Source organism: Rhizobium indigoferae, assembly GCF_034554815.1.
GTDB lineage: Bacteria > Pseudomonadota > Alphaproteobacteria > Rhizobiales > Rhizobiaceae > Rhizobium > Rhizobium leguminosarum.
Genome location: NZ_CP140639.1, coordinates 230,071 through 345,413 on the forward strand (window position 1 = coordinate 230,071; position 115,343 = coordinate 345,413).

A 115,343-nucleotide genomic window follows, 5' to 3' on the forward strand; every position below is an offset into this window, starting at 1 on the left:
CGTCGGCGCCTGTCACGGGGGCGGCACGGACATTGGCGATGACAGGCACGACCGGATCGGATTTGGCGACCGTTGCCAGCGCTTCGCGCATGGCGTCGGCGGCCGGCGCCATCAGCGTCGAATGGAACGGAGCGGAGACCGGCAGCAGGATGGCGCGCTTGGCGCCCTTGTCGGTCGCAAGACCGGCCGCCTTTTCGACGGCTGCCTTCTCGCCCGAGATGACGATCTGGCCGCCGCCATTGTCGTTGGCGATCTGGCAGGCGCCGGCGGCGGCCGCTGCCTCGCAGACGGCAACGACGTCGGCATGTTCGAGGCCGATGATCGCGGCCATGGCGCCGACGCCGACTGGGACGGCCGCCTGCATGGCATTGCCGCGGATGCGCAACAGCCGCGCGGTGCCGGCGGCGCAGAGTGCCGAATATTCGCCGAGCGAATGACCGGCGACGTAAGCGACCTTCGACTTCAGATCCAGCCCTTTGGCTTCGAGCCCGCGGACGACGGCGATCGAGACGGCCATCAGCGCCGGCTGGGCGTTCGCAGTCAAGGTCAACGTATCCTCGGGACCGTTGAACATGACGTCCGAAAGCTTTTCACCGAGTGCCTGATCGACCTCTTCGAAAACGGCGCGAGCTTCCGCGAAATTCTCGGCGAGATCCTTGCCCATGCCGACGGCCTGACTGCCCTGACCGGGAAAAGTGAAAGCGATGGTCATTTTCATGTCCCTGATTACGCCCCTTAAGGCTGTTTTGCCTCCAATTGACATTCTTTCCGGCAGAGTCAAGTGGCGGCTCATTCTCCGCAAAGCCTTTCGCACCGGCGCAAAAGCCCGGTTTTTGCTCACCGACGACTTCAACACGCAGGTCGCGCCCTGCTCTCCAGCTGGTATCGACATGGGCTTTGCTGAAGGGCGCGGCACAGCCAAACTGTGCTCAATGCCACAATAATGATATCGATGACGCGGCCAACGAGCTCAGGCAGCAGGATGATGTTGGGCTGGCCCCCGAAGAGATAAAAGCAATTGAAGGACGACCATGCCGCGACTGTGAGGCAGTGGTGGATAGTCAATTTTTCTGACATGCTATTGTCGCGCGAGCGCCATCGGCGGTAAAGTTTCTCAAGTCCGCGGCCCAGACCAAGTGACAATGTGCAGGCGATAGCGAGCGTGAGAGGCGCAGCGCAAACCTTGGGTATGGGCAAAGCCTGACCAAAGAGATAAAAGCCGGATTGAAGCAGTTTTTCCCATATGCCCTCTTCATGCGTCCAAACACCAGAGAAGTAATAGCCCCAGTTGCCGGCATAGAGATAATAGTACCCATAAAAACCGATAATAAGACCGAAGAACATATAGTAGACATTCCGGCGCTGTGGATCGAGCACGACGCTCCAGTAGGCGCGCTGCAGGTCGATGTCGCCGCAATTGCCCATACAGCCCACACACGCGCCTATGTCACCTTCAGCAGTTGCCTTCCGGCACATAGACTGAGGCAGCTTGGGGCGTAAAAAATGGGGGTGGCTCTCGAAGATTCCTCCAGGTTCGGTGTAGATTTTCTGAACGATATTCGCCGGACAGAAATAGTTGCACCACGTCTTACCGCCCCACAGAAAACCGGTCAGCAACGCAGCGCCGATGATCGACAGCGATGCGATGGCCATGGCTTTACGATCCGTATTAATGACGAGGATCCGGGCCACGATACCAATGAACAGCAGGCCAAACTGCACATACCAACTGTTGCGGGCTAGCCAACTCTGGTGTCCGATCACTGGCAGCGTCTTGCGAATGGTGCCGGTGCGACGCTCCACTTTACTGCGATAACGACGCAAGCCAACCAGCCCGGGTATCTGGGAGGCAAGCGATAAGGGGCACACCCGGCGCCACGCTTCGTGCCCGAATACCATGAGGAACAACGGCATGATCGGTATAAGCATGGTCCAGAAGACGCGCGTGCCGAGGGCATACGGCTCAACACGAAGCTCCACGCCCTGCACAATGACAGCATGGTGGGCGATGCTGAATGGACTGCTTCCATTGTCAGCCTCCGTCAGCCCAGCGGAATAAGGATCCCAAAAGAGAGACATAATCAGGATGAGCCACGCGAGGAGCAATAGGCCCCGCACATACAGCATCTTCCGCTCAGCCACCGATGAAAGCATCAAGCGCTCCCCGCTTCTCTCGCAACTACCACTGTTCAACTTAAAAAAATCCGCAACTCGCTGGCCACAGCGCGCGGCAAGCCTGCATCGCGGCCTGGTAATCGGCTGAAATGCGCATCCCAACCAGAGGAAAAGCGAGCCTACAGAAGAACGGCCGGCCGCCAACCCTCGCGTGGCGCATAGGGGTATTGCAATTATGCATATTGAACGGTTCGCCTCACGCATAAATCCGATGCACGCAAGGAGTCGCCGACAGTGCTGCTGCTTGGCCGACAGATCAATCTGGGACGGGCCACGTTTCGGATCGCATGTCATACCCCAATTCTTTGTCATTATCTGCCGGCCAACAGTGCGCATGGAGCCGAGAGACACGTATTGGCATCCGTCATTCAAATCGTTCATATCAAATCAATGGATTTCACTAAATCGCTCTTAAAAAACATAAGGGGCGCTGGCGGCGCCGGCTGCCTCATAAGGAGTATATGCTGTGAAAATCGAAGGTAGTGACAGTTCCGATTTTATTATTGAGGGACCCGACAACGACACAATCGATGCCAAAAAGGGCAAAGACTGGATTGTTGCCGGCCCGGGCGATGACTACGTCAAGGCTGGTGAAGACAATGACAGGGTCGAGTGCGGCCCGGGCCATGACATTGCCTACGGCGGGGGAGGCTTAGACACGCTCATTGGTCACGACGGAGCCGACCTCCTATATAGCGACGGCACCTACGGGCCCCGCGTAATACCACATAGCCAAGAGGGCGATGACTGGCTCGACGGCGGCCCCGGTAAAGATATCCTGGTGGCTGGCGACGGCGCAGATACTTTGATTGGCGGCGAAGATGGCGACGCCTTCGTGTTCCGGTACCACGACCCTATGGTTGGAACAACGCACTGGTATACGACTGTGAAGGATTTCGAGCCGGAGCATGACCGTTTTGTCATGGACGCCGGGGGCTTCGGTGATAGGGATCTGTTTGGCGCGAATTTCATCAACCATTCCAGGGGTTTTCCGGGCGAATTTGTGGACACTTTCTACAAAGGCACGGCCGAAGGCGCGCACGGCGAGCACGTCGTGGTAATCACTGATCGAGGCTTTGCGTCTGGCGCTGCCGCCGCGAACGCTATTGATCACGAAGCCGCCGGTGACATCATCGTCTATCATGATGAGGAAACTGGCGGTGCGACTCTGGCCTATGTCGATTCTGCGAACCACGCGAATGCCTTCGCTCATGCCGATAATTTGGAAGACATGTGGGATCTTAACTCGCTTACGGCAGCAAATTTCGTCTTCATTTAACTCGAAAATCCGAGGAGCGTTCCACCCGTCGGGGCGCTTCTCTTTTCCAAGTGGCGCAGGCTACGGAAAATAGAAACGACGTGATTTTATTGATCGACTGCACCGGGATCTGAACAAAGGTCCAATGGCCGGTCGCGTGGTATCCGACTGTGGGCGTTGTTCGACGGCAAAGACGTGACCCTGGTCGGGAGGATCGTGAGATGCTGGCGGAGGTGGCCCTGCTGCTGAAGATCAGCGTGGTATCAGGAGCTGCGCCTGCGTAGCGTTCCGGCTTCGGCCCGCGAAGCAATTTCGATCCTACTGAAAGTCCGCGTTGAAGGCCTTTCAATAGGACGACTTCCGTTTTATGGCTGCATGTCTAGGGGATCCCACGCGGCCACAGGTCCTTTTGTGGCGGCGCTTCTTTCGTTGAGTAGGCCCTTGCTCCGGCATTGGCGTTACCAGTACTGTTGTCAACGTGCTGGGGTTGGCAATAGGCTTCGGTGATCTGCTTGGCCGAAATTGGAGCAATTGCCGTTTACCTCAACAACCATTCACGTTGCACAAGTCTAATCAACTCGCTGGCAACGCTTTCCAAGATTTTACGCATCATGCCAGTCTGCCGTCCTTGCCGGCGGCGCACCTCTAGTCAACCGAGAGGAAGTGACAGGCGATTGCGCAGGGGCCGGATCGTCGGGAAAAGCAAGATGCTCAACGCAAAAGAGCGCGTTAGCCCATGGCGGCGCTGTTCAGAAAGCAGGCAATTGGCGCCGGCTGGACGATGTCAAATCCCTTTAGGTCTGTCTTTCGGGTCAAACTGAATGAGCGTGATCCAGTTGGCAGTGAGTGCCGGTCGGTTCTCGTTCTCGATCTCGACCGTCACCTCGTAGGTGGTCACCAGCATGCTTGCGCCGCGAAATTGACATTCAGAGAGAACGAAGCGACCGCGCACACGGCTGCCGGCTTTAACCGGTGACATGAAACGCACCCGGTCGAAGCCGTAGTTAAGGCCCATGGTCTGCTCGCGGATCCTTGGCATGCCGCTGAAGTTCATCGCCGACAGAAGCGAGAGTGTCAAGAAGCCATGAGCGATAGTGCCACCAAACGGGCTTTCGACTGCCGCGCGTTCCGGGTGCACGTGGATGAATTGATGATCGTGTGTCGCATCGGCAAATAGATCGATTGTGGCTTGATCGACGGTGATCCATTCGGATTTACCGAGTTCCTCGCCAATTCGCGACGGCACGTCGGCGAGCGAAAGTTCGTGCATACGACCTCACTTATTTTGATGTCTGATCATGTCGTGGATTTTCTCGGAGGCGAGTTGCGATCTATTCAATCGTCACAATCATTCGACTGTGACTGATTTAGCTAGATTCCGCGGCTGGTCGACATCTCTCCCCATGACGACCGCCGTTTGATACGCAAGAAGTTGAAGCGGCAGTGAAAAGATCATCGGCGCGATAATCTCATCAACATTAGGTAGCACGATAGTGTGCATGGTGGGGAGTTTCGAGATCGACGCTCCCATTTCGTCGGTGATCAGGATGATGCGGCCGCCGCGTGCGGCCACTTCCTGGATATTGGAGGCGGTCTTATCGAAGAATCGGTCATGTGGCGCGACGACGATGACGGGCATGTTTTGATCGATCAGGGCGATCGGACCGTGTTTTAGTTCACCTGCCGCATAGCCTTCAGCATGAATATAGGAAACCTCCTTGAGCTTCAGCGCACCTTCCATCGCCAATGGAAAACTCGTGCCGCGCCCGAGATAGATCACGTCACGGGAATTCGACAATTCCCGCGACAGGTGCTCGATCTTCGGCTTGATGTCGTTCAGCACCTGTCGCATAAGCCTCGGCAACGCAACCAGACTTTTGACGAGCCCCTGTTCCTCATCGTTCGTAATTGTGCCTCGCGCCTTGCCTGCGCCGATGGCTAGCGCAGCGAGAACAGCAAGCTGGCAAGTGAATGCTTTGGTAGAAGCAACGCCGATCTCCGGCCCGGCGAGGATCGGAAAGATGGCATCTGCCTCGCGGGCAATAGTTGATTCTCGGGTATTGACGACAGCGCCTATTCTCAGACCTTGTGCTTTGCAATACCGCAGCGATGCAAGCGTGTCAGCCGTCTCACCAGATTGAGAGATGAAGAGCGCTGCCGACCGCGGCGACAGCGGGATTTCGCGATAGCGGAATTCAGAGGCGACATCAATTTCAACCATTAGGCGTGCATAGCGCTCGAACCAATATTTGCCAATTAGGCCAGCCAAATATGCAGTGCCGCAGGCAGAGATTGCGAGGCTCTCAACCGTGGCAAAACCGATGTCGGTTGAAATGGTTGTGAGATCGTTATCGTTGGCATTGATGTAGTAAGCGAGAGCACGGGCGATGGCCTCCGGTTGCTCGTAGATCTCCTTCTCCATGAAATGCCGGTGATCGCCCTTGCCGATTAGATCGGCGGTAGCAATCGAGATTTGCCGCGGGCGTGTAACGACTTTGCCTTCGGTATCGAATACTTGGACACCTGTTTCGCCTAAAACAGCCCAATCGCCATCGTTCAAATAAGTGATGTCATTGGTGAACGGAGCAAGAGCGATTGCGTCCGAGCCTAGAAACATCTCACCATCGCCATGGCCTATCACCAATGGTGGTCCATTGCGCGCCACCATAATCGTTGCGGGATCGTCCTCAAACAGAATGGCAAGAGCGAATGCGCCCTTGACGCACTTCAGCATTGCATGCATCGCCTCAAGGCGTCCCATGCCATCCCGACGGAATTTTGTCAGGAGATGTGCAATCACCTCGGTGTCCGTATCGGTCGTAAACTTGGCCCCTACCTCCGCCAATCCGTCCTTTAGCTCGGAGAAATTTTCGATGATGCCGTTATGAACAACGGCCACGCCATCGGCAAAGTGCGGGTGAGCATTGCATTCTGTCGGTGCGCCATGGGTCGCCCAGCGTGTGTGGGCGATGCCGACGTTGCCGCTCAGGGGCTCTTTTTTCAATCTCGCTTTAAGGTTCACAAGCTTGCCTTCGGTGCGCCGTCGGTGCAATTCTCCCTCGAAGATCGTAGCAATGCCGGCTGAATCGTAGCCGCGGTATTCCAGCCGTTCCAAGCCTTCTACCAGCCGCTCTGACACGGGCTTTCGTCCAACTATACCAACAATCCCACACATGCTCGTCACCCATATCCCTAGAGCCTCCGACCGGTGATCAGGAAGGCGGACGCCGCTCGGTGCGTGTCCTCCAGCGCGTGCTAATAAATCTGAACAGATTAGTAAAATTGATTGTAGCGATAGCTATCATCCACACGATGGATTGCAATGCACTCAGCAAGGGTCGACCAAGCTGTACGTGGCGAGATACCTTCTGCAAAGGGTCGACAGATAGGCTACGCTCGGATGATGGGCGCCTCCCTCTGACAAAGAGGTTCTTGCCTATAGCGCAGATCCAGCAGCTCCTCGAAAACGCCGGTTTTTCTAGATTCGACAAGCTGGTTTTGGTGACCGATGGGAAGGAGCCTTCATCATGGGGACGAATGCAGGCGATTTTCGAACGGTCCCGCCGGAAAGATCATATGGCCGACTGTGTCGGCAGTACATGGACTTACCCCGACGCCTACTTCTGTGATTGCGGCAAGCGTCCACCAACTCTGACCCGAGCTGGATTTCCCACGGCCGTACTTCCCGCAGGAACATCTCGCGTGACCACGCTACCAGCGCCAATGACAGCGTGATCGCCGATCGTCACACCCGGGAGAATGATTGCTCCACCGCCAATCCAGGCGTGCCTGCCAATGGTGACAGGTCGTCCCAACTGCAGTCCAGCCTGGCGCTGCTCTGGATCATGTGGATGGTCCGCAGTGTAAATCTGCACAGCAGGCCCAATTGCCGTTCCGTCACCGATAGTTACCCCTGCCACGTCAAGAATGACGCAACTGAAATTGATGTAGACCCAAGCTCCGAGACGAATGTTGAACCCGTAATCGCAGTGGAACGGAGGACGAATAACCGCTCCAGCCCCGACCGCTCCCAATCGTTCTAACAGGAGCGCGTGCCACCGCTCGGCGGGGTCGCCCAGCGTGTCATTGTACCGCTTCAGCCAAGCCCCAGTGAGCATCAGCTCGGCTTGGATCTCGGGGTCTGCTGCGTTGTACATTTCGCCTGCTAGCATCTTTTCTTTTTCACTGCGTGTCATTGTTTCTTCTCAGATCTTGTTCGTGGAGTCGTCGATCGTTACCGCATGCTCCAGTTCACCTACCGGTTGGGAGTGCTCACGGAGGAGTTAGAGCAGTCTTCCTCTTTTGGCGCTTGGTTCGAAGGCCCTCTGCACAAGCAAGGCAAATCCTGCGGAGGGGAAGATGGCTGGCGGCCTTTGCGTTTCAATTGCTCCGGGGAGGGGCACAATCCGAGATCCTCTTGGCAGATTCTGAACATGGCGGCAAGCGCATAGACCGGCCAAGGCGGAAGGATGTCCAAGAGGTCCGTACAATGTTCCGTGAGTTGGGCTTTACACATGCAGGTGCCAAGCTTCCCGAAGCTTTTGTTCTCTTCCGACTCAATAGGGTCGTCCATCGTATCCATCGGCGCCCGACCCGCTCGCTCAATTTCATTTAATCTCCATGCCCTTATGCTTTCTGCCATCACTGCAGTCTTGCGGTTTCGTAATTGCTATTTGCCTCCTCCGCCGCGCTTCCTACGACCCCTCAGCACTGTTGCGTCGCTCACTGATGGTTCAGCTATGCCTCTCCGACAGCTCGCTCCGAAATCGCATGCACGAAGCCGCCTGGAACAATATTTCGCGCATCCAGATATTTCCAGGATCCGTGTTGTGAAAGGCAGGCCATTGGACAGCTTCGGTGAATGCCGGAAGTGGCAGGGGGAGCTTGACAATCCGAAGAGATAGCGTTTCAGCGAAATGTTTGGCCAGCCTCAACGGTATGCTCGATATACGGTTGGTTCCCAAAAGTAACGGCGGGATCAAGTTAAAGCCGGGTACGACGATTTCGATACGTCTCTTCAGGCCGTGCTCGTGCAATAACCATTCTTCGATCGAGGGCGTACGCGTACTTCCGAACGTAGCTGAAATATGCCCCATCGACATGTATTGCTCCAGGGAAAACGTTCCCATTAGTTGCTTGTTCGTAGGGCAACCTACACATGCCAGCGTCTCGTCGAACAGCTTCGCTTTGGGGTGTGCATCGCACATGAACAGTTCCGGAAGAATCAGAAAATCGACGTCACCGAATTGGAGACTTTTACCTGGATCCTCATTGAGGGACAGCAATTCAAAGCTCACGCCGGGAGCCTCCCGTGCAACGCGCGCTACAACCTTTTCAAAAAACACGAGCGTGATGAAGTCGGAAAGAACGATCCTGAAGCGACGGTTCGACTTCGCTGGCTCGAACGGCGCCGAAGAAACGATGGAGGCTTGGATGTGCAGCAGGGCATCGCGGACCGCGGAGGCGAGCGCATCAGCCCGTGGCGTTGGAATAAGTTCACGCCCTTGCATTACGAACAACTCGTCTTTGAAATAAGCGCGGAGCCGGGCTATGGCCGCGCTCATGGCAGACTGGCTGAGATTAATGCTGAGTGCTGCAGCTGTAACGCTTCGTTCTGTCATCACAGCGTCGAGCGCTACAAGAAGATTGAGATCAAGACCCTTAAAACGCATGTCCGGATGGATCCGTTATGCGGATAAATGCTATCCAAACAAATTTAGCCAATACCGCAGAAACGACGATGCAAGGGTTGCGGCGATGATATCGTTCAAATGAAAACACAATCCCCCCGTAGATCCCACAACTGCGCCTGAGACTGAGATCAGCTTGGTGACCCGATGTTTCAGCCGCATCGGGATTTGAAGTTCCTTTGCTTCTTTGGAAGGACCGATTACAAAATGACGCTAGAGGCGCACTTGATCGTCCAAGATCATCCCACCTAGGAAAAGAGAATGGCAGCGCCCTTCGCTCGGCAAGCTCCCGGGTTTCAAAAAGCATATTTTCGATCTCCTCGTATCACGCGGATTGATGGATTTTTATTCGCCGAGAAATGGGAAAGCTTGCTCCGAAGTTTTTGGTGTGCAATGCTTCTGGCCTCGGAAAATCTAGCGTTTACTACTCCCCGGACGGCTCACCTGACGTTCTCCGCCTAAAAGGCTCAGCTCAGGCACTTGTCGAAGACCATACCGCCAGTGATGCGAACGGATTTGTGCTCTAATTCTCAAGTACATCGTTGGTGCTCTCCGGCGTTCAAATCAGGGCATGGACAATACTAGTGTCCGTCCGGGAACGGGGCTCATGCTAAATCGACATGCAGTCATGCGCTCTCGGTATGGTCGGAATCCATGCTACGAGGTCGGCTGCAAGGAATCGTTTTAGCGCCTGCTCTACTGAGGCTTCGAGCTATCGAAAAATCTGGTTGAGGCCAAAGATGGGCGCGTCTGTATAGATTGATGCCAGTTAGAGAGCGCCGGGTATTTTTCTCGCCAACCGAGCTTTGGAAACCGAAAGTCAGCGTATTCAGCAACGATAGCCAGTGTAATTGACGACAGGCCAAAAGGCTGTTGTGCAAGTCCCTCGACTGTCGCCTCCAGATTTGTCCATATCTTGCTTGCCTTCAGATTGAAGGCGTTGATGAGGGCAATCTGTTTGGTATCCTTGAGAGATTCGATACGCCATTGCACCAACAGGTCGAGAAACCCATTGCACAGCGCGTGCAGCCGAAGCTCTTCAATTCGCCGCTCCGGCGAGGACGGAATGAGTTTAGCGCCGCCGGCCAGATGATCGAGGTACTCGATGATGACCAGGCTATCGTAGAGCACGGTCCCGTCATCGAGAACGAGTGTTGGGAGCTGCCCAAGCGGGTTGTATGGCAATAAAGCCGGGTCGGGCTTACTCGGCGCCACGCGGGTTTGGATCGTTTCCAACCTGTCGCTCAGTCCGAGTTCATGTGCACTTACGACGACTTTTCTTACGAATGGTGATGTCGATGACCAATATAGTTTCATGAAGAAAAGCTCCTTGGCTATTAATCTGGAACATTGATTGATGCTCGCCTGTGACCAACTTGTTGCCCTTGGTGAACAGCTTGCGATCACCCCAAAGCGCGGGTTATCGGATCGATCGTCAAAAGCATCTTCGCTCGCGCGCCATCGGTTCGATAGAATTGGGAAGCCGTGGGCATATGAAAGCTCCGCCGCCCTCTTCAATGACGTCGCAATCATCCAAATCCAGGCGCGTAAACGTCCTATCGCGGGGGAGTTGGGGTGCTATGATCCTAAGTCGTCGGCTTACAGCAAACAAACTTACAGGGAACGAAGCCGCCGGTTTGGAGAGGATCTAACATGCGTGTGCCAGCAAAATACATAATTTCTGCGGTCATGAGTGCGTCACTTATGGCGGTCAGCAATGGAGTGGAAGCCAAGCAAAAGGTGAAGATCGCGTGGGTGGGGCCGTTGACCGGCGCCCTGTCGGCCTACGGCTTAGGCGGCCGGAATTCCGCGGAACTAGCAATTCAAGTCATGAACGCGAATTCAGGGGCTAACTACGAGTATGAGCTCGTGCCGCTCGACGATGAATGTAAACCGAACGTCGGGGTCCAGGTTGTGACCAAGGCGGCGGTTGATCGATCGATTATTGCGGCAATACCATTCTACTGCTCTTCAACTGCGATGGCTGCCATTGATATTTTCAACCGTTACAAGCTGCCGATGGTTGTATGGGCCGCCGTGCTTCCCGACATCACCTATGGCAATGATTATCCCGAGGTCAATCGCGTCACTGGTGCGCTGACTGGTCAGAACAAGGTCGGCGCAAAGTTCATGAAGGATGAGGGGTATAAAACCTTCGTCTCCTTTGCTGACTCGACCGACTTTGGCAAATCGAACACGAAATACTTCAGCCTCTATACGGGTGAGGAAGGCGGCCAGATCCTTTCATCGTTCAGCGTTCCGCCGGATCAGCAGGATCTTTCAGCTGAGCTCACAAAAGTCAAAGAACTGAACCCTGAAGTGGTTTACTTCGGGGGGCTGGTGCCGCTTGGCGCCAGACTTAGAACACAAATGGAGAAGTTGGGGATCAAGGCGCAGTTTGAAGGAAATTCTGCGATCATGGGCGATGCCTATATCAATGCGGTAGGACCCGACTTGGCAGAAGGCACCATTGCGTTCTACGACAGCCCTCCCCTATCGCAGACGGCCGGCGGCAGGTTCTTTTTAGAGAAATACCAGGCATCCGGCTTCAAGGAAGCACCCGAGGCCTACGGCCATTTCTCCTACGCTGCGACAATGCTTGTTCTGGAGGCGATCGAGAAGGTCGGACCGACAAGAGCTGCCGTGACCGCAGAGCTCGGCAAGACAAAAGATCGCCCCTCCATCGTCGGACCGATCACCTTCGACGATCATGGTCAAAACGTAACGCTTCAAACCACCAAATACGTCGTTCAGGACGGGAAATGGATCGTTTGGGAAGACAGCGAATATGCGAGCGGAAAGCGTAAATTGAAGCAGCAGTAATGTCGGTGGCCCTACTATGTGCCCCTCGCTAATTTCCATCGCGTGAGCCTGACAGGAGGATAGTATGGCCACTTGGATCCAACATATAATAAACGGCCTCATGCAAGGCACCGTCTACGGGCTTGTGGCGATGGGATTCACGATCTTTTTCGGTGTTATGAACGTAATTAAGTTCTCACATGGGGATGTCTTTACGTTTGGCGCATTCGGAGGCCTGGTTGCGGTATGGTTCGCCCAGGCACTCGGATTGCCGATTTGGAGCCAACTCCTGTTCGGCTTCATAATTGCAATCTTGTTGGCCAGCACGTTGGGAGCTTTGATCTCCAGGGTGCTAATTCTTCCGCTGCGCGGCGCGCCGCCTCTCAACATGCTTCTGATGACCATGATGGTGGGAACAGCGATACGCGAATGCATTCGTTTGTTCTTTCCCAACGGGTCCAATCCGCAACGGTTCCCTTCGTTGTTGCCGGAGGGAGGGTATGAGTTTCTCGGCGCTTATATGAGATTGGACGGGATGCTGTTGATAGGTGGCGGGGTGGGATCAATCGCACTCGTCTATCTGATTATCAACAAAACGCGGTTCGGGTTGGCGATGCGTGCTGTAGCCGAAGACTCCGAGACCGCCAGCATGATGGGAATTAATTTTGAACGTATTGTGCCCCTTACCTTCGCGCTTGGATCCATGACTGCGGGTTTTGCCGGCATCATGTACGGATTATACTACAGCGAAGTAAGCTACAACATGGGATTGTTGCTGGCTGTCATAGGTTTCTCAGCTGCAATTATAGGGGGTCTGGGAAACATTTGGGGAGCTATACTCGGAGGATATCTCTTTGCTGCTTTGCAGACTTTAGTTGTCGCGGCGACGCCATCTCTGAGTGAATACAAGAACGTCATAGGATTCGCGATAATGATCATGCTAATTACGTGGAGGCCTACCGGACTATTGGCTGAACGTACCAGCGAGCGAGTATAGCCGATGTATATGTTGGGTACGAAACCGAGACGAATTGCAGCTCTGCTGGTTACATTAATTGCGGCGACTGTAGCTTTGTCGGCAATCATTGAGATAACAGAAGAAACACTCTTCATTATTGTGTTGCTCGTCATTATCGCCGGGGCATGGCTTGCGCATCGCGCAGGACTACTGGCTGCGGCCGAATTTGCAGCGAAGGAAAAGCCAAATTTCCTGCGTGTTGGTCTCCTGGTGTCGGCAATGGTTTTGTTATTCGCCTTGCGGGAAGATATCTTCGGCTTGCTGATGCTTGCGACGGTCCTCATCTACGTCCTCGCTTGTTTCGGCCTGACAATCCAGATGGGGTTCGCTGGATTGACGAATTTCGGGGCCGCCGCATTTATGGGGGCAGGCGGTTACACGGTGGCAATGCTTGGTCGCTTCGGCGAGGTGCCCGGCCTGATATCCCTGATTTGCGCAGGCGCAGTCTCCGTCGTGATTGGGCTTGTTTTGCTGGCCCCGGTTCTTCGAACCCGAGGACACTATGCTGCGCTGACGACACTGGCGTTCAGTGTGATGTTCACGGTTTATGTCGAGGCAAGTGATGTGCTCGGAGGGCCGCAGGGGATTAAGGTTCCAGGACTGGTGCTCTTCGGCTGGGATTTCAGCCAAGACATTCTCTTGGGCGGTTATACCTTCAACTCATTCACAAACTATGTGATCCTGACAGGAGGCCTGGTCGGACTATCAGGGCTGCTCCTCGGATTGATGAACCGATCCTGGATCGGCGTGTGGCTGGACGTGGTTCGGCTGGATGAAACCGCAGCCTCGATCTTTGGTTTGCGTGTCTGGTATTGGAAGCTTTTCGCCTTCACCCTCGGTAATTTCCTGCTCGGACTTGCAGGCGCGATCTATGCGCAAATGACCGCCTTTATCGCGCCGGCGAATTTTCAGCTGGGGGATAGTCTGGCCATTGTGTCCATTCTCATTCTAGGAGGAATTGGGAACATATGGGGCATCCTTCCCGCGACGCTTCTGGTCGTGCTCCTACCTGAGAAGCTTCAGATTGTTCAGGAGTATCGGTTCCTCATCTTCGCCTTGGTCGTGATGGTCGTCCTTATCGTTCGCCCCTCTGGGCTGTTGCCCCGACGACTGCGACGCTTGCAGGAAGGTGCCGCATCATGAAAGATACCATACTTGCAACACGTGGCTTGACCGTTCGTTTTGGAGGCTTGTTGGCACTGAACGAACTCGACGTCTCCATCTCAAGGGGGGATGTGATTGGTCTTATCGGCCCTAATGGGTCAGGAAAAACCACGTTCTTTAACACGATCAGCGGCCTGGTCCCGTCAAGCTCCGGATCAATTACCTTCGAAGGGTCTGACACCACGAAAGTGAAGGTTGACCAGCTCGCGCCGCGCGGCTTGGCTCGGACCTTTCAGCGCTCGCGGCTTTGCCTCCCACTCTCGGTCTTCGACAATATCGCCATGGGAGCGCAAGGACGCATCTCCAGCACGGTGTGGCACAACATTGTGCGAAGATCTGCTTTCCACGCCGAACTTCGCCAACTCACGCAAGAGGTTGAGGATTTGCTCTCCAAATTCGATCACGGCCTGGCGAAGAAAGTGTTTGAACCGGCTGAAACACTCGGCATGATCGATCGCAGACGGGTTGAGATTTGCCGAGCCCTTCTTGGAAAGCCCTCTCTGCTTCTTCTGGACGAACCATCTGCAGGAATGACGCACGACGAAACGAACCAGCTTATGGATGAAATCCTGGAGATAAGACCAAAATTCGGAAACCCGACAATCGTGATTGTCGAGCATGAGATGGGTCTCATCGAGCGCGTCACCGACCACTGCATCGTTTTGAATTATGGCCAGAAGATTTGCGAGGGAAAGTTCAAAGAAGTGGCAGCCGATCCCGCAGTCCGTCGCGCATATTTGGGGCAATCATGAATCCGATTCTTACAGTTCGCGGAATTCACACCGCCTATGACACCGTCGACGTTCTGACAGGGGTCGATATCGATGTTATGCCGGGACAGATAACCTGCATTCTCGGTGTAAACGGGGCGGGAAAGTCGACCTTGATCCGATCGATTCTGAGGCTCACACCGCCAAGAACCGGTACGGTCACTTTCAACGGAAACAAACTCGACGGTTTGAAGACCCACGAGATTGCCCGTCTCGGTATTGGCTGTATCCCCGAAGGCCGCCGGATCTTCGCTCGCATGACCGTCGAAGACAATCTACAAGTCGGCGCCTACAATGAGCGATCCAGCGCCAAAATCCGCTCGCGTTTAGAACGGGTGTTTCAGATTTTTCCGCGGCTGAAAGAACGCGAAAAGCAGATTGCCGGAACACTCTCAGGCGGCGAGCAGGCAATGGTGTCGATCGGACGTGGGCTCATGACCGACCCTCGTATGCTCATCATCGACGAGCCGTCGCTCGGTCTCTCGCCGCTGTTTGTCCAGGAAAACTTCAATGTCATTCGCGACATCGCAAAAGCAGGCGTCACCGTGCTCCTGGTCGAGCAAAACGTCAACCAGACGCTGGCCATCGCCGACTATGGATATGTCCTGCTCCAAGGCCATGTCATCGTCAAAGGGTCAGCAGAATACCTGAGGTCAAGTCCCGAGGTTCACCGCGCTTACTTCGGAGGCTAAAGCGCCAATCGATCACAGCCATCGCTGTGCGCCGAAAAACATGCGGCGGCAATCGATCCGAAGGTGTTGTCCGACTTGACGTCAACATTCGCCGAGGGCCGCAAGACGTCAGCTACGGTCGTGCACCGAGCTGATCCCAAAAGGCTACGAGGCCGACGATGCAATGCCATGGTCTGTCGTGCACCACGTGTCAAGGACCAAGCGACGCCATCCTCCGAATCCATTCCAATCGGTGAACCACGCGGCGCCGATCGCTTCAATTCCAACGGCCAATGCGGCCAATAACGGGGTGTTTGATGTCTCACGAAACCTCCCTAAAACGCGCCATGGAATACGTCGACAAGGGTGCGTTGACACGCGATCTCGCGAGGCTGGTTGCCCGGCCCTCCGTCAGTCAGAGTGAGGGAGAACCGGAACACCTAAGGGCGTATCTTACTGAAGATATAGGGCCCCTGCTAAACCGCTACGGCTTTGCGACCGACATCTACGAAAACCCGCTCCCCGGGGGCGCGCCTTTGCTCGTTGCAAGCTACTTTGAGAAGGACAGCTTGCCGACGCTGCTCATGTATGGACATGGCGATGTGTGCAACGGTGAGCAGCATCGTTGGCGCGACGGCTTGCGGCCTTTTGAACTGGTTCAGGAGGGGGATCGGCTGTATGGCCGGGGAACGGCTGATAACAAAATCCAACATCTGATAAATGTGGCCGCTTTGGGTCTTCTTCTTGAAGAACATGGCAAGCTTGGCTTTAATGTCAAGTTCCTCTTGGAAATGGGAGAGGAGAAGGGCTCTTGTGGCCTGCGCGAGTTTGTGACCGCCAAGCGGCACGAACTCGCTGCTGATGTCTTCATTGCTTCAGACGGGCCCCGTCATGCACCCGCAACTCCAACTATCTTCTTGGGATCCAGAGGGGCCATCACATTTGAGATGGTCGTACGACTGCGGGATAGCGATTGTCATTCGGGCAACTTCGGTGGTCTCCTGGCTGATCCCGCAATCATCCTTGGCCACGCTATAGCAAGCATTACTGACGCGCGAGGGCAAGTTCGGATTCCGGAGTGGCTACCAAATAGTCTCACAGATGATATCCGTGAAGCGCTCGCAGATCTTCCGCATCCGTTGAACGATCCTGATTGGGGCGAGCCTGATCTTACGCCGCCAGAGCGAGTTTATGGCTGGAACTCGTTCTCGATCCTTGCGACCTCCTCCGGATCTATCGACGCTCCGCAATCAGCTATCTCTGGTACGGCCAGGGCCATCGGACAGTTGCGTTTCGTTGTGGGCACCGACATGGAAGACATCTTGCCCTCGTTGAGGCGACACCTTGATGCCCATGGCTTCCGAATGGTCAAGATTTCCCAGATTGGCGAATCGTTCAAGGCCACTCGGCTTTCCCCTGGTCATCCCTGGGTGCATTTCGTTTTTGACTCGATTGAGAAAACGATCCAAAAGCGCGCCCACGTCCTGCCAAATCTGGGAGGCTCGCTGCCGAACGACATCTTTGCCGACGTACTCGGATTGCCCACAATCTGGATACCTCATTCCTACGCCAATTGTGGGCAACATGGACCCGACGAACACGCCTTGCTTTCTGTCGCTCGCGAAGGAATCAAGATAATGACCGGTATTTTTCTCGACATCGGCGAATGTGCGTCGGGTCGCACGTTTTGCTGAATCTGCTGCGAGACTGTTAATCCCCGGAAGAGCGTAACCGCCGGCGCGATAGTCCAGCGTGGCGCCTCCAACTATTCTCGCGGCGGCAATTGCGCTCGTCGAATGTGCACGAACAGTGGCTGACTCGCTACCTCATCCGAGAGACCGAATTCTCGGGAATACCTTTCGCCTCCCAAGGCAGCGTGGCTGTCGTTGAACTTGTTTCGACGGCAGCCACGTCTTGTGGCCATGGACCGCCTGTATCGCGAGGATAAAAGCACCAATGTTTCCCGAGCGAGTGCCGTGTCTGTCGCGCTGAGAATGCCGTTCGTTTTTGCTTGCGCTGTGTCGGTGTAAGCGACAAGCCAACCCCATCTGGCGTCGGTAGCGTTGGCCGCTGTATTGCGGACAGACGATTCACAAACTGTGAGCTTCTATGTCTGCGCCTAGCTCTGTTGGGGTGGACGGCTCCCAACGGCATCGCAGTGTGCCAGAATGAGTTCGTTTAAAGCTCAATCGATGGCGTGAATGCAGCCGAGCAACCAAACCTGCGCAAGAAGCTTTCGCGCAGAGAAATGGTGAAGTTTTTTGAGAGTGCGCCGCAGACTACGATCGCGCTGGAAGCCTGTGGTGGATCTCATCATTGGGCTAGGCTGTTAAGTTCATTTGGACATGAGGTGAAGTGGCACCGTAACGTTAACCGAGCAGCGATCAAAATGTGGGATCTGGCGGTATGACCAGATTCGCCCGTGATCCTCTTTATCGTCGCCACCGATTTCCAGCCGACCTGATTGCCCATGCCGTTTGGCTCTATTTCCGGTTTCCACTCAGTCTGCGAATGGTCGAGGATATGCTGGCAGCCCGTGGCGTCATCGTCTCTCACCAGACCGTGAGGCTCTGGGCGGAGAAGTTCGGCAGGCATTTCGCCAATAATATCCGGAAGCGATCAGCCGGCAGGCTCGGCGATAAATGGCACCTCGATGAGGTTGTCATCACGATCGCCGGCAAGAAACACTGGCTTTGGCGCGCCGTCGATCAGGCCGGTTTTGTTCTCGACGTCTTGGTGCAGAGCCGCCGCAATACCAAAGCTGCAAAACGTTTGATGCGAAAGCTACTGAAAGGACAAGGCCGTTCGCCACGTGTGATGATCACCGACAGGCTTCGATCCTACGGTGCGGCGAAGCGGGAAATCATGCCCGATGTCGAACATCGCTCGCACAAGGGCCTGAACAATCGGGCAGAAAACTCCCATCAGCCTATCCGAAGGCGTGAGAGGATCATGAAACGCTTCAAATCAGCAAGGCACCTTCAACGCTTCGTCTCCATCCACGACCCGATAGCCAATCTCTTTTACATTCCCCGCCACGACATTCCGTCCACCCACCATCGTGAACTGCGAGCCGCAGCCTGGGATGCCTGGCGCCAAATCGCACGCCTTGACGCCGCCTGAACCAAAGCCGTACTTCAAAATATTGTCTTCGTGGAGTTAAGTTTACGGTGCCGCTGCGGCGGTTTCCATCTGGCCAGGCGTGCATCCGACACTATCGCGATCCGATGCGTCGTCTTCGCCGTGACCGACAGATGTGTATGGTTCGCACCATCTGCCGGCATTGACGTAAGATAGCCCCTAAGGGCAAGTCCTATCGTATTTATCCGCGAGAGTAGAGGTAAACGCCAAGCACCAGCAGGCCGAGAAGAGCATTAAGTGCGATCATCCCGTAATCGATGAGCGTCCCGTAGGTAAACGATTGCGTTTGACCTGTGGTCTTCGTTTGCCTTGTATGGACCCTTTGGACGTAGACGTCTTTTAGCCCATACGTGGCAATTTTCGTTAGCACCCATGCCGCATAAATAAAGATCAAAGCGATCACGCCAAATGCCACGAAATAGTTCCCGGGGAGAAAATACAGAGGAACTGCGATCGATATGATGCAGCTGGAGAGGGTAGCGATGACGTTGGCGATCAACAATGCCCCTTTCGAGACCCTTACGATCGCGTCCTTGATACCGTCCTGGATGTCTGCTTTGACTTTTGCCTTAGAGAACTCCTGTGCGCTGAGCTTCGCTTCACGCTCGACGTAAGCGGTGCTTACGCCGGCGAAAATAGCGAGTGCTATCGCTAGCAGAGGAGGCGTTACCGCAAAAAAGAACGTCATGAAGTCCATGATCAATCCTTTACGAGAATCTCTAGGGCCGGAACGACGTCTTCATCATCCCATGTTTTCCAAAAGGCTCGTTTCGAGCGGATCGTGGCGACCTGAATACGGAACTCGTCGAGCGTGAGGCGCGAAACCTGGCACTTTTGCTTGAGGGGATTGTTATGCAGCGAGGTGAAGTCTGCGGCCCATTTGATGGTCGAACCCATCTTTGGGATGAATCTCGCGGCTTTCACGTCAGGAATTTGTGAAATTACTTGGATATCGAATGGGAGGGTTGTGAGATTTTTGATCTCAACATGATACTCCAGCCCTTGGCTCGACTGCGCATCGAGGGCTGAGCTGACAAAGAAGTTCCCGATTTTTCGGCCGCTCGTGATTTTTTCTTGGGTCATACTTGGGTCATAGTGAATTAAGCGGATCGAGCCGCACGATAGGGTTCAGGTTCAATATGGGCGAGTAGGGCTTCTAGGAGGTGACGGCTATATCCAAGGGGGATGTTATGCATGTGGCTGATCGTCATTAGTGACGAAATCTTGTCGCTCAGAATAACAAGATCCGATCGCTCCAGATGAACGCCGGCCATACAGGTCTGCGCAAGCGGATCTTTATTCTGCCAAACGTCAAGCGTGCTAAAATTCTTGCCGCTCCCCTGTCGATATTCCTTTCGCAATGACACGCGCAGGGATTGGACCTCACTGTCGATCAATGCCGACGCTAGGCTTGCTATGAAGTCGGCACTCTCCATGAACTCGCGTTCCACCATACTGGTTGAGGTCACGGCGCAAATCTTGAACGAAGTCGCGGAAAACGCATCGACGATCGATTCAAGTTGTTTCAACTCGAATGCGTCCGATGGCTTACAAGGCCAAAAGACTGTAAATGCAGCCCCTGCGGCCGCTTCCTTCGGCAGATGAACAGTGACTTCGCCCAATCCGTTCTCTCTGTTGACCAGCCATTTCGACCCGTCGGGCATATCCTGTTCTTCAAAGTGAATTTCTTCGCTCGCCAGGCCTTCCGCTTCATAGATCGCCTGGCCGAGCTTCATTGACACTTCCATCAGCGTCTGGGTCTTGGCCTTGATGTCATCGGCATCGGGCTCCGACGCTTCCGACGCCGTCTTCAGCGCGGCGATCGCATCCGAGATCGCGGTGCGGTCGGCCTCGGAAACCTTGTCACCGTAATCCTTCAGCGACTTTTCCGAGGAATGGATCAGGCTTTCAGCCTGGTTCCGGGCTTCGACGGCCTCGCGGCGCTTCTTGTCTTCGGTGGCATGGGCTTCGGCATCCTTCACCATCTTCTCGATGTCGGCGTCGGAAAGACCGCCGGAAGCCTGGATGCGGATCTGCTGTTCCTTGCCGGTGCCCTTGTCCTTAGCCGAAACCTGCACGATGCCGTTGGCGTCGATGTCGAAGGTGACTTCGATCTGCGGCATGCCGCGCGGCGACGGCGGCAGACCAACGAGGTCGAACTGGCCGAGCAGCTTGTTGTCGGCTGCCATTTCACGCTCGCCCTGCGAAACGCGGATGGTCACGGCCTGCTGGTTGTCTTCGGCGGTCGAAAACGTCTGGCTCTTCTTCGTCGGGATCGTCGTGTTGCGTTCGATCAGGCGGGTGAAGACACCACCGAGGGTCTCGATGCCGAGCGACAGCGGCGTCACGTCGAGGAGCAGGACGTCCTTGACGTCGCCCTGCAGAACGCCGGCCTGGATGGCAGCACCAAGCGCCACCACTTCATCCGGGTTGACGCCCTTGTGCGGCTCCTTGCCGAACAGCTGCTTGACGACTTCCTGTACCTTCGGCATGCGGCTCATGCCGCCGACGAGAACCACTTCGTCGATTTCGGCAGCAGTGACGCCGGCATCCTTGAGCGCTGCCTTGCACGGCGCGATCGTGCGCTGGACGAGATCGTCGACCAGGCTCTCGAGCTTGGCGCGGGTCAGCTTCAGCGTCAGATGCTTCGGGCCAGAGGCGTCGGCCGTGATGAACGGCAGGTTGATTTCGGTCTGCTGCGAGGACGAAAGCTCGATCTTCGCCTTTTCCGCAGCTTCCTTGAGGCGCTGCAGGGCAAGCTTGTCGTTCTTCAGATCGATGCCGTTGTCTCTCTTGAACTCGCCGACGAGATATTCGACGAGGCGCATGTCGAAGTCTTCACCGCCGAGGAAGGTATCGCCGTTGGTGGACTTCACTTCGAAGACGCCGTCACCGATCTCGAGGATCGAAATATCGAAAGTGCCACCGCCAAGGTCGTAGACGGCAATCGTCTTGCCTTCTTTCTTGTCGAGACCGTAAGCCAGCGCTGCGGCGGTCGGCTCGTTGATGATGCGCAGAACTTCAAGACCGGCGATGCGGCCGGCATCCTTGGTTGCCTGGCGCTGCGCGTCGTTGAAGTAAGCGGGAACGGTGATGACGGCCTTCTCGACCTTTTCGCCGAGATAGGATTCGGCGGTTTCCTTCATCTTCTGAAGGATCATCGCGGAAATCTGTGCGGGCGAGTAGCCCTTGCCATTGGCTTCGACCCAGGCGTCGCCATTCTCACCCTCGACTATCTCAAAGGGAACTAGGCCCTTGTCCTGTTTAACGACTGGATCATCGTAGCGGCGTCCGATGAGGCGCTTGACCGCGAAGAGGGTGTTCGTGGGGTTCGTGATAGCCTGACGCTTTGCCGGCTGGCCAACCAAGATATCTCCATCAGCGGAAAAAGCGACAACCGACGGCGTGATGCGGCCGCCCTCCGAATTTTCGATCACCCTTGGTTGCCGATCATATATCGCAAGGCAGGAATTCGTTGTCCCCAAGTCAATTCCAATTAGAACAGGCATATCTTGTCCAAATGAGCAAACTGACGAATTGTGAGGGTGAACCGTGTCGCGCTAGAACACAAATAAACCAATGGGTGTAGGAATACTTCAACAGTACTCCAATGGTCAATATTTCAAATGATGGTTGGGGGGAGGGCGCGCTAACCTTATTGAGTGGAGTAACTCTTCTGGTTGGATCGCAGGTTCATATGCTCGAGCGTACAGGGCGATCGAATCGGTCTTGGCAATTGATGAAATCATGAGTGAGGCATACTTGGCGATCCGCGGTAACGGTATCGCAAGATCGAAACAGAGACCAGCGTTAGTCAAACGCATCCGCCAGACGCCTTTTCCAAGAAGGTCTTTGTCGTCGCTACCAAATGTGCCCGAGTTACTCACGGAGCAAGTTCTACGGCGGGTGTGGATCTCAATTCCCGATTTCATTGACGCGCTAAGCTGAAAATCGGATGCACCGCCGTGCGCCAAAATGGCGGGGAGCATGAGCTTCAGTCTAGCGGTCGGCCTAAGAAGACGCGCCCGAGCTTGAATTCGATGCGTCGCACAAGCAACCATCGTCCCTCAGAGATTCGCGATTATCCAAGGCTCTTTACCGGTTAGCAATTCAAAGCCGAAGTTGAAACTCTTAGCTAAAATCGGGGCCTATGATGGCGGCTAACCCCAACCAGCGCAAGGCGTTTTTGACATTTGAAATCTGGAATTGAAAGCGACACCGGCATCGCGCTGGCGCGCCTCGACGAGCGGATCGCCCGTTCCCCGGTCGGCGCGAGCTTTGTCGAACGCGCCCATTTCGCTGACGCCTGCGCCTCTCTCTGGATCGACGGCGAGCTCGTCCATATCGAGGACCTCGTGCTGCATGACGCCACGAAAGACATCCGCACCCCCGCCCACGAACTCACCATCGCCCGCGATGTTTTGCGAACCGCCGGCGCATCGCCTCACAGCCGCCGGCTGGGCGCTGAGCCCCGACGGTCTCCGCAGCCTCCGCGGGCAGACTTCATCTGCGGCGGCGACCGACGCGCCTGGGCCATCGCATGGTGACCATAGCGTCGTCGGGGCGCCGGCATGGAGCCGGATGGCAATGCATCCGGAAGGAGAGAGGGAAGACGGCGAGGAGGGTTCGACGCGAAACACGAATGTGTTCGACGCCGAGTTCGCTACCATCGATGCAGTGCTGGCCAGATCGGATGCGGCCATCGAGGAGGCAAAGCGGCCCGGCCGCGTTGGCGCCCGTGAACGAGACCCGCTGGTCTATGATCTCGACTGGGACGAGGACGAGCGGCTGGAGGAATGGTGAGCGGTGCTGCGGCAGACGGTACTGCAGGCGATTGTTGCCTGGATGCCTGGAACGAACTGGCGGTGCTGCAACATGCGCCCTGGCTCGGCCGGCTGCTCGTCGCCTCGATCCTGCGCCAGGCCGACGTCACCACCGGCGCCCATCTCGCTGCCTTCAATCTCGGCCTCAAAACCGTTCCGGTCGATGGGCGCCGGCATCGCGATCGCGAGACCCGGCAGCTGGCGATCACTCGCGGCCTGGTCGCGCCCGCCGAGATCGGTGCTTGAAATAGCATGATCGGCTCGCGCTCGCGCGAACCCTGTTCGAGCGAAAGCCGGAGGGGCGTCGGACCTCTTCAAAATTGCCGGAACTGCTCGAGCGGGTGATGGCGCGGCCGCTGGTGTCGACCGGCTTGGTGGCCAAAACACTGGACGTCACGCCGCAGGCGGCGCGGCGGATTGTTTTGGAGCTGGGATTGAGAGAGATGACGGGGAGGGCGAGGTTTCGGGCGTGGGGCGTCCTCTAAAAATCACCGGCGCGTCAAAGCGCTTTACGTGGTAATCCGCGGCACTAGATGCTTGAGGCGCTGATCCTCATGGAGTTTCTTTTCCGGTCTCAGACGCAGGATCGCCAGACAACCTTCCGGATCATCCGTTACGCATGAGCGACTTAAGCATATCTAAGACGTAAACGAGATTTTGGGCGAACGCAGGATACGTTGCAGTTCCAACGCCAACTGTGGTGCCCAAGAGAGTATAGGCTCTCTCCAAGAAACCAATAGCTGTGCCGATTAGCCTCTGTTTCGGTGTAGCGGCGGTAGGAGCCAGGCGTTCTTCACTCGACACCTGCGGAAGCGGGACGTCGTTCGGGAGGCTAGCAAGAGACTCTGCTCCTTGCTTCAACTCTTGCATAAACTGTACAACGTCACTTGTAGCCACGCCCGCGTTTTGGGCTGCTTTCGCCATCTCCAATGCGGCCCGAAATGGCTTAATCAGATCCTCTCCTGAGGCTTTGGATTCGTCGACATTAATGCGGGAGATCACCTTTTCACGCTCGGCAATGAACGGAAAGTGTTCAAGGAATAGCAGGTGATATCTGAAAAAATCAGGGAATGCGGCTTGTTTCATTCCAGTGGGAAGCCAGTCGGAGGCGTCAGAATGGCTGTACTCTGCTTCAATGATCGCATGCTGGTTCGTAAGGATGCCGACAATTGGGCGGGCGCCCCGTTTCTCAAGTTCCGTTTTATATGCGATCAATGCGAACGTTAGCCCTTTTGGCGCATTGCCTGGCAATGAGGCCAGAATCACCCCGATCTGTACGGTCTGGATTTCTGGGAAATCTTCTAGGTCGGGGGCATCGTCCGAAGAGTCGATATGAGGGTTCTTCTCGAGGTCGATCTCGCTGGCGCTGTTCAGTTTCGCGGTAGGACTGGCTACCGCTTCGATTTCAATCAGGCTGGCTGTTTGAAGAAGAGGTCCGATATTTGGAAGCGGAACGACAGCAACTTCCTCAGCAGACTGCTCAAACCCGTCGTCTTCAAGCCTATCGATTACTTCGCCAGTAGTTGCGTCATCGAAAAGATCGAGCTGCCTCCGGGAGAGACGTAGCTCTCCGATCACTTCTTCTTCGGAGGGCCATCGATGAGGCTGCATTGCGAGGTCCGCGTGAAACAGCTGACGCGCAAAGCGACGGCAATCCGCGTCATCGTTAGCGAGAATATCGAGCATGGCGTGACGCAACGTCATCCTTTGCGATTGGTCCTGCCACAGGTCCTGATAGCGCTCGTCGATGGATAGTTCCTGAAACCGATTGAAGAGGACAGATTTTGTTCCAGGTTTTCGATCTGCGCCAAAATCATCGGGGCCCAATGCAATGCCATTGGTGTAGAAATTCCATAGGCCGTCATTAGAGATATGCCATAGAGGCTTCCATCCCATCTCCGCCCTACCTTCAAATACCAGGCTGACATAGGCTTTGAATCGGGAAATGATTACCTCCGCGTCCAATTTCTTGGGGTCGAGACGACCCTCATTGCTGAGGTCGATGGTAGCGATCAAACACACAGGTTTGAAAAATCTCGCATCCGGCGCTCGTCTTCGGCGGATCGAGGAGACCAGAGGAGCCCAGGGATCATTTAACATGCTTACGTCCGGCCACTCCGATAGGGGTTTAGGCGAAATACGAGAACGGTATTCTTGCATTCAACGAAAGTAGCCGCAAGGCAGCGGTCCAAACTTGTCAGGCTGCTACTCGGCTATAGGAGCGAGTGAGACAATTGGTTGATGGCGCGTAGGTTGAGTCGGTCTTATACTGTATTCGCTTCTCTTCAGCGGCGGGATGCCGACGCGATTATGGGCACCTTGAAGGTTCCGCCTTCCGACCGTCTGTGGATTTGCGGTGCAGACGCTGATCTGTTTGCTGAATGCTCTTGAGACGGGCACGGCGCTATGGCGTGTTGTCACGATCGAGCCGGATATTGCCGGAGATAAGGTCGATATTCTATGGGCTAATGACAATGATAGCCTTGCCCAACAGGTCAAGTCGTCGAAGAATCAAATTGGTCGCGCGGCTGTTGAAGCCTGGTGCCTTGAACTCAGCCAATCCGGCTCGGCCAACCGATATCAGCTGATGCTTGCAGGGCCAATCGCCGCCGCGGTCTTGGAGGAATCACCCTTTCACGGGGGTCGAGGTGCCGACACCGAGGTCGATGGACACCCTGGCGTTGATCGACCAAGCCGTTACGAAGCTCGACCGCTACCTCTCAGCCAAAGCGTTTCCGCCGATACCGCTTCCGATGCGTGAGGCCATGGTCAGCTTGGTGTCGGCGCGGTTGATCGACGGGTCGATACGGGCGGATAAAGTCTCCAGGGAGGTTTTTGACGGTTGGCTGCAAGAGTGGATATTGATGGCCTATCCGGCAGCCGTGGAACAGAGATTGTCGACCAATTGCGACGTCTTGTGGAGCAGCCTCCAACTTGCCGGGCCACAGAGCCTGGGGAACCAAGCCTACGACATCGTCTTGCCCCTGTCGGTGATCAATGGCGGGCTTTCGGTTGCAGTGGTCGAATGGTTCCTGTTACGGGTGAACGCCAAGGACCGCCAGATGCTCTATCGGCCAGAGATGAGGCTGGCCGCCAACGACGGCTCAGACGACGCTCTACGCCGCGGGGCTGTGCCGTTTGCCGAGTTTGCGGTAAACCCAGGACGAGCCGAGGCCTTGCGGGTTCCGTTTGCACCGATCGAGAGAGCGGGGTTTGACACCGGCCTATGGCCCGACGGCGCGCATGAATTGGAGCTTTGGGTAAAATTCGCAGCCGTGCCAGATCCAAGGAAGGTCAAGACGGCATCCGTTCGCCTTTCGATCGACCATCGGATGGTGCTCGGATCGACGCAAACGCGCACGATCCGCCTCTCGACACTCGACAGCTTCATTGAAACACTTTGAATAGGTTCGATCGGGCGATTCGCATGTAAGTCTCGTCAGACGCAAGGCCGAGATCGAGGTAGACACCGTGAACAGCGCAGGGAAGCCCCCCATCTTTCTTGATGGATTTTCAACAACGCCCCTCGCGCCCGAGGCGCGCGAAGCCATGCTTGAGGCCTTGTCTGTCACTGGCAACGCGGGCTCCATGCATTTCGCCGGTGAGCATGCCGCCACGACTGTCATGCAAGCGCGATCGGCTGTCGCAAGATTGATTGGTGCGGCTGCGTCCGAGATCACATTTACCTCCGGTGCGACGGAAGCCAACAATCTGGCGATCCTTGGTGTTGCGCGTTGGGCGAAAAAGACCCGACCGGAACGCCGCCGTATCATTGTCTCGTCAATCGAGCATAAGGCCGTCAGCGCGCCGGTGGATCATTTGAGCGCCGCCGGTTTCGAGGCTGTTGTCGCACCGGTCGATGTATCGGGACGGGTCGATCTTCAGGCTCTGTCGGAGCTTGTCGACGATAACACGCTGCTCGTCTGTGTGATGGCTGCAAACAACGAGACGGGTGCCATACAGCCGGTCGCCGAGGTGACAGCCATGGCACATGAACGCGGTGCGCTCGTCCACTGCGACGCGGCCCAGGCGGCTGGCAAGATTGCGATCAACGTTTTATCCCTTGGTGTAGATTATCTGAGCCTGTCCGCCCACAAACTATATGGTCCAATGGGCGTAGGCGCACTCTACGTCTCAGCCGTCGCCCCTCGGCCAGAGCCGCTGCAATTTGGTGGTGGACAACAGTCCGGTCTGCGCCCAGGGACAGAACCCGTGCCGCTGATTGCCGCATTTGGCGCGGCGGCCGATCTTGCATTGAAGAATATGGTCTCCGACTCAGTTCACGCCAGGGACTGTACAGAAAAGTTCCTCGGTAGGCTTGCTGAACATCAACTCCGTTTTATCAAGACGGCGGGCGAAGCAAAAGTCATTCCCGGAAGCTTAAGTTTGATGTTAAATGGGCTCGAAGCCGAAGATCTTGTCATGTCTGTTAGCAGGCATGTGTCGATTTCGACAGGGTCAGCCTGCTCTTCTGGGCAAATAATTCCTTCCCATGTCTTGAAGGCTATGGGTAAAAGCGACATAGAGGCCAGATCTATAGTTAGGATATTCTTCAACAGATACAATACAGCGGCAGATATTCTGTGCGGTGCCGATATCATTGCGGCAGCCGCTGGAAAACTCACCCGCGCCACTGGACGGTTCGTCCAGTAGCATTTACAAGGGTGGGATGAGGAAGACGCTAGACCCTACAACCCGCGTGCAGTTCGCCGGACATGAAACGTTCCCGCTTCGCCTGTTATGGCTGAAGAAGGCGTTTGATGCCGTCGGCGCTGGCGCGTCATCCGGAACCTTTCAGGAACAAAGTGCAATCGCACGTTTCGGCGTTGGCCGCAACATGGCCGTTGCAATGAAATATTGGGCGCTAGCGTCGCGCTTCATCGAAGAGAAGGAAAGGGCGCTGTCACCAACGCCTCTCGGGAGCTTGATCTTGGCCGATGATGGCCTCGACCCCTTTTTGGAGCGCAACGCGACTATTTGGCTGGCTCATTGGTCGATTGCCGGCGATCCTGCTTTTACCACGACCGCCTATTATGCCTTCAACGAGCTTTCGGCAATCGAGTTTGATCCGGCAACACTTGTTCATCAGCTTCAACTTGAAGTGAGCCAACATGGCTGGCGGGCGACGCATGGCACGATCAAGCGAGATGTCGACGTCTTTCTTCGAAGCTATGTCAGGCGCCCGGGAACGCAGACGGACGATGCGGCCGAGCCGCTGCTTGCCGAGCTTAATCTCGTTCGCGAAGCCCGGTTCGGTGGCTGGTACGAATTCGTCCATGGCCCCAAGCCAAGCTTGCCCGACGGAATTTTCGCCTTCGCCCTGAGCGAATTCTGGGAGCGGCAGGGCGGATCCACGGCTTTGACTGCAGAGCGCATTTGTTATGCGCCGGGATCCCCTGGCCGGGTGTTCAAGCTCGATGAAGACAGCGTGATTACGAGGCTGATGGGACTGGAGGCCTTGACGAAGGGAGCATGGATCTGGACCGATACGGCCGGGCTCAGGCAGGTCCAAAGGGTTGGCGATCTAGCACCATTGACCCTTGTGGCAGCGTCTTACCGCAGCCCCGCGATGGGGGCAGGGCCATGAGCTCGCTCTCATCCACCGTCGAGATCAATCGCCGGTTTGCCCGTTCAGCGCGTCTGGACGCCGATCTGAACGGCACGCCCCCGCTGGTCGGGTACGTCCTTCAGGCAAGCGTCGAGAAGTCACTCACCATTCTCGCCTCCGCGCAAATCGACAGTCGGCAGGGCGCCTTCACCTGGACGGGACCCTATGGCGGCGGCAAGTCGAGCGCAGCGCTGTTGTTGGCCAATCTCGTGGCCGGCAAAGCGGAAAACCGAGCGATCGCGAAAGAGATTGCTGGGCCGACATTATCTGGACTGTATGAGCGCGCGTTTCGTGAAAACAGTGGCGCCTGGCTCACCGTTGCGGTGACCGGCTCGCGCGCCGCACTGCGCCAAGCAATCGCTGACGCGGCGGCCCACAGCCTGCGCTGGACGAAGGCTACATTCGAGCGCGCCACACAAAGCGATCAGGCGTTGATCGAGCTGTTGATGACAGCTGCGACAAAGTCCGGCGGTGTTCTGCTCATTCTCGACGAGCTCGGCAAGATGCTCGAACACGAGGCCCTTGATGGTGGCGACATCCATCTCCTGCAGGATTTGGCCGAGCACAGCGCGCGCAGTTTCGGGCGATTGGTGGTCATCGGCATACTTCACCAGGCCTTCGACCAGTATGCGGCGCGCGCGGCCCGAACCTCGCGTGATGAGTGGGCAAAGGTCCAGGGACGGTACCAGGACATATCCTTTCTTGCTGGCGCAGACGAGACCGTCGCACTGCTCGGGCGAGCAATTACCGTTAATGCGAGGCCGAAGGTGGCGATCGGCGCGGCACGGTTTGTCGCAGAGGCGATCGCCAAACGCCGTCCGACAGATGTCGATGGGCTGGCGCACGCTCTAAGCGAGACGTGGCCGCTCAACCCGGTGACGTCACTGCTGCTTGGCCCTGTGTCGCGCCAGCGTTTTGCCCAAAACGAGCGCAGTGTCTTCGGTTTCTTGAGTTCCGCCGAGCCTGCAGGCTTCCAGGAATTCATTGCCGGCGCGAGGCAAGACCAGACCTACAACCCTGATCTGCTTTGGGACTATCTTGCGTCCAATTTCGGGATGTCGTTGGCGAGCGGCGTGGACGGCGCGCGCTTTAGCCTTGCCTTCGAAGCGGTGGAGCGAGCGAGTGCCAAGGGCTCCGCCTTGCACGTCTCTTTGACGAAGTCTGCAGCGGTCGTCGAGTTTTTCCGTAATGGCTCAGGGCTTGCCTTAGCCGACGATATCCTTGCCGCAGCGACGCCGAATGTCTCGGAGGCTCAACGAAATGCGGCCATTGCCGATCTGCTGTCTTGGGCGATTTTGATCCGGCAGCCGCGGCTGAATGGCTATGCATTGTTCGCAGGCAGTGATTTTGACCTTGAGGAGGCCATTGCGAAGGCAAGTACCCAGCTCGACTCAACGCAGTTGGAGACGATCTCACAGCAGATCGGCTTGGGTTTTGCCACCGCCAAGCGGCATTACTTCCGGACCGGCACCTTGCGCACGTTCGAAGTGACCGTCACGTTGGCGGGACAAGCCGACAGTGCGCAATCGATCGCAACGGCCCTCTCCCGGCGAAAGGGGAGGGCAAGCGGCACCCTAGCGCTAATCCTCAATGATGGCACACTCGATTCGACCGAGCTGGAGAACCGCTGCAAGTCAATCGCGAGGCTGTTGCACAGGGATGAGGTAATCGCTGCGGTCGGCAGTGTCAGAGATGGTTTCTCCCTTCGTTTGAACGCGTCCGAACTTTACGCGGTTGACCGGGTCTTTCGGGATCATCCCCAGCTGGAAGGCGATCGCATCGCACGGCGCGAGATTGCCGCAAGGCGATCGACTATCATCAATGACCTGCACCGGGATCTCGAACACGCGCTCAACACCACGAAATGGTGGTTGGCCCCCAATCCCTCCATCTCGATCAAGGAACCAGTCACCGTCGTCGCCTCCGAATTGGCGGACGAAGCCTACAAGGACGCGGTGATCATCCACAGCGAACTGCTGCAGCGCGACAAGCCGTCATCGAGCGCCATGGCGGCTTCACGGGAGCTATGCCACGCCATGGTCGCCCGTCATGATCAGAAGGATCTTGGCTTTGAAGGCTATCCGGCCGCCATGGGCCTTTATATTACTGTTCTTCAGTCGCTCGGCCTGCATGGACAAACAGTTGAAGGTTTTGGCTTCACCGAACCTGAAGGGTCCGAGCAGGCTTCCTCGCTTACACCGGCCTGGAAGCTTTTGCGCAATGCCGATAATATCAACTTGGAACACCTATACCAGACATGGGCAAAACCGCCGATCGGCCTGAAAGCCGGCGTCATGCCGGTCATCGCGCTTGCCGGTATCCTCAGCGATCGTGAGCACATGGCCGTCTATATCGATGGCGTGTTCCAGACTGTTCTCGACGATGTATTCGTCGACAAGTTTCTACAGCGTCCATCCGATGTTCGGTTGCGCCGCATCGACCGCTCCCTCAAGCAAGTCGAATTCCTGAATGGATTGGCACAACGGTTGGACGTCAGCGATGCGACTGGATCCCTCTTGATCGCGCAAGCCCTGTTTCGCCGGTTCGAGGACCTCCCTCTCTATTCACGGCGGACGGACACCCTCGATCCCAACACCCTGCGCGTTCGAGCCGTCGTGTTGAAGTCGCGCGATCCCGAAGATCTGCTGTTTGAAGCCCTTCCAGCTGCGCTCGACGATGATCCAAAAGCCGACATCGTCTACGCTGCTTTGCTTGAGGCCGAAGGAGCTTACCCGGCGCTGTTGTCACAGCTACACCAATCGCTTGCGCGGTCGTTGGCGGTTGACCAGGTAACATTCAACGGACTTTCCGAGCGGGCCGAAGCGGTCAAGAATTTGACGAACGATTTTGCTTTTGAGGCATTCGTCATGCGCGCTGCCGCCTTCGAGGACGGCGCCGGCGACATTGAGGGCATCGCCAGCCTTCTGCTCCATAAGCCCGCTCGCAACTGGTCGGATCGTGATCGCGAGCAAGGGCTACTTCAACTGGCGCGCTATGGCAGACAGTTCCGTGAACTGGAGGCCCTTGCGGTCGTTCGCGACAGGCGCTCCAGCACGGAGGCGCTTGCCTTGGTGGTTGGTGTCGATCCGACGACCCGCCCGCTTCTGCGCAGCTTTATTCTTACCGAAAGCGAAAAAATAAAAGCGACTGTGCTGGCTGAAGACCTATTGAAAACGCTTGGCGGCAACAACGACTTAGCACGCATTCAGTTTGCGGCTCTTGCGCGAGCGGTGGCGAGCCTGGCGGCGGATACGGAGGCGGTAAACCATGAAGTCTGAACGTCATATCCTCGGGGTTTCGGGCGGACGCGATAGTGCAGCGCTTGCCGTCTTCATGCGCCAGCATCATCCCGAATTGCCCATCGAGTATTTTTTCACTGATACCGGCAAGGAGCTGCCGGAAGTCTACAGTTTCCTCGACCGGCTCGAAGGGTTTCTCGGCAGGCCGATCGAACGGCTCAATCCAGATCGTGACTTTGACTTCTGGCTTGCCGAATATGGTAACTTCCTGCCGTCGCCGCGGACCCGGTGGTGTACCCGACAGTTGAAGTTGCGTCCTTTGGAGCAATGGATACGGCCCGACCTCGAGGCAGGCACCGTCATTCATTCCTATGTCGCAATCCGGGCCGACGAGCCAAGCCGGGATGGCTATCAGGCAACACATCCGAATATGCGCGTGCATCTTCCGCTAAGGTCTGCTGGGATCGACCGGGCTGGCGTCATCGAGATGCTCGGACAGGCATCGGTCGGTGAGCCTGAATATTATGATTGGCGCTCCCGATCCGGATGCACGTTCTGCTTCTATCAGCAAAAAATCGAATGGGTTCGATTGGCCGAGCACCATCCGGACAGGTTCCAAGAGGCGGTCGACTACGAGAAGACGGCGATCAACGACGGTTCACCCTTCACCTGGAGCCAGGGGGAGAGCCTTATGGAGTTGGTTGAGCCGGCGCGTGTCGAGCAGATCAAAACCGATTATGATAAGCGCCGCGAGCGGTTGCGCCGGGCAAGGCCGGTCAATCCGTTGTCCGGCCGATCTGCTGACAGCATCGACGACGTCTATGGCATCGACGAAGCCTCAGCCGGCTGCGTTGTCTGCCATAAGTAGGCAGGTACGACCGACCTATAAAACATGCTCTAGATCGTATCGGCGCAACGTATCGCGCAGCACGTCATAGGCCCCATAGCGATTGTCGGATAGTTTCGCAAATTCGGCGACGCGCTTGAGTTCGTCCACGATCAATCGTTTCGCATATTCTTCGTGCTCGCCGACGCTTTCGGGGACCACGACGATGAAGTCATGGATTGTCGCACGATCTTTCCCAGGTGCCCGGCGCAGAATGCGACCGCGCCGCTGAACGAACTGGCGCGGGTCTCTCGAGCTTGCCAGGATGAACGCCGTCGCGCAGGCGGGAACATCAATACCCTCGTCCAGACATCTGATCGCAACCATGGCGTCGATCACGCCGACGCGAAAATTCTCCAGAATGGTCGCGCGGTCTTTGCGCGGTTCGCGGGACGTGAAGCGTGAGATATCCCACCCTGCGCCATCAAGGAGCTCGCTGACCGCTTCGATTTGCCGTTGCTCGAACACATTGTCAGCGTCGTCGTCATTTTCGACAGAACCGTCACCGCAGTAGAACAACGTATGACCGGTGGGTCCTTGCGCCTGAACCAACCGAGCCAGAACCGGCAGCTTGTTGGCACATGAAGCAATCAGTCTCGACCGACGCATCAACAGTGCCTTTAATGGCGTCGAAAGTTCTTCGGCGCCGTTATTGCCCTTAGCAAACAGCTTGCCAATTTCAGCCGACAGTGCAAAGAATTCGGCTGTTTCGTCGAAGGTCAATTCGATGACATGGGGGTAATAGGAATAGGGAGTCAGAACCTTGTCGGTGATGGCTTGCGACAACGTGTAGTGAAAAACCTGGTCGCCGTAATAGGACTGCAGCCGCTGGTTTCTGCTCTGATCTAGATAGTGATCAGGCGTTGCCGACAGGCCCAAACGAAAATCCGCGTTCTGAGGAAGCGCTGTCGCAAATGACGCCCCGCCATGATGGTGGCACTCGTCGCCGATCCAAAACAACTTGTTCGGCTTGATCTGCGACAGACACTCCTGGAACTCCGGCGTCTTCAGCGTCCTGTTGACGACAACCACCGCAGTGAACGCCCGAGCGCCGATATTGGTCTCGTGGATGGCAACTCGAAGAGCGTCGCTCCATTGATCCTTGGATACGTAACAGCGGATGGGGAATATGTTATAGGCCGAAAGAATGTCGCACCATTGGTCTGCGAGGTTTTGGTACGGGACGGCAATGACACAGACCAGACCTTTGACCTTCTCGGCAAGTTTAACGATGGCATGGATGGCCGTAACCGTTTTACCCGCACCGGTTGCAAGATCGAGAATGCCATGGAAAGCGCCTTTGGCGCGCCAATTCTCAAGCGCATCGAGCTGATGCGGCCGAATGCTGTAGGGTTGACCGTTGATGGTGAGAGGTTCGGTCGGTCGCATCGACTGACGCTCCGGCCCCTCCTGTCCAAGCGACACTCGGGTCGCAAGCGCCAGCTCGAAATCTGGATCCGGTACATAGTCCAAAGAGCGGGACAACGCCACGAGATGGTCTTTCACGGCCGCTGGAATGTCGAGGACTGCCGTTCCTCGACTCTTGTTGGCCCAAAGGCGCTCGAAGCTCTGTGCATGCGGCTCGTAGTAGCCGGCGAGTTCGCTTTTCCAGGACGGAAAGACGTCGATCGATTCATAATTGTAGGCCGGCAACAAAGCATGGAGACTTTCATTGGCGGAGCCGGCAAAGACGATGGCATCCCCCAAAGCGTCAGTGATAATGCCGATCTTGTCGTGATACATACCGTTGGGCCGCAGAGCGATCTTTACCTCGAGCCTGCCATGCGCTACGAGCCAGGCCAGAGTTTCGATGCGGTTCTGGAAGAGCGCGTCGCTCACGCTGGAAATCTGCGCCAACAGTTCGCGTCCGAGCTGCTCGGATATTTCCTTGAGACGATATCCCTCCAAAACCGCGTCGAGATCGTCCTGGTCGCAAAAAGCGCCGAGGACCAGCCGGATCTGTCCATCATTTTTGACGAAGTTCGAAAGTGCCTGAGCCGCGTAGTTCAAAGCTGCGGCCGAAAAAAATCCGACAGCCCTGTCGTAGCGAGACGCCAAGGAAAGGGCAGGGACATAGAATTCAACAAGAATGTTGTCGGTGTCGGACTTGTAGACCGACTTCAGTGCAAGATCCCGCAGCATTTCAGAACTTCAGGTTCGACAGATCGGGGGCTAGATCATCGACGTCGAGATAGCCCATATCGCTCAGTGCCTCGACTATGGCGCGATCGGGATATTCAGCGCCGAGCCGTTGCAGAACGTCACGGATGATGAACAGCCCGCCGTTTGCGTACTCCTCAAAGATCTCCGCGCAACGCGGTTCTTCCCCGTCTTTCAAGATGTCGGTATTTCGGGCTTCTGCCAAGGCGATCAGCCAAATAAGGTCTTCGGCTTCGCCTCGCTCGAACTGCTGATAGGACACGTCCTCGACGCCCTCGCCGCGATCAAGCGGCGTGCGCCGTTTCTCGGAATAGCCGAGCAATGCTGCAAAACACAGCAACTCGCGAATGGTCGGAAAGATCGAGCGTGAGAGGCCGGGAAGCTTGGTGACGAGCCGCTGCACCATCTCCTCATGCACACGGCTTCGATTGATGTTGGGAGCGCGTGGCGACATCATTGCACCTCCACGATCGAGGTACCATCGAACGATGCCTCGAAAAGGGTCGTTTCGATGATCTCGTGACCGAACTGTCGTGTTTCGATGTGCTTCAATCCGCGTTCGCCCTTGTTGTGGCGGACCAAGACATACTGCTTACCGATCCGTCCCTGCAGTTTCTCCATGACCTCGTCGGCGGCTTGAGACTGCGAAAGCAACAGAACAACCTGGCTGGCCATCCGCGGAATGAATTCGGCGGTTGCGGATCGGTAGACGCGGTCCAATTGACCGAAGGGAGAATCCAACACCAACGGCGCAATTGTTCCCGGCAGGAGCGACATATCCTGCGCACCCTTGCGCAACTTGGCGAACTGCACGAGCGCCGCTGTAAAAGCCAAGCCTAAGAGCTGGTTCTCGCCGCTCGACTTTGGCAACGCGATCCCATCCGCATTGCGCAAGCTGACGACGTAGTCATCGGACATCTGCAAGGTCAGGTTTTTGCGGCTCGTCGCCTCGATGATCTTTCGGATTGTCGCGCGCAAAACCTTCTTGGCCTGTGCCTCCTCGTCGCGCAGCCTCACTTCGAGCGAACCCTTGATTTTTTCGCAAAGCGCACGTCTTCGAGCAAAGATCCTGGTCTCGACATCTTGTGCAGCGAGAAGATTGATTTCGCGCTCGTGACGGGCAACTTCATGGCGCGCGGTCTTGAGGTTTTCCTCAAGGGTGCCGCGCGCGCGGTCCAAGGTCGATAATTCCTTTCGCAACTCCTCGCGTCGAGACTCGCGTTCGGCAATGTCGCCGAAATTGACACCCTTGAGCTTGGCGCTGACGTCGGCAAGCCTTGCTTCGATGAAGCCGATTTCTTCGTTTGTATGGGCGAGTGAACGCTTGGCCGCCATCAGACGCTCAGGTGCCTTGGCCCGTCCTGCTTTTAGGTTGGTCAATCGGCCGCGGACTTTGGTGACCCTGTCGCGCATCGCCTGGTTCGCAGCGTGGTTGAGCAAGCTTGCAACCTTTCTCGCGATCTCGCTGCCGGGCGCTATATGGGCGCCGCAGATGCAGGTTTCATCATGGAGCAGATCGCGAACAAACTCTTCGTTGTAGGGTGAGGGAATGCGACCGCGATGCTCCTCGCTATCGATGAATTCGAAAGCTTCCTCGGTCAAACGTCTGGAAACGATAAACCGGCCCTCGTCTCCAAGCCATTTGAGGACATCGTCTTCTTGTTCCGAGCGGCGACGTTCAGCGCGGACCATCTGCCCCTGCAGGCTGTCGCGCTCGCCTTGCAGGCCCTTGGCTTGCGCGGTGTTCCGGAGTTTGTCCTCGATGTCAGTGATCTGGTCCTCGACACTGCGCCGTTGCAACTCATTTTGCGCAATCAGGTCCTTCGACTGGTCGATTTGTGTGTTGATCGTATCGATCAAATTGTTCAAGTCAGTGATCTGCGTGGAGTGGCCGGTGCCGGGCATTTGCCGCCGAAAGGCCTTGGAAATTGCCTCCAGATCTTCAATTGCTGTTTCAATCAGCGTGCAGCCAAGAATGTCGCGCACAGCGTCGCGAATTGCGGCCCGGTTTTGCTCACCGAGGAAAATCTCGGCATGTTCCCCATCGAACAGAAAGTGGCCCGCCATCTCGCGAGGGATAACGGTGTTGATGAAGGTGTCTTCCGGCTCAATGTCGTAGATTTGGCTGCCTGCCTCAAGCCGCGCCACCCTAAAGGGCTTTTCAGAGGCCCCTGTCGCCCCGGAGCGCTGAAAACGCTTGGCGACATAGCGACTGCCATTGTGTTCAAATCTGACTTCTACGGACGCTATCATGCGGCCTTCCGCCTTCGCGTCGTAGTTCAGAATGTCTTCGCTTTTTTCAAAACGCGCGGTGGTCTGCCCGTAAAAGCACCACAGGAGCGCGTTGAGCAAGGTCGTTTTCCCGACACCATTCTCGGCGTAGATGATGGTTACGTTTCGCTCGGGGTCGCCGGAAAAGCTGATCGTCGATTCGCCATAGAAGCATCGGAAATCCTTCAGCCTGATTTCCTCAATTTCCATCGTTGGCCTCGGCCTTTGAGGCTTTTTCGATGAGCTCGCGGATTTTCCTTTGGCGCTCCGTCTTCACATTGCGTTTTTCGAAGTAGTAATTGCGCTGTATCGAGATGATCTCTTCAACGAGTTTTGCATCTGCATCTTCAATTTCTTGGTCAATCATCTCGCTCCCCACAATAACCAACTCAAGGTGGCAGAAATTCTTTTGCTTCGCAATCACTACCAGCGATTTGCGTTAATACCGGCCGCCCATCCTGGGCAGAATGACGTCTGTTGGGTCGAATTCTCCCTAGAGCACGTCCATTTTAATCGGGGTCATATCCGGCTGCTGCGAAGTAGTTTGCACATTCCTGCGGTTTGAAGTGCGTGACGATTTTGCCGACGGTATCCCACAAGGCGTCAACGGAGCGCTCGGCTCTTGCGCGCAGAAGCGCTTTAAGTTTGGAAAAGGCCATTTCAATGGGGTTAAAGTCGGGACTGTAGGGCGGGAGATAGAGCAGCCTGCCGCCAGCAGCTTCGATGGCCTGGCGGATACCATCGGCTTTGTGAGCCGGCAGGTTATCCATGATGACAGTATCACCCGAACTGAGCGTCGGCACGAGAACCTGTTCGACGTAGGCCAAGAATGCCGCACCGTTCATCGGGCCGTCGAGAACCATCGGTGCCGTCATGCCGGAAAGCCTGAGCGCGCCTGTAAAGGTCGTGGTTTTCCAGTGTCCGTGGGGAACGGCCGACCGGCAGCGTTGTCCGCATAGGGATCGCCCGCGCAGTCGAGCCATCTTCGTGGAAAGACCGGTCTCATCGATAAAAACCAGTTTGGCGGGATCGAGATCGAGCTGGCCATCAAACCATTCCTGACGCCGGCTCAAAAGGTCGTCTCGCTCCTGCTCCAGTGCATGTGCGGTCTTTTTTTAAAGGTCCAGCCCCGCTTGCGGAGCCACACGTCAAGAGCACTACGGCCGATCGATACGGATTTATCCGTGCTCAGGCGCAGGACCATCTCGTTGAGCGTGATGTCCTTCTCCACATCGATCAAGCCGATGATAAATGCCTCATGCGCATCCAGCCTGGAGCCAGAACGTCGGCCTTGTTTGCCTGCGGTCAATTGACCCTGTCGCGCATTGGCGATCCAGGCAATGGCCGTCGAAATCCCAATCCCAAACCGCGCCGCCGCCGAGCGTGCAGACATCCCGTCTGCAGAAGCCGCCAGAACACGGCTGCGAAGATCATCGCTTAATGCACGTGACATCCCTATCTCCCTGACTCGAAGGCAACGAATCACGGCAAACAGCGACTGTCATCTCAATTCCGATTCCGCGTTCAACGGACGCGCTCTAGGCCTGCCACGAGAGCCTTCGCGGAAGAACTTGTAGAATACCGCATCCATTCACCCATGCCTGGATTTGAGCTTACCCACGAGGACCTTTCGGATGATCTCCGACACGTCCGATTCCGAGGATGCCGAAGCTTCGCGAGATCGCTGAGACGAGCAAAGACCATAGTTGCGCGCATCGAAGTCCGATGCCCGTTTGGCAAGTTGGGCTCCGGCCCGTCCAAGGTGGGCTCGGCCATCTTAGTGGGCTGAGGCGGCAACCGCCTTTTTGAGCATCTTCAAGGCCGCTTCATCAAGCTTGAGGCTGGGTAGCGATGGCCGATCTTCGGAACGGAACTTGGAGGCTGCTGAAATTCACATAACTCGGAATTATGTGAGATAGGAATACCTTGCAAAACTGCCGTTGAAGTCCTCAATCTCCAATTTAATCATGTTGTTAGCCGACCTTGTGCAAGGGGCCCGACGGTTCGAGTCCTTTCAAGGCGTCGGATGTTCCCGATGGGCCAAATGTGTGGACCGGCTGCATTTCGCAAATGCGCGCATGAAAGCCGAAAAACTATCGGGACGCGACGGCCGGCGTTTCGTTTCAGCGGTCAAGAGATTCCATGGTCAGCTACTCAGAAAAGCCGCTCGATCGGCCCCATGGGAAGGGCAAGCGATAGAAGCTTGTTGAATGTTAGGAAGATCACGAGGCCCAAGCCAGCTCCGATCGCGAGATCGGCCGGAAGTGCGCGTAGCCCAAAGGAGTGGTCCAAAACGGCCATCACCGAGTAAGTAATGAACGGCAAGCGAACCTGAGAGATGATTGGTCACGATCAGGTGGCGGCCGGTCGGATCGAGCGCCATGTCGACAGGGTTCAGGCCTGCCGACGTGGAATGGCCGATGGCCTGGAGGCGGCCATCTTCCCCAATGTGAAACGAAGACATATCAGTGCCGTCACCGTGGACCGCGTAGAGAAAACGACCGGTCCCCTCTACGGTGAGGAACGATGGATTGGGACGTGTTTCCTCGACCGCGACCAGTTGCCATTGACCGGTCTCATCTATACGGAATACCGAAATTCCCTTTCCGCGCGCGTTGCGCTCGCGCGTCGTTCGGCATCCGACATTCATAAGCGAAATTGCTTCTCACTATAGCTGTCCCGTCGCTTTGCGCAGGTTGCCGCAACTTCTTGGCAGCCCGCCGGTCATTCTGCCGTGATGGCAGCCGATTTGATGATCTCGGCGAACTTGGCCGTCTCTTGCTTTATAAAGCCGCCGAACTCCTGCGAGGAGGTCGGCACGAACTCGGCGCCGGTTGCTGTAAGACGTTTGGCGGTCGCATCTTTCCGCACCACATAACCGTTCTGTGGTGACGTGTTCGTGTTCCGGCCCAAGCGACGCGATCGCCTGCGATGCATTTAATGGGGATGGCTATGGCATAATCCTGGCGACGAAATGGCTGGAGCAGGGCAGAAATCGCCATTCTGGAATATATATAAATATATTCTGATTTATATCCTGAAATACGAGTCACATATTAAGTACGTCAATAACATCACCTCTACCAATATCTCCGGGCGGCATATATATTTTGCGATATATTCTAATCAACACCTTGCGTATCTAGGATGTTTTATTAGGTATCTCCTCTATCGAAGGAGATGTGGACAATTATGGATTCTTCAACAGAACAGGTTCCCTCACAGGGAACGAAGGTCGCGCATGCGGAGGAGGAAAGGCATGCGCAACCGGCATCGGGGATCGCTGCGTTCATCCCGAAGAGCCTCGGCCGTGTGAACGATCCAACCGATGCGTTGCGTCAGCTGATCACATCGCCAGACCTATCATTCCTGATGGAAGCTCACGATGGCCTATCGGCCGCGATTGCAAGAAAGGCGGGGTTTGCAGGACTATGGGCTTCAGGGCTCTCGATTTCGGCAAGTCTTGGATATCGGGACGCCAACGAGGCGAGTTGGACCGACGTCGTCGAGGTCGTCAGCCGCATGGTGGATGCCAGTGGACTGCCGATCCTGGTCGATGGCGACAGCGGCTTCGGCAATTTCAACAATGCCCGTCTGCTGGCTGCCAAGCTCCTGCAGCGGGGTGCCGCTGGCGTGTGCCTGGAAGACAAGGGCTTCCCGAAGTTGAATTCGTTCGTCGGCGATCGTCATCTCCTCGCTGACATTGATGAGTTTTCGGGACGGCTCAAGGCCGTGAAGGATACAACCGGAGACGACTTCATACTGGTCGCGCGGACCGAGGCACTGATCGCCGGCCACGGCCTCGAGGAAGCGCTCCTGCGCGCCGAGGCTTATGCCGCAGCCGGCGCGGATGCGATCCTGATCCATTCGCGCAAAAGCGTCCCCAACGAGATCCTGGCCTTCACAGACCGATGGCAGAATAAGCTGCCGGTCGTGATCGTCCCGACGAAGTATTACAAGACACCGGTCGCGGCCTATCGCAGCGCCGGCATCTCGACGGTTATCTGGGCGAACCATGCGATGCGCGCCGCCGTTGCCGGCATGCGTCAGATTTGCGCCCGGATCATCGCCGAGGAAAGCGTCGCCGGCATCGAATCGGATGTTGCAACGCTCGACGAGGTCTTCCGCCTTCTCGGATATGACGAGCTGACGGCCGCAGAAGAGCGATATCTACCCAAACACGGCTGAACTGGCCAAACAGGCCAGCTCATTTCGACACAACGAGAATCCAGTAGGAGGCGCACATGCTTGCGCAACGGACAGCCTTGCTCAAAGGATCGGGAACGGCTGCAGCGCGCGCCGCCGCGAAAGAGGCGGTCGATGCCGGCGTTCAAGTGGTCGATCTGACCGCGGGCGAGATCTGGACCGATCTGGCGCCGACAATCCGCGATGGCGCGATCGCCGCGATCGACAAGGGGATCAACCGCTACACCGACACCGTCGGGCTGATGGACTTGCGCGAGGCGCTTGGCCGCAAGCTGACCGCGGAAACCGGCCAGGCCTGGGGAGCAAGCGAGATTGCGGTGACGGCCGGCGCCAAGCAGGCGTTGTTCAATGCCGCCATGGTGTTGCTCGATCCGGGCGACGAAGTCATCATTCCCGCGCCCTATTGGACGACCTTTCCGGCACAGGTGCAGATCGCGGGCGGCGTACCTGTTCATGTCGATACCAGGGCCAACGGCTTCGTCCCTCGCATCGAAGATATTGTTGCCGCGATCACCCCACGGACACGCGCGATTGTCATCAACACGCCGAACAATCCGACCGGCACTGTCTATGACAGGACGCTCTTGCGCGCGCTTGGCGAGCTCGCCATTGAGCGCGATCTCTGGATCATCTTCGATGAGTGCTACCGCGATTTCATTCACACGGATGTTGGCCATCATTCGATCGTCTCAGTTATTCCGGAAGCACGCTCCCGCACTGTGATCGTCAACGCCTTCAGCAAGGCACTCGCTCTGACGGGATGGAGGATCGGCTATCTCGCTGGGCCGGACCATCTCGTCAGATCCGTCACGGCCCTGCAATCCCATACCACGTCCAATCCGAACGTGATCGCCCAACACGCGGTTTTGCACCACTTGCAGAACACAGACGGGACATTTGAAGCGAGGTTGCAGAACCAACTCACGGCCGCACGCAACATGGGTCTCGGTGTGCTTTCAGGCCTGTCGCGTATCCCGGTGCCGACGGCGATGGGTGGCTTCTATTTCTATCTCGACATCAAGAACCTGGTGGCGCCTGAGCCATGGAACCTTGTGATCGGCGACCGCGACGTCGACATGCTGGTTCGCGAAATGATTGCGAAGGCGGGCGTCGCAACTGTTTCCGGCACTGCCTTCGGGGATCCCTTTGGCATGCGCCTTTCCTACGGGATCCCGTGGGATCGATTGCAGGAGGGGCTTGGCCGCCTTGTCGGGTTCCTCAATGCCTGGAGCTATGGGGCCACGCCCGAAGCCGAAAACAAAGAGAAGGATCGTCATGACCATGCATTTTCCGACCAAGGCCGTCATATTGGCGGCAGGCTCCGGATCCCGGCTGCGACCTCTCACTGACCTGCGGCCCAAGCCGCTTGTCGAAGTCAATGGAACCCCAATTCTTCACAACGCGCTGCGCAATCTCGAAGCGCTCGGTGTCGATGACGTCACAATCGTCGTCGGCTACCGGAAGGATGCCATCCAGTGTTCCTGCGGGACCCGGTTCGGCAACATTGCGATCAGCTATGTGGAATCGAACGTTTTCGACCAGACGGGCAGTGCCTATTCGCTCTGGCTGGCCCGCGATGCCCTTCTGTCGGGAGACACCTATCTGCTGGAAGGCGATGTCTTCTTCGACATCGACGCACTTCGCAAATTGTCCCTCTATGAAACGGGGAATGTCGCGGCCGTGGCGCCATTCGAACGGTCGATGGAGGGATCGGCGGTGGTCCTGAGCGACACCGGCAACATCGTCGAGGTGCGGATGAAGCAGACTGCGGCGAACCTCGTGGAGGGGAATCCGCCGCTTTTCAAGACGATGAACCTCATGCGCTTTTCCGGCGATGACCTTCGCAAGATGATTGTTCCCTATCTCGACGACCATATCGGTTGCGGCGCCGTGAAATCCTACACGGAAGAGCTCCTTTCGCAGCTCGTCGAGCGCAAGGGCCTCCAGATCGCGGCAGCCCGTTGCGACGACGTGCGGTGGTACGAGATCGACAACGAGGCGGACCTTCGCATTGCCGAGGCAATGTTCATCACCGCCCGTGAGTTGGCCTGCTAACGGCTTTGCCCGGGAGGACGAACATGCTTCGCTATTTGATAGATCCGGCAAATGCGATCACGACGGCCGGGCTGATATGCTCGTCGCTGAGCTTGTACCTGGCGCTCAATGGTCAGATCGAGCTGGCGGTCGCGGTTGCATTGTGGGCGGTTCTGGCCGATCATCTGGATGGCGTCGTGGCCGGCCGGACACCGAACCGGCACCCGGACATGGCCAAGATGGGAAAGAGCCTCGATGGCTTCGGCGACCTGATCTATGGGGCGGTTCTGCCCGCAGTCCTGATCCTTCAGATGAACAGCGTTTCGCTGCTGTCGCTGTTCATCGCATCGGCGCTGCTGCTCGCCGGCGCCATTCGACTGAGCTATTTCGCAAATTTCGGAAAGTCGGAGGATGGACGGTTTTTCGGCGTGCCACTCTCCTACGACATCCCGCTGATGGCGGCCCTTGTCCTCATTCAGCCCCTGGTGCCAGCGGAGGCGTTCCTGCCGATGGTGAACCTCATGTTCTCGGCGCTTGCCGTCGCCCACGTTGCATCCGTGCGGGTGCCGTCGCCGAATAATGCGATGTATCTCGCGATCACCGTCTTTGCCGTGGGGGCCTCGGCCGTGCTTGCCCAAAGGGGGCCGTGGTGATGACCATCGCAGAACAGCAACATCACGCGACATTTCAAAATCAATCCGACGCCGCTTCGAGGCCGGGAGATATCTATCGATCGTTCGGCGTCGAGCCGATTGTCAATTGTGCGGGCGTTCGAACCAATTATGGAGCGAGCAATCCCGCCCCGGAAGTGATCGAGGCGATGAATGCTGCCGCGGAAGCCTTTGTCGATCTCGATGAACTGGCTGAAGGCCTAGGCCACCGGTTCGCGATGTTGACGGGCGCGGAATGGGGCCTCGTTACCGCAGGAACAGCCGCAAGTCTGGCGCTCGCGACAGCCGCGTGCATCGCCGGCAACGATCCCGAAGCGATGTTGCGACTGCCTGACACGTCCGGAATGGCGAACAAGGTCATCATCCCGGAGGATCATCGTTTCGCCTACGAACAGGCGATCCGTTTAGCCGGAGCCCAGATCGTCAACGTCCAGACGGCCGACGAATTGTCTTCAGCCCTTGGGACCGGCGAAGTTGCGATGGTCTGCCTGTTAGGCCGGAATGAAGGTTCGTCTTCCCTCCCGTTGGACACGCTCCTAGCGTCGGCACATGCGGCCGGTGTCCCGGTTCTGATCAACGCGGCCGGGTTGTCTCCGGCCAATCCGGATCGATGGATTGGTCGGGGCGCCGACCTCGTCGTCTATGCGGGCGGGAAATACATCCGCGGGCCGCAATCCACGGCCATCGTGCTCGGTCGAAGGAAGCTTTGTGAAGCGATGTGGTGGAACAGCGCTCCTCATCAGGCCTTCGGCCGCAGCATGAAAGTGGGAAAGGAAGAGGCGGTTGGGGCCGTCGTCGCCCTGGACCGCTGGATCAACTCGGCGGCGGCTGAAAAGGAACGCGACGGCTGGCGCCCTCGGCTGCAGAGGATCGCCGTTCACCTCCACGACATCGCGGGTGTGGAAACGAACGTCCTGTCATGGGCCGGATCCGTTACCGCCATCCGGCTAAAGGTGAGCTGGGATAAGAGCGTTATTCCCCTGGATGCGGAAGGTCTGCGGCTGGCGCTGCTGCGGCAACGGCCGCGGATTCTCATCCACGATTTCTGGTCGACACCGACATCGATCATCCTGGATCCCATAAATCTCTCGGATGATGAAGCCGACACGGTCGGACGTGCCCTTTCGGCCATCTTCGTCAGGTCACAGGAGTTCGCCACGTCGGCGCAGGTCCCTCCAGCAGAGACGGACGTCAACGGGCTTTGGCACGTCGAACTTTCCTTTCTTCACGGGGCGAGAGAGCACCGCATCGAACTCCGTCAGCACGACACGAACGTCACGGGCATTCATCAGACTGCAACTAGCCATGGCCGGATCGTCGGCAAGATCCTGGGCTCAAAGATCGAGCTCGAGGCCGAGCACGAAGCAACCCCCATCCATTTGTTCTATCGGTTCGAGGGGATGGTCGGGCGCGACGGATCGATTGTCGGAACCGCCCGCCTCGGTGGCGCGGCACCCGAACATCTGGGGCCGGTTTTCAAAGGGCAGTACGGGCCGGGCACCTGGAGCGCCACCCGAGTCGCCCCCACCCAGATCACTACCGCTCCGGCAGGTGATGGTGCCATTTCGGAGGGCAGAAAATGCTAAATGAGGATCTGACAAATCCAACGCGGCTGACAGGGAAGGTCGCCTTCGTGGTCGGCGGTTACGGAGCGATCGGGACAACGATCTCGGAAATGCTGGCTGCCGCGGGTGCGACATGCATTGTCGCAGGGCGCAACGGCGAACGTTCGCGAGGACTAGCCAAGGAGTTCCACGCGCGGGGATGGAACGCGGCGGGAGCAGAAGTCGATGCCAGCAACGTCAAGGCTGTTCGGGACCTGACAGACGGACTCGTCAAGGAGCATGGGACGATCGACATACTCGTGAATTGTGTCGGCTTCCACAAAGAACAGCCCTTCCTTGAGGTCACGGAAGACGCCTTCGATGAAGTTTATACGAAGACCCTTCGCGTCGGGATGTTCCTCTCGCAGGCCGTTGCGCGGCACCAGGTCGCCGTGGGCAGAGGCGGCAGTCAAGTTCACCTCCTATCGGTACGATCATCGCTTGCCTTCCGTGATCGAGGGTACAGTTCAATGTGCGCGGCAAAGGGTGGTCTGGCCATCCTTATGAAACAACAGGCGACAGAACTTGCCCCCCACCAGATCACCGTAAATGGAATTGCGCCCAGTGCCGTCCGCACGCGAAAGAACGACGAGGTGCTTCGAGACCCCGCTGCTTTCCAGCGCGCTGCCGCTAATATTCCCTTTGGACGGCTTGCCACACCGACGGATGTCGCCGGTGCGGTGTTGTTTTTCGCATCACCGCTTTCGCGATTTGTCACCGGCCAAACGCTGTTTGTCGATGGCGCACTGACTGCCGGAACCTAAAGATCGAGGACATCATGGAAACGCATCGACAGATACAACATCGCCCAACCTCACTATCAGAGAACCCTTCCGTTGAGATGTCCCCCGAACATTCGCCAGACTATCCAGAACGCCGATCTATCAACCCTCGCGCTCTTATCAGGTCGTCGGGTGCCCTTCTATCTTGATGACCAAGGAACCGTCCTGCCTAACCCAGAGCGGGGCAAATCCCCACACAGGGTTTTTCTATGTGGTTGTGTGCGTCAAGTTCTGCAAAATCGGGCGGTCATGAGTGCTGGTCATGCGGCTTGACGGAGTGCGAGTTTCTTGTGCTCTCGCGGATCGTCCATGTTGATGTAGCGATTGGCCTCCATCCAGTTTTCGTGGGTTTCGACGGCGAGCGCGCGGAGGAGGAGCCGGCTTGGTCGCCGGCATTCTGTTGACGCTGTTCCTGCCGCGCGTGCTCCCCGGATCGGTCGATATGGCGTTGCGTCAACGGCATGAACGGCGACCGGTGGAACGCTGGATCTCGCTGATGCAGTCGGGAAGCCCCGGAGGCGCAGCCTGCTCGATGCCAGCAACCTTGTGCGCGGCAACTAGGCGCTTAGCGCGTGCGCCGGGCCGCGGCGAAGGCGAAGAAAGCAGAAGCGCTGCACGATCAATGTAGCAGCGCCGGCGCAGTAGCAACAATGCCTGCCAGCCCAGGTAGAGCTGAAGGATAATAGCCTCTTCTGCCGTGACGAATCCATCGACAGCGGCTCAGTAGCAGCGCGTATGTTTAGGCTGACCTGCCTGGATTGGTTGTCCGGGATTTAAAACTATTTCCGATAGGTTTGGCTGAAATCATTCAGTTGCATCAAGTTTCGCAAAATTCCTTAAGTTGAGATGGCCGCGATCTGTCGTCCCGTCATGACCCGGCTTTCACGCAGGGCACCCTGCCGCTTGAGGATTGGATATGCGATTGCAGCGATATGGGCGTTGATGCGCTTGAGATCGCGCAGGATGTCGAGATGCAGCGAACAGGTCTGTAAACTGTCGATCATTCCGTCGCGCAGCCTTGCCATGTGATTGGCGGCCGAGCGTTCCTCGAGGTTTCGGATCTCGACCTTGGATTCGACCAGTTGGCGGGCGAGCTGCAAATCGCCGGTGACCAGGATGCTCTGGGCTAGCCGCAGGTTCTCCAGCGTCACCCTATAAAGCTCCTCGATCTCGGCTGCACCTTCGGCCGAGAAGCTCAGTTGGTTACGGATCTTCTTGTCCACGAGATCGCGCAGATTTCGATCGACGATGTCGCCGATGGGCTCGAGATTGGTGGCATATCCGATGATCTCGTTCGAACGCTGCTCGTCCGCCTCATCGAGAGCGGAACTGTTCAGTCTGGCGAGGTAAAGCTTGACGGCGCTGTTCAAAGCTGGTCGACCTCGTCGTCCATCGCGGCAATCCCGGAAGATCGGGCCGGATCGTTCTTTCGCAACGCGTCTAGGTTCGTCTGCAGCATCGTCGTGATGCAATCGCCGATTCGCAGCGTCTCGCGGGCACCACCTGCAAGCGCCAGGGCGGGCGTACCGAGACTACTATTGAGATCGAGATGACGTGGTCCACCATCCAGTTCGGCGGCCTCGGGAAGGAAGCGGCGCAGCAGAGCCGATAGCGGCCGCAGGATCGGCAGCATGATGACTGCGAGTAGAATGTTGAAGGCAATATGCGTATCGACGACGAGTGCCGCCGGGTCGTGACTTATGTCAGACAGAAGTCTTGCGGCCGTCTCGCTAAACGGAAGGATAGCAACACATCCAATCAGCCGCACGAGCATATTGCCCATCGTCACCCGACGCGCCATTGCGCCGTGACGCAGGGTCCCGAGAATGGGTGAACCCGCGCCACCAAGATTGGCGCCGAGCACCAGTGCGATACCGAGTGCGGGTGTCACGGTTCCGCTAGCAGCGAGCGACATCGCCAGCAGCACGATCGCGAGGCTGGAGGATGAGGCGATAGCAAGGACGGCGGCAACAATGACGGCAAGCACCGGTACCGCGTCGAGCGATTCCATCAGGGCGACGAGCACGGGTGAATGCTGCATCGGCTCTGTCGCCTGACCGAGAAGACGCAATGACAGCAGCATCAATGCGAGGCCGAGGACGGCGCGCGACAGGCCCTTGGCCGGCTTGGAATGGCTGAAGCCGAAGGCGGACACGCCAAAGGCAATCATCAATGGCGCAAGGAAGAAGGTCGAAGGCGAGAATACGCGTGACCAGGCTCGTACCGACATTGGCGCCAAGCATGATCGCCAGTGCCATAATCGAGCTCATGAAGCCGCTCCCGGCAAAGGAGGCGGTCATAAGCGCGGTGGCCGTGCTGCTCTGCAACGCAATGGTTGCGACGAGGCCCATGCCAAAGGCCAACAGCCCATTGCGCGTGCCGGAGCCGATCCACCTGCGCAGTCTGGCGCCGAAGGAGCGGATTACACCGGTTTTCACCAGCCGAAGACCCCAAAGCAGAAGTGCCACAGCACCGATCAGGTCAAGCATTTTGAGCCACCCGGTTGCTATCTTGCCAAGCGCTCTGCATCAGCTATTCCAGTCCAATACGATCTTGCCGGAATTGCCGCTTTGCATCGTCTTGAACCCGAGCTCATAGTCGCTGACCGGGAGCCTATGGGTAATGACCTTGCGGACATCGAGGCCGCTCTGCAGCATTGCCAGCATTTTGTGCCACGTCTCGAACATCTCGCGGCCGTAGATACCCTTCACCGTGAGCATCTTGAAGACGACCTTGGTCCAGTCGACCAGAGCAGGCCGTGCGGGAATACCAAGCATGGCAATCTTTCCGCCCATGACGAGATGGTCGACCATCTGGTCAAAGGCCGCCGGAGCGCCGCTCATCTCAAGCCCGATATCAAAGCCTTCCTTCATACCAAGGCGAGCTTTGACAGATGCAAGGTCTTCCCTGCTGACATCGACCGTGATGACATCCGCCACATCGGCGGCGAGCGCCAGGCGTTGTGGATTGACATCGGTGATAACGACATGGCGTGCACCGACATGACGGGCAACTGCCGCGCTCATTATGCCGATCGGGCCAGCGCCGGTGATCAGAACGTCCTCGCCGACGAGGTCAAAGGAGAGTGCAGTGTGCACAGCATTGCCAAGCGGATCGAGGATTGCGCCCAGCTCGTCATCGATGGCGTCGGGAAGCGACACGACATTAAAGGCTGGCAGGCGAAGATACTCCGCAAAAGCTCCAGGTATGTTGACACCGATTCCCTTTGTCTCCGGATCCAGATGGAACCGTCCTCCCCGAGCAGCTCGACTGTTCAAGCCGATGACATGGCCTTCGCCGGAGACTCTCTGGCCGACTGCAAGGTTACGGACATTGGCGCCTAGCTCAACTATCTCACCGGCGTATTCGTGCCCGACGACCATAGGCACGGGAACGGTTCTCTGCGCCCACTAGTCCCAGGCGTAGATATGAATGTCTGTACCGCAGATACCCGTCTTGTTGATCTTAATCAGGACATCATCGGGACCGATCGATGGCATCGGGCGATCATCGAGCCAGAGGCCAGGTTGCGCTTCCGCTTTGACAAGAGCTTTCATGAAAACACCTCTGTTGAACATCAAATGACGCCCAGCGACTTTCCGGCATCGCTGAAGGCATCGATCGCAAAGTCGACGTCCTTTTCGGTCAGCGCTGCGGACATCTGGGTCCTGATTCGCGCCCTGCCCTTAGGCACGACGGGGAAGAAGAAGCCGGCGACATAGACGCCACGCTCATCCAAAGCTTGAGCCATATCCTGTGCGAGGCGCGCTTCATGCAGCATCACGGGAATAATCGGCGTCTTCCCAGGCAGCAGATCAAATCCGGCCTTCTGCATACCCGACCGGAAGCGCTCGGCGTGAGAAGACAGTGTCTGGCGACGGTCGTCGGCTTTATCGGCAATTTCGATTGCCTTGATCAATCCGGCCGCAACTGCTGGAGCGAGGCTGTTGGAGAAGAGGTAGGGGCGTGACCTTTGACGCAGGAGATCGACGATCGGTTGGGACGCAGCGACGAAACCACCCATGGCCCCACCCAGGCTTTTGCCAAGCGTCCCAGTGATGATATCGACCCGCTGATTGACGCCCGTCAATGCCGGTGCTCCGCGCCCGGCCTCACCAACGTGGCCGGTCGCGTGACAGTCGTCGACCATGACCAGGGCGCCGTATCGTTCCGCTAGTTCGCAGATGCCCCGGAGATTGGCCACATAGCCATCCATAGAGAACACGCCGTCGGTGGCGATTAGCTTGAACCGCGCCCCATCTGCATCGGCCTGTTTCAGCCGGTCTTCCAGTTCGTCCATGTCGCCGTTGGCAAACCGATATCGCTTCGCCTTGCAAAGACGCACCCCGTCAATGATCGAGGCGTGATTGAGGCTATCAGAAATGATGGCATCGTCCGCTTCCAGCAGTGGTTCGAACACGCCGCCATTGGCGTCGAAGCAGGCTGCGAACAGGATGGCGTCGTCCTTGCCGAGATACCGTGCAATTGTCTGCTCAAGTTCCCGATGGAGTGTTTGCGTGCCGCAAATGAAGCGCACCGAGGCCATCCCGAAACCAAACTCATCGAGGCCGTCTTCGCGGCAGCTATAATCTCCGGGTGGTCCGCAAGCCCGAGATAGTTGTTGGCGCAGAGATTTATTTGCTCTCGCGGACCGTCCTTGGTCGATCGAGAAATCCGGCCAGCCTGAGGACCAGTGATTTGACGCTCGACCTTCAGAAGTCCTTCTGCGGTAATATCTGCCAGCGTCTGGTATAGATGTTTGTTGAATTCGCGCATTCATACGATCCCTTCCAGGGTTAACCGTGAGACCAGCCCAAGTAGTTGGTTCAAAAGCGGCTCATCGCTGCGACCCTGTGTGGCTATCCTACGTGCGCCGCCACGGCCTCGGTCCACAGCCATAGCTGGTCTTCGGCACCAAGTGATTTGGCTATGCCCTCGACGTATCGTGTTGCCGTTTCAAGGAAGGCCGCGTCCCCGAACGCGGCCTTGAACTGATCGATCTTTTCGAGATCCAACATCAGCGAGAATTCCTCGCCCTGGTTGACGATTTCCACGCCAAAATCGTGATCGTTGCTGTTGGCGATACCGATACGTGTCATGCGCCCCCCTCAGGCCAGGAAGAGTTTCTCGTTCGTCTTTACCTGATCCATCTTCTGCAGGCGGAAGATTTCTTCGACGCTGACAATGTCGTTGTTGACCGCATGGATGCCGCGATCCTTGAGGATACGGACGAATACGTCCTGCATGGCGGTGACGGAGGCGCGAATGGCATGGTTGCCGTAGATGACGATCGCGATCTTGCCGAGCGCCTTTATCCGCTCCTCGTTCATTTCCGGATAGGCGGTCGGCACGATGACGATCGGCACCTTGCCATTCCAATTTCGCACGAAGCTCTCCACTTCATCTGGCGTCTTTTGCTTGGAATGCACCAGGACCATATCGGCCCCGGCGGCTTCGTAGGCGGCAGCGCGCTTCAAAGCCTCTTCCTCACCCAGTCCGGCGATCAGCGCCTCTGTGCGGGCGAGGATCAGGAAATCAGGATTGGAGCGCGTGGCAACGGCCGCACGGATTTTTCCTTGAAACTCTTCCAATCTCAGTAAGTCCTGGCGTCCATCGGCCACGAGGCTCGTAACCTTCGGGAAAGTCTTGTCCTCAATAACGACAGCCGCAGCGCCGGCGCGTTCGTATTGTTGGATCGCGTAGATGACGTTGATCGCATTGCCGAAACCAGTGTCAATATCGGCGATGATAGGCAGCGAACTCTGCTCACCCATAGCGCGCACCATGTCGAGATGTTGCGTCATCGAGATCATGCTGACATCGGCGAGACCGTAAAGAGCGGACAGTTCAAAGCCCGATGCCCAGATGCCGTCAAAACCTGCCTCTTCCACCAAACGTGCCGAAAGCGGGCTGTGCGCTGCCATCACATGGGCGAGACCATTTGCAATAATCGTCTGCTTGAGTTGTTTGCCTTTGCTCATGCCGCGTCCTCCTGAACAAGCGCTTGGCAGGCGGCGATGATCCGGTCGCACCCCTCTGTCAGTTCCGCTTCGGAAGAAGCGTAAGATATCCGAAAGTAGGGTGACATCAGGAAACCGGAGCCGGGAACGACGGCGACGCCGGCATCCTCAAGCAGAAACATCGCAACGTCCTCGTCGGTTCTGATGATTTGGCCAGCGGGTGTTCTCCTGCCGATCAGACCTTCGCAAGAGGCGAAGACGTAGAATGCCCCGTCGGGAGCAGTGCAGCGCAGTCCGTAGGCTTCGTTGAGTTTTCTGACGACGAGATCCCGGCGGGCCTCATATTGCTTGATGAACCCAGGAAGATAGGACTGATCGCCGCCAATGGCCTCGACTGCGGCGTATTGAGAGATCGAACTGGTATGGGAGGCGGTCTGACCCTGGATGGTGTTCATGGCCTTGATGAGATCGGCTGGCCCGGCGCCGTAGCCGAGGCGCCAGCCGGTCATGGCGTTGGCCTTCGAGACGCCATTGACGGTCAATGTCCTGTCGTAAACCCAAGGTGCGACAGCGGCGATGGTCGCGAATTTGGCTTCGTCATAGACGAGCTTTTCATAGATGTCGTCGGCTAGCACCATGACGTGCGAATGGTTTCTCAGCACCTCAGCCAGCGCGCGAAGCTCCTCCGCGCTGTAGACGGCACCCGTCGGGTTGGACGGCGAGTTCAGCATCAGCCAGCGCGTGCGCGGCGTGATGTGCTTTTCGAACGCTTCCGGCGTCAGCTTGAAACCATCTGCTTCACTGCAGGAAATGATGACCGGACTGCCGCCAGCGAGGCGGACCATATCGGGATAGGACACCCAGCAAGGCGCCGGAATGATCACCTCGTCACCCGGATCGAGGGTCGCAAACAGGGCGTTGAACAGGATCTGCTTAGCGCCGCAGGCAGTGGTGATCTGATTGATTTCGTAGTGCAGATTGTTTTCGCACTCGAACTTCTCCTGGATGACCTTAAGGAGAGGGGCGATGCCCGGAACCGGGGTGTATTTTGTCTTGCCGGAGCGGATCGCATCGATCCCGGCGTTCTTGACGTTCTCGGGCGTATCGAAATCCGGTTCTCCGGCGCTGAGAGCGATGACGCTTTTTCCGAGTTCCTTTAACTCGCGCGCTTTGGCGGTCATGGCCTTGGTGGCCGACGGCTTAACAGCGCCGAGCCTTTTCGAGATGACAGTCAATGTAGCCTCCTTGCATGCGCCCTGCGGCGCGGGTGTCGAGGCAACCTAGGCTGTGCGACAAGGATCAGCCACCTTATCCATAGCATTTCTGAGGGGTTAAAATCGCATTTTCCAATGTGAGCGCAATTGCAGAGATAAGCCACGGCAATTCAGACAGAGAGTCAGCTTCGCTTCATGTCACGATCTGCTTTTGGCCAGTGGGGTCATTCCGCGTTTCCATTCGTGCCATCCATGGCCCCGGCTTTTCGGCACAGCCTGGTGATCCATCGGCAGAAGGCACGGGCAAGATCGGGGTTGTGGCTCCGGTCGAGAGCGTAGGCGTGATATTGCCTGCCGCTGTTGACGCGCGATCCGGGCAAGACGTCCAACAGTCCTTGGGCAATCAGATCCGCAACCAAAATCTGCGGCGTCACCAGTAAACTTTGCCCGGTCGCGACTGCCGGCAACGCCAAATAGTGATGATCATACCGCGCGCCGAAGAGTATATCGGAGGTCTTCAGCCCCAAGGCACGAGTCCAGATCGGAATGATGTCGGGTCTCGACGTGACCGTTATGAGGGGCGTGGTGCGCAAAGAAGCGAGGCTGCGCCCCGCGACAAATTTCGGCGCCCCGACGCACACAAGCTGCTCGTCATGGATGTCCCAGCGGTCCGACGCTTGCGTGAGCGCCAGGTCGCGTGTCAGCAGGACATCGAAATTGTCTGTTGCAACTGGGGCAGACAGGGAGGTAACGATATCCACCGTCACGCCGCCCAATTCTTTGGAAAAGTACTGAAGATTGGGGATCAAAAGCGAATAGGAGAAAGTGGATAGCGACGTCCGCACGATCAGACGGTTTGGCTCCTTCCGATCGCCGCGGCGCATCCGATTGGCCGTGAACAGTATCGTCTCCAATGGCTCGGAGACAGCATCCGCGAAGAGACGACCGAAATCGGTCAGTTGCGTGCTGCGACCGCGACGCTGGACCAGCTTAGCGCCGAGATATTCTTCCAAGACGGCAAGATGACGACTGGCAGAGCTTTGCGTTATTCCAAGGCTCTCGGCTGCGCGCGTTACACTATGCTCGCGGGCGATTTGCACGAACGCGCGCACCGCATTGAGAGATAGATCTTCCTTGTCGGACATGCCGGACATTTCCATGGGGGCAAATGGACGAAGCGTCAATCGTGAATCGCTTATTTGATATCGAATTTTCCGATGTCTGTCATTTATTTGTAGCAAAAAGCGCTGATTAGCTACCTACCAACGCCAAATACTTCTGGCCTGGTAAAAGGCCCTCGAAAATAGAAGGGGAACAAAATGGCGGAAATTTCGATACGGAGCATCCGTAAATCCTTTGGCGCGACTTCTGTTCTGAAGGACGTCTCGCTTGAAATCGCCGACGGCGAATTCCTGACGCTGCTCGGTCCCTCCGGCTGCGGGAAGTCGACCCTGTTGCGGATCCTTGCGGGGCTTGAGGTACAAACCGGAGGCTCGCTGGCGATCGGGGGCCGTATCGTGGACGGCGTGCGGCCGAAGCGGCGCGATGTCGCTATGGTGTTCCAGTCCTACGCGCTCTATCCACATATGACGGTGGCGCAGAACATGGCGCTGCCGCTGAGAATGCGGCGCCTTTCGTCCTGGCAACGGCTGCCTGTGGTCGGCCGGTTCCTGCCGGGAACGACGGCGGTTGGCGCGGAGATCGAAAAGGACGTGATGCGCACCGCCAAGGCGTTGGGCATCGGCCACCTGCTGGCGAGAAAGCCTGGGCAGTTGTCGGGCGGCCAGCGCCAGCGCGTGGCGGTCGGTCGCGCCATGGTGCGCCAGCCGGTCGTCTTCCTGATGGACGAGCCGCTGTCCAACCTCGACGCCAAGCTGAGGGTGCAGATGCGCGCCGAGATCAAGGAGTTGCATCAGCGCCTCGGCGTCACCTTCGTCTATGTCACCCACGACCAGTCCGAGGCGATGACCATGTCGGACCGGGTCGCGGTGATGCTCGACGGTGAGCTTTTGCAGGTGGCGCCCCCGCAGGAGATCTATGCCGATCCCGACGACCGGCGCGTCGCCGAGTTCATCGGCTCGCCAAAGATCAACCTCCTCGAGGCGACGCTGCGTTCGGACGGACTGGCCGATGCCGCCGGCACAAGCTTCACAATAGCGACGGGTCTCGCACCCGGATCAACCCTTTCCTTGGGCATCCGCCCAGAAGCCTTCCATCTCGTTGATGCGAGCAAGGACAATGTCTTAACCGGTTCGGTGCGACTGGTCGAGCATATGGGCTCCGACTTATATGTGCATTTGGATGTGCCCGGTGCCGATCATCCTCTTGTCGCCCGGCTGCTCGCGGAACGCGCGCCTCATATTGATCGGGGTCAGACCCTCCATCTGGGCGTTAAGCCGGAGCGCCTGCTGCTCTTCGCGGCCGATGGGCGGCGGCTGCGTCCTGATGGAAATACGAAGGCGAAGGTGCTGCAGATCAAGGAGCGCGTCTAATGAGCACGGCTCCCTTTACCGCGCCGGAGCGCGCCGGTTCTAACACGGCCGGAACTCGAAAGGCGCTGCGCAATCATCGGATTGCCGAAGTATTCGCGGCATGGTCGTTGGCTGGCCCGGCGTTCATCCTGCTTGCCGTCCTGTTCTTCCTGCCGGTCTTCGCCGTCTTCGCCATTGCGCTTACCGACTGGCAGTTCGGTGCAAGTTCGCTCTCCTTCGTCGGCTTCGCCAACTTCAAGGAAGTCTTCGCCGACGAGGGCTTCCGCGCCTCGTTCGTCAACACCATCCTTTATGTTGCGATCGTCGTGCCCGGCACGATCTTGCTCGGTCTGGCGATCGCGCTCCTGATCGAAGCTGGCCGGTCGTTCAGAGCCTTTTACCGGGCGATCCACTTCCTGCCCTTCATGGCGACGCTGACGGCCATGGCGATTGCATGGGAATCCCTCTTGCATCCGACCATCGGCCTCGTCAGCCAGACACTCGCCAGCCTCGGCCTGCCAACGGCCAACTGGCTGCGTGACGAGAACACCGTGCTACCGGTTCTGGCCGTCATCGGTATCTGGCAGAATCTCGGCTTCGCCATGGTGCTCTTCCTTGCCGGGCTGAAATCCATCCCGCAGGATCTTTATGACGCCGCCGACATCGATGGCGCCGATCTGTGGCTCGACCGGCTGCGCACCGTCACGCTGCCGATGCTTGGGCCGGTCTCGATGTTCGTCTTCATTGTTGTGGCCCTTCGAGCATTCGAAACCTTCGACACCGTACAGGTCCTGACCCAGGGCGGTCCCGGCCACGCCTCGGAAATGCTGCTCTACACGCTTTATCGCGAGAGCTTCCAGTACCTGCGCACCGGCTACGGCGCCTCGGTCGCCGTCGTCTTCCTCTTCATCGTCGTTGCGTTGACGCTCATCCAGGCCCGCGTCATGGAGAAAAGGGTTCACTACCAATGAGCATTCACCGTCTCGCGCCACCCTCGGCCATTCTTCGCCATGCCGCGCTTCTGATCACCGGCGCGCTGATCCTCATCCCCTTCGTCTGGATGGTCTCGCTGTCGATCAAACCACCGGGCGAGATCTTCCGCGCCTCGTTTTCATTCTGGCCCGAACAGTTCTACGGGATCGAGAACTACACCAAGGCCCTGACCGAGGCGCCGCTACCGCGGTACATGCTCAACGGTGTCTTTGTTTGTGCGATGATCGTCGTGCTGCAGATTCTTGTCTGTGCGCCGGCTGCCTATGCACTCGCCAAGCTCGACTTCCCGGGCAAGAATCTCCTCTTTGCGATGGTGCTGATCGCGCTGCTCTTGCCGCATGAAGTCCTGGCCCTGCCGCTGTTCATCCTCGGTTATCAGATCGGTATTCTCAACACCTATGCGGCGCTGATCTTCCCCTATCTCGTCTCACCCTTCGGCATCTTCCTGTTCCGGCAGTTCTTCAAGACCATCCCCGACGATGTCATTCACGCTGCCCGGCTTGATGGACTGTCGGAGCTGTCAATCGTCTGGAAGATCATGGTGCCGATGGCCCTGCCAGCCATCATCGCCTTCGGCATCTTCTCGGTCGTCGGCCACTGGAACAGCCTGTTCTGGCCGCTGATCGCAGTCCGCGACCAGGGGCTCATGCCGCCGCCGCTTGGCATCATGGCTTTCAAGAACGAAGAAGCCGGCAACGACTACGGCCCCCTTATGGCGGCATCAACCCTCGTCGTCGCTCCCCTCATCATCGCATTCCTCTCCGCCCAACGATGGTTCGTCGAAGGCCTCACAGGCGGAGCGGTGAAGTGACCTCCAAAAATAGGACAGCTACAATGAAACTGACTCGCCGAGTTTTCGCTAAAATAATCGCTGTTGGTCTCGCCACAGCTCCAGCGATTTCCATTCTCTCCGCAACCGAAGCATCGGCGGAGACAATCACACTGAAGATTTCCCATGCTTGGCCAAATCGAACAGAGTTCCTGGATAAAATGCAGGCCAGCTTCAACGCGACGCATGACGACGTGCAGATCGAGTATGTTGCTGCAGGAGACAACTGGCAGCCGCTTTTTCAATCGACGCTGCGGGATTCGCTCGTCGGGCAACTTCCCGATATCACTCATCAGCTGATCAACTATACCGGGCTTTTTACCGCCAAAAACATCGCACAGCCGATTGACGCGATACCTGGAGGCCAAGCTTTCATTTCGTCCTCGGGCGTCTCAAGTGCTCTTGTTGAGGCTGCATCGGTGAACGGACACGTCTATGCCGTACCCTACGGCCTCACCATCCCCGTTGTCTTCTACAACATGAGCCTGCTCAAGAAAGCGGGTTGGAAGCAAGAGCGTTCACCGCAAACCTGGGAAGAGATCATTGATGCCGCGGCGAAGGTCGCGGCCCTCGGCGGCAATATCAATGGTGGTTACTTGGAGTTCGAAGCGTCTAACAATTGGATGTATCAGAACGTGCTGACCGGAGTTGGTGGTTCCATGGGCGACAAAGACAGCGCCATAGGATTCGACAATGAGACCGGCGTAGAAGCTATGACGATCATCCGAGATTTCGCCAAGGCTGCGAATACTTCAGCGATGACGACGAACCAAGCGCGCCAAGCGTTCAATGCAGGAACAATGGGCATTCTGTTTCGTTCGGCAAGCGGCATTCCTTCAATTATGGAGGCTGCCCAAGCTAATAACTTCCAACTCGAGATCGGCTCCTTCCCGGTCGTTTCCGGTAAAGGCAAGCTCTCGGCGGTTTCTCACGGAATGTTCGTTCTCACCAAAGATCCCATTCGCCAAAAAGCTGCTCTTCGGTATCTCGAATGGGCTTACGGCTCCGAAGGCCAGGCGTTACAAACTCAACACGCTGGCTACCTTCCGGCCAATTCCAAGGCATTCGGCGAAAGTGATTTGTTTGCTGACTACAACAAGTCCAATCCTTACGCTCGTAACCTGATCGCGTCATTGTCGAATGCCGGAGACTGGCACACCTATCCGGTCGACAACACTGACCAGATCTTTGACGCCCAGATCGAAGTCGTTCGAAGGGTGATCACCGGCAAGACAGACCCCGCAGCGGCCGTCGCCGAAATGTCAACCGCCACTCAGAAATTTCTGAAGTGAACCCGTAGGGGCCAGTAGGCAATTGCCCTGGCCCCTTGTTCCCCCGGCAACGAAGCTCTTCGAACCGGTGCTTGCTGCGCGGGTACCATATTCAAATTCAACCAATGCATTGCACGAGGCCATCATGAACACTGCCATAGGAACACCTCAAATCGAACCACAGAAACCGGCGAGCTCTTCGCTGCCTCCTGTTCCCATGACGGGTAACCTTCCGCCGCGTGTCCCCGATGTCTTCGATCCCGAGTATCGCTCGGCGATGAAGAATGTCCTCGAAGCAAGGCAGCCGATGGACTGGATCGGTGTCCATCAATTCCTGGGTTTTCCCGAGGATCGTGTGGCCGGCGCCAAGTTCGTTACGCGCCGCCTTTCCGTGGCTCCTGATCCGGACAGGGTTGTTCTGTCCCACTCGACGCAGGCAATTTTGACCGTGCTTTGCGGTGCGCTCGTAGGAACGAGTGGCGTTCTGGCAGTCGAGGAATTGACCTATCCCGCTATGGCGAAATTTGCGAAGCAGATGGGCTTCAACCTGGTAGGCGTAAAACTAGACGAGGAAGGTATCGTACCGGACGCGTTCGAGAAAGTGTGTGAACAGCATAAGCCGCAAGCGCTCTATACTTTGCCCACGTTGCAGAATCCAACGACTGCTTTGATGGGCTTGGAGCGCCGGAAGGAAATCGTCGCGATTGCGAGAAAGCATGGCGTCGCCATACTTGAGGACGACATTTACGCGCTCCTGCCAAAGGATCTGCCGCCACCACTCGCCGAACTGGCGCCAGAGATCACCTATTATATGCTTGGCACGGCCAAATCGATCGGAGCGGGTCTGAAGGCAGCCTATCTAGTCACGCCCAAAGAAACTGATCCGGCTCGCTTGTTTTGGCCCGGGAGCGGCATGACCTACTGGATGATCGCACCCGCCAATGCCGGCGTTGCGACGGAACTGATTCATAATGGCGGTGCTGATAGGATCATTTCTGCTGTCCGCGATGAAACCCGCGCACGGCAAAAAATGGTGGCACAAACGCTGCAAGGTGCCAGCCTTCGGTGCGCACCGGAATGCTTGCATGTGTGGATGGACGTTCCGGCCAACAGAGAACTCTCTGATTTTGTTGAAGACTGTAAACGCCGAGGTGCGGAAGTCGGCCCCGCGACTACGTTTCTAATCGCCGGCGGTTCCGCTCCCCATCGCATCAGATTTGGAACTGGCAAGGCAAGAGATCGGGAGGTGCTTCAACGCGGTCTGGATGCAATTTCTGGCGCCTTCTTCCGTTGAAAATCGCTACGCCGCAATCACTTGTTGGGATCAAACTATGACACTACCTGAATTCGCATACTTCAATGGAAAAATTGTTCCCTGGAACGACACAAAAGTACATGTATTCTCGCCAGTTGCGAAATACGGCATTGGAATCTTCGAAGGGATTCGAGGATACTGGAATCCTGCCGAAGAGCAGATCTATTTGTTCCGTCTCAGGGACCACCTCGAGCGCTACGCCTTTTCGCAAAAGGCCATGCGTTTCGATGCCGGTCCTTCGGATGGAGAATTGACGCAGGCGCTGATCGACCTCTGCCGAGCTAATCAGTTTCGAACCACCGTACATATTCGCATGATGGCTTTCATCGATGAGATGGGCGAGATGGGTGCAACCGGTCCTGTGGGCACCGCCATCACAGCGCTACCGAGAGCAACGACTAAACAGGTTAGCGCGGGCGCTTCAGCCCAGATCAGTTCGTGGATGCGAATGCCCGACAACGTCATGCCGGCGAGGATCAAATGCAACGCCAACTACCACAACTCGCGTTTGGCGGTGATGCAGGCCCAGCGTGATGGTTACGATGTGGCACTTCTCCTGAACTCTAGGGGTAAGCTCTCCGAGGCGCCCGCTATGTGCGTATTCATGGTGCGTCACGGCCAGCTGATCACACCAGGCGCAACGAGTGACATTCTCGAATCAATCACTCGACAAACGGTGATGGAGATCGCCGAAGAATATCTGGGGCTGAAGACGGTCGAACGAGACGTAGATCGAACAGAACTCATACTGGCTGAAGAAGTCTTCTACTGCGGTACTGGTGCAGAGATCACTCCCGTAACTTCCGTCGATCGCATCGCTGTCGGTTCTGGTGAGCCCGGTGGGATCACCAGAAGACTACAGCACCTCTACCTCGATCTTGTCACCGGCGACAGCAAAGATCACCCTGAATGGAGAACGGCGATCTATTGAGCGAATGTCGAGCGCATTCTGTTTAATAAGTCAATGGATTGCGCCCGGAGCCTCGGTTTTAAAGTTCGGCGCGTGCACGGCTGAAAAACGAGGAACACGGTTCGCTCGGCGGCGGCAAATAGTTCTTTTAAGCATAGGAGCTAAAATGTCTCTTTCCAAGATTTGGACAGATATTGATCTGGACGGTGAAGGAAAAAGCTGCGGATATTTTCGCCTGCCGCTCGCGCTACACGACAGGTCTGGAGACGACGTGGGCTATAGCCACGAACCGATTCCCGTTGCGACGATACGCAACGGTGATGGGCCGAGGGTCCTGCTTATGGCTGGCAACCACGGGAATGAATATGAGGGGCAGATCCTGCTGATGAAGCTGATCCGCCGCCTCGAACCTAACGACATCCGGGGACAGATCATCTTTTTGCCCGCCGCCAACGCGCCGGCGGTGCGCGCCGATGCCCGGATATCGCCACTCGACGACGGCAATCTAAACCGCCATTTTCCGGGCGACTCGAATGGGCCACCAACGGCGATGATCGCGCATTTGATCGAATCTGAAATTCTCCCGCGCGTAAAATACGCGTTCGATCTCCATTCCGGCAGCAGCAGCATGGAATACGTGCCATGCGGCGCGATCGCCCGCACTGACGATCCAGACCGGTTTAGCCACTCGCTGGCTTACCTCAAGGCGTTTGGAATGCCGACCAGCATGATCATCGAACACTCTACGGGCGGCGACGGTGCAATGATCGGTGCTTGCCGAAGGGCAGGTGTATTTCACATGTCCACAGAACTTGGCGGCGGTAGCACGGTGTCGCTTGACAATCTGGCGCTTGCCGAGCGCGGCCTTGAGAGGCTTCTGCATCACGTCGGCGTGCTATCTGAGCCGAACACCGCAGAGCCCGCGCCGGAGACGCGCATTGTTCATCGCGTCCCATCCCGGGATTATGTCTATTCCGCTAGCACTCAATCAGGCCTATTCGAGCCACTCGTCAAGATCGGTGAAACGGTGACGGACGGGCAGATCGTAGGGCGCATCCACTACACTAATGCCCCGTGGCAGGCGCCGGAGCCGATCGTCTCCAGAAGCGAAGGCATCGTCATTTGCCGACGTATCCCGGCGCGTACGGCGTTGGGCGATTGTATTTTCACCCTCGCCCGCGATCTGTCGTCACAACCGCAATCGCTTGCGACCATGCTGTGATGCCATTGCAGTAGTCCCGAAGCACAAGAACCGTCCTACCCTCCATTGCCGTAACCGAGAAAAGCAATGACAAAAGGTCCAAGACTAAATTCCGAAATGGCCGAGACGAAAGCCAGGTACGAAGCCCTTCAACTTTCCGATGGCGGCGCCCCCAAGAGCCTTGCTGAAAACCGGGCGCAGCAGGCCAGGCTGCTACAACACTGGTGCGAAGGGGCTCCGGAGATCGCTGGGAACGTCGACCTGATCGTACCCACGAGGCACGGGCCCATTGAGGCAAGACTGTCTGTCCCCAACAACGCCGAAAGCGGACCTGTCGCCATTTTTCTGCATGGCGGCGGATGGGCTAGAGGTTCTACGGCCAATGGAGAGTGGGCTTGTCAGGCTGTCGCCCACGAGGCGGGGCTGCGGGTTCTTTCCCTCAACTACAGTCTGCGCCTGAAAACCCCTTTCCTACGGCGCTCGACGAAATTCAGGATGTGATGGACTGGTGCTGGGGGCCGGGTGAGGCGTTGGGGATAGACGGATCGCGCATAGTTCTCTTCGGAGCGTCTGCCGGCGGTAATCTCTCGCTGGCCTCCGCGCTGATCTGCCGGGATACAGGCAAGCCGATGCCAAAAGCGCTCGGATTGATCTACGGGGTCTTCGGCAACGACTTTGAAACGGAGAGTTACAAGGAATTCGGACCAGGACAGTTCGGACTTTCGCTGGCACGCATGAAAGAATATTTCGAGTGGTATGTTCCGACCGGAGTGGACATCAATCATCCCTATATCACACCCATGAATGCCGATCTGAAGGGTATGCCGCCTTCTTGGATCGGCTTTGGCGCTCTTGACGTTCTCAGAGACGATTCCATCGGGATCAACGAACGGCTGCGGGGCGCCGGTATTGAAACGCGGTTTCGAAATTATGACGATTTGCCGCACGGCTTTGCGACCTATCCAAGGACGGTTGCCCGCTCCAGAGAGGCCTTGTCAGATCTTGCCGGGTTCTTGTGCGAGAGGGCATTCTGATGCACGGCCAGAATCCAGAAATAATACAAAGTGCTTCGTCTTTGGCCATATTCGATATGACGGGAAACCTGCCGCCACCCGTTCCGCACGTGTTCGAAAGCGAATACCGCTGGGCAATGCAGGAAGTGCTCAATCGTGACGATCTGGCCAGCCTGTTCGCTTCCCACAGTTTCAATGGAACCGAGCGGGATCGCGCGGCAGGGGCGGAGTTTGTTTCCCGTCGGCTGACCGAGGCGCCCGATCCGGACCAGATCGTCATCACAAGCAGCACTCAGGTTGCCCTGCTGAGCCTCATTCTCGGGATTGTCGGAGTTGGGGGGCGACTGGTGGTCGATCACGTTACCTACCCATCGATCGGCCAGTTCGCCTCCTTCTTCGGCTATGAGGTGATCCCACTGCCGATAGATGCGGAGGGTATGGAGCCGGAAGCCTTCCGGGACGCCTGCAGGACCCATTCGCCGAAGGCGGTGTATTCGACACCCACCTTGCAAAATCCTACGACAGGCATCATGAGCCTGGAACGCCGACAGGAAATTGCTAATATCGCACGCGAGTACGGTGTTACCATCATCGAGGACGATATCTATTCGCTGCTTCCTACCGATCAGCCGCCACCGCTTTCGGCATTCGCTCCGGAAATCTCCTGGTATGTTCTGGGGACCACAAAGGGCGTCGCCGCAGGGCTGAAGACCTGTTACGTCGTGGCGCCGTCTGCCCAGGAGGCCAAAGCGCGGTTCTGGCCTGGCGTTCGCGCCACCTATTGGATGTGCGCTCCTGCAAACGTTACCGCAGTTACCCGACTGATCGAAAGCGGACGTATCGAACAAATCATCTCTGCTGTGCGCGATGAGACGCGAAAGCGCCAGGCAATGGTGGCCGAGTTTCTGGCGGGCACTGGTTTCAGGGCCAAGCGCGAGGGCCTGCACGTCTGGCTACCCCTTCCGGCAAGGGTTGCGGGCCGCCGATTTGTCAAGGAGTTGGAACTGCTGGGTACAAGGATCGCGCCGGGCGAGCTCTATGCTGTTGGCGATGCCGCACCGCCAAATGGTGTTCGGTTCGGTACCGGCAAACCCGCGTCCGTCGATGACTTGCGGATGCGCGTCGAGCAGATCAGAGCCACGTACGAGCAACTGATGGGTGATCGGTGATTGGTTCTAGTTTCAAGTCGCCCATCGAGATGGCGTTTAGGCAAAGCCGGAACGCCGCTGCCATTAACAACAGCAAGCGCGATAGGAACGATCATGACGCCGGGCTCCCACTGCAAATTCCTCATCGTCAGCTTCGATGGCCTTCGGCCGGACCTCGTCTCCCCGGAGTTGACGCCGAATCTGTGCCGTTTGCAGTCGCTTGGCGTAACGCTATCGAACCATCGGACGATCTATCCCAGCGAAACCCGTTCCGCATTCCCAAGCCTCGTCACCGGCACCTCCACCGGTCGGCACGGCATGGTCGGCAACAAGTATGTCGACCGTTCGGTTGCGCCACCGCGCTACGTCGATACTTCAAACGCCGTGCTCCTGCGCAAGCTCGACCTTGAAAGCGGTGGCCGCCTGATGTCAGTGCCAACACTTGGCGAGATCCTCGCATCGGTAGGGCAAAGCCTTGCCGTGCTGGCCACTAACACGCCTGGCACAACACGCTTCTTCCACCACAAGGCCGAGGATTTCGGGCATGTTCGACTCTCGGGACATTTTCCCGAGGCCTGCACACCCGACAATGTGTTGGTGGAAGCTGAAGCAGTTGTAGGGCCGCTGCTGCCGGCGCCGCCGGAAGTCCAGCCTGATACGGCTGGACAGGAGTGGATCACCTCGGTCCTTCTCAAGGTTGTCTGGCCGAAATATCGACCAGATGTCACGATCCTATCTTATGGTGAGCCTGATATCACCTCCCACTTCCACGGCACAGGTGCTGAGGCGACGCGCGACATCATCGCGCATTGTGACCTTCAGTTCGGCCGTGTGCTTGACTGGTGGGAAGCGGAAGGGCGCACCGAGGGTGTGCAGATTATTGCGATCTCGGATCACGGGCACATCACCGGCCATACTCGGGCTTCAGTGATCGACAGCCTGCGTGAAGCCGGCTTCCGTCCCGGTATAGCACCCGCGCCGGGTGTCGATGTCGCTGCTGTACCGGGACAGGTCGGCGCACTCTATCTCGCCGAGCCCACTGACGCACAGATTACGCGACTGGTGGCGACGATCACCAGCCAGCCGTGGTGTGGACCGGTTTTCACCCGCCCGAAGAACGAGACCCAGGGTATCGCGCCGGGGAGCCTTGGTAGTCATCTGGTCTTCGCCAATCATCCTCGCGCGCCCGACATTTCCTTCTCGTTCCGGGCAGATGATAGCGTCGATCCGTTTGGCCTCACCGGCGGGACGTTCTATGACAACGACCGCCCCGAGGGACTTGGCGTTCACGGCGGCTTGCATCCAAAAGAACTCGCGGCCATCGGCATTGTCGCCGGGTCGGCTTTTTCCGAGCCGGGCTCTGCCTGTGGTATCCCTTCGGGTATCTGCGATTTCGCGCCGACGATTCTGCACCTTCTCCGGATTGCTCCGCCGGACGCAATGAGCGGGCGTGTGCTGCAAGAGGTTTTGGGACATGCGCCGGGGGCGATCCCAGACGTTCGGAACGAGGCCTTCGAAGCACGCCTCGGCAGTTTTCAACAGGTTCTGCGACGCGTTCAAGTTGGAACCGCTACCTATGTGGAGGGCGCCATAATTAACGGGTGACGTGATCGTTGATGGCTGGCGCCTCCCAGCTGGAACTCTGTTCGCGGTCTTTGATAGCCACAGGTGACGACTAACAGGTGATTGTCGTCATTTTGCAAGGCAGGCGTCTGAAGCGTCGTTAAAGCCCAGCTTTTATGCGACAAACCCTGTCCGATTGTCGCAATGTACGAGAACGTCTAGTTCAAGGTTTATCGTTTATGCTGATTGGCTACATGCGTGTTTCATCTGCCGACGAACGTCAGTCGGTCAACTAATCGCCGCTGGCGTCGACGAACGTCATCTGCATCAGGATAGAGCCTCCGGCGCTCGCGACGATCCACCGGGCCTGAAGGCCTGTTTGGGGGACCTGCGGTCCGGCGACGTGTTGGTGGTGTGGAAGCTCGACCGCCTCGGCTGCTCCCTGTCACACCTCATCCGAATCGTTTATGAAATGAAGGAGCGCGGTGTCGCCTTCCGTTCGCTGACCGAGCAGATAGACGACAACAGCACCTCTTGCGTTACAGTTTTTTCATGACGAACACATTGCAATGGAGGCCAAACCGACGAAAGCAAGGTGAACGAGCGAGCATTCCTGCGGTAACGCCCGATCATTCAGGCTTTGCGGCCACAACGGCGATCTCGACCAGGGTTCCGGGTGACAAAACCGTACCCATGCAGGCCCTTTGCGGCCAGTGGTCGGGATTGTCACCGACCCATTGCCTCCATGCGACGTCGAAATCCGCTTTGCCATCCAGATCAGACAAAAAGACATTAACGGAAAGCAGGTAGCGCTTATCCGTTCCGAATTGGGCAAGCATTCTCTCGATCTTTTCAAAGCTTGCCCCGATCTGACCCTTGAGATCGAGGGTTTTGTCGAGCGCCGTCGCTACCGTCCAGACCAAGCCGCTATAACACGACGCCGAACTTCTGCCGGGAGCAACGCCCGGTGCACGTTCTATGGGAAACTCAACGGTCATGATTCCCTTCCAAGCGTGAAGTCTTATTGACGAGTTACGTTGGGCGATTGCCTCTGTCAACACAATGAAAATGTTTCCTGGGAATATATATTCGCATATATTCACCACTCATCTTGCATTTATGGCGTGTTTCAAAGAACATCAATCATCGATATTTTGTGACAGATTGACCAAACAGCCAAGTTGAGAGGGTAAATCGATTCCCACGCTGGCAATGCTTTAGCGGCCGTCCGACGTGTTCACGCACTATTTTTTGCAACGAGGAGATTGTCCTTGCTCAAACGCAAGCTGAACCGATGACGAATTGCAATCAACACGAGACCGATGTGCTCATTGTCGGCGGCGGGGTCGTCGGAGCCAGCATCGCCTATGGTTTGGCAGCTGAGGGCGCACGCGTCGGGATCCTCGATGCCGAGGATTCCGATTTCAGCGCCAGCCTTGGCAATTTCGGAATGATTTCGATCTCCAACAAGGGCTTCAACAATCTTGCGTACTTTCGGCTCTCATGCGCGTCGAGCCGGCTGTGGCCGGAATTCGCCGATACCCTGAGAGAGCAGACCGGGATCGATCCGGCCTTCGACCTCAAAGGGAAGATCTATCTCTCGGTCGGAGATGCGGAATTCGCGGCCCATGCCGAGAAAGTCGCTGAATATGCCCGACGCGTCGGCGCGGATTATCGGCATGACATTCTCAATCGAGCCGATCTTCAACACATGCTCGGGAAAGTGCGACTCGGTGAGCGCGTGGCCGGCGGTTCCTTCAGCCCGCTTGACGGGCTTGCTGAGCCACTGAGGCTTTATTCGGGCCTTCTGAACGCCATCCAACGTCATGGGGGATGGATCCTTCGTGATCACCGCGTCGGCCGCATTCAGCACCAAAGAGGTATCTTCACCGTCGAAGGCCAGTGGGGCTCGTTTTCGGCCCCGAGACTGGTGATCGCCGCGGGGTTGGGAACGCCGGACTTGGCGTCACAAGTTGGCATTTCGGTCAAAGTGCGACCGCAGCGGGGTCAGATGATGGTCACCGAACGCGTAGAGCAGTCCTTCCCTTATCCGGTCAGCGGGCTTTTGCGCCAGAATCCGGAGGGAACGATCATGATTGGCGTTTCCACCGAAGAGGTTGGATATGATGACCGCACCACCGTCTCTGTCCTGAAGTCATTGGCGATGAAAGCCGAAGAACGCCTGCCAGCTCTCCGTTCGGTGCAAATCAATCGGTGCTGGGCCGCCTTGCGGCCGAGAACAGAGGACGGATACCCGGTCTATCAAGAGTCGCGTGAATACCCGGGCGCATTCGTCATCACCTGTCATAGCGGGATCACGCTGGCAGCTCTTCACGAGCGCCTGCTGCCAAAGTGGATTCTGGGTGGGCGAAAAGATGCGTTGCTGGAGCCCTTCGGGTTAGGGAGGCTGCAAAATGCGTCCGCCACATGATCTGCCCGAACCATCTCTTAAAGTTTCTTTCCAGTTCGACGACCAGGCAATCGAGGCGTGCGAAGGCGAAACAGTTGCGACGGCTCTTCTGGCTTCGGGTGTGATGATCACCGGCATGCGGACGAGCGGTCGCACTCGGGGACCATATTGTCTCATTGGCATCTGTCACGAGTGTCTGGTTGAGATAGACGGGCTTGCTAATCATCGGGCGTGCATCACAACAGTGCGGCAACACATGAAGGTCCGTCGGCAGACGGGACTCCGCCGCCTGACGGAAGAGGACGGATCACGTGAGCCATGATGTCGTGATCATTGGCGCCGGACCTGCCGGAATGGCAGCAGCCATTCAGGCCTCGAGCTTTGGACTGAAGGCACTCGTTTTGGACGAGCAGCCGGCTCCCGGCGGGCAGCGGTTCCGCGCGATTGAACTGCAATATCAGCGCCTTCGCACTGCAGGAAACGACCTTCCCGCATCAGAGCAAAATGGTCTTGACCTCACACGCCGGTTTCGAGAGAGCGAAACTCGTTTTCTCGATCAGGCTTCGGTATGGGATATCTCACCCGGCGGGCGGCAGATTAGCTATCTTCGTCATGACCAGAGCTTCACGATCCCGGCGAACGCCGTGGTTGCTGCTCCAGGCGCCTATGAGAGGCCTGTTCCGTTGGAAGGGTGGCACTTGCCCGGGGTGATGAGCGCCGGCGCAGCGCAAACGATGTTGAAAATGTCCGGACACCCGGTGACGGGTCGGATCGTGCTGCTCGGCTGCGGGCCCCTGCTTCTTCTGACCGCCCGGCAATTGGCCAATGCCGGTGCGAATGTCGTTGGCTTACTTCAAACGACAGGGCCTGCCGATTTCCTTCGCGCGATGCCTTATCTGCCCGCCGCCTTGAGGTCGACAACTTTGCTCAAACAAGGGTTGCAGTTGCTCACGCAAACCCCACCCGTGCCTAAAGTGTTTTCGCTGAGACAGGCGACGATCATCGGCGACAACCGCGTTGAGGGGGTGAAGTATCAAGCCCGGGGTGCCTCGGGGTTCATTGAATGCGATACTGTTCTGCTCCACTTCGGTGTGGTTCCTAATACTCAGCTTACCCGCCTTGCTAGTGTGGCCCATGGCTGGAATGATTCTCAGGAAAGCTGGCAACCCGTAGTAGACGAATGGCAGGAGACGTCCGCTGAAAACCTGATGGTCGCCGGCGACAGCGGAGGGATTCTCGGCGACGAGGCGGCAGAGATGTCTGGCCGGTTGAGCATTCTTCGGATTGCCCATCGGTTGGGCCGGATCTCCGATCAATCACTCAGCACGCTGGCCGCGCCGCTACAAAGCGGGATTAAGCGACTTGCCGCTGCACGGGCATTTATCGATACGATTTTTCGTACACCAGAAACGATGTTGATACCGAGCGGCGACACGATCGTTTGCCGGTGTGAGGAAGTCACAGCCGCCCAAATTGCCGAAGCCAACGCATGCGGAGCGTCGGGTCTTCGGCACCTCAAGGTCCAAACCCGTGTTGGCATGGGGCCTTGCCGTGCTCAAATGTGCTCAATGGCAGCTACTGCAATGATCGCGCCAAAAATGCGACGTGGACAATCCCCGCCTCGACCGGCAACGGTGCGTCCGCCCATTCGTCCGTTGACACTCGGCCAACTTGCCGACGCCGTTGTTGAAACGTGATCTTGCCAAACCTAACAACTCGTCGCGCTGCGCTGGATAGAGGCCGCTCCTAATTTGATCGAGAAAGTGAATGGGATATATGCGACCTGAGCGCGTGACATTGAGAACCGACGCCTGATCGAAATACCGGATTGGGTGTCAGGTAGAGGAATTGCAGACAAGGGGCTCTCAAATCGCAATACCTGCGGATTCTGCCCTGCCAGGTTGTCGAAACAGAAGCTGGCCTGGAGGTTTGGCCGTGAGGCTGCGGGCAATCCGGCAATCGTGAACCAACGCGCTGGCTTTGCTGCAACGGAGATTGCGGCGCTCTTGTTACCGATCGGGCGGCCATCGATCGCGCCTGAGAAGCTTCTGCGTGCGATGCTTTTGCAAGCCTTCTACGGGTCGGAAAAAGAACTGTTCCCCAGACACGCTAGAGTCAAACGGATCGTGAACGTTCGTCGCGAACCCGCATGATGGTCTGCCGGCTGGTGGTGAATTTCCTGGCGATGGCCGAAACGCTCATCCCTGCCGCGAGATCGTTGCGTACATCCTGCTTTTGTGTTTCGTTGAGCGTCGAGGGGCGGCCGGGGCCGCTTCGCCCTTGTTGAGGCCGGCCTGGCATCGCCGGCGCAATGCCGGGCTCGAATACCACTCGATCATGAACAGCGTTCGCTCGATGCGGCCGAGTTCGCGGAGTGGTTTGGCCAAGTCGCTGGATTTCGATGAGGCAGACAACCTTTTAAGGATCGTTGAGGGAGAGACAGTGCGCGTCGTGATTGACGCGGCCAGGCCAATAGATCGTCCCAGTGCTCCAGAATGAGAGCAGTGTTGATCGGTGCACCGATGTGGCTTGCCAGCGCCGGATAGGCATCGGCCTTCTCAAAGGCGTGGAATTTCCGGTCCTTGATATTGCGCAGCCGGGGCGCGAAGCGCTTGCCGATCAGGGCGAACAGCGCAAAGACATGATCGCTGGCGCCACCGGTATCGGTGAACAGCTCCTCGATCTCCAGGATCGTGTCGTGGTTGAACAGGCCGTCGAGGACATAGACGGCCTCGCTCTCGGTCGGGCTGATCGGCAGAATGCTGAAGTAGCCGTATTGATCGGAAAGCCCGCTGTAGAATTTCGTCCCCGGCTCGCTGCCATAGTGCAGGTTGATGTCGCTGCGCTTGGCAGCGCGGTAGCTGGCCCGGAAGAACTGCCCGTCCGGTGACGCTGTCGTCCCGTCTCCCCAGAGTTGGGAATGGGGATGGTGCGTATGAGCGTCGGTCACGCTGGCCTGCGCAGCGCGATAGGTTTCGGAGCGGGCGTGGAAGCTGCGCATCCAGCCGATTTGATGGGCGCTGATGCCTTTCGAGGCCCCTGCCATGCGTTTCGGGGCCGAGATTGGTGGCATCTGCGAGCACGCCGGCCAGCATGGCGGATATATTCTGCGGCGCATCTCCCGTCCGGACATGCGTGAACTGATCGGCGAATCCGGTCCATTCATGCACCTCCCGGAGCAGATCAGGGACTTCGACCAGTGGATACGTTTCGCTGATTTCGGCATTGAGAGCTTCAGCCGCGGCGGGAACGTCGCTTACCCGGGGCGTCACGATCAGCGTTCCGTTCTCCATCCTCACGCCCTTGAGCTTTCCGTAGCGGGCGCGCCAGGCCAGCCGCTTCAGGTTGAAGTCCATCATCTGCCGGATCTCGGCCAGCCAAGCCGCACCGTCGCGCGGCACGCCGAGACCCAGTTTGTCTTCTTCCTTGAGTGCGACGAAGGCCGGCTTCGGCATCAGATTTTCATCGATCGGCCGGAATGAGCGGCTGCCCTCGACCCAGACATCTCCTGAGCGCAGCCGATCACGCAATAGAGCAAGCGTCGCGATCTCATAAAGCCGCCGATCCGGCTTTTCGTCTTCGAAGATCAGTTCGCGCTCCGATTTTGCCAGATGGGCGACCGGAACGCGAACGGGTAACACGCGACGTCCGTCCGCATAGAGCATTTTCAAGGTGGCGACGGCAGCGAGCAGCGGATCGTGCCGCCGCCGCGAGTGAAAGGTGAGGTACTGTCACATTGATTGAGCGGTAAGGAAATTGAGGTAGCAGCGCACCCATGACCGTGAGTGCACGGACCTAGAAGAACGACCGCTATCCGATCGAAATCGTAGCCCGTGCTGTCTGGCTCTATTTTCGCTTTCATCTGAGCCTGCGCGATGTCGAGGAAATGCTGCTCGATTTCGGGATCGTCGTTTCCGACGAGACCATCCGCCGATGGCGGCGAAAGCATGGCCTTGATTATGCGCGCCGCATACGCCGCAAGGCGCCGACGAAAGGCGATGTCTGGCACCTCGATGAAGTCGTGATGCGCATCAACGGTCAGAAATGCTGGTTGTGGAGAGCGGTTGATCAGGACGGATATGTGCTCGACGAGTCGTCCAGACGCGCCGTAACACCCAGGCGGCCAAGCGCCTGCTGACGCGACTTCTGAAGAAGCAGGGCATGCCGCCAAAGCGTATGATCACCGACAAATTGCGCTCCTCCGGGGCGGCCAAACGCCAGGTCATGGCGAACGTGGAACACCGCTCGCATAAAGGCTTGAACAACCGGGCGGAGAATTCTCACCTGCCGTTGAGAAATCGGGAGCGAACGCGACAGGGTTTCTTGTCGGTTGGCTCATTGCAACATTTCGTGTCGATCTTCTCCGCCGTCCGAAACCTCTTCGTCCCATCCCAGACCAACCGCTCCGCAGCACAAATTCGAACCCATCGACGCCAGGCAATGGCCGCGTGGCAAGCCGTGAGTGCACGGCCTGCCTGAAAAGCGCAGGCTCGGCCTCACCTGGCCACATTCAAACAACGTGACAACGCCCCACCGGGAAATACGGTACGTCTGGCGCGGCCCCAGCCGGTTGACAGACATTCGCCTCGGAACCGAAATAGCAGCGACACTCAGATGTGGGTAATTGCAAGGTTGACCGTGGGGATACGCTTTCCCGGGCGGGACCGAATTAACATATGTGGACGTCATTGAGGGCCCTTGTTCCAAAGCCCGGGTTGCGCGGACGTACGGGATAACAGTGAAGGCGCCTGGCGCGTGCTTCCTGTGCGAAGGCCCCGACGGCATGGCTTCGTTCGTCGACCCCGGAGCGGATCGCCGAGGAAATGTCACTGCGCCCCCACTAAGAGGGAAACAAACACCAAGAATCCAATGAGGCTGACGAAAGGCCTGCTCCGAGGAGCCAGTAAGTTTGTTATCGGCAACGTGCTTGTTGACCGTTGACTAGCACAGGCAATTGATTTACGTCGTGACGAAATAGAAACGCTATGCACCATAAAACACGTCGGGAGGTTCTTTATGCCACGGTAGTCCTCCCCGCGAATAAGGGGCTTCAAAAGTAGAATTTTCTCGGCAAGATGCTCGAGGAGATTTTGATGAAGAAGAGCCGATTTACCGAAGCCCAAATCATGGCTGTGTTGCGCCAGGCGGAAGGCGGTGTCCCCGTACCTGAGCTTTGCCGGGAGCATGGCATCAGCAGTGCCAGTTTTTACAAGTGGCGGGCAAAGTATGGGGGCATGGACGCCTCGATGATGAGCCAGATGAAGGCTCTTGAGGACGAGAACCGTCGATTGAAGCGGATGTATGCCGACTTGAGCATGCAAGCCGATCTGCTGAAGGAGGCTCTCGGAAAAAAATGACGCGGCCATCTCAGCGCCGAGAGCTGGCCGAGAAAGCAGTGGCGCAACGCGGTGTAAGTATCGCGCTGGCATGCAGGACATTTGGCGTCAGCGAGACGTGTTATCGGTATGGTCCCCAACGTAATTTCGACAACGATCAGATCGCCGATCTGCTGCTTGGGCTTGTGAAGGTGAAGAAGACCTGGGGATTCGGTCTCTGCTTCCTGTATATGCGCAATGTCCAGGGCCATCGCTGGAACCACAAACGCGTCTACCGCATCTACCGGGAGCTTGAGCTGAACCTCAGGATCAAGCCCCGGCGGCGACTGAAGCGCGAGAAGCCAGAGGAACTGGCGGTGCCCGAAGCGCCGAACATGATCTGGTCGATGGACTTCATGGCGGATCGCTTGGCGGACGGTCGCCAGTTCAGGCTTCTGAACGTGTTGGACGACTTCAACCGAGAGGGACTGGGGATCGAGGTTGACTTCTCACTTCCTGCCGAGCGGGTCGTGCGCAGCCTCAACCAGATCATCGAATGGCGGGGCAAGCCGCTGGCAATCAGGGTTGATAATGGCCCTGAATATGTCAGTTCGAAACTGGTCGAATGGGCAGAGACCCAAGGCATCGCATTGAACTACATCCAGCCCGGCAAGCCTCAGCAGAACGCCTATGTCGAGCGCTATAACCGAACTGTCCGGCATGAATGGCTCGATCTGTATATTTTTGACAGCATAACGGAGGTGCAGGAGATCGCCACGAAGTGGCTTTGGACGTATAACCACGAACGGCCCAACATGGGCATTGGCGGCATCACACCCGCTCAGAAACTGAAAATGGCCGCGTGAATTCTACCGCTGAACCCCGCTAAAACGGGGAGGACTACCCCACGATCTGCGAACCCGCCGTATGAAAAGGAGACAAAGTCGGAGCGCATTCAGCGCAATGGCAAAGAACTCTGGGATTGCATACGCGCGCGGGGCACAACTGCCAGATTATCCGTTTCCGGACCACATGACCTTGCGCTTGTTCTCCTTGGGCGAGGTTGCCTGATTCTCGGTGTGTCGGGCAGTTATCTGCGCCAGTTGTCGATTGATGGGCTGGGGCCAACACCGGAGCTAGGGACCGCAGGACGACGCTCCTATACGCTTCGACAGATCAACGAACTCCGTACTTATCTCGCTTTGGCCCGTCCGAAAGAGGCTTTGAAGTTTTGCCCGCGCAGGCGCGAGGGTGAGAAACTACAGATCATCTCAGTAGCCGACGGCCCCGCGAGAACCACTACATCGTTATATCTGACTCAGGGCCTTGCACTTCAAGGATTCCGCGTTCTCGCTGTAGATCTCGATCCCAAGGGCTCATTGTCGGAAATGTACGGTTATTTCACGGCTACCTTGCCCGTCCACAATGCGAGCATGTATGCCGCGATACGCTATGGAGGAGAATTTACACGCCAACGCCGGGAGTGGGGCTGCAGCTCAAGCTTCTTTGAATAACAGAACCCATGCTCCGAGAAGAAGGCATGTATAAGCAGCACGAAGATAAACCAGGATGGGCCCGGTCCAAGGCCAATAAAGCCTATAAAGGATTGAAGAAGCTTGTTGTCGATTTTCAGGTGCCCCCTGATACGCGGCTCGATCCGAGTGTAATCAGCGATCTCCTGGAAACGAGCGTTACCCCGGTGCGCGAGGCATTGATTCAGCTCGAAACCGAAAATTACATCGTGGGCTCTCCGCGCAATGGCTACTACACCAAGAAACTCTATACAAAGCAAATCTCGGATGAATATGGTGTTGCCAACACAATCCTCCAGCATGTTATTAGGGAAAACCTAGATGAGCATTCTAGGACGTGGCCGGTGCTTCCAACGATCCCCAGGTCTGACGACTATGACTTGTTCGGGCAGTTCCTCGAGGTATTTTATGAAGGGGTCGCAGAGGCTGGGAACAACGAAAGAATGCTGGACCTCGTTCATGAGTTCAACATTCGGACGAGATACGTTCGCTTTTTGGACTTGCAACGGCCGGAGCGTCTATCGTGTATCAGAGGTGAAATGAGCGAGCTTTTGGAGCTTATTGATAAGCGAAACAAGAATGGGGCGATCGCAAATGTTGATCGGCAATTGAGAGCGATAATTTACTGCGTTCCTGATCTTGTGCTGGAGGGTAATCTTCGTGCCGGGAATACGAAAGAGAGTTGGTTGCAGACCTTGTTGTTGATTTCAACTGAGAGCTGACCCGGCGTTTCCACCGAGATGTCGCTCTGGTACTGTCACATTGATTGAGCGTTAAGGAAATTGAGGTAGCGCACCCATGACCGCGAGTGCGCCGACCTACAAGAACCACCGCTATCCGATCGAAATCGTAGCCCGTGCTGTCTGGCTCTTACTTTCGTTTTAATCTGAGCCTGCGCGATGTCGAGGAAATGCTGCTCGATTTCGGGATCGTCGTTTCCTCCGAGACCATCCGCCGATGGTGGCGAAAGCATGGTCTTGATTATGCGCGCCGCATACGCCGCAAGGCGCCGACGAAAGGCGATGTCTGGCACCTCGATGACGTCGTGGTGCGCATCAACGGTCAGAAATGCTGGTTGTGGAGAGCGGTTGATCAGGACGGATATGTGCTCGACGAGATCGTCCAGACGCGCCGTAACACCCAGGCGGCCAAGCGCCTGCTGACGCGACTTCTGAAGAAGCACGGCCTGCCTGAAAAGCGCAGGCTCGGCCTCACCTGGCCACATTCAAACAACGTGACAACGCCAGCGGGTTTCAATGTTGAAGTTGGCGAAGCTTTCGACCCCGGTGGTCCTGATCGTAGAGACAGCTCCGAGCGATTCAACCAGCTGTGCCTCGAGGTCAGCGGCATTTTCCATGATGGCGCGCTGGTGCTTCCGATTCATCCCGTTGGGTATAGAGGGATGGAGGCCGCCACCCAGCAGGGGCCATACGGGGTAACGGCGAAGGTCGTGGCACGCTGGGTCGAGTGGTTCCTGTGCGGAGGCCCCGCCGACATGGGGGATTGTTCGCCCCGCCGAAGACGAGCCCACGCGGGACGCCGGAGCGGACCGGCGAAAAAATCTCGTCGCGCCCCCACTAAGAGGAAATAGACAACAATAATTCAATGAGGCTGACGAAAGAATGGAGCCGCAAGTTTGTTGGCGCGACAAAGTGCTTGTTGACAGGCACAGATATGTGTAAACCGTGACAGTATAAACACGTCATACACGAGAAACGCCGTCACAAGGCCACCTATGCCACACTCTGCGAATCCAACCTTTCAAATGGACACAACGTCGGAGCGCATTCAGCGCCATGGCAAAGAACTCTGGGATCGCCTAAGAGCGCGGGGCGCAGCTCCCGAAAAAATTCTCGACGACAGGCCCCTGCGCCCGTTCTCCTTGGGCGAGGTTGCCGAGATTCTCGGTGTGTCCGGCAGTTATCTGCGCCAGTTGTCAATTGATGGGCTGGGGCCAACACCGGAGTTAGGGACCGCAGGACGACGCTCCTATACGCTTCGACAGATCAACGAACTTCGTGCTTATCTCGCTTCGACCCGTCCGAAAGAGGCTTTGAAGTTTTGCCCGCGCAGGCGCGAGGGTGAGAAACTGCAGATCATCTCAGTAGCTGGCGGCCCCTCGACAACCACTACATCGTTATATCTGACTCAGGGCCTTGCACTTCAAGGATTCCGCGTTCTCGCTGTAGATCTCGATCCGAACGGCTCATTGTCGGAAATGTACGGCTATTTCACGGCTACCTTACCCGTCCACAATGCGAGCATGTATGCCGCGATACGCTATGATGACCGTCGGGTCAGTCTGAGCTCTATAATCCAAAAAACCCTTTTTGATGGTCTTGATTTCGTGCCGGGTTCTTCCGAGCTCGAGCAGTTCGAAGAGGAAAGTTCGCGGCGCTACCGCAGCAAGTGGGGGTACCCAGACGCTAGCATCAGAATGGTGGAAGCGCTCAAGCAAGTCGAGGAGGATTACGACGTCGTCGTTATCCACTGTGCACCTGAATGCGGCGGCTTCTTGACCGCGGGTGCGTTTGAAGCAGCCACCGGCGTGCTGGTGACGGCCCGCCCGCAATTGGCTGATATCGCGAAAACGACCATGTTCCTCAACTTTTTCTCTCATTTCGTTTCCTTGATCGAAAAGGCTGGGAGGTCGGTCAATTATGATTTCATCAAATTCTTGGTGACAAGGCACAACCCGCGTGACGTCTCAGAGCAGGAGGCAATCGCACTACTGCGGGCCTCCCTGGGGGATGATCTGTTGACTGCGACCGTCTGGGAATCGGACGCGATCCGGGAAGCGGGGCTCAAAAACCGATCGTTGTATGAGCTGTCAGCCGGAGATGTAGGCCGATCGGCGTACGAGCAAGCGATGGAAACACTGAATTCCACGAATGCGGAGGTAATGGACATCATATCCGAGGTTTGGGACCGTCCCCCGATGTATGTGATGAGGGCTTCGCGGACTGCAGGTAAGGCGAGCTCCTAATCCAGGGGACTTAGCAAAGTGAGCCGACGCGCGCAGCGCATGCGCTCGATCGAACCGGCTGAGCTCTTGAAGGAGGCCAACGCCATGGCGGAGGCGGGGACTACGAAGCAGACACTTTATGAGATCACGCTCTCGCAATTTGCGAGAGCGAATAACCTCGCCATAGAGTGCCCCCATCGTGTGAACGGTGAGATCGTATGTTTGATGCACAGAGCTTGGGGCCGGCCATGTCCAGAAAATGTCGCCTGACATGCGCTGAACGCAAGTCGACCACAAAAGCCGTCCGTTTGAGGGGGCTAAATGCACTCCGGACGCGGAGTTCAAAGAGCGCTACATGACGGTCTCGGCCATCGACGGGCGGGGGGCTGCAAGGCTTGGGATCCTGTCAGGGCGATAGTTGACTTTAGTGAGAAAGATCATGCCATTCTCACCTAATCGAGAAGGCGCAAGCAGTCTCGCCGTACGATGGCGAAGTGATTATAACCGGGCTGTCGGTCGACAACTGCGTGCTGGCATTGCTAACGCATCAGCAGCATTTGCACATGGTGCGCAGCGGCCAAGTTCCGTCGTCGAAGGCGATCAGGGAGATCCTGCGCTGGGGGGCATTACAGTGGCCAACCTGCCTTTCCGTTATGCCAACCAGGACGTGGAGATCGACGGGTGCACGGTCCTCCGCGGTGACGCCGTTCCATGGGGCGAATCGGGACGAAACGCAATCGGTCGCGGCGCCGGCAGGTTCGATGTCACATATGTTCGGCAGTCTTCGGCTCATCAGGTTCTGCACAATCGCGAAAGCAGCGCCCTCCAGGCGCCATGCGCGACCGGCTGGCTGCGCTTGGATGGTCGCACATCGAGACGGTAGATGACGACCTTGGTCGTTCGGCCGCCGGTGGTGTGACCCGCGCTGGATTTAACCGCATGGTGGCGGAAGTCTGCCTTGGAAAGGTCGGCGCCGTAGCCGCACGTGAGGTATCGCGCTTCGCCCGGAACAGTCGGGACTGGCAACAACTCATCGAAATGTGCCGTGTTGTCGATACTGTCCTGGTCGACCAGGAAACGGTCCATGCGCCCCGCCAGGGAACGAGCGCCTGCTCTTGGGTTTGAAGGGCAGCCTCAACGAGTATGAACTCGATCTCCTGCGTCAGCGTTCCCTTTCCGCCCGCTATGAGAAGGCTCGCCGCGGTGAACTCGTCGTCACTGTTCCGGTCGGCTTCGTAAAGGCCGGTGACAGGATCGAGAAGGATCCCGACCGACGCATCCAGGCAGCCATTGCACTCGTCTTCGACAAGTTTGCCGAACTCGGCAGTGCGCGGCAGGCTCTGCTATGGTTCCTCGAGCAAGGGCTGGACCTGCCGGTCAGGTACACCAACGGTGACGTCATCTGGCGCAGGCCAAATTATGCCACCATCCACCGGATGATTGCGAACCTGATCTACGGCGGAGCGTACGCTTATGGTAAGAGTCGCTCCGTGCCCCGATACGATGGCCGATCTGGAATTCGTCGCAAGACGCGTAATGAATGGTTGGCGCTGATCCCGGATGCACACGAAGGTTACGTCAGTTGGAAACGGGCGGAGGAGATCCGCAAGATGGTCAGCGACAACATGCCGGCCAGCCGCCATCACGGAGCGCCAAAACATGGTGACGCTCTGCTTGCCGGCCTTTTCCGTTGCAAGAGGTGCGGTCGGAAGCTGACGGTCCGGTACCCCGGAAACAAGCATAACATTCCGCGTTATTCCTGCTGGCGTGGTCTGCCCGACAATGGCGAGCCCCGCTGCATTGCTTTCGGCGGGTTACGGGTCGATGACGCAATCGAAGAGGCACTGCTCGGTGTAGTCGAACCAGGCGCCATTGCCGCCGCCGTCAAGAAGCAGCGGAATTGGCCAACCAACGCGACCAGGTTCAGGATGCCCTGCTGCGCGATCTGGAGGCAGCGCGCTATACAGCCGACCGGGCATTCCGGCAATACGACGTGGCGAATCCGGAGAACAGGCTGGCGCGCGTCGGCGAGATCGAGGCCAGAATTGCCAAATACCAGATGGCGACGCCGCAGCCAAATCCGATGTCCACATCGCAGATAGCCGCACTTGCGGGGAACCTTCGTGCTGTCTGGACAGCGCCATCGGCCGATGCAAGACTGAAGAAACGCATCGTGCGCACGCTCATCCATGAAGTGGTCGCTGATCTCGATGATGCCGCCTCCGAGATCGTCCTTGGTATCCAACGGGTTGGTGGTGTCCACACCAAGCAGCGCCTGCCAAAGCGGCGTCGAGGGTAACGAAACGCGACCCCGCACGACATAATTGAGGCCGTCCGGCAACTCGTCCTAATTGCCAATGACGACGTGATTGCCGGCGTCCTCAATCGCAATGGGCTGACGACTGGGAATGGCAATCGCTGGACACGTGAGCGGGTCACCGCGCTGAGATCATATCGCAAGATTCCGGTCTTGCGTCCCCAGATCGACGGGGTTGAGCCGTGGCTTAATCTCGGAGGTGCTTCGAAGCTGATCGGGTTCACGCCAATGACATTGCGTCTGGCGGCCGAGGCGGGCGAGATTGAGGGCGTCCATCCGTTGCCCGATGGCCCATGGATCTTCAGCCGTTCAAAACTTGCAGCCCGGAAGCACCCAGTGCATTATCGGTCGGCTTGCCTGGACGTGAGAAATCCAAGGTCACCCCTCGGCATAGGCCGAAAGGTCGAGATCACGTGACACAAGTTCCGTCCCCTCGTCGACACGGATCGTCTTCTAATAGCCGACGTTCCGGCACACCTGTTCCAAGGTTTGCACGACATCTTCAGCTCGATAGCTCTGGCGCGGATCAAGCACCGGCACATAGCGCGAGAAGGTGTCGACCACCGTCAAAACGCGCAGTTTCTTTCCGGTGGCGAGCTGATCGTGAACGAAGTCCAGCGCCCAGACATCATTCGCACCGACAGCCATTTGCCGATCCTCGCGAAGTTTGGCCTTTACCCGGCGCTTGGACGTCTTGTTCCGCAATTGCAGGCCCAAGTCCCTGTAAATGCGATAGGTTCGCTTGCTGTTGGTGCCTCAACCCTCACGTTCCCACAGCACGTGCACGCGACGATAGCCGTAGCGCACGCGGGTCTCGCAAATCTCACGAATGCGTCGTTCCAGACCGGCCTGATCGGCGCGGCGAGAGGCATAGTGGTAGGTGGACCGATCGAACTTCGACGCTTCACAGGCGCGCCGGATCGAGATCATCCAATCCCGACACATGCCCTTCACCACCTCCCGCTTGCGAGCAGGCCTTAGAGCTTTCGCCGGATGACGTCCTGCAGCATCTCGCGATCGAGCGTCAGATCTGCGACGATCCGTTTCAGCCGAGCGTTCTCGTCCTCGAGCTGCTTCAGCTTCTTCATCTCCGGCGGCAACATGCCGGCATACTTTTTTCTTCCAATTGAAGTAGGTCGCCTGGCTGATGCCCGCCTTGCGGCAGATCTCGGCAACCGAGACACCTTCATCACCTTGCTTCAGAATGAACGCCTTCTGCGCGTCCGAAAATTGCGATGCCTTCATCGTCTTCCGTTCCTTTCCCAGCGAGGAAAATGCACCGGAAAACTCTAACCAAAACGGTCCAGTTTGAAGGGTTCAGATCAGCTGACGAACGGCCTGCTCCGATGGAGCCGGTAAGTTTGTTGGCGCGGCAAAGTGCTTGTTGGCTGATGAGTGTTGACTAGCCCAGGCAACTGGTTTAGGACGGCGACAGAATATATACGTTATGAAGATAATAAACCGTCAAGAGGCTATTTATGCCACATATTATCAGGGCTCCTTTTCCGGACGACATGACCTTGCACTCGTTCTCCTTGGGCGAGGTTGCGGAGATTCTCGGCGTGTCGGGCAGTTATCTGCGCCAGTCGTCCATTGATGGGCTGGAGCCAGGGACCGCAGGAAGACGATCCTATACGCTTCGACAGATCAACGAACTCCGTGCTTATCTCGCTTCGGCCCGTCCGAAAGAGGCTTTGAAGTTTTGCCCGCGGAGGCGCCAGGGGGAATCGAGCCCGATACGGGAAGGGTGGCTCAAAAACCGATCGTTGTATGAGCTGTCAGGGTTAGCGGTAAGCCGATCGGCGTACGAGCAAGCGATCGAATCGCTGACTTCCACCAATGCGGAGGTAGTGGACATCGTATCCAAGGTTTGGGACCGTCCCCCGATCTATATGTCACGGGCTTCGTGCTCCAGGACTGCAGGTAAGGCGAACTCCCGATCCAGGGGTCAGCAGATGAGCCCGCGCACGCAGCGCATACGCTTCATGTTGTGCGAACCGGCCGAGCTCTTGAAGGCGGCCAACGCCATGGCGGAGGCGGCGGCCAGAAGCAGACACTTTATAAGCTCGCACTCTGGGGCTGCCGCGCTATGGCGAGCTCGCGGCCGCCGAAGACCGATATCTGCAGAATAACGTTTGGAGAGAAACCTGATGCGCGTGCTGCTTTTAGAGACCCAGGCCTTCCACTCAACTCCACTTTCAAAGGAACATCGTCTTGACTGAACCCGATCGCTTTGTGTGGCAGAAACTTCTTCGCCATTTCAAGACCAATGATTTGGGAGATCTCGTGAGCTCACGCCGGCATTTTACCGCACATCTCCTGGCAGATCTTCAAACCATTATTGAGGGCCAAGTCGCACCTTGGTCCCCTGAGCTCTTGGGCTTCCATCAACAGTACGAGATTTTTCCGATGAAGCTGTCAGACCTGACCACTTCCGAGGAAACACGCGCCGTGCAGCTGACGCCCGTGCAGCATCAGGACATCGACATTGGCGAAGATGAGCCCTATGCTTCGATAAACAACGGTCTCTGGCTGATAACGATCGACGGCGACGTGCCTGCAGCAGTCATGTTGTCGAAGCTCAATACCCGGAGTGGCCCAAAGGTCCAGGTCGAAGTAGCTCATCTGCCTAATCAGGTGGGTCATGACTTCGCCGAGGGCTTTCTGCGCACAATCCAGGCGCAGGGCAAGAACTCCCGACATTATCGCAACAAGGCTGTCTCTTTCGAGTCCACTGACTTCGAGGGCACGCACGAAACAATGCGCGTGCATAAGCTTCCTGCGGTAAGCCGGGACGACGTAGTGCTGTCAAAGGCGATTATGGCCCAGCTCGATACGCACATCTTCGATTTTGTTAAATACCGGGAGGAGCTGAAGCGCCTCGGCCAGTCGGGACGGAAGGGGATTCTGCTCCACGGAGAGCCTGGCACCGGCAAGACCCATGTCGTCCACTATATTGCTGCCAACCTGCCCGAGCACAGCACAATTCTGCTCACGGCTGAGCAGATGCTGAACATGGAGGAATACTTCGCGTTGGCTCGTGTCCTGCAGCCATGCATCATGGTGTTTGAGGATGTGGATCTGGTTGCCCGTTCGCGCGATGATATTTCGGGCCAAAAGGCAGAAACCCGCCTGAACCGCTTGTTGAACGAGATGGACGGTCTCGGCACAGACGCGGACATCATCATCATCCTGACCACGAATCGGCTGAACTCCCTCGAGGGGGCACTCGCCTCGCGTTCGGGCCGTGTAGATGCGGCTCTTGAGATTCCTCCCCCTGATGACGATTGCCGCGAGCGGCTGATCAAGCAATACGGTCATGCGCTGAACTTCCAGGGCGAAGCTTTGGCCGAGGCCGTCGTCCGTTCCAACGGCGGCAGCGCGGCTTATGTCAAGGAGATGGTGCGCCGTCTCGTTCAGCGAAGCGTTGCGCGAGGCGGCAGCCTCGTTATCTCACGCGAGGATGTTGAGGTGGTCTTTTCCCTCGCGGAAGCAGAGGTCCGCTCCCTCAAGAGGAATGAGAAAACGGAAAGAAGACACATCACCGACCAAGACGATGAAGACGATTCCTCTTGCTGCTGACGCTTGCAAGGCGTCCAGCGCGTCATGCCGGCACCTTCCCCCGCTGTTCGTGCAGTGGAGTATCTGGCGCCGACAATCGCCGCGTAGGACGTCTTCTACATGCCGCCTTAAGTCATTGGCTGCCGGCAGCGCTTGCCGGTCACCTTCCGCCCTTTCATCGCATAGAGAGTGAAGTGCCATCATGTCCGGACAATCCTTGCCGACGCTGCCGATGTGGCGCGTCAATCACATCGAGCCATCGCCCGAGATGTTGGCGTTACGCGCCAACGGTCCGATCCACCGCGTGCGCTTCCCGTCCGGGCACGAAGGCTGGTGGGTGACAGGCTACGACGAGGCTAAGGCGGTACTGTCCGACGCGGCGTTCCGGCCCTCGGGAATGCCGCCGGCGGCACTCACCCCGGCTACGGTGATTCTCGGTTCGCCGGGGTGGCTGGGCTCGCACGAGGGCAGCGAGCATGCCCGGTTACGCACGATCGTGGCGCCGGCCTTCAGCAGCCGCAGGGTGAAGCTGCTCGCGCACCAGATCGAGGCGATCGCCGCGCAGTTGTTCGAGACGCTGGCGGCCCAGCCCCAGCCCGCCGACCTGCGACACTACCTCTCCTTTCCGCTTCCGGCCATGGTCATCAGCGCGCTGATGGGCGTGCCCTACGAGGATCACGCCTTTTTCGCCGAGCTGTCCGACGAAGTGATGACGCACCAGCATGAAAGCGGCCCGCGTAGCGCGGCGCTCCTGGCCTGGGAAGAATTGCGCACCTACATTCGCGGCAAGATGCGAGGCAAGCGCCAGGATCCGGGCGACAACCTGCTGACGGATCTGCTCGCAGCGGTCGACCAGGGCAAGGCGACCGAGGAAGAGGCGATCGGCCTGGCCGCGGGCATACTAGTGGCGGGGCACGAGAGCACCGTCGCACAGATCGAATTCGGCCTGCTGGCCATGTTCCGCCATCCGCAACAGCGCGAACGCCTGGTCGGCGATCCATCCCTCGTGGACAAGACGGTGGAGGAAATCTTGCGCATGTACCCGCCGGGCGCGGGCTGGGACGGCATCATGCGCTATCCGAGGACCGACGTGACCATCGCGGGCGTGCATATTCCCGCGGAGAGCAAGGTGCTGGTCGGCCTGCCGGCGACGTCGTTCGATCCACGCCATTTCGACGACCCGGAAATCTTCGACATCGGACGCGCCGAAAAACCGCACCTGGCGTTCTCCTACGGGCCGCACTACTGCATCGGCGAGGCGCTTGCCAGGCTGGAACTCAAGGTGGTGTTCGGTTCGATCTTCCAGCGCTTCCCCACGCTGCGCCTGGCCGTGGCGCCCGAAGAACTGAAATTGCGCAAGGAGATCATCACTGGCGGGTTCGAGGAGTTCCCGGTGCTCTGGTGATGCGCGGACACCACCGGGAATCGCGATCCTTTCCGCAATTTGCCGGCGCGCCTGGCGCGCGCCGGTCAGATCAGCCAGCCAAGATGGACGTGCAAGAAACCACGGCAGCATGCCCGGACGCCTTCGCCGAACTGGCGTCGCCAGCGTGGATCCACGACCCGTATCCGTTCATGCGGTGGTTGCGCGAGTACGATCCGGTGCATCGCGCGGCGTCGGGGCTCTTTCTGTTGAGCCGCCACGCCGACACCTTTCGAATCAAAGAGGGTATGTCGCCGATGACCCATGGGGTCATGTATTCGGGCTCAAAAATTTAATTTTGACTGGTCCTAACAAACTCAGCGATGGTGGGAAAAACAATGGACGAAGCCAAAATCAGTGAGCTACTCGACCGCGAGGCCATCAGAGACTGCCTCTACCGGTATTGCCGCGGGATCGACCGGGGGGATGAGGCGGCGCTGCGCAGCGCGTACTGGCCGGATGCGCATGACAACCATGGGGGCTATTCTGGACCATCCGAGGGCTTTATCCGACTTGCGCTTGGCATCTTCAAGACCGAGCCGCGCAATGTTCATCAGATAGCGAATATACTGATTGAATTCTCCGGCCCGTCAGAGGCCACGGTCGAGAGCTATTTCACGGCGCTTCAACGTGGACCGGACGCAGGCGGTGAGATACGGCAGGTGCTCCTGTGCGGCCGCTACGGCGATCTGTTCCACAAGCGGGAAGGGGAGTGGCGTATCATAGCCCGAACAGTGATTTACGATTGGATTGAGCAGCAGCTCCCACCCGGACTGCCTGAAAGCGAAAGGTTCGCATCACGGCGGCCAATTGGAGCGCCGCATCCGAATGATCCGATTTATGCGCTTCTCAAAGGCACCAGCCCGAGATGTGGACCAATATCGGAGGCGAACGACCATGATTGATCTGCAACATCCACCAGATCCTCCCCGGAGATGGCCGCTTACTCGATCGTCGAAAGCTGGATTGGCTAAGGCTTTACGACGTGCGTCCTACATCAGGTCTTCGCGATAGCGAACAAGGAGGTGGCATGAAAGAGGCCGCGGCCGTTGAGAGAACGGATCACTGAGATGCAGATGATGATCGAGGGACAGTCACACTTCCAGCCTTTCGGCTTATCTTATTGGGGTTTCGAAGATCTCAATAAGGGAGTTGGAAGCATGACTGCCTCTTATGAATACCATATCGGGGTCGACTACCACAAATCCTACAGCCACCTGGTGGTTCAGGACAGCAGCGGCAAGACGCTGAGATCCGGCCGGGTGAAGAACGACCGACAGTCGCTCGGCGGGTTTCTCGAACGCTATCGAGAGAACTCGCATGCGGTTGTCGAGGCGACGCGCAACTGGATGGTGATGTACGACTGGCTCGACGACATTTGTGATGATGTCGTTCTCGCCCATCCGCTGAAGGTTAAGGCGATCGCCGACGCCAAGATCAAGACCGACAAGATCGACGCGACGGTGCTGGCACATCTGCTCAGAGCCGATCTGGTACCCGAAGCCTGGGCGCCAAGCGAGAGATCGCGGGACCTTCGCGTCGCGCTACGCGAACGGATGTTTTACGTGCGGCTGCGCACGATGACGAAGAACCGGATCGTCACGGTGTTCGACCGCTATCCGGAGCAGACGGCGCAATTGAAGAAGCTTGGCGACCTGTTTGGCAAGGCCGGCCGCGTCCAGCTGGCTCAAGTGAACGTCTCTGAGATCGACCGCATCCAGATTGACCGTGGTCTCGCCTTCATCGGCGACATCGACATGCGGATCAAACAGTCGGAAGCAACGATCCGGGCGATGACCAAGGCCAATGCCAACGTCAAGCTGTTGAAGACGATCCCCGGCATCGGCGAGTTCTTCGCCCGGCTGATCGATGCGGAGATCGACGACATATCGCGGTTCCGCCAACCGAAGAAGCTTGCCGCCTATGCCGGGCTTGTGCCCTCGACCTATTCCTCCGGCGGCAAGACCTTCCACGGCAAGATCATCAAGCAGGGCAACAAGTGGCTGCGCTGGGCCTTCGTCGAGGCGGTAACACCTGCCATCGCCAGCGATCCACAGCTGCGCGCCCAATACGAGCATCTGAAGATCAAAGGAATAAACAAGGCGCGGGTTGCCATCGCGCGCAAGCTTCTGACGATCGCCTTCCAGATCCTGCGTGACCAGCGCGCCTACGAGCCGCGCGGCACCGCCACCATGGAAGGCGCGTCGACGATATCCCGGTTGTCCTGATGGCAGTCTAGCGAGCCCGGTAGAACTGGGTTGCGCTTCTCAAGGAGAATGGGAAACCGGGAGCCGAACGCCACTCTGTGACCGAAGCCCCAGGCATCAGGTCACGCATTGGAGACTGGTTCAAGAACCGAAGGACAGCAAAGCGATCTGTCCGGCGGAAAGAGAGACTTTGCCGATCGGTACGAATGCCGGTCAAAACTTAACCGAACCCAAGGAAAAGCCGCCAAATGCTGGTGTTCTGCCCCTTGCGTTCTTTCATTGGAGACTGCATGGAGTTCGCGACATTCATTCTGGCCACCCAGCGCGGCTATCACCAAACGTCGGACAGCGTCATCCACGACGCCATTGAACAAACCGTCCTTTCTGAGCAGGCAGGCTTCGATACCGCTTGGTTTGCCGAACATCACTTTAACAACTACAGCCTGGTCCCGTCGCCGCTGATGATGGTCGCTCATTGCGCCGGCGTGACAAAAAGAATTCGTCTTGGCACTGCTGTCTGCGTCCTCCCGCTTTATCAGCCGCAGCGCTTGCTCGCCGAAATCGGTTTTGCCGATGTAGTTTCGAACGGCCGCCTCGAGCTCGGTGTTGGCTCAGGGTATCAGCAGTTCGAATTCGAGCGCTTCGGCGTCAACATTGATAACGCGCCAGCCGTGTTTTCGGAATATCTTGATATTGTGCTCAAAGGTCTCAATCAGAAAATCTTCTCGCACAGCGGCCACTTTATGCAGATCCCTCCGACTGCGATCTCGGTCCGAACTATTCAAAAGCCCTCGCCGCCGATCTGGATCGCAACCGGGTCTCCGAGCAGTATGCGGCGGGCTTATCGTGAGAGACATAATCTCCTCGTAACCGCGCTACACAACGGATTGGAGACTTTGGGTGCTTTGCGAGGAATGATCCAGGAGGCAGCAGCTGCCGAGTTCAAGAGCCCTGGCGACGCGAAGATATCATTGCTGCGCTGCTGTTACGCGAGCGCTGACGGAGCGGAGATCAACCGCTATCTCGACAACGCACGTTTCCAGCGCCAGCTATCCGAAGCGCTTCATCAGCGTCGTCAGCAGAGCCACGATGGCTATATGCTGCAGGCAACGCCGACGCAGCAGGATTTGTCTCTCGAGACTATGCGGGAGAACCTGCCGATCGGTAGCATAAATCAAGTCATTGACCGCCTCCTGCAAGAAATCGAAATTCTGAAGCCGGACCAGATTGCGATTCAGACCCAACTGGGAGACCTCGATCAGACTACGATGCTGCGTCAGATAGAGCTCTGGGGAGATAAGATCATTCCAGCAGTCAATAAGTCCCTCAGTCACAAGGTCAGGGACATCCTCAGCAAATAAATGTCGAGGTTGGCGGTCAGATACGCGATATTGCTTCCATATCGCCGCTTGTGGCAAGTGCGGCGTCCTTCAACATCCATCGCATCCACTACGACAAAAGCAAGTTCACCCGCGTCGACGATCTGACCTCGGAAATCCGCAAGCTGGTGGCGGCTAAGCTGGATGACCTGGAGGTCTGATCTCCGCAAGCTAAGCCGAAAGCGGCAGGCACGATTTCAGCAATCCGCAACGTCGTCATACCTGCCTCCCTAGCGGCTACCGAGCGACCAGAGCTTCGGTTGTTGGGCGACACCAATGGTGTCCCGATACACAGGCACAGACGAGCGTTTCGTTCCATTGCCTTCGTTTCGGAGGTCCAGCTCTTTTTCCTCGACGAGGAAAGCCGTCACCTTGTCGATGTCGGCGAGGCGAGCAGGTGTTTCGTTGGCGATGGAAGTGACGAAATCTCCATATGGAACCGAAATGTTCTTATGGACGCCCCGCATTCTCCGCATGAAGTCTTCAGCAAGCCAGTCTTTCATAACCTCCTCGTCTTTGGCGCCGAACCAAAAATCCGGAGCGCCGTCCGGATCGATGTTCGGATTGAAGCCCAACATCTCCAAGCCGCCATGCCCTTGATGCAAGGACTGATTATTGATCAGCCAGTGGCTGTCGACCATCACATTTCGCGCCTTGAGATGGTTTGACAGATGAACCAGCCATAGGTCCTTCCGGGCTTCCTTCGAACGAAGAAAAAACGGGCTTTGAAATTTTGCTTTGGTAGCATCGGCGATGTGCCGCAACAGCAGACGTTAAATGACGTATCGTCCACCTTGCTCGTCCTTGAAGCGGAGAAATTCGCGAAGCTGCTCTTCCGATATTACTATGGGCGAGACGCGCTTCAACGTCTGTGGCTTGTCGGTCAGGTAGTCGATCAGCCAACCGACCGCAAAGGTGAGAGTGCATTCTGCTGCGCTAAAGCGCAAAATCTTCCGAACCGTTTCGAATGCAACGTCGGAGTAGCCTTTCTGATCCAGCAGAAAGATTGACCGCCCAACCCCGCGCTTGGTCCGGCCTTCAATTCGACGACAGATATCCGGAAATACGGTTTCAAAGTCGGCGTTGTAAAGGAAGATTGATCGGTCAAGCTGGTCTAGGTAACCGGCTTTGATCAGCTCCGCCCGCAAAAACTCGACATGATCCCGTTTGCTGTCGACGAAGTGATACTCCGCGTCGATCGTCAAAGGCTTGTTTCGACCGGCATTTGCTATCCGTTCTGCTTTCGCGACCGCCTCGAGAAACAAAAATGGGGTGCCGCTTATGATCGAACCGTCGTCCGTAAACCGCCCGCCGCCGCAGAAGCCATCAACGAGAGTGATGCGCTGTCGGTCCTGGGCATGATTTACAAGAATTGCGGGAAAGTAACTTTCCAGATAACACGCGATAAGTCGAAGCTTTGCATCACTGTGCGGGCTCTGCGCTTTCTTCGCCCGCACGATTAAGACCAATGGCTGGCCCGAAAAGGTCGTCATCGACAAGAGCGGCGCGAACCTGGCAGGATTGCAAAACATCAACTGGCTGCTGCTGTTGTTGTATGGATGGTTTTTTGTGCGACCGGTGTTCGACACCGGGCATGAGGTCGCGCCTGGCGGCATCATAGGACCGGAGCTTGTCGGTGATCATGACCCGTGGTGTCCGCCCTTGAGCCTTCAGCAACTTGCGCATCAGACGCTTTGCCGCCTTGGCATTTCGGCGGCTTTGCACCAGCACTTCGAGGACGAAGCCGTCCTGATCGACGGCACGCCAGAGCCACTGCTTCTTGCCATTGATGGCCACCACACATTCGTCGAGATGCCATATGTCGCCCAGGCAGCCGGCCGACCGTCGCTTGATCTCCCGGGCGAAATGCCGTCCGAATTTCTCCGCCCAGCTTCGAACGGTCTGATGCGTGACGATGATACCGCGGGACGCCAGCATGTCCTCAACCATGCGCAGGCTGAGCGGAAAGCGAAAGTAGAGCCATACCGCGGGCGCAATGATCTCAGCGGGATAGCGGTGGCGACGATAAAGCCGATCACGAGCAACTTCTGACATGGCCCATGTACGCAAATCTTCATCAGCCGTCGGTTAACTTTACGGTGCCAGCAGGACTTCAAAAGGTTAATAAGGCGTGAAGAGCAGAACGTATTTCAGCTCAACGCGTTCGGCCGACCGCCTTGCGACACGCCCGAATATGTCTTGCGGGCGCCAGCCCCGGCGAAAGACGCGCCCGAAGAACGGGAAGCCATTGCAATCGTCCTACGACGCTTTTTGTGCAATCTTCGCCTCTCTCTCCGGAGGGGGCGCATTGACGAGCTCGGATACGAACGTCGTCAGCGGTACGATGTTTTCGAGTTGGCTCGCCTGTTCCAGGGCGTCCATGTACTCGTCCCGGCGCGCGACCGGTATGACGGTCCAGGGGACTCCGCACTCTGCCAGCAGAGCATTCATGATGAAGCGTGCCGTTCGGCCGTTTCCGTCGGGGAACGGATGGATGTAGGTGAACAGGAACGGAGCGACGACGGCTTTCGCGCGCGGATCGGGTTCCTCTTCGATGGATTCGAACAACGCGTCCATTGCATCGGCAATGGCATTCGGTGGCAGGGGGACATGCGAAGAGCCGCGCAGGTAGACGTTGTGCGAACGATAGCCGGCGAGTTGATGCGCCTTGATGATACCCGCGGTGACCGAAGGACTGAACATCGCGCGAAACCAGTCTTGATGCCTTTCTTCAAGCAGTTTGCCGGTCGGCGCGCCATCAAGGATTTTCTTGATATCGTCGCGCACTTCCTCGAAAGCCAGTCGATATCCCTTGGCGGCCAATGCGTTTTTGGTCTCGTAGTCCTGTGCGTCCTCGTCCGGCTTCCACGCTCCGTCCTGGACCCTCTGAATGAGATCTTCGGACACTTCATATCCCTCGATCGAAAGCGAGTTCAGCGCGTCCGCCACATAGCGCTCGTCGATCTGGGCGATGTATCCGTCGCGGTCATTGATGCGCAGTTGCTCGAATCCAATGTTGTCGAGCGCATCTTTCCTCATCCTCGCCCAGAGGTTCTTGATGCGCGTGGCGGAGGGAGCCTGAGCACGCCGCGCATCGAGTTTGACCAGCTCGGTCGCAGGATTGAAGGGGTTCTCTTCGTGGGGATTGTAACCGGCCGCGTCCAGGGCTTTCATGATCGTGTCGGCGTCGCGCTCCCTGCCTAGATGGCGCAGAGCTCCCGCGACACGGCCACCCACATGGCTGCGTCCGCCATCAAGAAGATATTGCAGCAGCGAGCTGGTTCCACGGATCGAGCCGATAACGGCAATGACGTCGGTTGCTGATGTTTTCCAGGACTCCGGCGACAGGTTGCAGACCGCCTCTTCCATCGGCATCAATCGCAACCGCTCTTTCGTCTCCGCCGGTTCATTGTCTTTCGAACGCAGCAAATAGAGCGATGTGTCGCTTGGCAGTTTCACGAGCTGGTTGTTCGCCTTTGGGCTTCTGACGATGGCCTGCGGCGGAATGGAGTGATTTTCTGACCAGAGAGCAACCGATGCTTCCGCGGAGAGGCGCCATTCATTGGGGAAGCGGTCATCCAGATATCGGGCTAAAAATTCCCAGTACACGGTACTCCACGCGGCATCGATTCTATTCTTGGCGGAAGGCCTCGAATTGACTGCCAGCCAGCCTTTCATGATCTCTTCGAGAAAGCCGTTGTCCTGCAAGCGCTCTCTATGGACGCGGCTGAGCTCGTCCGACTTCACGACCGACCTGGTGCCATTCTGGGTGACACCCCTCAGCTCCGAGAGCGATGTTGCGAGCAGTTCGTTGGGTTTCGCCATGCCGTCCTCCTGTGATCGCTCCACCTTTATGCACATCGGTAGCACAAAACCTGTCGATGGCTGCTGGATGGAGATGCACTAATTTACCGCATAAAGATTACACTACTTTTCTGCGTATGAATCACACTAATTTTGTGTATCTGAATCGCACTAGTTTTCGGTATGTTATTCACACTAATTTCCCACATCCGAATCACACTAAAATTGCGTATCTGGTTCGCACTAGTTTTTGTATATTGGTGGGTCGGGGGGAAAGGATAAGCGGTTTGGAAAATAGCCGAGCCCAGGCGCTGGCGCTGGCCCGCTGGATCGCGACGATGTTGGTGTCGGCCGTCCACCAGCCGTTGCCAACGGCAACGATCATCTCGGGGTCGGAGAGCATGGATTGCAGGACCGGCCAGACGATGAGCTGCTCGTAGCAGATCAACGGGGTAAGTCTGACCGGTCCGATCCCGACAACGGGATTGGCGAAGAAATAGGCACTGGCGCCACCGATCTGGTCCAGAAGTCCTGGTAACGCTGTCGGATCGCCGACATCATCCACGGTCAAATCGGACAAACAATCTCACCACTGACAAGATTGAGACCAAGGTGCAGTTTGCGCCATCTTTTGCGTTTGGTCTTGGTTTTGTGCTTGTTTTCCAGCCACTCGCCCTCGCCCAAGACCTTCAAGCCGGTGCTGTCGACAACCAGATGGACCGGACCTGATGTTGTGGCTCGGGACTTTGTCGACGGCAACGCCAGCCCTTTGCTCCGGCGAGACAGGGTGGAGAAGTCAGGCACGGCAATATCGAACCCCATCAGCGCCGCGACACTACGCATCAAGCCTTGGGTCTGGCGTAGCGCCAGCCCGTAGACGACGCGCAGGGTCAAGCACAACGTAATCGCCAGATCCGAGTATTTCGGCTGACCACCCCGCGATGTCCGCCTCCGCGTCGTCCATAAAGACAGGGCCTCAGGCGGCGTTCGAAATCCAGTTCGAAAGAACCGTCTTCGGCTCTGCGCCAACCGAGATATCGGCGACTTCGCCGCCCTTGAAGATCGCAAGCGTCGGAATGGAGAGCACACCGAACTGTGCGGCGAGTTCCGGATTCTCATCGATATTGAGCTTGGCGACCTTGACCTTGCCTTCCATCTCGACGGCGATTTCTTCGAGGCTCTGCGCAATCATCTTGCACGGGCGGCACCATTCAGCCCAGAAATCGACGACGACGGGTTGTGCGGATTCCAGAACTTCCGACTGGAAATTATTAATATCGACTTTCACGCTAGGCATAGGCTGCTCCTTTGACGGTATTGGGGGTTGAACCACATGTGATGGTGCGGTGCGGGATTTTCAGTTTCCGACCCGACGCTATTTTGGACATAGGGGGCGTTGCCCCTGTGATGCCGGAGTTTGCCGAGACAAGGCGGTCGGACCCCTTGACCATGCGCGGATTCTCAAAAGTCGGCATAATTGCCTTCTGACGGTTTTGTATATGCAGGACGTATTTTTTCCGTCGCGACATATAGAATCGTTATTCATGACGGTCAACAGTCAATAAGCTGCCGCGCTGGTACTCTCACATTGATTGAGCGGTAAGGAAATTGAGGGAGCAGCGCACCCATTTCCGTGAGTGCACCGACCGACAAGAACGACCGCTATCCGATCGAAATCGTAGCCCGTGCTGTCTGGCTCTGCTTTCGCTTTCATCTGAGCCTGCGCGATGTCGAGGAAATGCTGCTCGATTTCGGGATCGTCGTTTCCAACGAGACCGTCCGCCGATGGTGGCGAAAGCATGGCCCTGATTATGCGCGCCGCATACGCCGCAAGGCGCCGACTAAAGGCGATGTCTGGCACCTCGAATGTGTGCCGCGCGGCACCCACAGCAATGTGGGGGCCGCGCTGCACGGAATTGGTGCAGGGATCAAATTTCAACATTTTTCATCTATGCGGCCGGATCGAAAATAGGTTGATTGATCCAGCATGCCGCACAAACATAATGCCGCCCGCCGCCATCACATCGGTAAAATGAAGTTCAAAGTGACGAACTGGGCGGAGTATGAGGCGGCGCTTCGCCGCCGTGGCAGTTTGACCGTTTGGATAACGCCGGAAGCTTTTATCGGTTGGGCTGCCCCACGTCGCAAGACGCGTGGTGGCCAGCCTCTCTATTCGGATCTGGCGATCGAAACTACTCTGATGCTGGGCATGGTGTTTGGGCTGCGTTTGCGCCAGAGCGAAGGGCTTTTGAGTTCGGTGCTCGACATGATGGGATTGGATCTGCCTGTGCCCGATCACACCACGTTGAGCCGGAGGGCCAGAACCTGGAAGCCATTGAGCAAAAGCAATGACCGCCAACCTGTGGCGGACGGGCCGGTTCACGTCTTGATCGATAGCACGGGATTGAAGGTCTATGGCGCGGGCCAATGGCTGGAAGAAAAACACGGCGTAAAGTCCCGGCGCAATTGGCGAAAGCTGCATCTGGCTGTTGATGCCGACAGTGGCGAGATCATTGCACATAGTCTGACAGATCAGGAAACCGGCGATGCCTCTCAGCTGGAGCCGTTGCTAGATCAGATCGACGATGAGATCGACCAGTTCACTGCCGATGGAGCCTATGATGGCTATCCAACCTACGACGCAGTTCTCCGTCACAGCGCAGGCGCAAGGGTCGTCATTCCACCGCGCTCGAACGCGGTTGAACGGCCCAACGTCCAAGCATCCTGCCAGAGAGACGACCACATATCATCCATGCAGGCAGATGGCCGGCTGAAATGGCAGACGTCCACCGGCTATGGCAAACGGGCGCTGATCGAAACGGCGATGGGCAGATACAAGGGCATCATCGGGCCGCGTTTGCACGCTCGTTCATTCCGGTCGCAGCAGACAGAGGATGCGATCGGGGTCACCACACTGAACCGAATGCTCGCCTGCGGACGCCCGAAATCCGTTCGTTGCGAGGCACCGACGGCAGCAACGAAATAAGTACGCATCAAAGACCGAATGATGACCCGTCACTGAGCGGTGCACCAACGCCCATCTGCGCTTGTTCAATATGGTTCTGAAGATTGGGCCAGACGGTCGACCGCGCAGCTACGCGCCGAAGGCGCGCGGGAAGCGTGCCGCGTCGTTCCACCCAGACCTTGCGCAACAAATCACTGACGCGGCGGAAGCCGCCTTGAAGGAGCGAGCAGCCCATGCATATCGCCAAAATTAAGCAGGCTGCGATCCTGCTCGGCGGCACGGTCGCGGCGCGTCGCTCGTCGCTACTAGTCAAGTTGATGTTTTGCAATCCTGCCAGGTTCGCGCCGCTCTTGTCGATGACGACCTTTTCGGGCTAGCCATTGTTCTTAATCCGTGGCCGACTTTTGCACCGGCGCTCTCAAACGTTATCTTCATCTGGTTCACTCGCCGGAGTTTCAGCTTGTACACGGCGCACCTGAACATCAGTCCGGCGTCTGATCCTTTCGTCTGGTCACCTCCTCAACTCCGATGTCTTCTGTCGCAATTGCGAAGGGGTTGGCGATGGGGATCGGGTTCGCAGGATCGCGCCGTCGGCAATCGGCGCACCCGGCAGCCTTCGCGGGCACTGTCTATCCTACACGTGACGAGGAAGGGGGCTGGCCGAAGACGAACAGGCCGGCACCTGCGATCCACGCTGATGCCGGCCGTGATGGGCGGAACTTGGCAGGGGAAAAAGCTATCCGTGGATATAGGCAGCGGACAGCGGTCCGAGCTGCGCCGAGATCTGTCGCCACCTCGCCGGCTGCGCGCCGGTGCGGGAAATCATCGCTTCGATCAAGCCCGTCGATACCGCATGCTTCAGTTTGGGGTCACCGCTTCGCATGCCGAGCTCGATCAGCTCGAATACCCTCTGGCGGTCTTCAAGCGATGAAAAACGCTCGGCGATCAGCCATCCCATATCCGAATAGACGGCGTGCATGGCGGAGAGATCGATCGGCTGGCCGGTTGTCGATCCTGCTTCCAGGGCCGGCGCCCCAGGGATGTTCTGCGTCAGTTCGGATGTGATTGTGCTGGTATCCATCGATGTCGTTCCTTGTCCTGCTGAAATCGTTTGGCGCGGCCGTTGGCAGTCAGTCCGGACGAAAGGCAGAAACGTTGTCACTGGTGATCCAGGTTGGCCCTTCGCCACGTCCGCTGACGAGCCACGCCAGGCTGACCCCGAGCGCTTCGGCAATCATCACGAGGCGGTCGGGGAAGGGAGCGTCACGATCGTTTTCCCAGTCGATCCAGGTGCCTGCCGCGATGCCGATTGCGAGGGCGGCGGCTTCGACCGACAGGCCGTTCGCGTCGCGCGCCAGCGACATCCGGCCGCCGATGGTGTCGTCAGTCGTGTAGAATGTGTCCGGGCTGTCGATATACATCTGTCGCTCCTGCTCGATCTTGCGAAGATGCTCACCAGCACGATGGTGCTGGGGAGCATGATGTCGGAGATCAGCCTTCCTCGCCGATCCAGCTCTTCACCTGGTCGGGGTGGTCGGCAATGTACTTGTCGACTGCTTCATCATAGGAGCTCTGCTGCGCGGTAAACATCGCCGCTTCCAGATCGGGAATCGGCAGCTTCATGCGCGACAGGAAGTCGGCAACCTTGGGATTTTCCGACTTGAAGTCCTTGCGCGCCAGAATGTCGACGTGCTCGGCTTCACCCAGCGACTTTTTCGGGTCGTCGAGGTAGCGCAGCTGGTGCTTGCCGAACATCCAGTGCGGGCTCCAGGCGGTGGCCACGAACCACTTTTCGCCGCGCACGGCGCGATCGACGGTGGTCAGCATGCCTGCTTCGCTGGAGATCTGCAGCTTGTAGCTGCCCAGCCCGTAATCCTTCTCGGCCTTCTCCGACAGGCGCGTTAGGCCGGCGCCGGGGTCGATGCCCTGGATGGTGCCGGAGAGCTTCTTCTGGACGTCTTCCTTCTTGAGATCCTCGATCGAGCCGATCTGGTCTGCGGGAATGTAGTCCGGGACGACCCAGCCGAGCTTGGCGCCGTCATAGACGGTGCCGAGCGTCTCGACCTTCTCCTTGACCTTGGCATAATAGTCCGCATGGGTCTGCGGCAGCCAGGCCATCATCATCGCATCGAGATCGCCGCGGCCGACACCCTGGTAGAGCGGCGCCACGTCTGCCTGCACAAGCTCGACCTTCTGGTTGAGCTTGGTCTCGATCAGCCTGGCAGCGAGCTTAGTGACGAATTCGGCGTCGGACCATGCGGCCCAGCCGATCTTCACCGGCTTGGCATCCGCAGCCATGGTCGCTGTGACGGTGCCAACGAGAAGGGCGGCGGCGAGGCCGAGGGTTGCGAGTGTTTTGAACATATGTGCTCCTTTTGTGAAGGTTCGCATTAGACGGGTCGTTGCCCGCAATGGTCTGACGCGGGGGTCAGGCGGTAGCGGTCGCCAGTTCCTCGCGCTCGGTCTTGCGGAACAGTCCCAGCCAGAAGGCGGCGCGGGGCTTTCCGAGGCTCTGGGTGATCCGGTCGAGAATGACGGCCAGGATGACAACGGCGATACCGCCTTCGAAGCCGGTGCCGACATCGAGACGCTGGATGCCCGTCAGTACCGTGTTGCCGATGCCGCCGGCACCGATCATCGAGGCGATCACCACCATCGACAGCGACAGCATGATCGTCTGGTTGATGCCGGCCATGATCGAGGGCAGGGCATTCGGCAACTGCACCTTGAAGAGCAACTGCGTGGCGGTGCAGCCGAAGGCATTGCCGGCCTCGATGAATTCGCCATCCACCTGGCGGATGCCGAGATTGGTGAGGCGGGCCACCGGTGGCATCGAGAAGATCACCGTGGCGATCGCGCCGGGTACGGCACCGAGGCCGAAGAACATCGCGGCCGGGATCAGGTAGACGAAGGCCGGCATGGTCTGCATCAGGTCCAGAACAGGGCGCACGAAGGCGGCGACGGAATCCTTGCGCCATGGAGATGCCGAGCGGCAGGCCGACCAGCATGGCGATCAGCGTCGAGGCGATCACCAGCGACAGCGTCTCCATCATCGGGCCCCAGAGGGCGATGTGATTGACGAGCAGCAGGCCGAGCGCAGTGAACACCGCAAAGCCGATGCCGACACACCAGAGCGACAGGATCACGAAGATCGCGATGCCGACAGGCATGGGGATAGCCAGCAGGGCATTCTGGATGCCATCCGTGACGAAGCCGATGGTCGCGGCGATGGCGTCCAGCAGCGGTGAGAAATTGTCGAGGACGTAATTGACGGCAGCGTCAATGCCGTTTCCGATATCGAAGTTCATAGTATATCCGATGTGTTTGGGGTCAGCTGGCGCGATCGAGCGTTTCGAGCAGCGCCGACTTGCTGATGGAGCCGATATAGCGGTTGCGATCGCAGACGACGGGTACCGGCCATGGGCTGGCGGCGACCTTGCCGAGCACGTTCGACAAAGGCTCGGAAGCCGGGATGGCCTGGATCTCAGTCAGGAAAGCGCCGCGATAGGGGTCGGCTGCCTTGGCCCGCATCTTCTCGATCAGCGAAGTTTGGCTGATCATGCCGTGATAGGTCTTGTCCCGGCCGAGGATGATCGCGTATTCACGATCGTAGTTCTTCATCCGCTCGAGCTTGGGGGCAAGGTCAGTGGCGACGATAAAGCGGATCACGAGCAACTTCTGACATGGCCCATGTACGCACATCTTCATCAGCCGTCGGTTAACTTTACGGTGCCGTGTTGTTTCTATCGAGGGTCTTGGGACCCTAACGACGACGATCATTGGCGAAATGCCGGCCAAACTTCTCCGCCCAAAGCCTCACGGTCTGTGAGAAACGATGACGCCACGGGCTGCCAGCATATCCTCGACCCTGCGCAGACTGAGCGGAAGCCGGAGATAGAGCCACACCGCATGGGCAATCACTTCTGCAGGAAATCGATGGGCACGGTAAAGTGGATCACGGGCAAGGCTTGTCATACCGCCAGATCCCACATTTTGATCGATGCCCGGTTAACGTGGTACCGCACCTCGACCACTGCTACGAAATTGGCGATGGCCGCGGCTTCTATAAGCTGGTGGGTGTTCGGCGGCGGGACGATTCTGTCGCCGAAGTCTAAGCCGACGCACTTCACGTCCGAGCACATCGGGCCACAATCAAGCAGCTTCGCACAGCAAAGTACGTTCTATAACGAAACTGGCTAACCTTTGGTGAAGTCGCTTAGGAAATTGTCAATTTCGTCGATCGGCTGCGGTCCGGGATCGGAAGGTAACTTGGCGCCCCTGGCAAGCGCACGCCGCTTGAGTTCGGAAGCTTGTTCTCGCAGGAACCCAAGATACCGCTCCCGAACCTCTTGCATTTCAATCTCGCCGGTAATCCATTGTTCGATCCATACGAGGAAACGCGGATCCTCCTCCGTCGGCAATCCCGCGCGACGGAGACGATCAAAGGCTTTTTGCGCGGCAAGGCGTCGTTGTTCGCTCTTCATAACCTTGGCTAATATCAGATTCGGCAAAAGAAAACGTGGCCGACATCTCCGGCGAACCGTAAGCGAAAATCCGCCTACGCCGAACACATTCTGATATGCATCCGTTGCACCCCTTCCGTGAAGACCTCGTCTGTTGGTCGAAAAGAGCTGGGATGGGCGTGTCGCAAAGCGGTCGGCCGAACGCGCTGAACTGAAATACATTCTGCTCTTCACGCCTGATTAACCTTTTGAAGTCCGAAGAGACGCGCGAGCAGATCGTTCTGATCATTGACGGTCCACTCTCCGGAGAAGCCAAACCCTTTTCGCAGCCACAGCATCGCTTCGAACCCTGCGACAGTTCGACGCGCGGTTTTGAAGGATTGGAATCCGCCGATCTTCGGCATGTTCTTCTTCACGCGGAAATGGTCACTCTCAATGCCTTGTTGGAGATGTTTGGTGACATAATGAACCGGATCCGGATGCAGGTGGCCATCGTCGACTGACGTCTTGATCGCCGACGGAAAGGTGTTGGCGCCGTCCGTGCCGATCTTTGCCGGTGACAACAAAGGCTCGTCCTTCAGCATTGTGCGGAAGAAGCGCTTGGCGGCATCGAGATCGCGCTTTGCAGTCAGAAGGAAGTCGATTGGGTTGGTAATCCCCCCGTTTTTAGCGGGGCTCTGCAGTAGAATTCACGCAGCCATTTTCAATTTCTGTGCGGGTGTGATGCCGCCGATGCCCATATTGGGCCGTTCGTTGTTGTAGGTCCATAGCCACTGTGTGGCGAATTTCTGTGCCTCCTCGATGCTTTCGATGATGTTCTGGTCGAGCCATTCATGGCGGACGGTGCGGTTATAGCGCTCGACATAGGCATTCTGTTGCGGCTTTCCGGGCTGGATGTGGTTCAAGGCAATCCCTTGTTTCTCGGCCCATTCCATGAGCTTGCCGCTGACATATTCCGGGCCGTTGTCCACCCGAATGGCGTATGGTTTGCCTCGCCATTCGATGATCTGGTTCAGACTGCGGATCACGCGTTCAGCCGGTAGCGAAAAGTCCACCTCGATGCCGAGCCCCTCGCGGTTGAAGTCATCCAGCACATTCAGCAGCCGAAACTGCCTGCCGTCCTCCAGGCGGTCTGCCATGAAGTCCATCGACCAGACCATGTTCGGTTGATCCGGGACGATCAGCGTATCGGGTTTGTCCCGCTTCAAGCGCTTTCTTGGCTTGATCCGCAGGTTCAATTCCAGCTCGCGGTATATCCGGTAGACCCGTTTGTGATTCCACAGATGCCCCCGGACATTGCGCAGGTAAAGGAAGCACAGGCCGAAGCCCCAGCTCTTCTTTGCTCGCGTCAGCCCGATGAGGAGATCGGCGATCTGTTCGTTCTCCTCGTTCAGCTTGGTGCTGTAACGATAGCAGGTCTCGCTGACCTCGAAGGTGCGGCAGGCGAGCGCAATGCTCACCCCGCGCAACGCCACTGCTTTCCCGGCCATCTCCCGGCGTTGAGATGGCCGCGTCACTTTTTTCCCAGAGCCTCTTTGAGCAGTTCGGCCTGCATGCTCATCTCCGCATACATCTTCTTCAGTCGACGGTTCTCGTCTTCCAGAGCCTTCATCTGACTGATCATCGATGCGTCCATGCCCCCATACTTGGCCCGCCATTTGTAAAATGAGGCCGTGCTCATCCCGTGCTCCCGGCATAGCTCGGGAACTGGAACACCACCTTCTGCCTGGCGCAGGATGGCCATTATCTGCGGTTCGCTAAATCTGCTCGTCTTCATCAAAATCTCCTCGATCATAAAGCCCGAGAAAATTCTACTTTTGAAGCCCATTAATTGGCGGGGGGATTACCGGTTTCCGTGCTTGTCGATGGCACGGTACAGGTAACGCCACTTGCCGCGGATCTTGACGTAGGTCTCGTCGATCCTGACCGAACCACAATGCGGGCGCCGAAACTGGCGCAGCCGCTTCTCGATCATCGGAGCATAGGCAAGTACCCAGCGGTTAATCGTGCTGTGGTCCACTTCGAAGCCGCGCTCTTGGAACATCTCCTCAAGGTCTCGGTAGCTGAGCGGATACCGCAGATCCCAGGCCACCGCCTGCACGATGAGCCATGCCTCGAAATGCCGCCCTTTGAAATCATCTTTCGACCGGCGCTTCAGCTTCTCGGCAATGGTATTCAGAAACACAGGCTCGCTCCACAAATTCGAAGCGAGAATTTCTCCGGCGAGCGTCAACAGACGGTGAACTAAGAAAATTTGCGACTGGCCCTCCTCGCTCATACTATATGACTTCAGGCCTCAAGTGGCTCGCCCGAGGGAAATCCCCCGGGCGGGCTGGATCACGAGATCAGTCCCACGGAATAACGGCCATCAACGCGTCATCATCCTGACCGGGATAGCGGCCGAGATTGGCATTCAGCTTGCCGTGGCCGGTACTAATGAAGACGCTATAGTAGTCGCCCCCATTCTGGTTCTTGCGTTGCCAGACCGCCCCGATTTCAACCTGGCGGCCCCTCGGGGACTTCGCATAGAGTCGGTAGACCGGCGCATCGGGATTGGTGCTGCGGTTTTCCTTGCCCGCAATGTCGAGGTCGTAAGAGATCGATGCGATGTTGCCGGTGAGGGTGCCGTCTTCATTGAAGCGGATGAAGTTCGAAATTTCGCTCATGGTCTGTCTCCTTGGTTACAGTTCCCGAAGGGAAGCTCGTTCGGGCGAAGCCTTCCCGGTCTGCCCGGGGAATGGCCTCTGAAATTCCCCCGGACAGAGGGGGAGGGCCAAAGGCCCATGACATCACCCTCCGTGCCGGTCAAGCGGCCCGTGAAAGCGCGCCATCTTCCGCACCAGTCCGGACTGCGACCGGACCACGTGAAGAATCCCGCCCTCCGCGCCACGCCACGTGACAGTCCCATTTGCCGCCGTGGGGCGGGCTGGAAACAACAAACATGGCCCGAAGCGGCCACAATGTTAGGGAGCGAAGCGCCCAACCGGAACGGGCGGTGGCCCAAGCATTTCGACACTCTGTCGCCCACCGTTGGTTCAGCTCTCGCGGGAAAACCATGGCCTCGAGCTTATTGGGACTGGCAGACGGACGTTCACCGGAGCTTACCAACATTCCGGCGAAGGATGTCGGCAACAGCTTTCAGACCTTGGCGTTCTACGGCCTCCACAAAATCCTCATGCGACGGCAGTGATGTGCGAAGGTTGCTTCGAGCAAGAGCCACACTTTCGATCAGGGCATCAGGATACTGTCCGTATAAGCCAATGAGGAACGCATCGGGTGAGATACAGGTTACTCTAAACGGCTTTAGGATCTCGATCGGGAAATCTTTCGCATTCCAACTGACGATCAGCGACGCCTTTGCCGCGATGGCAGCGGCCAGGACATGGCGGTCGTCAGTGTCCGGCAATTTGAGCTCAGGGATCAGGGATCGGTAATCGCGAACATCGGCCTCCGGCAAAACGTCCTTCATCCGGTCCCGCGTCACCTCAAGTCGTTGCACCGATACGGTTGGAGCGTTGGCAGCAAGATTGCGTATCCACTCTGCGTGGATCTCATCGGACCACCGCGCGTCGAACAGCCCGTCGAAAGCGGCCTGAACCAGAATATTCCTCAGATGAAAAGGGTACAGAACGCAGGCATCGAGGACCGCGACCGGCGGTTTAGAGGCCATGAGAGCCGATCAGATCCTCTGTATCGTTTGCCAGGGCTTCGAGCGCGGTCTGTCGAACATCGAGCTTGGCCTTAAGTGCCAGGACATCCTTCAAAAGCGCTCGCCGATGCTTGCCGACAAAACGGAACGGCAGATCGCCGCGATCCATCCGCAATACGACAAGCGGCCGCGAAATTCCGAGAATTTCGGACACCTCCGTCGGACTGAGTTCCTGATCCTCAGTCAGCAGGGCAAAGCTTTCTCCACTCGACAGACGATCGATCAAGGTTTCGATCGCAACGGCGGCAGCAGGCGGCAGCGCCAAGGTCTGATCGCTGCCATCGCGTCGTCGAACATGAAGTTCCACACGGTCGCCGGCCGATAGTTTCGGCAAGGTTGCGACTGTTTTGCGGTCCAGGTCCGACAGACCAGCAAATTTCACGACGTGGCTAGCCATCACTTGTTCTCCTTGGCAATCAATATAGAGGTCCAAACCGCTAACTGCAATAACTGAAAGTCCTCTCGGAAGACGTCGGCTCCGTTCTTCTGGTGGGTGAGAAGGGAGTTTCGAGGGGTGGGGCTTTTGGGGCACCTGCGCCGCGCCGTTCGATGCGGCACGGCGCAGCACCGGGCACAAACAGTGAGGGCAGGGGGAGGGCGCCGCCAAAGTCTGGCGACGCCGCCGATGTCCAAATCCATGAAGCTTTCAGAGCCGCCATCCGCTCACCGAGCAGCCACAGAGGTACTGTCACATTGATTGAGCGGTAAGGAAATTGAGGTAGCAGCGCACCCATGACCGTGAGTGCACCGACCTACAAGAACGACCGCTATCCGATCGAAATCGTAGCCCGTGATGTCTGGCTCTACTTTCGCTTTAATCTGAGCCTGCGCGATGTCGAGGAAATGCTGTTCGATTTCGGGATCGTCGTTTTCCTACGAGACCATCCGCTGATGGTGGCGAAAGCATGGCCTTGATTATGCGCGCCGCATACGCCGCAAGGCGCCGACGAAAGGCGATGTCAGGCATCTCGATGAAGGTGTGCCGCGAGGCACCTACAACAGTGTGGGAGCCGAGCTGCACGGAAGATGAGGGTAGGTCCCTCGAAACCGACCGTCAGGGGTAGGTTTCAAACCACTGCAAGCTGCGACGGTAAAGAGCCGTGGTGGTGAGCGTTGCAGAAAAGGCGGATCTTAGTCCGTCAGGTAGGCCGTGAGGGCACGGCCTGCCTGAAAAGCGCAGGCTCGGCCTCACCTGGCCACATTCAAACAACGTCACAACGCCGGCCGCCGACATGGGGGATCGTTCTTCCCGGCCGAAGACGAGCCCACGCCGGATCGCGGAGCGGATCGCTGAGGAAATTGTCTCGCGGCGCCCTCACTAAGAGAAAATTCAATGAGGCACGAAGGGCCTTCTGATGGAGCCGGCAAGTTTGTTGGCGCGGCAGCTTATTGGCTGTTGACAGTCATCGCTAACGCTTCTATGTCGTCATGACGGCTTACAGGCCATATTCATACACATACCCGTCAGGAGGCAATTGTGGCACATTTTGAGAATCCGCGCATCGTCAAGGGGGCCGACCTCCTTGTCTCGGCGATTGGGAACGACGGGGTCGAGTACATCTTCGGCGTCTCCGGCGAAGAAACCCTCGAGGTCGTCGCTCCTGCTCCATCTGCATCAAGTCGGCGTCTTCCTGTCACGACGGGGACATCTCCATGCTTTCAAAAGAAGGATACTGTCGCAATGGCCCGCCCCCGCAGAAGCCATTTCAGAAGACGAGATCACCAGCGTGTATTGTCCAACAGATGGAACACGCGCCGCGTTTTGAAATCGAAGCAACTCGAGCTGATCCTTAACACGCTCATTCCTGGCGCACGAAGCGCAGGATAAAGCACTGATGGAGAATAAAAATGACATCTAGCTTAAATAGCGGCTCTCCAGCCCCGTCGATCGACGTGCAGGACTGGCTGCGTGGCGATCGGATTTCCAACTTCCAGCTCGGCAAGATCTACATCCTCGACTTCTTTTCGACTACCTGCAGTAGTTGCGGGCCGGCGCTGTCCCACTTGGCGCAGCTGCAGGAGGAATACAGCGACATGGGCGTTGAGGTCATCGGCGTTGCAGCAGTTGAGGAAGCTGCAACGGCTGACGAGGCCCGAGCTCAGGTGGACGCATGGGCAAGTAAATGGCTCCCGAATACGAACATACGGATCGCGTTCGACCACTCAGGCGAAATGGCTAAGCATTGGCTGGATGCCAGCCTGACTTTCCATGTTCCACAGGCGTTCGCTGTCGACCGAGACGGCAGTATCGCTTTTATCGGCCCCCCGGACTCACTCGAGGACGTTCTGCCAAAAGTGATTGACGGCAGCTGGCGCGCCAGCGCGGAAGCAAAATATGCCGAAAACGAGCGCATTGCTAAAGGCGAGATCGATGCTCCTGAGATAGCGTTGTTTGATCGAATCAATGCGGCCACAGAGATTGGGGATTGGAAGACGGCGCTCTCGGCCATTGAAGAGGGAATCAACCGTTTCCCGGACAACATCAATTTCCACCTGTGGCATGTCGTGACATTGATGAGAGAAATGCGCGACATGGCGGCGGGCTGGATAGCATTGGGCCAATTTGCTCGCACTGCAATTGAACGAAACTCTGAAGTTTGGCTTTCTGCGGCGTTGGACGAACTCGTCAGTTGGTACGATTACTCGGGCCTTCCATTGGCGGAACGCTTTTCGATGGGCAAGGAGCTCTCCGAACGAATCCTGAGACTGCTGCAGCAAGGTGCTCTCTCACGCGCTTATTCTTACAAGACGATTGCCCGTTACTATCATGAAAGCGGCGACAACGGCCGGGCTGTGGATTTGCTCGAGCAGGCTTTGAAGTTCGTGGACGGAGAGTCTCTCCCGGACGTCCAGAAGCGGGAACGGCTGCTGGAATTGCTGTATACCCTGGCGGAATACAAGGGTGAGGAGGTTTGTTATGGGGAGATTTGCGTGCCACCGCCGAAGCAGAGTTGAAAATAGCAACCTGTTGGCGCTGCTGAGGCAGCGTCCACATGTCACCAAGCATCTTCAGGAGGGCATCGAGATGCGACCATTTCCGGGTGAAAAAGAACATGCCCAAAATCACTCTCCGGCAAAGGACAACGAATGTTCTGCGATTACTTCCATTTCCTGAAGGGGTCGACGCAGCCAGCCTCGCAACGGCACGGCGACACCGGTCCATCAACACCAGTGGCTTGCGCAGCGGACAACTCTGACGCAACAAAAAGGCGATCTGAGGCGAAAAAGGTCCGGCCCAAGACGGAGGCGCTAGACGAAACACGCGGTCAGTTGATGAAGCGCGTCATTGCCGGATCCGCAGTCACTTCCTGTTTACTGGTGGCCACCCCATCATTGGCCGCCGCAGACAACGCTCTGTTTTCCTCCGACGACGGCAATTTCGTCGTTTTCGGCGGACTCGGCCTCGCCAACATCAAGGCCCAGGAATTTGTCTATTACGGCGATCGCAAGCGCAGCCAGCTGAACTGGGAAAGCAAGGGGATGACCCTTTTCACTGTTGGTGTGGACGCGCAGATTGACAACGACTGGAGCTTGAAAGGCAGCGTCGAAATCGGCACCGGTCACATGGTTGCTGGAGCGACCGCTCAATCCATCCCCCTCCCCTTACCGAACTCGATCACTATGTCGCCGGAGCGATCCAGTTGGACCGGATCATCTACGACAACGCGACCAGCAGTATCGCGGTCGGCGCCGGTGTCCAATATACCGACTTCAAGTGGACCGCCTATGGCGGGTCCGGCATCTATTCGTCCGCGGGTGGCTTCCGAAACAACGCCTGGAAGGATCCAGACTGGGTAAGCGACAAGCTGACCCCATCTGGCGTCAGATGCGTTGGCCGCTGTATTGCGGACAGACGATTCACAAACTGTGAGCTTCTATGTCTGCGCCTAGCTCTGGAACTAGAAACTTCCATATGATCGAGGCTGTTCCGGAACGGCTTGAGGGCGCCCCACGGCAATTTCGGCGCCGCTGGTCCGATGATTTTAAAGCGCGGGCTGTGGCTGAGGCAATGGAGCCCGGCGCAAGCGTCTCGGCCATTGCGCATCGCATCGGCATACATCCCTCGCAGCTATTTGGCTGGCGTCGTGATGCTCGTGACGGACAACGATCCTCCTCGCAAGATCGGGCTGGTCAGACAGAGACTGGGACGATTGGCACACGTGCGATGATCGAGCTTATCATCGGCGACGTCGTTATCCGGGCCGACGCAGATATCGGCGAAGCACACCTGCAGCGGGTGATCCGAGCGGTGCGGTCGGCATGATCCCGTCCGGCGTGAAGGTCTTTCTTGCGAGCCATCCCATCGACTTCCGAAAGGGGCCGGACAGCTTGCTTTCGCTGGTACGGGATGCTGGCAGTGATCCGTTCAACGGTGCACTTTATGTCTTTCGGGCCAAGAGAGCAGACCGAGTCAAGATCGTGTGGTGGGATGGCTCCGGCGTTTGCCTCTATGCGAAGCGGCTGGAAAAAGCCCAGTTCTGCTGGCCCCGGATCGGCCATCATCGCGTCCAGCTCAATCATGCCCAGCTTCTGGCTTTAGTCGACGGAATGGACTGGAAGCGGGTTCGATCCACGCCGGTGAAGCCTCCCGAGATTGTTGGGTAAAACCGCTGCGGCGAAGTGAATCAGGTCCCTGAAAACATGGGCGGAGCGCGGCAAAATATGCTCTGATCATACCCATGACGCGGCCCGAGATTGAGCTCCCGGATGATGTAGAGGCTCTCAAAGCCATGGTTCTTGCCATGGCCGCAAAAGCAGCCCGCGTCGAGGCTTTGGAGAAGCAGGTTGACGATCTAGAGGCCCGCAACGCGGACGCCGATGAGCGCATCGAGCGGCTGACGCAGATCCTGAAGGCTTTCGATCGCGCCCGATTTGGCCGACGCTCGGAAAGGCTTGCGTCATCCACCGTCGATGACGAGCAGCATGCCTTTGTCTTCGAAGAGATCGAGACCGGCATTGCGACGATCAAGGCTCAGGTCACGAAAGGCCGCGGTAGCGCGGACAGCAAACGCGCTCCGCGGCCACGCAAGGGCTTTGCGCCTCATCTTGAGCGCGTCGAGGTCGTGATCGAACCGGAAGAGCTTCCAGAACATGCAGGTAAGACCAAAATCCTGATTGGAGAAGACGTCTCCGAGCGGCTGGATGTCGTGGCAGCGAAGTTCCGTGTCATCGTCACCCGCCGGCCGAAGTATGCCTTTAGGAATGAGGATGGTGTCGTCCAGGCGGCGGCTCCGGCACATATCATCGAAGGTGGCATTCCGACGGAAGCACTTCTGGCCCAGATCGCCGTTTCCAAATATGCCGACGGGCTGCCACTCTATCGCCAGGAAGCCATCTACGCACGCGACAAGGTCGAACTCGACCGCAAGCTGATGGCTCAATGGATGGGCAAGCTGGGGTTCGAGCTCAATATCCTCGCCGACTACATCCTCGATGAGATCAAGAAGGCCGAACGGATCTTTGCCGACGAAACGACCTTGCCCACACTTGCACCTGGTTCCGGATCAGCGAAGACGGCATGGCTATGGGCGTATGCCAGGGATGACCGGACTTTTGGGGGCAGCGGTCCACCGATGGTAGCCTATCGCTTCGAGGACAGTCGAGCCACCGAGTGTGTCGCACGACACCTGAGCGGCTATCGTGGAATCCTGCAGGTCGACGGATATGCCGCTTATAACAAGCTCGTCCGGAAAGATGGAGGCAATGACAGCGCCATCCTGGCCGGCTGCTGGTCGCACAGCCGGAGAAAGTTCTACGAGTTGCATGTCGCAAAGAGCTCGAAAATCGCTACCGACACCGTCGAGCGTATGGCGAGGTTATGGGAGATCGAGGAGCGTGTGCGCGGCCAAAACCCTGAAGCTCGTGTCGCTGCACGCCAGGAGATCTCCGCAGCGATCGTCCGTGACCTCTTCACTCTCTGGCAGGCGACCCTGCCGCGGGTCTCTGGAAAATCCAAACTCGCCGAAGCTCTGCGGTATGCCATCTCGCGTCGAGACATCTTCGAGCGCTTCCTGACCGACGGCCGCATCGAACTCGACTCCAACATAGTCGAGCGAGCAATCAGACCCCAAGCGATCACGAGAAAAAATAGTCTATTCGCTGGAAGCGACGGTGGCGGCCGGACTTGGGCGACCATCGCGACGCTCCTGCAAACGGCAAAGATGAATGCAGTCGATCCGCAAGCTTGGTTGACCCAGACGCTTGAGCGCCTTGCGAATGGATGGCCCAGCAGTGAAATCGACGCGCTCATGCCATGGAACTACGCCGCCTGAACGGCCCCGGCTTGTCGCTTACCAGACTGGGTAAGAGGCATCAGCTATCAGCAACAGATTCCGATTGGCTTCCTCAGCCTGAGCGGCGAACACGTCCTCGGCGATCTTACCATCAGCGGCGACCTTCAGGCCGGCTTGAGCTTCGGCATCAAGGACATCGACGACCATTGGAAGAGGGATCTCCGGTTTCATGATGACATGAACCCAGCGCCGACACTCAGCGCAACTGTTGCCCTTGACTACGCGATGACGCAGCTGCTTCGCTCTATCTGTCCGGTTCGTTCGAGCAGGTGTTTAACAGCCGCGGGAAAACGCAAGACGAGGACACCGAGGGCACACGCTCCGCCTGGGAGGATGCGGCCGGGGCAAACTTTCAGTCGACGTCGATCTCCATCGGGCTAAAGGTCACGTTTTGACGTGGTAGCGAGCCACTTTGCATCAGAAGACTATCGCCGCGCACCAGTCCCGGCTCCTTCGCTTAAAGTGCCGAACTGGGTGCTTGGCGAGCCGTTCACGCACTTCCAGTCCGGCTCATTGTCGGAAAGTTCGGTTATTTCTCGAGTATGATTCCCGTCCACAATGCGAGCATGTATGCCGCGGTACGCTATGGAGGAGAATTACATGCCAACGCCAGGAGTGGAGCTGCAGCTCAAGCTTCTTTGAATAACAGAACCCATGCTCCGAGGAGAAGGCATGTATAAGCAGCACGAAGATAAACCAGGATGGGCCCGGTCCAAGGCCAATAAAGCCTATAAAGGATTGAAGAAGCTTGTTGTCGATTTTCAGGTGGCCCCTGATACGCGACTCGATCCGAGTATAATCAGCGATGTCCTTGAAACCAGCGTTACCCCGGTGCGCGAGGCATTGATTCAGCTCGAAACCGAAAATTACATCGTGGGCTCTCCGCGCAATGGCTACTACACCAAGAAACTCGATACAAAGCAAATCTCGGATGAATATGGTGTTGCCAACACAATCCTCCAGCATGTTATTAGAGAAAACCTAGATGAGCATTCTAGGACGTGGCCGGTGCTTCCAACGATCCCCAGGTCTGACGACTGTGACTTGTTCGGGCAGTTCCTCGAGGTATTTTATGAAGGGGTCGCAGAGGCTGGGAACAACGGAAGAATGCTGGACCTCGTTCATGAGTTCAACATTCGGACGAGATACGTTCGCTTTTTGGACTTGCAACGGCCGGAGCGTCTGTCGTGCATCAGAGGTGAAATGAGCGAGCTTTTGGAGCTTATTGATAAGCGAAACAAGAATGGGGCGATCGCAAATGTTGATCGGCAATTGAGAGCGATAATTTACTGCGTTCCTGATCTTGTGCTGGAGGGTAATCTTCGTGCCCGGAATAAGAAAGAGAGCTGGTCGCAGACATTGTTGTCAATGGCGGAGTAAAAACCGGCCACGCGGCGGCGCAAAAGTCGGCCACCTCGGCGCGCGCGCATGAGACCCGCGGGGCCTGATGAGGTGGACGGCCTCCTGCGCCGGCGCGTGAAGTGCCATGATGCGGTTGTTAGGAGCCGCAATGAGGAGAGCCGTCCATGAAGGAAGTTATCACAGTCGGAATTGACATCGCTAAGAACGTTTTTCAGGTTCACGGCGTTAGCGCACAAGGTGACGTGGCGTTGCGCCGGAAGCTTCGCCGCAGCGAGGTCTCAGAATTCTTCGAACGTCTGCCGCCGTGTTTGATTGGTATCGAAGCCTGCGCGACAGCGCATCATTGGGCACGTCATTTGATGGCGCTCGGGCATGAGGTTAGGCTGAGGCCGGCCGCTTACGTGAAGCCCTATGTCAAACGGCAGAAGAATGACGCAGCGGACGCGGAAGCGATCTGCGAAGCGGTTCGACGTCCGACGATGCGGTTTGTGCCGATCAAGAGCGAGGAGCAGCAAGGAGTGCTGATGCTGCACCGCGCTCGAGAGCTGCTTGTTCGTCAAAGAACGATGCTGATCAATGCGTTGCGCGCTCACCTGGCAGACTTGGGATCGCGACCCGGCTTGGGCCGATGGGCGTAAAGGATGCAGTGGCACTGATCGAACACGCCGATCACCACTTGATCCCGGAGATTGTGCGACGTGCTTTGTCTCCCCTGTGCGATCAACTGCGCCATGTTCACACGAAGATCGAAGAGATGGACCGGCAGATACTCGAATGAAACCGCTCGAGTGCGATCAGCCAACGCCTGGCGACAATTCCGGGTATCGGGCCGGTTACGGCCAGTGCTGACCTGCCACGGAAGTTTCATCCGGCTGCGATTAGAGCCTCGGCGGCTTTTGAACCGCCCCAGGTTTCTGGACCAGCTGAGGTGAACCGCCCCAGGTTTCTGGACCAGCTGAGGCTTGAGTTTCCGGCTTCATTCAGGGAGGCGGGCTGGTTGCGCCTCCTGATTTCATCAGCGAGATCGGCACCTTATTGCCGATCGCACCATGTGGCCGAAACTCATTATACTCTCTACGCCAATCCTCCATCTTTTCGCGGGCATCCGCAAGGGTCAGGAACCAGTGCTGGTTCAGACATTCGGCGCGGAAGCGGCCATTGAACGCTTCAATGAACGCATTGTCGGTCGGTTTGCCGGGGCGTGAGAAGTCCAAGGTGACGCCTTTGGCATAGGCCCAAAGGTCAAGATCGCGAGACACGAACTCAGTCCCCTGATCCACCCTGATCGTCTTCGGATAGCCAACTTTCCGGCATACTCGTTCCAGGGTTTGCACGACATCTTCACCGCGATAGCTGTGACGTGGATCAAGCACCGGTACGTAACGCGAGAAGGTATCGACCACCGTCAAGACGCGCAGCTTCTTCCCAGTCGCGAGTTGGTCGTGAACAAAGTCCATAGCCCAGACATCGTTCGGACCGACTGCCATTTGCCGATCCTCCCGCAGCTTGGCTTTGACTCGCCGCTTCGGCGTCTTGTTGCGCAGTTGAAGACCCAAGTCCTTGTAAATGCGATAGGTTCGCTTGATGTTGGTGCCCCAACCCTCGCGTTCCAACAGCACATGCACACGACGATAGCCGTAACGGACACGCGTCTCGCAGATCTCTCGAATACGACGTTCCAGACCGGCCTGATCGGCACGGCGAGAGGTGTAGTGGTAGGTCGAACGATCAAAGTTCAGCGCCTCACAGGCACGCCGGATCGAGATCGCCCAATCGCGGCACATGCCCTTCACCACCTCCCGCTTGCGAGCAGGCCTTAGAGCTTTCGCCGGATGACGTCCTGCAGCATCTCGCGATCGAGCGTCAGATCTGCGACGATCCGTTTCAGCCGAGCGTTCTCGTCCTCGAGTTGCTTCAGCTTCTTCATCTCCGGCGGCAACATGCCGGCGTATTTTTTCTTCCAGTTGAAATAGGTCGCCTGGCTGATCCCCGCCTTGCGACAGATCTCCGCGACAGACACACCTTCATCACCCTGTTTCAAAATGAACGCCTTTTGTGCGTCTGAAAACTGCGATGCCTTCATCGTCTTCCGTTCCTTTCCAAGCCAGGAAAATGCACCGGAAAACTCTAACCAAAACTGGTCCAGTTTGAAGGGTTCAGATCACTTTGAATACGCCAACTGGCGCGGTGGGAGCAACCGGCGGAAACGCGAAGCTTTCATCTTGCGCAGCGTTGGAGCCGGTTGCGGCGATGCTCCCGGCGTAGCCTGCTGGTGATTGGGGCAACTGCGGTGTTGCGCTTCAGTCGCACGTCGAAAGCTGCCTCGACACAATGGGCGACGGAATTGCTGGAGCGAAAACCAGGCAAAGTGGCGGCTGTCGCACTGGCCAACGGTGCTGATGGTGTGATGACAAGGGTCGAAACCCGGATCGGGATAATCCGCTTTGCGTTGATTGCGGCCTTTCAAGACTGCCGCTGGCCATGATGAAGTCCCCGAGATCAGGTTCCATACGGGCCCCCGCGCTTTTCGCGCTTGTCGGACCGCGATGAACTGACAAAACGCATCGCGGCTCTTGAGGCCAAACGAATTGGTGAGAAGGCCGGACACATGCCTGCCACCGACCAACCTGTCAAAACACCAAAATAGTCCTTGCCAAACGGAGGCCGTCCACACATGTCGCAAATTTTCGCAGTTAACGAGCTGTTGACCATCGGCGGGGAACTTACCGCTCCCAATGTGATGGAGCGGGCCGATGATCCTGAATGCCATTGCCGAA

General features: G+C 57.3%; 90 protein-coding genes and 32 pseudogenes (2 of these 122 only partly in view). 69 read left to right on the forward strand and 53 right to left on the reverse strand.

What is annotated here, in order from left to right; all coding sequences use genetic code 11:
• Together fabD and U5G49_RS36415 are read right to left on the reverse strand one after the other, a co-directional pair.
• A protein-coding gene (fabD, locus tag U5G49_RS36410) for an ACP S-malonyltransferase (protein WP_193446042.1) crosses the window boundary here: on the reverse strand, nucleotides 1-712 show its 5' portion. 215 nt of this gene lie to the left of the window's left edge; the window shows 712 of its 927 coding nt (coding positions 1-712); it begins with the start codon at nucleotides 710-712; its stop codon lies off the left edge, out of view.
• A 137-nt stretch (nucleotides 713-849) separates the two neighbouring features.
• The gene (locus U5G49_RS36415; RefSeq protein ID WP_193446041.1) at nucleotides 850-2,154 is read right to left on the reverse strand and encodes a 4Fe-4S binding protein; all 1,305 of its coding nucleotides are present in this window, start codon (nucleotides 2,152-2,154) and stop codon (nucleotides 850-852) included.
• 487 nt (nucleotides 2,155-2,641) lie between these two features.
• On the opposite strand from U5G49_RS36415, the gene U5G49_RS36420 reads away from it, so the two are divergent.
• Entirely contained in the window at nucleotides 2,642-3,454 is an 813-nt protein-coding gene (locus U5G49_RS36420; RefSeq protein WP_193446040.1) for a calcium-binding protein, read from the forward strand.
• Nucleotides 3,455-4,217: 763 nt separating this feature from the next.
• Here the strand turns inward: U5G49_RS36420 and U5G49_RS36425 are convergent.
• The 5 genes from U5G49_RS36425 to U5G49_RS36445 form a co-directional block, all read right to left on the reverse strand.
• The gene (locus tag U5G49_RS36425) at nucleotides 4,218-4,703 is read right to left on the reverse strand and encodes a MaoC family dehydratase (RefSeq protein WP_193446039.1); all 486 of its coding nucleotides are present in this window, start codon (nucleotides 4,701-4,703) and stop codon (nucleotides 4,218-4,220) included.
• Between the two features lie 78 nt (nucleotides 4,704-4,781).
• Nucleotides 4,782-6,608, reverse strand: coding sequence for a glutamine--fructose-6-phosphate transaminase (isomerizing) (glmS, locus tag U5G49_RS36430; protein WP_193446038.1), 1,827 nt, complete (start codon nucleotides 6,606-6,608; stop codon nucleotides 4,782-4,784).
• Nucleotides 6,609-7,050: 442 nt separating this feature from the next.
• Nucleotides 7,051-7,629, reverse strand: coding sequence for a nodulation O-acetyltransferase NodL (gene nodL / locus U5G49_RS36435; RefSeq protein ID WP_193446037.1), 579 nt, complete (start codon nucleotides 7,627-7,629; stop codon nucleotides 7,051-7,053).
• 537 nt (nucleotides 7,630-8,166) lie between these two features.
• Nucleotides 8,167-9,105 carry a LysR family transcriptional regulator gene (locus U5G49_RS36440; protein WP_193446036.1) on the reverse strand — a complete coding sequence of 313 codons (939 nt, stop codon included), beginning with the start codon at nucleotides 9,103-9,105 and terminating at the stop codon, nucleotides 8,167-8,169.
• A 714-nt stretch (nucleotides 9,106-9,819) separates the two neighbouring features.
• Complete coding sequence (locus U5G49_RS36445) at nucleotides 9,820-10,440, reverse strand: glutathione S-transferase family protein (RefSeq protein ID WP_193446035.1); 621 nt, start codon at nucleotides 10,438-10,440, stop codon at nucleotides 9,820-9,822.
• Between the two features lie 336 nt (nucleotides 10,441-10,776).
• Between U5G49_RS36445 and U5G49_RS36450 the strand changes: the two genes are divergently transcribed.
• From U5G49_RS36450 to U5G49_RS36485, 8 genes and pseudogenes are all read left to right on the forward strand, one after another.
• Nucleotides 10,777-11,946 (forward strand): branched-chain amino acid ABC transporter substrate-binding protein, encoded by a 1,170-nt coding sequence (locus U5G49_RS36450; protein ID WP_246289377.1) that lies wholly within the window; start codon nucleotides 10,777-10,779, stop codon nucleotides 11,944-11,946.
• Between the two features lie 64 nt (nucleotides 11,947-12,010).
• Nucleotides 12,011-12,922 carry a branched-chain amino acid ABC transporter permease gene (locus U5G49_RS36455; RefSeq protein WP_193446034.1) on the forward strand — a complete coding sequence of 304 codons (912 nt, stop codon included), beginning with the start codon at nucleotides 12,011-12,013 and terminating at the stop codon, nucleotides 12,920-12,922.
• Between the two features lie 3 nt (nucleotides 12,923-12,925).
• A complete protein-coding gene (locus U5G49_RS36460; RefSeq protein ID WP_193446033.1) occupies nucleotides 12,926-14,086 on the forward strand; it encodes a branched-chain amino acid ABC transporter permease in 1,161 nt (386 codons plus the stop codon).
• Entirely contained in the window at nucleotides 14,083-14,859 is a 777-nt protein-coding gene (locus U5G49_RS36465; protein WP_193446032.1) for an ABC transporter ATP-binding protein, read from the forward strand. Before U5G49_RS36460 ends, U5G49_RS36465 begins: the two co-directional genes overlap by 4 nt.
• Entirely contained in the window at nucleotides 14,856-15,569 is a 714-nt protein-coding gene (locus U5G49_RS36470) for an ABC transporter ATP-binding protein (RefSeq protein ID WP_193446031.1), read from the forward strand. Before U5G49_RS36465 ends, U5G49_RS36470 begins: the two co-directional genes overlap by 4 nt.
• A 296-nt stretch (nucleotides 15,570-15,865) precedes the next feature.
• Nucleotides 15,866-17,242 (forward strand): M20 family metallopeptidase, encoded by a 1,377-nt coding sequence (locus U5G49_RS36475; RefSeq protein WP_193446030.1) that lies wholly within the window; start codon nucleotides 15,866-15,868, stop codon nucleotides 17,240-17,242.
• Nucleotides 17,243-17,736: 494 nt separating this feature from the next.
• Nucleotides 17,737-17,904, forward strand: a pseudogene (locus U5G49_RS36480) (IS110 family transposase); the annotation flags it as partial.
• Nucleotides 17,905-17,954: 50 nt separating this feature from the next.
• Nucleotides 17,955-18,671, forward strand: coding sequence for an IS6 family transposase (locus U5G49_RS36485; protein WP_193446029.1), 717 nt, complete (start codon nucleotides 17,955-17,957; stop codon nucleotides 18,669-18,671).
• A gap of 199 nt (nucleotides 18,672-18,870) precedes the next feature.
• On the opposite strand, the gene U5G49_RS36490 is transcribed toward U5G49_RS36485, so the two are convergent.
• The 3 genes from U5G49_RS36490 to dnaK are packed head-to-tail and all read right to left on the reverse strand — an operon-like array spanning nucleotide 18,871 to nucleotide 22,198.
• A complete protein-coding gene (locus U5G49_RS36490; RefSeq protein WP_193446028.1) occupies nucleotides 18,871-19,386 on the reverse strand; it encodes a hypothetical protein in 516 nt (171 codons plus the stop codon).
• 2 nt (nucleotides 19,387-19,388) lie between these two features.
• Nucleotides 19,389-19,772 (reverse strand): hypothetical protein, encoded by a 384-nt coding sequence (locus U5G49_RS36495; protein ID WP_193446027.1) that lies wholly within the window; start codon nucleotides 19,770-19,772, stop codon nucleotides 19,389-19,391.
• A gap of 17 nt (nucleotides 19,773-19,789) precedes the next feature.
• Nucleotides 19,790-22,198 carry a molecular chaperone DnaK gene (gene dnaK, locus U5G49_RS36500; protein ID WP_376770335.1) on the reverse strand — a complete coding sequence of 803 codons (2,409 nt, stop codon included), beginning with the start codon at nucleotides 22,196-22,198 and terminating at the stop codon, nucleotides 19,790-19,792.
• A 684-nt stretch (nucleotides 22,199-22,882) separates the two neighbouring features.
• On the opposite strand from dnaK, the pseudogene U5G49_RS36505 reads away from it, so the two are divergent.
• A pseudogene (locus U5G49_RS36505) lies at nucleotides 22,883-23,997 on the forward strand (RHE_PE00001 family protein).
• Between the two features lie 121 nt (nucleotides 23,998-24,118).
• Here the strand turns inward: U5G49_RS36505 and U5G49_RS36510 are convergent.
• Entirely contained in the window at nucleotides 24,119-25,612 is a 1,494-nt protein-coding gene (locus U5G49_RS36510; protein WP_193446026.1) for a hypothetical protein, read from the reverse strand.
• A gap of 256 nt (nucleotides 25,613-25,868) precedes the next feature.
• Here U5G49_RS36510 and U5G49_RS36515 point away from each other — a divergent pair, with 256 nt between their 5' ends.
• From U5G49_RS36515 to U5G49_RS36540, 6 genes are all read left to right on the forward strand, one after another.
• Nucleotides 25,869-26,273 carry a hypothetical protein gene (locus U5G49_RS36515; protein ID WP_193446025.1) on the forward strand — a complete coding sequence of 135 codons (405 nt, stop codon included), beginning with the start codon at nucleotides 25,869-25,871 and terminating at the stop codon, nucleotides 26,271-26,273.
• Nucleotides 26,194-26,916, forward strand: a complete 723-nt coding sequence (locus U5G49_RS36520; RefSeq protein ID WP_193446024.1) for a hypothetical protein — start codon at nucleotides 26,194-26,196, stop codon at nucleotides 26,914-26,916. The genes U5G49_RS36515 and U5G49_RS36520 overlap by 80 nt, the downstream gene beginning before the upstream one ends.
• A 67-nt stretch (nucleotides 26,917-26,983) precedes the next feature.
• Nucleotides 26,984-28,165 (forward strand): cysteine desulfurase family protein, encoded by a 1,182-nt coding sequence (locus tag U5G49_RS36525; protein WP_193446023.1) that lies wholly within the window; start codon nucleotides 26,984-26,986, stop codon nucleotides 28,163-28,165.
• Nucleotides 28,113-29,099 carry a DUF4007 family protein gene (locus U5G49_RS36530; RefSeq protein WP_246289376.1) on the forward strand — a complete coding sequence of 329 codons (987 nt, stop codon included), beginning with the start codon at nucleotides 28,113-28,115 and terminating at the stop codon, nucleotides 29,097-29,099. Before U5G49_RS36525 ends, U5G49_RS36530 begins: the two co-directional genes overlap by 53 nt.
• Complete coding sequence (locus U5G49_RS36535) at nucleotides 29,096-32,398, forward strand: ATP-binding protein (protein ID WP_193446022.1); 3,303 nt, start codon at nucleotides 29,096-29,098, stop codon at nucleotides 32,396-32,398. The genes U5G49_RS36530 and U5G49_RS36535 overlap by 4 nt, the downstream gene beginning before the upstream one ends.
• Nucleotides 32,388-33,227, forward strand: coding sequence for a phosphoadenosine phosphosulfate reductase family protein (locus tag U5G49_RS36540; RefSeq protein WP_193446021.1), 840 nt, complete (start codon nucleotides 32,388-32,390; stop codon nucleotides 33,225-33,227). Before U5G49_RS36535 ends, U5G49_RS36540 begins: the two co-directional genes overlap by 11 nt.
• A gap of 15 nt (nucleotides 33,228-33,242) precedes the next feature.
• On the opposite strand, the gene U5G49_RS36545 is transcribed toward U5G49_RS36540, so the two are convergent.
• The 8 genes and pseudogenes from U5G49_RS36545 to U5G49_RS36580 form a co-directional block, all read right to left on the reverse strand.
• Nucleotides 33,243-35,387: a DEAD/DEAH box helicase family protein gene (locus tag U5G49_RS36545; RefSeq protein WP_193446020.1), complete on the reverse strand. Its 2,145-nt coding sequence runs from the start codon at nucleotides 35,385-35,387 to the stop codon at nucleotides 33,243-33,245.
• A 1-nt stretch (nucleotide 35,388) separates the two neighbouring features.
• Nucleotides 35,389-35,862, reverse strand: coding sequence for a DNA phosphorothioation-associated protein 4 (locus U5G49_RS36550; protein WP_193446019.1), 474 nt, complete (start codon nucleotides 35,860-35,862; stop codon nucleotides 35,389-35,391).
• On the reverse strand, nucleotides 35,859-37,886 hold the full coding sequence (locus U5G49_RS36555; protein WP_193446018.1) for an AAA family ATPase: 2,028 nt from the start codon (nucleotides 37,884-37,886) through the stop codon (nucleotides 35,859-35,861). Before U5G49_RS36555 ends, U5G49_RS36550 begins: the two co-directional genes overlap by 4 nt.
• Entirely contained in the window at nucleotides 37,876-38,043 is a 168-nt protein-coding gene (locus tag U5G49_RS36560; protein ID WP_193446017.1) for a hypothetical protein, read from the reverse strand. Before U5G49_RS36560 ends, U5G49_RS36555 begins: the two co-directional genes overlap by 11 nt.
• A 142-nt stretch (nucleotides 38,044-38,185) precedes the next feature.
• Nucleotides 38,186-39,129, reverse strand: a protein-coding gene (locus tag U5G49_RS36565) for an IS630 family transposase (protein WP_193446016.1) whose coding sequence is annotated in 2 segments (ribosomal slippage) — nucleotides 38,186-38,793 and nucleotides 38,793-39,129 — 945 coding nt in all. Because the reading frame shifts where the segments join, the coding sequence is not laid out codon by codon here.
• A 701-nt stretch (nucleotides 39,130-39,830) separates the two neighbouring features.
• Nucleotides 39,831-39,956, reverse strand: a pseudogene (locus U5G49_RS36570) (tripartite tricarboxylate transporter TctB family protein); the annotation flags it as partial.
• A 58-nt stretch (nucleotides 39,957-40,014) separates the two neighbouring features.
• A pseudogene (locus tag U5G49_RS37255) lies at nucleotides 40,015-40,326 on the reverse strand (lactonase family protein); the annotation flags it as partial.
• Nucleotides 40,327-40,400: 74 nt separating this feature from the next.
• Entirely contained in the window at nucleotides 40,401-40,589 is a 189-nt protein-coding gene (locus U5G49_RS36580; RefSeq protein ID WP_193446014.1) for a hypothetical protein, read from the reverse strand.
• On the opposite strand from U5G49_RS36580, the pseudogene tnpB (U5G49_RS37260) reads away from it, so the two are divergent.
• The 7 genes and pseudogenes from tnpB (U5G49_RS37260) to U5G49_RS36610 all read left to right on the forward strand — a co-directional run.
• Nucleotides 40,555-40,669, forward strand: a pseudogene (gene tnpB / locus U5G49_RS37260) (IS66 family insertion sequence element accessory protein TnpB); the annotation flags it as partial. The gene U5G49_RS36580 and the pseudogene tnpB (U5G49_RS37260) overlap by 35 nt on opposite strands.
• Before the next feature lie 196 nt (nucleotides 40,670-40,865).
• Nucleotides 40,866-41,864, forward strand: coding sequence for a phosphoenolpyruvate mutase (gene aepX, locus U5G49_RS36585; protein ID WP_193446047.1), 999 nt, complete (start codon nucleotides 40,866-40,868; stop codon nucleotides 41,862-41,864).
• Nucleotides 41,865-41,920: 56 nt separating this feature from the next.
• Nucleotides 41,921-43,231, forward strand: coding sequence for an aminotransferase class I/II-fold pyridoxal phosphate-dependent enzyme (locus U5G49_RS36590; protein ID WP_246289370.1), 1,311 nt, complete (start codon nucleotides 41,921-41,923; stop codon nucleotides 43,229-43,231).
• Nucleotides 43,158-43,937, forward strand: a complete 780-nt coding sequence (locus U5G49_RS36595) for a phosphocholine cytidylyltransferase family protein (RefSeq protein ID WP_193446013.1) — start codon at nucleotides 43,158-43,160, stop codon at nucleotides 43,935-43,937. Before U5G49_RS36590 ends, U5G49_RS36595 begins: the two co-directional genes overlap by 74 nt.
• Before the next feature lie 23 nt (nucleotides 43,938-43,960).
• A complete protein-coding gene (locus U5G49_RS36600) occupies nucleotides 43,961-44,569 on the forward strand; it encodes a CDP-alcohol phosphatidyltransferase family protein (RefSeq protein ID WP_193446012.1) in 609 nt (202 codons plus the stop codon).
• Nucleotides 44,569-46,173 (forward strand): hypothetical protein, encoded by a 1,605-nt coding sequence (locus U5G49_RS36605; RefSeq protein WP_193446011.1) that lies wholly within the window; start codon nucleotides 44,569-44,571, stop codon nucleotides 46,171-46,173. The genes U5G49_RS36600 and U5G49_RS36605 overlap by 1 nt, the downstream gene beginning before the upstream one ends.
• 47 nt (nucleotides 46,174-46,220) lie before the next feature.
• Nucleotides 46,221-46,955, forward strand: a complete 735-nt coding sequence (locus U5G49_RS36610; RefSeq protein WP_284200613.1) for an SDR family NAD(P)-dependent oxidoreductase — start codon at nucleotides 46,221-46,223, stop codon at nucleotides 46,953-46,955.
• An 854-nt stretch (nucleotides 46,956-47,809) separates the two neighbouring features.
• On the opposite strand, the gene U5G49_RS36615 is transcribed toward U5G49_RS36610, so the two are convergent.
• The 9 genes and pseudogenes from U5G49_RS36615 to U5G49_RS36655 all read right to left on the reverse strand — a co-directional run bounded on the left by U5G49_RS36615 (nucleotide 47,810) and on the right by U5G49_RS36655 (nucleotide 55,292).
• Complete coding sequence (locus U5G49_RS36615) at nucleotides 47,810-48,343, reverse strand: PhoU domain-containing protein (protein WP_246289367.1); 534 nt, start codon at nucleotides 48,341-48,343, stop codon at nucleotides 47,810-47,812.
• Complete coding sequence (locus U5G49_RS36620) at nucleotides 48,340-49,203, reverse strand: Na/Pi cotransporter family protein (RefSeq protein WP_246289383.1); 864 nt, start codon at nucleotides 49,201-49,203, stop codon at nucleotides 48,340-48,342. Before U5G49_RS36620 ends, U5G49_RS36615 begins: the two co-directional genes overlap by 4 nt.
• A gap of 13 nt (nucleotides 49,204-49,216) precedes the next feature.
• Nucleotides 49,217-49,462 (reverse strand): annotated as a pseudogene (locus tag U5G49_RS36625) (Na/Pi cotransporter family protein); the annotation flags it as partial.
• Nucleotides 49,463-49,501: 39 nt separating this feature from the next.
• Nucleotides 49,502-50,530: pseudogene (gene tdh / locus U5G49_RS36630) on the reverse strand (L-threonine 3-dehydrogenase).
• 20 nt (nucleotides 50,531-50,550) lie between these two features.
• Nucleotides 50,551-51,749: pseudogene (locus tag U5G49_RS36635) on the reverse strand (glycine C-acetyltransferase).
• Nucleotides 51,750-51,832: 83 nt separating this feature from the next.
• Nucleotides 51,833-52,072, reverse strand: a complete 240-nt coding sequence (locus tag U5G49_RS36640; protein WP_193446009.1) for a hypothetical protein — start codon at nucleotides 52,070-52,072, stop codon at nucleotides 51,833-51,835.
• Between the two features lie 9 nt (nucleotides 52,073-52,081).
• Nucleotides 52,082-52,954 (reverse strand): phosphonopyruvate hydrolase, encoded by an 873-nt coding sequence (locus tag U5G49_RS36645; RefSeq protein WP_193446008.1) that lies wholly within the window; start codon nucleotides 52,952-52,954, stop codon nucleotides 52,082-52,084.
• A complete protein-coding gene (locus U5G49_RS36650) occupies nucleotides 52,951-54,168 on the reverse strand; it encodes a pyridoxal phosphate-dependent aminotransferase (protein ID WP_193446007.1) in 1,218 nt (405 codons plus the stop codon). Before U5G49_RS36650 ends, U5G49_RS36645 begins: the two co-directional genes overlap by 4 nt.
• A gap of 203 nt (nucleotides 54,169-54,371) precedes the next feature.
• Nucleotides 54,372-55,292, reverse strand: coding sequence for a LysR family transcriptional regulator (locus U5G49_RS36655; RefSeq protein WP_193446006.1), 921 nt, complete (start codon nucleotides 55,290-55,292; stop codon nucleotides 54,372-54,374).
• A 174-nt stretch (nucleotides 55,293-55,466) separates the two neighbouring features.
• On the opposite strand from U5G49_RS36655, the gene U5G49_RS36660 reads away from it, so the two are divergent.
• The 11 genes and pseudogenes from U5G49_RS36660 to U5G49_RS36710 form a co-directional block, all read left to right on the forward strand.
• A complete protein-coding gene (locus U5G49_RS36660) occupies nucleotides 55,467-56,639 on the forward strand; it encodes an ABC transporter ATP-binding protein (protein WP_193446005.1) in 1,173 nt (390 codons plus the stop codon).
• Complete coding sequence (locus U5G49_RS36665; protein ID WP_246289364.1) at nucleotides 56,639-57,589, forward strand: carbohydrate ABC transporter permease; 951 nt, start codon at nucleotides 56,639-56,641, stop codon at nucleotides 57,587-57,589. The genes U5G49_RS36660 and U5G49_RS36665 overlap by 1 nt, the downstream gene beginning before the upstream one ends.
• Nucleotides 57,586-58,422: a carbohydrate ABC transporter permease gene (locus U5G49_RS36670; RefSeq protein WP_193446004.1), complete on the forward strand. Its 837-nt coding sequence runs from the start codon at nucleotides 57,586-57,588 to the stop codon at nucleotides 58,420-58,422. The genes U5G49_RS36665 and U5G49_RS36670 overlap by 4 nt, the downstream gene beginning before the upstream one ends.
• A gap of 23 nt (nucleotides 58,423-58,445) precedes the next feature.
• Nucleotides 58,446-59,732 (forward strand): extracellular solute-binding protein, encoded by a 1,287-nt coding sequence (locus tag U5G49_RS36675; protein WP_193446003.1) that lies wholly within the window; start codon nucleotides 58,446-58,448, stop codon nucleotides 59,730-59,732.
• 124 nt (nucleotides 59,733-59,856) lie between these two features.
• Complete coding sequence (locus U5G49_RS36680) at nucleotides 59,857-61,005, forward strand: aminotransferase-like domain-containing protein (protein ID WP_193446002.1); 1,149 nt, start codon at nucleotides 59,857-59,859, stop codon at nucleotides 61,003-61,005.
• A 37-nt stretch (nucleotides 61,006-61,042) separates the two neighbouring features.
• On the forward strand, nucleotides 61,043-61,957 hold the full coding sequence (locus U5G49_RS36685) for a branched-chain amino acid transaminase (protein ID WP_193446001.1): 915 nt from the start codon (nucleotides 61,043-61,045) through the stop codon (nucleotides 61,955-61,957).
• A gap of 145 nt (nucleotides 61,958-62,102) precedes the next feature.
• Nucleotides 62,103-63,158 (forward strand): succinylglutamate desuccinylase/aspartoacylase family protein, encoded by a 1,056-nt coding sequence (locus U5G49_RS36690; RefSeq protein WP_193446000.1) that lies wholly within the window; start codon nucleotides 62,103-62,105, stop codon nucleotides 63,156-63,158.
• 96 nt (nucleotides 63,159-63,254) lie between these two features.
• Nucleotides 63,255-64,171 (forward strand): annotated as a pseudogene (locus U5G49_RS36695) (alpha/beta hydrolase).
• Nucleotides 64,171-65,319, forward strand: a complete 1,149-nt coding sequence (locus tag U5G49_RS36700; protein ID WP_193445998.1) for an aminotransferase-like domain-containing protein — start codon at nucleotides 64,171-64,173, stop codon at nucleotides 65,317-65,319. Before U5G49_RS36695 ends, U5G49_RS36700 begins: the two are co-directional and overlap by 1 nt.
• A 93-nt stretch (nucleotides 65,320-65,412) precedes the next feature.
• The gene (locus U5G49_RS36705; protein ID WP_193445997.1) at nucleotides 65,413-66,903 is read left to right on the forward strand and encodes an alkaline phosphatase family protein; all 1,491 of its coding nucleotides are present in this window, start codon (nucleotides 65,413-65,415) and stop codon (nucleotides 66,901-66,903) included.
• A gap of 197 nt (nucleotides 66,904-67,100) precedes the next feature.
• Nucleotides 67,101-67,414 (forward strand): annotated as a pseudogene (locus tag U5G49_RS36710) (recombinase family protein); the annotation flags it as partial.
• A 76-nt stretch (nucleotides 67,415-67,490) separates the two neighbouring features.
• Here the strand turns inward: U5G49_RS36710 and U5G49_RS36715 are convergent.
• Nucleotides 67,491-67,859 carry a Rid family hydrolase gene (locus U5G49_RS36715; RefSeq protein WP_193445996.1) on the reverse strand — a complete coding sequence of 123 codons (369 nt, stop codon included), beginning with the start codon at nucleotides 67,857-67,859 and terminating at the stop codon, nucleotides 67,491-67,493.
• A gap of 326 nt (nucleotides 67,860-68,185) precedes the next feature.
• On the opposite strand from U5G49_RS36715, the gene U5G49_RS36720 reads away from it, so the two are divergent.
• The 4 genes and pseudogenes from U5G49_RS36720 to U5G49_RS36735 all read left to right on the forward strand — a co-directional run.
• Nucleotides 68,186-69,292, forward strand: a complete 1,107-nt coding sequence (locus U5G49_RS36720; RefSeq protein WP_284200612.1) for an NAD(P)/FAD-dependent oxidoreductase — start codon at nucleotides 68,186-68,188, stop codon at nucleotides 69,290-69,292.
• Nucleotides 69,276-69,593 (forward strand): (2Fe-2S)-binding protein, encoded by a 318-nt coding sequence (locus tag U5G49_RS36725; protein ID WP_193445994.1) that lies wholly within the window; start codon nucleotides 69,276-69,278, stop codon nucleotides 69,591-69,593. The genes U5G49_RS36720 and U5G49_RS36725 overlap by 17 nt, the downstream gene beginning before the upstream one ends.
• Nucleotides 69,583-70,968: an NAD(P)/FAD-dependent oxidoreductase gene (locus U5G49_RS36730; protein ID WP_193445993.1), complete on the forward strand. Its 1,386-nt coding sequence runs from the start codon at nucleotides 69,583-69,585 to the stop codon at nucleotides 70,966-70,968. The genes U5G49_RS36725 and U5G49_RS36730 overlap by 11 nt, the downstream gene beginning before the upstream one ends.
• A gap of 312 nt (nucleotides 70,969-71,280) precedes the next feature.
• A pseudogene (locus U5G49_RS36735) lies at nucleotides 71,281-71,376 on the forward strand (transposase); the annotation flags it as partial.
• Nucleotides 71,377-71,386: 10 nt separating this feature from the next.
• On the opposite strand, the pseudogene U5G49_RS36740 reads toward U5G49_RS36735, so the two are convergent.
• Both U5G49_RS36740 and U5G49_RS36745 read right to left on the reverse strand, forming a co-directional pair.
• Nucleotides 71,387-71,536, reverse strand: a pseudogene (locus U5G49_RS36740) (helix-turn-helix domain-containing protein); the annotation flags it as partial.
• Nucleotides 71,506-73,002: pseudogene (locus tag U5G49_RS36745) on the reverse strand (Tn3 family transposase); the annotation flags it as partial. The pseudogenes U5G49_RS36745 and U5G49_RS36740, both read right to left, overlap by 31 nt.
• A gap of 86 nt (nucleotides 73,003-73,088) precedes the next feature.
• Between U5G49_RS36745 and U5G49_RS36750 the strand changes: the two are divergent.
• From U5G49_RS36750 to U5G49_RS37275, 9 genes and pseudogenes are all read left to right on the forward strand, one after another.
• Nucleotides 73,089-73,750 (forward strand): annotated as a pseudogene (locus U5G49_RS36750) (IS6 family transposase).
• A gap of 614 nt (nucleotides 73,751-74,364) precedes the next feature.
• Nucleotides 74,365-75,452 (forward strand): IS3 family transposase gene (locus U5G49_RS36755; RefSeq protein WP_193445991.1). Its coding sequence is split into 2 segments (ribosomal slippage): nucleotides 74,365-74,626 and nucleotides 74,626-75,452, totalling 1,089 coding nucleotides; the frame shifts between segments, so codons are not numbered across the junction.
• Nucleotides 75,453-75,461: 9 nt separating this feature from the next.
• Nucleotides 75,462-76,040 (forward strand): annotated as a pseudogene (locus U5G49_RS36760) (AAA family ATPase); the annotation flags it as partial.
• Between the two features lie 86 nt (nucleotides 76,041-76,126).
• Nucleotides 76,127-76,840 (forward strand): GntR family transcriptional regulator, encoded by a 714-nt coding sequence (locus U5G49_RS36765; RefSeq protein WP_193445990.1) that lies wholly within the window; start codon nucleotides 76,127-76,129, stop codon nucleotides 76,838-76,840.
• A 76-nt stretch (nucleotides 76,841-76,916) separates the two neighbouring features.
• Nucleotides 76,917-77,319 (forward strand): annotated as a pseudogene (locus tag U5G49_RS36770) (IS6 family transposase); the annotation flags it as partial.
• Between the two features lie 534 nt (nucleotides 77,320-77,853).
• Nucleotides 77,854-79,104 (forward strand): plasmid partitioning protein RepA, encoded by a 1,251-nt coding sequence (repA, locus tag U5G49_RS36775; RefSeq protein ID WP_193445989.1) that lies wholly within the window; start codon nucleotides 77,854-77,856, stop codon nucleotides 79,102-79,104.
• An 813-nt stretch (nucleotides 79,105-79,917) separates the two neighbouring features.
• Complete coding sequence (locus U5G49_RS37265; RefSeq protein ID WP_246289362.1) at nucleotides 79,918-80,208, forward strand: recombinase family protein; 291 nt, start codon at nucleotides 79,918-79,920, stop codon at nucleotides 80,206-80,208.
• Nucleotides 80,124-80,861 (forward strand): annotated as a pseudogene (locus U5G49_RS37270) (recombinase family protein); the annotation flags it as partial. The gene U5G49_RS37265 and the pseudogene U5G49_RS37270, both read left to right, overlap by 85 nt.
• Nucleotides 80,862-80,983: 122 nt before the next feature.
• Nucleotides 80,984-81,382: a hypothetical protein gene (locus tag U5G49_RS37275; RefSeq protein WP_246289381.1), complete on the forward strand. Its 399-nt coding sequence runs from the start codon at nucleotides 80,984-80,986 to the stop codon at nucleotides 81,380-81,382.
• A 322-nt stretch (nucleotides 81,383-81,704) separates the two neighbouring features.
• On the opposite strand, the pseudogene U5G49_RS36785 reads toward U5G49_RS37275, so the two are convergent.
• Nucleotides 81,705-82,645, reverse strand: a pseudogene (locus U5G49_RS36785) (IS3 family transposase); the annotation flags it as partial.
• Nucleotides 82,646-82,893: 248 nt separating this feature from the next.
• Between U5G49_RS36785 and U5G49_RS37355 the strand changes: the two are divergent.
• From U5G49_RS37355 to U5G49_RS36820, 8 genes and pseudogenes are all read left to right on the forward strand, one after another.
• Nucleotides 82,894-83,139: pseudogene (locus U5G49_RS37355) on the forward strand (plasmid partitioning protein RepA); the annotation flags it as partial.
• A 475-nt stretch (nucleotides 83,140-83,614) separates the two neighbouring features.
• The gene (locus U5G49_RS36790) at nucleotides 83,615-84,982 is read left to right on the forward strand and encodes an AAA family ATPase (protein ID WP_246289359.1); all 1,368 of its coding nucleotides are present in this window, start codon (nucleotides 83,615-83,617) and stop codon (nucleotides 84,980-84,982) included.
• Nucleotides 84,983-85,163: 181 nt separating this feature from the next.
• Complete coding sequence (locus U5G49_RS36795; RefSeq protein ID WP_193445988.1) at nucleotides 85,164-86,366, forward strand: cytochrome P450; 1,203 nt, start codon at nucleotides 85,164-85,166, stop codon at nucleotides 86,364-86,366.
• Between the two features lie 83 nt (nucleotides 86,367-86,449).
• Nucleotides 86,450-86,617 (forward strand): annotated as a pseudogene (locus tag U5G49_RS36800) (cytochrome P450); the annotation flags it as partial.
• 105 nt (nucleotides 86,618-86,722) lie between these two features.
• Nucleotides 86,723-87,289: a nuclear transport factor 2 family protein gene (locus U5G49_RS36805; protein WP_193445987.1), complete on the forward strand. Its 567-nt coding sequence runs from the start codon at nucleotides 86,723-86,725 to the stop codon at nucleotides 87,287-87,289.
• Nucleotides 87,290-87,544: 255 nt separating this feature from the next.
• Entirely contained in the window at nucleotides 87,545-88,612 is a 1,068-nt protein-coding gene (locus U5G49_RS36810) for an IS110 family RNA-guided transposase (protein ID WP_130751121.1), read from the forward strand.
• 269 nt (nucleotides 88,613-88,881) lie between these two features.
• Entirely contained in the window at nucleotides 88,882-89,952 is a 1,071-nt protein-coding gene (locus U5G49_RS36815) for an LLM class flavin-dependent oxidoreductase (protein ID WP_193446114.1), read from the forward strand.
• A 50-nt stretch (nucleotides 89,953-90,002) separates the two neighbouring features.
• A complete protein-coding gene (locus tag U5G49_RS36820) occupies nucleotides 90,003-90,131 on the forward strand; it encodes a hypothetical protein (RefSeq protein ID WP_281365689.1) in 129 nt (42 codons plus the stop codon).
• A gap of 69 nt (nucleotides 90,132-90,200) precedes the next feature.
• Here the strand turns inward: U5G49_RS36820 and U5G49_RS36825 are convergent, their stop codons facing one another.
• Nucleotides 90,201-90,614 carry a hypothetical protein gene (locus tag U5G49_RS36825; protein WP_193446115.1) on the reverse strand — a complete coding sequence of 138 codons (414 nt, stop codon included), beginning with the start codon at nucleotides 90,612-90,614 and terminating at the stop codon, nucleotides 90,201-90,203.
• A 129-nt stretch (nucleotides 90,615-90,743) separates the two neighbouring features.
• Nucleotides 90,744-91,463, reverse strand: a complete 720-nt coding sequence (gene tcmP / locus U5G49_RS36830) for a three-Cys-motif partner protein TcmP (protein ID WP_193446116.1) — start codon at nucleotides 91,461-91,463, stop codon at nucleotides 90,744-90,746.
• On the opposite strand from tcmP, the pseudogene U5G49_RS36835 reads away from it, so the two are divergent.
• Nucleotides 91,414-91,515: pseudogene (locus tag U5G49_RS36835) on the forward strand (IS6 family transposase); the annotation flags it as partial. The gene tcmP and the pseudogene U5G49_RS36835 overlap by 50 nt on opposite strands.
• Before the next feature lie 21 nt (nucleotides 91,516-91,536).
• On the opposite strand, the pseudogene U5G49_RS36840 reads toward U5G49_RS36835, so the two are convergent.
• The 4 genes and pseudogenes from U5G49_RS36840 to trxA all read right to left on the reverse strand — a co-directional run.
• A pseudogene (locus U5G49_RS36840) lies at nucleotides 91,537-92,025 on the reverse strand (IS6 family transposase); the annotation flags it as partial.
• Nucleotides 92,026-92,229: 204 nt separating this feature from the next.
• Nucleotides 92,230-93,795 carry a Fic family protein gene (locus U5G49_RS36845; protein WP_193446117.1) on the reverse strand — a complete coding sequence of 522 codons (1,566 nt, stop codon included), beginning with the start codon at nucleotides 93,793-93,795 and terminating at the stop codon, nucleotides 92,230-92,232.
• A gap of 193 nt (nucleotides 93,796-93,988) precedes the next feature.
• Nucleotides 93,989-94,803, reverse strand: a pseudogene (locus U5G49_RS36850) (IS5 family transposase).
• Complete coding sequence (trxA, locus tag U5G49_RS36855) at nucleotides 94,751-95,071, reverse strand: thioredoxin (protein ID WP_193446120.1); 321 nt, start codon at nucleotides 95,069-95,071, stop codon at nucleotides 94,751-94,753. Before trxA ends, U5G49_RS36850 begins: the two are co-directional and overlap by 53 nt.
• A gap of 330 nt (nucleotides 95,072-95,401) precedes the next feature.
• Between trxA and U5G49_RS36860 the strand changes: the two are divergent.
• The 3 genes and pseudogenes from U5G49_RS36860 to U5G49_RS36870 all read left to right on the forward strand — a co-directional run.
• A pseudogene (locus tag U5G49_RS36860) lies at nucleotides 95,402-95,641 on the forward strand (IS6 family transposase); the annotation flags it as partial.
• Nucleotides 95,642-95,761: 120 nt separating this feature from the next.
• Nucleotides 95,762-96,760, forward strand: coding sequence for an IS5 family transposase (locus tag U5G49_RS36865; protein ID WP_193446122.1), 999 nt, complete (start codon nucleotides 95,762-95,764; stop codon nucleotides 96,758-96,760).
• 212 nt (nucleotides 96,761-96,972) lie between these two features.
• Nucleotides 96,973-97,116 carry a hypothetical protein gene (locus U5G49_RS36870; protein WP_193446123.1) on the forward strand — a complete coding sequence of 48 codons (144 nt, stop codon included), beginning with the start codon at nucleotides 96,973-96,975 and terminating at the stop codon, nucleotides 97,114-97,116.
• Between the two features lie 359 nt (nucleotides 97,117-97,475).
• Here U5G49_RS36870 and U5G49_RS36875 read toward each other — a convergent pair whose 3' ends face one another.
• The 13 genes and pseudogenes from U5G49_RS36875 to U5G49_RS36935 all read right to left on the reverse strand — a co-directional run bounded on the left by U5G49_RS36875 (nucleotide 97,476) and on the right by U5G49_RS36935 (nucleotide 105,308).
• Complete coding sequence (locus U5G49_RS36875; RefSeq protein ID WP_193446124.1) at nucleotides 97,476-97,820, reverse strand: DUF7674 family protein; 345 nt, start codon at nucleotides 97,818-97,820, stop codon at nucleotides 97,476-97,478.
• Between the two features lie 49 nt (nucleotides 97,821-97,869).
• Nucleotides 97,870-98,160: a helix-turn-helix domain-containing protein gene (locus U5G49_RS36880; RefSeq protein ID WP_168255746.1), complete on the reverse strand. Its 291-nt coding sequence runs from the start codon at nucleotides 98,158-98,160 to the stop codon at nucleotides 97,870-97,872.
• 70 nt (nucleotides 98,161-98,230) lie between these two features.
• Nucleotides 98,231-99,103, reverse strand: a complete 873-nt coding sequence (locus U5G49_RS36885; protein WP_027690936.1) for a glycine betaine ABC transporter substrate-binding protein — start codon at nucleotides 99,101-99,103, stop codon at nucleotides 98,231-98,233.
• A gap of 64 nt (nucleotides 99,104-99,167) precedes the next feature.
• Nucleotides 99,168-100,047, reverse strand: a pseudogene (locus U5G49_RS36890) (ABC transporter permease).
• Nucleotides 100,048-100,069: 22 nt separating this feature from the next.
• Entirely contained in the window at nucleotides 100,070-100,408 is a 339-nt protein-coding gene (locus U5G49_RS36895; RefSeq protein WP_322790960.1) for a CBS domain-containing protein, read from the reverse strand.
• A gap of 97 nt (nucleotides 100,409-100,505) precedes the next feature.
• Nucleotides 100,506-100,714, reverse strand: a pseudogene (locus U5G49_RS36900) (IS6 family transposase); the annotation flags it as partial.
• Between the two features lie 221 nt (nucleotides 100,715-100,935).
• Nucleotides 100,936-101,424, reverse strand: a complete 489-nt coding sequence (locus tag U5G49_RS36905; protein ID WP_246289391.1) for a hypothetical protein — start codon at nucleotides 101,422-101,424, stop codon at nucleotides 100,936-100,938.
• A gap of 8 nt (nucleotides 101,425-101,432) precedes the next feature.
• Nucleotides 101,433-101,852 (reverse strand): annotated as a pseudogene (locus tag U5G49_RS36910) (DDE-type integrase/transposase/recombinase); the annotation flags it as partial.
• A gap of 39 nt (nucleotides 101,853-101,891) precedes the next feature.
• Nucleotides 101,892-102,979, reverse strand: a protein-coding gene (locus U5G49_RS36915; protein ID WP_193446125.1) for an IS3 family transposase whose coding sequence is annotated in 2 segments (ribosomal slippage) — nucleotides 101,892-102,718 and nucleotides 102,718-102,979 — 1,089 coding nt in all. Because the reading frame shifts where the segments join, the coding sequence is not laid out codon by codon here.
• Between the two features lie 72 nt (nucleotides 102,980-103,051).
• Nucleotides 103,052-103,387 (reverse strand): annotated as a pseudogene (locus U5G49_RS36920) (IS6 family transposase); the annotation flags it as partial.
• 160 nt (nucleotides 103,388-103,547) lie between these two features.
• Nucleotides 103,548-103,868: a DUF736 domain-containing protein gene (locus U5G49_RS36925; protein WP_193446126.1), complete on the reverse strand. Its 321-nt coding sequence runs from the start codon at nucleotides 103,866-103,868 to the stop codon at nucleotides 103,548-103,550.
• A gap of 425 nt (nucleotides 103,869-104,293) precedes the next feature.
• Nucleotides 104,294-104,872, reverse strand: a complete 579-nt coding sequence (locus U5G49_RS36930) for a PIN domain-containing protein (protein ID WP_193446127.1) — start codon at nucleotides 104,870-104,872, stop codon at nucleotides 104,294-104,296.
• The gene (locus tag U5G49_RS36935; RefSeq protein WP_193446128.1) at nucleotides 104,862-105,308 is read right to left on the reverse strand and encodes a helix-turn-helix domain-containing protein; all 447 of its coding nucleotides are present in this window, start codon (nucleotides 105,306-105,308) and stop codon (nucleotides 104,862-104,864) included. The genes U5G49_RS36930 and U5G49_RS36935 overlap by 11 nt, the downstream gene beginning before the upstream one ends.
• A gap of 335 nt (nucleotides 105,309-105,643) precedes the next feature.
• Between U5G49_RS36935 and U5G49_RS36940 the strand changes: the two are divergent.
• From U5G49_RS36940 to U5G49_RS37285, 9 genes and pseudogenes are all read left to right on the forward strand, one after another.
• A pseudogene (locus U5G49_RS36940) lies at nucleotides 105,644-105,893 on the forward strand (IS6 family transposase); the annotation flags it as partial.
• An 866-nt stretch (nucleotides 105,894-106,759) separates the two neighbouring features.
• The gene (locus U5G49_RS36945; protein ID WP_193446130.1) at nucleotides 106,760-107,866 is read left to right on the forward strand and encodes a TlpA family protein disulfide reductase; all 1,107 of its coding nucleotides are present in this window, start codon (nucleotides 106,760-106,762) and stop codon (nucleotides 107,864-107,866) included.
• A 632-nt stretch (nucleotides 107,867-108,498) separates the two neighbouring features.
• Nucleotides 108,499-108,828, forward strand: coding sequence for a hypothetical protein (locus U5G49_RS37280; protein ID WP_407693065.1), 330 nt, complete (start codon nucleotides 108,499-108,501; stop codon nucleotides 108,826-108,828).
• Complete coding sequence (locus U5G49_RS36955) at nucleotides 108,825-109,175, forward strand: transposase (RefSeq protein ID WP_082935752.1); 351 nt, start codon at nucleotides 108,825-108,827, stop codon at nucleotides 109,173-109,175. Before U5G49_RS37280 ends, U5G49_RS36955 begins: the two co-directional genes overlap by 4 nt.
• Nucleotides 109,172-109,516 carry an IS66 family insertion sequence element accessory protein TnpB gene (gene tnpB / locus U5G49_RS36960; protein WP_003592504.1) on the forward strand — a complete coding sequence of 115 codons (345 nt, stop codon included), beginning with the start codon at nucleotides 109,172-109,174 and terminating at the stop codon, nucleotides 109,514-109,516. Before U5G49_RS36955 ends, tnpB (U5G49_RS36960) begins: the two co-directional genes overlap by 4 nt.
• Before the next feature lie 74 nt (nucleotides 109,517-109,590).
• Entirely contained in the window at nucleotides 109,591-111,183 is a 1,593-nt protein-coding gene (locus U5G49_RS36965; protein WP_130820205.1) for an IS66-like element ISRle3 family transposase, read from the forward strand.
• A 78-nt stretch (nucleotides 111,184-111,261) separates the two neighbouring features.
• Nucleotides 111,262-111,599: pseudogene (locus U5G49_RS36970) on the forward strand (omptin family outer membrane protease).
• Between the two features lie 277 nt (nucleotides 111,600-111,876).
• A complete protein-coding gene (locus tag U5G49_RS36975; RefSeq protein WP_193446681.1) occupies nucleotides 111,877-112,584 on the forward strand; it encodes a GntR family transcriptional regulator in 708 nt (235 codons plus the stop codon).
• A gap of 146 nt (nucleotides 112,585-112,730) precedes the next feature.
• Nucleotides 112,731-113,168: pseudogene (locus U5G49_RS37285) on the forward strand (IS110 family RNA-guided transposase); the annotation flags it as partial.
• 378 nt (nucleotides 113,169-113,546) lie between these two features.
• Here U5G49_RS37285 and U5G49_RS36985 read toward each other — a convergent pair.
• Both U5G49_RS36985 and U5G49_RS36990 read right to left on the reverse strand, forming a co-directional pair.
• Nucleotides 113,547-114,569, reverse strand: a complete 1,023-nt coding sequence (locus U5G49_RS36985) for an IS3 family transposase (protein WP_322790970.1) — start codon at nucleotides 114,567-114,569, stop codon at nucleotides 113,547-113,549.
• Nucleotides 114,500-114,649: pseudogene (locus U5G49_RS36990) on the reverse strand (transposase); the annotation flags it as partial. The pseudogene U5G49_RS36990 and the gene U5G49_RS36985, both read right to left, overlap by 70 nt.
• A gap of 670 nt (nucleotides 114,650-115,319) precedes the next feature.
• On the opposite strand from U5G49_RS36990, the gene U5G49_RS37000 reads away from it, so the two are divergent.
• Nucleotides 115,320-115,343, forward strand: the 5' portion of a protein-coding gene (locus tag U5G49_RS37000; RefSeq protein ID WP_284200610.1) for an IS110 family RNA-guided transposase. The gene runs 975 nt beyond the window's last position; 24 of the gene's 999 nt are visible here — the first part of the coding sequence; the start codon lies at nucleotides 115,320-115,322; its stop codon lies off the right edge, out of view.

Bases quoted from the DNA above. Each gene is read 5' to 3' on its own strand.
- U5G49_RS36415 (WP_193446041.1), bottom strand. From the start codon at position 2,154: ATGCTTTCATCGGTGGCTGAGCGGAAGATGCTGTATGTGCGGGGCCTA.
- U5G49_RS36425 (WP_193446039.1), bottom strand. From the start codon at position 4,703: ATGCACGAACTTTCGCTCGCCGACGTGCCGTCGCGAATTGGCGAGGAA.
- glmS (WP_193446038.1), bottom strand. From the start codon at position 6,608: ATGTGTGGGATTGTTGGTATAGTTGGACGAAAGCCCGTGTCAGAGCGG.
- nodL (WP_193446037.1), bottom strand. From the start codon at position 7,629: ATGACACGCAGTGAAAAAGAAAAGATGCTAGCAGGCGAAATGTACAAC.
- U5G49_RS36440 (WP_193446036.1), bottom strand. From the start codon at position 9,105: ATGCGTTTTAAGGGTCTTGATCTCAATCTTCTTGTAGCGCTCGACGCT.
- U5G49_RS36445 (WP_193446035.1), bottom strand. From the start codon at position 10,440: ATGAAACTATATTGGTCATCGACATCACCATTCGTAAGAAAAGTCGTC.
- U5G49_RS36450 (WP_246289377.1), top strand. From the start codon at position 10,777: ATGCGTGTGCCAGCAAAATACATAATTTCTGCGGTCATGAGTGCGTCA.
- U5G49_RS36455 (WP_193446034.1), top strand. From the start codon at position 12,011: ATGGCCACTTGGATCCAACATATAATAAACGGCCTCATGCAAGGCACC.
- U5G49_RS36460 (WP_193446033.1), top strand. From the start codon at position 12,926: ATGTATATGTTGGGTACGAAACCGAGACGAATTGCAGCTCTGCTGGTT.
- U5G49_RS36465 (WP_193446032.1), top strand. From the start codon at position 14,083: ATGAAAGATACCATACTTGCAACACGTGGCTTGACCGTTCGTTTTGGA.
- U5G49_RS36470 (WP_193446031.1), top strand. From the start codon at position 14,856: ATGAATCCGATTCTTACAGTTCGCGGAATTCACACCGCCTATGACACC.
- U5G49_RS36475 (WP_193446030.1), top strand. From the start codon at position 15,866: ATGTCTCACGAAACCTCCCTAAAACGCGCCATGGAATACGTCGACAAG.
- U5G49_RS36485 (WP_193446029.1), top strand. From the start codon at position 17,955: ATGACCAGATTCGCCCGTGATCCTCTTTATCGTCGCCACCGATTTCCA.
- U5G49_RS36490 (WP_193446028.1), bottom strand. From the start codon at position 19,386: ATGGACTTCATGACGTTCTTTTTTGCGGTAACGCCTCCTCTGCTAGCG.
- U5G49_RS36495 (WP_193446027.1), bottom strand. From the start codon at position 19,772: ATGACCCAAGAAAAAATCACGAGCGGCCGAAAAATCGGGAACTTCTTT.
- dnaK (WP_376770335.1), bottom strand. From the start codon at position 22,198: ATGCCTGTTCTAATTGGAATTGACTTGGGGACAACGAATTCCTGCCTT.
- U5G49_RS36510 (WP_193446026.1), bottom strand. From the start codon at position 25,612: ATGTTAAATGATCCCTGGGCTCCTCTGGTCTCCTCGATCCGCCGAAGA.
- U5G49_RS36535 (WP_193446022.1), top strand. From the start codon at position 29,096: ATGAGCTCGCTCTCATCCACCGTCGAGATCAATCGCCGGTTTGCCCGT.
- U5G49_RS36540 (WP_193446021.1), top strand. From the start codon at position 32,388: ATGAAGTCTGAACGTCATATCCTCGGGGTTTCGGGCGGACGCGATAGT.
- U5G49_RS36545 (WP_193446020.1), bottom strand. From the start codon at position 35,387: ATGCTGCGGGATCTTGCACTGAAGTCGGTCTACAAGTCCGACACCGAC.
- U5G49_RS36550 (WP_193446019.1), bottom strand. From the start codon at position 35,862: ATGATGTCGCCACGCGCTCCCAACATCAATCGAAGCCGTGTGCATGAG.
- U5G49_RS36555 (WP_193446018.1), bottom strand. From the start codon at position 37,886: ATGGAAATTGAGGAAATCAGGCTGAAGGATTTCCGATGCTTCTATGGC.
- U5G49_RS36560 (WP_193446017.1), bottom strand. From the start codon at position 38,043: ATGATTGACCAAGAAATTGAAGATGCAGATGCAAAACTCGTTGAAGAG.
- U5G49_RS36590 (WP_246289370.1), top strand. From the start codon at position 41,921: ATGCTTGCGCAACGGACAGCCTTGCTCAAAGGATCGGGAACGGCTGCA.
- U5G49_RS36595 (WP_193446013.1), top strand. From the start codon at position 43,158: ATGACCATGCATTTTCCGACCAAGGCCGTCATATTGGCGGCAGGCTCC.
- U5G49_RS36600 (WP_193446012.1), top strand. From the start codon at position 43,961: ATGCTTCGCTATTTGATAGATCCGGCAAATGCGATCACGACGGCCGGG.
- U5G49_RS36605 (WP_193446011.1), top strand. From the start codon at position 44,569: ATGACCATCGCAGAACAGCAACATCACGCGACATTTCAAAATCAATCC.
- U5G49_RS36620 (WP_246289383.1), bottom strand. From the start codon at position 49,203: ATGTCGGTACGAGCCTGGTCACGCGTATTCTCGCCTTCGACCTTCTTC.
- U5G49_RS36640 (WP_193446009.1), bottom strand. From the start codon at position 52,072: ATGACACGTATCGGTATCGCCAACAGCAACGATCACGATTTTGGCGTG.
- U5G49_RS36645 (WP_193446008.1), bottom strand. From the start codon at position 52,954: ATGAGCAAAGGCAAACAACTCAAGCAGACGATTATTGCAAATGGTCTC.
- U5G49_RS36655 (WP_193446006.1), bottom strand. From the start codon at position 55,292: ATGTCCGACAAGGAAGATCTATCTCTCAATGCGGTGCGCGCGTTCGTG.
- U5G49_RS36660 (WP_193446005.1), top strand. From the start codon at position 55,467: ATGGCGGAAATTTCGATACGGAGCATCCGTAAATCCTTTGGCGCGACT.
- U5G49_RS36665 (WP_246289364.1), top strand. From the start codon at position 56,639: ATGAGCACGGCTCCCTTTACCGCGCCGGAGCGCGCCGGTTCTAACACG.
- U5G49_RS36670 (WP_193446004.1), top strand. From the start codon at position 57,586: ATGAGCATTCACCGTCTCGCGCCACCCTCGGCCATTCTTCGCCATGCC.
- U5G49_RS36675 (WP_193446003.1), top strand. From the start codon at position 58,446: ATGAAACTGACTCGCCGAGTTTTCGCTAAAATAATCGCTGTTGGTCTC.
- U5G49_RS36680 (WP_193446002.1), top strand. From the start codon at position 59,857: ATGAACACTGCCATAGGAACACCTCAAATCGAACCACAGAAACCGGCG.
- U5G49_RS36685 (WP_193446001.1), top strand. From the start codon at position 61,043: ATGACACTACCTGAATTCGCATACTTCAATGGAAAAATTGTTCCCTGG.
- U5G49_RS36690 (WP_193446000.1), top strand. From the start codon at position 62,103: ATGTCTCTTTCCAAGATTTGGACAGATATTGATCTGGACGGTGAAGGA.
- U5G49_RS36700 (WP_193445998.1), top strand. From the start codon at position 64,171: ATGCACGGCCAGAATCCAGAAATAATACAAAGTGCTTCGTCTTTGGCC.
- U5G49_RS36705 (WP_193445997.1), top strand. From the start codon at position 65,413: ATGACGCCGGGCTCCCACTGCAAATTCCTCATCGTCAGCTTCGATGGC.
- U5G49_RS36715 (WP_193445996.1), bottom strand. From the start codon at position 67,859: ATGACCGTTGAGTTTCCCATAGAACGTGCACCGGGCGTTGCTCCCGGC.
- U5G49_RS36725 (WP_193445994.1), top strand. From the start codon at position 69,276: ATGCGTCCGCCACATGATCTGCCCGAACCATCTCTTAAAGTTTCTTTC.
- U5G49_RS36765 (WP_193445990.1), top strand. From the start codon at position 76,127: ATGTATAAGCAGCACGAAGATAAACCAGGATGGGCCCGGTCCAAGGCC.
- repA (WP_193445989.1), top strand. From the start codon at position 77,854: ATGCCACACTCTGCGAATCCAACCTTTCAAATGGACACAACGTCGGAG.
- U5G49_RS37265 (WP_246289362.1), top strand. From the start codon at position 79,918: ATGCGCGACCGGCTGGCTGCGCTTGGATGGTCGCACATCGAGACGGTA.
- U5G49_RS36795 (WP_193445988.1), top strand. From the start codon at position 85,164: ATGTCCGGACAATCCTTGCCGACGCTGCCGATGTGGCGCGTCAATCAC.
- U5G49_RS36805 (WP_193445987.1), top strand. From the start codon at position 86,723: ATGGACGAAGCCAAAATCAGTGAGCTACTCGACCGCGAGGCCATCAGA.
- U5G49_RS36810 (WP_130751121.1), top strand. From the start codon at position 87,545: ATGACTGCCTCTTATGAATACCATATCGGGGTCGACTACCACAAATCC.
- U5G49_RS36815 (WP_193446114.1), top strand. From the start codon at position 88,882: ATGGAGTTCGCGACATTCATTCTGGCCACCCAGCGCGGCTATCACCAA.
- tcmP (WP_193446116.1), bottom strand. From the start codon at position 91,463: ATGACGACCTTTTCGGGCCAGCCATTGGTCTTAATCGTGCGGGCGAAG.
- U5G49_RS36845 (WP_193446117.1), bottom strand. From the start codon at position 93,795: ATGGCGAAACCCAACGAACTGCTCGCAACATCGCTCTCGGAGCTGAGG.
- trxA (WP_193446120.1), bottom strand. From the start codon at position 95,071: ATGCCTAGCGTGAAAGTCGATATTAATAATTTCCAGTCGGAAGTTCTG.
- U5G49_RS36865 (WP_193446122.1), top strand. From the start codon at position 95,762: ATGCCGCACAAACATAATGCCGCCCGCCGCCATCACATCGGTAAAATG.
- U5G49_RS36870 (WP_193446123.1), top strand. From the start codon at position 96,973: ATGCATATCGCCAAAATTAAGCAGGCTGCGATCCTGCTCGGCGGCACG.
- U5G49_RS36875 (WP_193446124.1), bottom strand. From the start codon at position 97,820: ATGGATACCAGCACAATCACATCCGAACTGACGCAGAACATCCCTGGG.
- U5G49_RS36880 (WP_168255746.1), bottom strand. From the start codon at position 98,160: ATGTATATCGACAGCCCGGACACATTCTACACGACTGACGACACCATC.
- U5G49_RS36885 (WP_027690936.1), bottom strand. From the start codon at position 99,103: ATGTTCAAAACACTCGCAACCCTCGGCCTCGCCGCCGCCCTTCTCGTT.
- U5G49_RS36905 (WP_246289391.1), bottom strand. From the start codon at position 101,424: ATGTATTTCAGTTCAGCGCGTTCGGCCGACCGCTTTGCGACACGCCCA.
- U5G49_RS36925 (WP_193446126.1), bottom strand. From the start codon at position 103,868: ATGAGCGAAATTTCGAACTTCATCCGCTTCAATGAAGACGGCACCCTC.
- U5G49_RS36930 (WP_193446127.1), bottom strand. From the start codon at position 104,872: ATGGCCTCTAAACCGCCGGTCGCGGTCCTCGATGCCTGCGTTCTGTAC.
- U5G49_RS36935 (WP_193446128.1), bottom strand. From the start codon at position 105,308: ATGGCTAGCCACGTCGTGAAATTTGCTGGTCTGTCGGACCTGGACCGC.
- U5G49_RS36945 (WP_193446130.1), top strand. From the start codon at position 106,760: ATGACATCTAGCTTAAATAGCGGCTCTCCAGCCCCGTCGATCGACGTG.
- U5G49_RS36955 (WP_082935752.1), top strand. From the start codon at position 108,825: ATGATCGAGGCTGTTCCGGAACGGCTTGAGGGCGCCCCACGGCAATTT.
- tnpB (WP_003592504.1), top strand. From the start codon at position 109,172: ATGATCCCGTCCGGCGTGAAGGTCTTTCTTGCGAGCCATCCCATCGAC.
- U5G49_RS36965 (WP_130820205.1), top strand. From the start codon at position 109,591: ATGACGCGGCCCGAGATTGAGCTCCCGGATGATGTAGAGGCTCTCAAA.
- U5G49_RS36975 (WP_193446681.1), top strand. From the start codon at position 111,877: ATGTATAAGCAGCACGAAGATAAACCAGGATGGGCCCGGTCCAAGGCC.